The sequence below is a fragment of the Roseicyclus marinus genome (assembly GCF_036322625.1).
Classification (GTDB): Bacteria; Pseudomonadota; Alphaproteobacteria; order Rhodobacterales; family Rhodobacteraceae; genus Roseicyclus; species Roseicyclus marinus_A.
In genome coordinates this window covers 1,929,393-2,037,940 of sequence record NZ_AP027266.1, presented here as the reverse complement: position 1 = coordinate 2,037,940, position 108,548 = coordinate 1,929,393, and the positions used below count along the sequence as shown (strand labels likewise).

Sequence of the window (108,548 nt, the reverse complement as noted above, 5' to 3'; positions counted from 1 at the left end):
GGCTTCGATGACTAGGCGACCTGCTTCACGCACTTTCGGGTGGTTGGTTTGACCGGGCACCCCTAGGCTACCGGAGATGTCGTAAGGCCCGACCATGACCCCGTCAACTTCTGGAAAAGCAAGCAGCGCGTCTATGTTCTCGACGGCTTGGATGCTTTCGATCTGCAAGACTAGCGTCGAGCTGTCGTTCCATTCCGTGATGTAGCGATCAAAATCGAAACCATAGCCATGCGCGCGGTTCACGCCATAGGAACGGCGCCCAACGGGCGGAAACTTCATGTTGTCGATCAGCGCGCGGACTTGCTCAGGTGTTTCTACCATCTGGATGAACAAGCCGTCTGCTCCCGCTTCCAGAAGCGGTTTGAGGATGTCGTTGCTGTGGCTGACGGGCCGTGGGAAGCAACACGCACCCTCGGCTTGTGCCGACGAGATGATCCGTTTGGCTTCGTCCAAAGAGATCGTGGTGTGTTCCATGTCGATAGCGATGAAGTCGAAACCTGCCATCGCAAAGGTTTCGGTGATTGCCGCGTCAGGGTAGGAAACCCACCCGCCAAACACGGGTTCGCGGTTCATGAGCTTAGTTTTAAGCGCTTTACGTCTTGCTAGACGCTCCTCGTAGGACATCTTCATCTCCCGGACTTCCTAGCTTACGCTGTACACTTCGATGTACCTGTCTACAAGGTGGCCGCAGTGCCAGAAGAACCGTCTGGATGTCATGCCTAACGTGTCGGCATGCGCAAGGTGTAGGCTAAATGAAAAAGATTATTTTTGAGTTCTAGTTAATTCTCAAACCTTGGGTGGCCAAAAAATGCTTACTTCACGCCAACGCTCTGCTTCATTTCTTGAGGTTTGCTTTATTTGTTTGGTAACGTTTTGCCTTCCATTATTTGAGGCGCCGAAGAACATCTTCAGTGCTCTATTTCTGATAACGTGGATTATTCAGACTTTTCGCACCAAGTCCCTTGGCGTAAATTGTGTTTTTAACTGGCCTATCTTGGGCCTTGCATCTGTCCTGTGGGTGGCACCTTTGTTCTCCGCGTATGGGGATACGATCACGCCTCTCAACTCTGCGCCGCGTTGGACACTACTTGCCCTCTTTGTGATCGGAGCGGCACGGCTTGATTATTCGCGCAATCAACTGCTCCTAATCTGTACTGCGCTGTTGGTCGGTGGCGTGGTGGCCGTCGGGGAAAGCTTCTGGGTGTGGCACTTTAACGGAAAGGCCTATCCAGAGTTTCGGTCGGTTGGAGCAGTTAATCATTCGTCAATGTATACGCTCGTGCCTTTGGCCGTGGGGTTGGGTACCCTGTACATGCGACAGAGGTGGCTGCTGATGCTGGGGTTGCTTGCTGTTGTTTCCACGCTGGCCTTCCTCCCGCCGTCTAGAAGTCTTGTCGGCGGTGTAACCATTACGGCGGTTCTGACTGTTGCAATTAGTATTTATGCTGTTCGCCGCTGGTCGTTTCGTGGGCTGCTGATCGCTATTGCTGCCGGAGCAATCATCGTCGGTGGCGTGCTTATGACGCCGCCGGCAGCCAACCTTCGGACTGAATTACAGGCGCGTATTACAAGCGACGACATCTTCTCTGGGCGTGGGAAGATCTTAAACTCAGCGTTGGCGGTCTGGGACCGGCACCCAATCGTTGGGACGGGCTGGTTCAGTTTCGGGCCAGCTACATCAGAAGAGGTTGTCCGCGAAGCCCTCGAGGCGGACGGGCTCGAGTACGATCCCAATGTCTACTGGCACTACAATCACGGCCACAACCTCTGGACCACAATGCTGATTGAGCGCGGCCTTGTCGGCGTAGTCCTCGTGACACTCCTGCTGTTTTTGTACTTCAGGGTATTCTTGCCGATTGTCCTAAGCCGTGACCAGAAAGACCCGGTCGATCGTGGGATTGCCGTGGGCGCTCTTCTGGTGGCGGTTGGCTTTGCAGTGGCGGGTCTCGGCAACACGACCATGATGAACGAGCACGGCCAGGCGGGGATGGCCTTCATCGCGGTGGCTTATGGATACCTGCGGGGCAGGGGCTTGCTGGGGGCAACCGCTGGCGCAGGCCGCCAAGTATGATTGGGTCTCGGTGTGCGTCTGCACGCAGGAAGGCTTGGTTTTCTGGAGCTTAGGTCGTAAGGGGCGTTAGTACGCCGAGAGGCCACGTTAGCGCTACGAGACACCTAGATGTGCCTAATTTAGGCTAAATGTCCGGAAACAACGATAACGCGACGACGCGGGATCAGCCACCACATGAAACACTTCCCCGACCTCCCTCCTGTTTGGTTCCTCCTCGGCCTTGCACTCACCTGGTTGCTGGGCAACCAACTGCCGCTCCTTCGCGCCTTTGGCCCGGTTTGGCAGGCGGCGGGGGCTGTCATGACGCTGGCGGGCTTTGTTCTCATCCTCTGGGCCGCGCTCTGGTTCTGGCGCAAGCGCACCACGATCGAGCCGCATCATGACCCCAGTGCGCTCATCATCGAGGGTCCTTACCGGCTAACCCGAAATCCAATCTATCTGGGCTTGCTCGCCATCCTGACTGGCGCCGTTCTGTGGCAGGGGGCGCTCAGCGCCTTGCCCGTTCCCGCAGCCTTTGCATCCATCCTCCACTACCGCTTCATCTTGCCCGAAGAGGCCGCATTGCGCCGCGCCTTCGGGTCTGAGGCGGAGCAATATCTCACCACCACGCGCCGCTGGTTGTAACGCGGTCTCGCAAAGGCTTGATTGGCAATGCCCGTCTGACGCATCTACCTAGACGGTCAGGGCATCGGGCCCATGAGACGGAGACGAGGATGAAACCGACATTGGCTGGGGCGCTTCTGGCGCTTGTGATGATCGGGCAGGGGGCCATGGCCGAGGAACGGCACGGCCCCGTGGTGGTCGAGCTCTTCACCTCGCAAGGCTGTTCTTCCTGTCCACCGGCTGATGCGCTCCTGGGCGAATTGGCGATGCGCGAGGATGTGATCGCGCTCGCGCTGCATGTCGATTACTGGGATTACATCGGCTGGGAAGATACCTTTGCCATGCCGGAAATGACGGCGCGCCAGCATGGCTATGCCCATGCGCAGGGGTCCACGGTGGTCTACACGCCGCAGATCGTTGTGGGCGGGCGCGACCATGTGGTGGGCGTGCGGCCCATGGCCGTGGCCGATCTGATCCAGGCGGAATACGCGGCCTCTGATCCCGTGACGGTCGATGTGGCGCGCGACGGGGCCGAGATCCGCGTTTCGGCAGAGGCCCATATGGACCCGCCGCGCCCCGCAATGGTCGTGCAGGTCGTGACCTTCAGCCCGCATGAAGAGGTGCGGATCGAACGCGGCGAACGCGCGGGCACCGTTTCGTCCCATTACAACGTGGTGACCTCGTGGCAGGTCGTGGCCGATTGGGACGGTTCCTTGCCGTTCAATGCGCGCATCGCATCGCAGAATGCACAGCCAATGGCGATCATCGTGCAGGTCGCGGGGCAGGGGCCCATCCTGGGCGCGGCGCGGATCGACTGAGGCCTTACGCTGTCCGGTCATCGACCGGCTGACTGTCCACTTCGGGCAAGTCGTCGTCCTCGGGCGCGAAATATTTCGCCTGCCGGGCGGGTTTCCAGCGGCGATGCACCCAGAACCATTGGTCGGGCCGCGCTGACACGCGTGCCGACAGGCTGTCGTTCAGGGCCTGCGTCATGGTCCGCGGATCGCTGTGCGGGATCGGGGCCTCGACCGCCACGTCGAAATCGACGCCGTTTTGCTGCCGTTCGGCATAGATCGGCACCAGAAGCGCGTCGTATTTCAGCGCCATCTCGCCCGCTGACAGCGCGGTCGGTGCCCTCTTGCCCAGGAAATCGAGCCGCGTGCCGCCTGCGAAATACTGGTCGATCAGCATCGCGCCCTGTCCGCCGTCGCGCAGCACCTTGACGAAACCCGCCAGGCCCCGCCTGTCGCGGGCAAAGGCCTTGCCGCCCACACCCTCGACCGAGGCGACGTAATGGGCATTGGCATAGGGGTTGTTCATCAACCGATAGAGCCCGCCCATTTCGTAGCCGCGCACGTTCATCGCGGCCCGCGCGGCCTGGTAATTGCCGAAATGACCCGAGACAAACAGGATCGGGCGACCGGCCTGCCGCGCCGCTTCGCAGGCGTCCCAACCGGGGCCTTGGGGCTGCCAACGCTGCGCCCGGTCCAGTTGATCGGCGGTCGAATAATTCTCGATCAGCACGCGCCCGAAATTGTCCAGAACGGCCCTCGCGATGCGGCGGCGTTCGGGGGCAGGCATGTCGGGATGGATATAGGCCAGCTGATCCTCGGCCCGCGCGCGGTAGCCGCTCACACCGCCAAGGCTGCGAAAGATGCCTCCCATCATCGGCACTCGCGTCTCGTAGGGCAGGCGAAAGGCCAGCCACAACAGCCCGCGGGCGGCACGGTCGACACTCCAGTCGAGCCAGAGGCGGCGGGGTTTGGGCATCGGGTTCTTCGTTCCTGTCCGTCTCTTGCGCGGCCCTCAGGCCGCGATCGCGGCCCGGGCACGGGTCTCGCGGTGCCAGACATAGACACCGGCCCCAATGATCACAAGCGCACCGACCAGTGTCCAGGGATCGGGCACCTCGCCAAAGGCCAAAAGCCCCCAACCCGTGGCAAAGACCACGCCGGCATAGCCAAAGGGCGCGACGGCCCCGGCCTCGGCAATGGTGAGCGAGCGGATGAGCAGAAATTGCCCCAGCGCGCCCGTCGCCCCAAGCGCGAGAAAGATCGCGGCATCCGCAGGGGTGGGCCATTGCCAGACGGGCAGCGTCAACAGGCTTGCCACCAGCGTGCCGATGATCGCGGTATAGACGAAAGAGGTCAGGATCGGTTCATCCCGGCCCAGAAACCGCGTCGTCAGCGCGTAGGAGGCGTAGAACACACCCCCCAGAAGCGGCAAAAGCGCGGTGAGCGTGAACACCTCCGTCCCCGGCCGGATCACGATCAAGGCACCCGCCAGCGCCGCGCCGATCCCGAGGATGCGGCGCGGTCCCAGCGGTTCGCGCAGCAACAGCGCCGCCCCCAGCGTCAGCAGCACGGGATGCACCTGCATCACGGCTGTGGCTGCCGCGATGTCCATCCGGCTGATCGCGGTGAAAAACGACCACGTCGCCGCAAACAGGAACGCCGACCGCAGCAGTTGCAGCCCCACCCGCCGGGTGCGAAGGATCGGGCCCAGACGCGGAGCCAGAACCAGCCCCACGACCAGCATCATGCCCGCGTAGCGCGCCCAGACCACCTGCATGGGTGCATAGCGGCTCATCAGCATCTTGGCCGTCGCATCCATCGTCGAGAACAGAAAGATGGCCGCGATCATCAGCACGATGCCCTGCGCCGTCGGCGTCAGGCGGGTATAGGCGCTCACCCGTTCTGGGCCGCCAGCGCGTCGATCTGGGGCCGCAGCCATTCCAGTTGATAGCCCCATTTCTCGCCGCGCGCGATGATCTCGGTCGTGGGCAGGTCGCCCGCCATTCCCAGCGCCCAGACGATGGTCGACCGGTTGCCCGAGGCGCAATAGGCGACCACGGGCCCTTCGGCGGCGTCGATCGCGTCGCGCTGTTCCTCGACATTGTCCATGGTCAGTTGCCCGCCCACGACCGGGTTGAAGACGAAGGCAAGACCTGCGGCTTCGGCGGCGGCCTGCATCGCTGCGGCCTGCAGGGGCGCGGGGTTTTCCGCATCGGGGCGATTGCAGATCACGGTCGTGACGCCCTGGGCTGCAAGCACGGCCATATCGCCGGGTTCGAGTTGCGGGGCGACGGTATAGCTGTCGGTGATCTGGCGCAGATCCATGGGGCTGGCTCCTGACTGGCGTTTGCGCCGTACCATGCCGCAAGCCCGCGCCAAGGGAAAGATCGCGTTGACCCAAATCAAGGTCCGGCATCGTGACGGGTGCTAGCCTTTCCCAATCGGCACGCCCTGACGGCTTGGCGGCCGCCACACGAGGGGCCCAGTTCCGGGACCGGGAGAAGACCATGACCGACCTTTCCAGACACCGCGCGCAACTCGATGATCAACTCGCGCTCCTGTTGTCGCGGTTGCGCGACCTCGATGCCGAGCTCGACAGCCACCAGTCCAAGGATTGGGAAGAATTGGCCGTGGAGCGCGAAGGTGACGAGGTGCTGGAACGTCTGGGCCAGTCCGGTCAGGCCGAGATCGCCCAGATCCGGGCCGCGCTCGCCCGGATGGAGGCCGGAACCTACGGGATCTGCGTCACCTGCGGGCAAGACATCTCGGAGGAGCGTCTGGATCTTCTGCCGAGCACCCCGTTTTGCCGGACCTGCGCGAGATAGGCGCATCCCTTTCCTTCCCTCAGGGAGGTTGCGATCATGCCCCCCACACCTGACCCCGATCCAAAGGTTCTCTACCGCAGGCTGGAGCTGATTTTGCAGGCGCCGGGCACGGGGCGGGCGGTGGCCGAAACCCTGTTGTGTCAGGCCGTGGAACGCGATCTGCGTTGCATGGTCGCCGATCTGCGGGCGCGTCGGGCCGAAGATATCCAGACCCGCGAAGCCGACCGGCGCGAGGAGGCGCGTGTTGGACCGGACAAGCCCCCGACACCCTGGGCACGCCCCGCCTGAGGACCTGAACAGGAGGATTTCAGATGCACGAAAAGACCGCCCGCAAACCGTCCGCCCATACAGAACTGCGCCGCAAGGGGACCGATGCCGCGCCCGATGACGAGAACCGCAAGCCGGAGGAGGGGCAGGGCGCACCCAAGCCGCGCCCCGATCCGGAGGAGGACGACCTGTTCAACGATCTGCCGGTCTGACCCTTTCGCCCGCTTTACTGCGGCCGAGCCGCCAGGGATCAACTGCCGTGGCGCTGGCCGGCCATCTCTTGCGCCATTTCAAGGGCCGCGATCAGGCTGGTCGGGTCCGCGCGGCCTTGTCCCGCGATGTCGAAGGCCGTCCCGTGGTCGGGCGAGGTGCGGATGAAGGGCAAGCCCAGCGTCACGTTCACGCCGCCTGCGAAATCCAGCGTCTTGATCGGGATCAGGGCCTGATCGTGATACATGCAGATCGCCGCATCATAGCCCGCCCGCGCGCCCGCGTGAAACATCGTGTCGGCGGAATGCGGACCGCTCAGCGCCAGACCCTCGGCGCGCAGGGCCTCGATCACGGGGGTGATGGTCTCGATCTCTTCGCGGCCCATGGCCCCGCCTTCGCCCGCATGGGGGTTGAGCCCTGCAACGGCGATGCGCGGCGCGGCCAGGCCGAAATCCTGCCTGAGGGCTGCATGGGTGATGCGGATCGTGTCGCGCAACAGCTTTGAGGTCAGCGCGTCCGGCACATCCTTCAGCGCGATATGGATCGTCGTGGGCACCACGCGCAGGTCGGGACAGGCGAGCATCATCACCACGCGCTCCACGCCCGCCAGATGCGCGAGATATTCGGTATGGCCCGGAAATCGGAAACCGGCCCCGTCCATCAGCGCCTTCTTGTGGATCGGCGCGGTGGTCAGCGCGCTTGCCTCGCCCCGCATCACCACATCGACGCCGCGCGCGATGACCTCGATCACGGCGGTGGCGTTGCGCGGGTCGGGTTCGCCCGGCACGGCAGGCGCGGGAAAGGGATGGGGCAAAACGGGCAGGCCGCGAAGACAGGCCGTCGCCGCATCCGCGGCCCGCGCGATGGGGACCGGTTCCACGCCGTGGCCGGACAGATGGTCGGGATCCCCGATCACGAAAAAGGGAAGGCGGGACCCGAGCCTTTCCCAGGCGCGGGCAAGGATTTCCGGGCCGATCCCGGCGGGCTCACCGATGCTGACGGCGATGGGGGCCCGCGACACGCTCATTCGTATGTGATGATGGCGTCTGCGCGCAATTCTTCCAGCAGGGCATCCGCGTAGCCCTCGAGCCGTTGCGCGATCAATTGCTGCCGCACGGCCTCCCGGCCCGCTTCGGGCTCCGCCGTGGTCCGATCGCAGAGCATGACCGCCAGCGTCGTGGCCCCGCCATTGCGGCTAACACCGAAACCGATCTCGCCCGCGTCAAGCGCCGCAAGCGCCATGGCGATATCGCCGGGAATGGCAGAAAGCGGTTGGTCGAACCGCTCGAACCCGCCCGGTCGGGTCGCGTAAAGATCGTCGCAGACATCGATTTCCGCGCGCAGGGCCTCTGCCGCCAAGGCACCTTCCTCGGTCGAGACAGGGGGAAGCGCGATGGTCGCGTAATCGACCGAGGTCACGGTCGGGGCCTGGAAATTCCCTTCGGACAGGCCGCGCATCTGGAAGATGCCAAGCGCCGGGCCCAAGGATACCGGCCCATAGGTTTCACCGGGAGCAAGCAGCACCATGTCTTCGCGCAGCTGCGGCGGCACGGCCGAGAGCGGGCGCCAACCGGTCACACCGTCGTTCTCGCGCGTGGGGGCTGCCGAAAACCGGCGCGCGGCCTCGCTGAAGGTTGCGGTGTCGAAATTCAGATCGGCCGAAAGCCGCGCCAGTTCACTGCGCAGGTTTTCCTCGTTTTCCGGCATCAGCGGCACGACGATCTCGGCCAGCAGGATCTGCGCCGAGTCGAGCCGGGGCGCAAAAGCCAGCGCCTCGTCGATATCGGCCTCGGTGATCTGCACGCGCGGCCCGAAGCGTGTGCGCACCACGTTGCGCCAGGAAATGCCGTTCGCCACGAAATCGCGGAAGGTTTCGGGGGCCACGCCCTCGTCGCTGATGACCGCAAGGAATTCGTCCACCGACAGATCGGTGCGGGATGCGAATTCGGCAACGCCGGCCTCGATCTCTTCGGGGGTGGCCAGGACATCCATCCGCTCGGCCTCACCGATCTGAAGCCGCTCGTTGACGAGCGTTTCCATCGCTTCCGCCCGCAAGTCGCCGGGGGCGCGCAAGACCTCGAGAAACAGGGCGCGCTGTTCGATCTCGTACCAGGTGACGATCCCGTCATTGATCCGCACGGCGGCCGAAAAGGGCGATTGCGCTGCAGCCATCGCGCCCGGTAGCAGCGCGGCAGCGGCCAGCGCCAGCGGGGCCAGGATACGGCGGATCGGTGTCTTGGGGCTCTGGATCATCGGGTCTGTCGTCCGGTCTGCTCATCTGCGGCCAAGGTCGGGCATGGGCCCTGTGCCAGTTGTGGACTGCCTGCGGCGCGAAGGCAACTGTGGCTGTTGCGCTCCGATGTGGTTTGCACGGCGAGATGGGGGGTGACGGGTGCCTGTTTCAGCCGTGTCATCCGTCCTCCGTATGCAGCAAGAGCGCGATCGCCAAAAGGATCGCCGCGATCGGGGGCGTCCAGGCCACGAGCGCCACGGGCAATTGCCCGGTCTCGCCCAGCACCTGTGCGAATGACCGTACGAAAAACGTGCCGAAGCCAAGCAAGATGGCCGAAAGCACCATGATCCCCGTCCGTCCGAACCGCGTGTGGCGCATGGTGAAGCCCGCGCCGATCAGCACCATGGCCGCCAGCATCAGCGGCGAGGACAATTCGCTTTGCAGCCAGACCCGGTGTTGCAGGGCGGCGAAGCCAGCGCCGTTGAGTTGCGCGATGAAGGCGGGCAGCTGGTAGATCGGCACGGTTTCGGGTTTGCCGAAACTGTCGCGGATCTGTTCGCGGGTCAGGGTGGAGGGCAGCGTCAGCTGCGGCAGGCTTTCGGCCCGCGCCTCGGGGTTCACGCCCTCGACGAGCGGCCAGCGCCGGACCCCGGTCAATTCCCATGCGCCCTCGACCAGGATGGCCTGGCTGGCATTGAGGCGTTCGATCAGCGTTCCCTCGGCATCGAAGCCGAAAAAACTGGCATCGAACAATTGCGTGCCATCCGAATTCGCGGCGCTCGCGCGGATCACGGTCTGGTTCTCGGGGCTGCCCTGCCGCAGCCACAGGCCCTCGGCGCTGACCGAAACGGTGCGCTCTTCCGCGCCCAGATAGCGCGCGCTGCGCAGATCGAATTGTTGTTCGGTCGTGGCCACGATCGGGTTGACCACCATGACGATGAACACACCCAAGAGCGCCGCCACCACCACGGGTGCCGCCGCCGCGCGCAGTGCCGAACGTCCGGCGGCGCGCACCACGACCAGCTCGGAACTGCGCGCCAGGCCCAAGAACATCAGGAGCGTTCCCAAGAGGACAAAGAGCGGGATCATCTCGTAGAGCGACCCGGGCAGGTTCAGCAGCGCCAGCTCGAGCACCGGGCCAAACCCCTGCGACGGACCGATGCGGCGCAACTGTTCCGCGATGTCGATCGGCAGAAGGATCGCCACGAAAACCGCCGTAACGATCCCGAGCGCCCTGAGAAACCGCCTTGCGAGATAGAGGTGCAAGATCACGCGGGCACCCCCCGCAGTTTCCGCGCCCGTGGCCATTTGCGCCGCATCGCGAGCCAGATCAGCACCAAGGTCAAAAGCGCCGCGGCCACGGGTTGCACATAGGCGAGATATTGCAGATCGACGTTGCGCACCGCCGCCGTCTCGGCCGCGTTCCAGATCATCTGGAGCGGGATGACAAGGCTGACCGCCAAAAGGATCTGCGCCCAGACCCCGAAGCGCGAAAAGCTGCCCAGCATCAGGCAGGCCGCCGCGATCAGGGGCGGAAAGATCACGAACAGCGCCCGCGCGATCCGTTCATGGCCTGCAAACCGCATGTAGGCCACGTCCTGACCCATCTGTTGGGCGATCTCGGGCGTGGCCGACAAGAGCACCCAAGTGGGGATCTCGCGCAGATCGTAGCTCCGCAAACCTCCGCCCGCGATCAGCCCCCCGAGATCATAGGTGAAATCGTCGAACAGCACCGTGCTCAGCCGCCCGGTCTCGGCCGAAAGCGTCTGCGCCATGCCGTCGAACATCACCATGCGCGGCCCCGTATCCGAGGACAGCATCAGCGCTGACTGCGCCGTGTAGGTCGTTTCCGACAGCGGGGCGGTGCGGTCTTGCAAGAACAGGTCGCGGAATTCGCCCAGTTCCGTGATCTCGCGGATGTAGACGGTCAGACCGGGGGCGGGATGCACGAATTGCCCCGCCCGCAGGAATTTGCCGGTCAGATCATCCTGCACCTGTTGGGTGCGGTCGATGTATTGCGCCCGCGCCACGGGGGCCACGACATTGCCAAGGACCGTGATCACCAGCCCCAGAAACAGCCCGAAGAACGCAACCGGCCGCAAAAGCCGCGCCGCCGACAGACCCGCCGTCTGCAAGACGACCAGTTCACTGTCCCCGATCAACCTGTTGAAGATGTAGAGCGTGGCAACGAAACCCGCGACAGGCAGCACCATCAGCATGATCTGCGGCAGGCTGAGCGCGGTGAATTCGAAGAACACCGAAAGGGTCTGTCCATCCGCGATCAACGAATCGAACAGGTCCACGGCTTCGTTGACCCAATAGACCGAGATCAGAACCAGGCTGAAAAAGCCGAACAGCACGATCAATTGGGACAAGACGTAGCGGTCATACCGCCCCAAGGCGCAACATCCCCACATGTGTTTCCGGCGCTCGGGCCGGCTTGTCTGGCGCAGTCTTAGGCCAAACGCGGTCTCCATGCGAGGGCGATCTGGTCATCGCCCTGTCCGCGGCCTAGTCTTGCCAGGACCGCGCGCCGCCGCGACCTCTTTTGCCACACGAACCCGAGTTGAGGATCACGCCAGATGACCAATCCGATCGCCGTCGCCTTCACCCCCGTCGACCTGGAGGCGCTGGCCCGTGCCGAGGGGCGGCTGGCGGTGCTCTTGCCGCCCGATGGCAAGCTCGATCCGGCGGCGCGGCGCATCGACAAGCTGACGCGCGGTGCCCTGTCGCGCGCACTGGCGGCGGAGGGCTGGACCAAGCTCAAGCCGGGCGAGGGGCTGACGCTGGGCTGGCCCACGGGTCTTGCGGCCTCAAGCCTGATGGCGGTCAAGCTGCCCCGCCGCCCCAGTGTCGAAGAGGCGCGCAAAGCGGGCGCGGCGCTCGCGCGGTTCAAGGGCGCCGAGGCGCTGACGCTGGCCGCCGGCACCACGGCGCGCACCGCCGAATTGGCGCTGGGCCTTGTCCTGCGCGGCTATGACTTCACCCGTCACAAATCCGCCGCCACCGACACGCCCAAGGATGCGACGATCATGCTCGCCAAACCCGAGGAGGCCGAGGCCGAGGCAGCCCCCCTGATGGCCTTGGCCGAGGGCGTGTTCTTCAGCCGGGATCTGGTGAACGAACCCGCCAACATCCTGACGACGCAGGATTTTGCCGAACGCCTGGTCGCGCTGCGCGAGCTGGGCGTGGAGGTCGAGGTGCTGGACGAGGACGAGATGACCAGCCTTGGCATGGGCGCGCTTCTGGGGGTGGGGCAGGGGTCGGACAGCCCCTCCAAGATCGTCGTCATGCAATGGAAGGGCGGGGCCGAGGAAGCGCCGCTTGCACTTGTCGGCAAGGGCGTCGTCTTTGACACCGGTGGCATCAGCCTCAAACCCGCCGCCGGCATGGAAGACATGACCATGGACATGGGCGGCGCGGGCGTCGTTGCAGGGGTCATGCGCACGCTCGCCCTGCGCAAAGCCAAGGCGAATGTCGTTGGTCTGGTCGGCCTGGTGGAAAACATGCCCGGCCCCAATGCGCAGCGCCCCGGTGACGTGGTGCGCTCGATGAAGGGCGACACGATCGAGGTCATCAACACCGATGCCGAGGGGCGTTTGGTTCTGGCGGACGTGATGTGGTATGCCCAAGACCGCTTCAAGCCCATGGGCATGATCGACCTTGCCACGCTGACGGGGGCGATCATCATTGCGCTTGGCCATGAAAACGCGGGCGTTTTCTCGAACAACGACGCACTTTGCGACGCGTTTCTCAAGGCGGCGCGGGCCGAGGGCGAGGGCGCGTGGCGGATGCCCTTGGGGGCCGCCTATGACGAAAAGCTGAAAAGCCGCATCGCGGACATGAAGAACGTGGGCGGGCGCGACGGCGGGTCGATCACGGCGGCGCAATTCCTGCAACGCTTCGTCAAGGATGAAACCCCCTGGATTCACCTTGATATCGCGGGCGTGGCGAGCGTGAAATCCGACACGATGCTGGCGCCCAAAGGGGCGACCGGTTGGGGGGTCATGGCGCTCGATCGTTTGATCCGCGACCAGTTCGAAGGGTAAGGGGCCGCCTTGGGCGAAGTCTATTTCTACCACCTGACCCGCTCGCCGCTCGAGGCGACCTTGCGCCTCCTGCTGGGCAAGGCGCTGGACGCGGGCTGGCGCGTGGCCCTGCGCGGGCGGAGCGATGCGATCCTCGACCGGCTCGACGCGGCGCTCTGGCAAGGGGGCGATGCCGATTTCCTGCCCCATGGCCGCGCGGGCGGTCCGCATGATGCGGATCAACCCGTGCTTCTGACCACGGGGACAGAGGCCGCGAACCGTCCCGATTGTCTGGTCTGCGTCGAAGGGGCCGCGATCGACGCCGCCGAAATTGCGCCGCTGGCCCGCGCCATGATCGTGTTCGACGGGCAGGACCCGCAGGCCGTCCAGACCGCGCGCGACCAGTGGCGCAGCCTCAAGGAGGCCGGGATCAAGGCCCAGTATTGGTCCGAGGAAAGCGGCCGCTGGACGAGAAAGGCCGAAACCTGAAGCGGCGGGAACAGGCTTTCGTCCCCAAGGCCCCTAGCGTTTCAGCACCATCTGCCCGCGCGAAATCTCCAGTCTTTCGAAGCGGTTGAGGTAGCTCATGCCCAGCAGGCTTTCCTCCAGATCACCCTCGTTGACGACGGCGCGCACGCCCTGATCCACGATGCCGCCCAAGGCCACGCGCTCAAGCCGCACAGGCGCGGTGGCGACCATGCCATTGGCGGTAAAGGCGCGTCCGGAAAAGATCAGGTCGTTTGCCGCAATGCCGACGCGGGCGGCATCCTGTCCCGACAGCACGATCTCGGTCGCGCCGGTGTCGACGACAAAGCGCACCGGCACGCCGTTCACCTCTAGCGTCAGGTAGAAATGCCCGTCACGGTCCATCGGAACCACGACCTGCGCGCCGTCCTGCATCAGGCTTTGGCGGGGCGCGACCGTGTCGCGGACATCCGACCACAGGCCCACGGCGACGATCCCGCCCAGGAAAATAAAGGCCCAGATCGCCGCATGTTGCGCCACGCGGCCAAGATTGCGGCGGTTCGCAGCCAGATACCAACCGGCGATCACCGTGACCAGAAGGCCGAGGTAGATCAGCGATCCGATCTGGTCTCCGGTCATGGCCATGTGCTGCACCCCCGTGTCTGTCTTGGGGTTATATGGGGGCGGGCGGCGATCAGATCACCTGCAGATCGCGCATTCCGTCGATCACGAATTGAACCGACAGCGCGGCAAGCAACATCCCCAAAAGCCGCGTGACCACGTTGATGCCGGTGGGCCCCAACAGGCGTTCGAGCGGTGCGGCCAGCAGGAACAGCGACAGGACCACGGTCAGAACCGCCAGCATCACCAGATGCACGAGCAGGATATGGGTCGCATCCGCGCCGGTCTGACCGGTCAGAAGGATCATCGTTGCAATCGCGCCCGGCCCCGCGATGAGCGGGATGGCCAGCGGAAAGACGGACGGATCGTCGGGATGGCTTTGATCGGCCTGCCCCTTGCGGCGCTGGCTGCGGCGTTCGAAAAGCATGTCGAGCGCGGTCAGAAACAACAGGATGCCCCCCGCCATGCGGAAGGCGGGCATTGATATTCCAAGGAAATTCAGCACCGCTTCGCCCGCCAGCCCGAACAGCGTCAGGATGCCGAAGGCCACGACACAGGCGCGGATCGCGATGACGCGGCGCTGGCGGGTGGTCTGGCCCGCCGTCAGCGCGACGAACAGGGGCGCCATGCCGATCGGGTCGATCACCACGAAAAGCGCCACGAAGGCGGGGATATAGGCGGCCAGTTCCATGACCAAAGCCCATGCCGCGCCTTGGGCGCAAGGTCAATGCCCGGCTCAGGGGGCGGGATTTTTCATCCGCGCCAACAGGTTGGTTTTGAAGATGAATTGATGCACCAGCGCGGCCAGGACATGCAGCGCGATGAGCGCGAGCAGGACCGATGTCAGCATTTCATGCGCTTCGGCGGCCAGGTCCACGGCGTTGAACCACGCCACGGCGCCAAAGACCGGCACGAGGATCAGGAGCACGTAGAAGGCCCAATGGGTGGCATGGGCCACCAGTTGCAGCGCGGCATGTTCGGAAGCAGGCGGCGGTGGTGCGCCGTGGCTGAGCCGCAGGCCAAGGCGAATGAAGGTTACGATCGCGACCAGCGCGCCCATGAAAACATGCTGTGAGATCAAGGGGTTGAAGATCACTTCGCGGCCTTCCTCGATCGCGTCCCAAGCCTCGGACATGGCGTCGTGAAGGAGGAATTGCAGTGCGACGAGCACCACCGTGATCCAATGGAGCGCGATCTGGGCGCGGGTATATCCGGTGGGCTGAGGCATGGCGGGATCCGATCTGGCAAAACACTGAACAACACGGGGGCACACAAGGGTGAGCGCGTGCAATCTTGCCGCAAGCTGCGGTGCAAGTCACGGATTTTGCGCGGTTTCCAGCTTTTCGGATGCCGCGACCCAAAGCGCCTCGGCGCGGTCGAGACCTTCCATCACCTCGGCGTATTTCTTTTGCCAGGTCGCCAATTCGCCCGCGCGACCGTCTTCGTAGAGCGCGGGATCGGCCAGTTTGGTGGCGAGTTTGCCGCGCATCTCTTCGATCTTTTCGATGCGGGCCTCGCAGCGGCGAACCTCGGCGCGGAGCTCTTTTATCTGCTCCTGCGTCAGGGCCGGTTTCCTTTTTTCTTCTTTTTTCTGTGCCTTTGCGGGGCGATCTTCACCTTTTAGAAGAAGATTGCGATAGGTCTCGAGATCGCCGTCATAGGGCTGCACCGCGCCGTCTTTCACGAGCCAGAGCCGGTCGGCCACCAGCGACAGGAGGTGCATGTCGTGGCTGACGAGGATCACGGCGCCCGAATAGGCGGTGAGCGCTTCGACCAAGGCCTCGCGGCTTTCGATGTCGAGGTGGTTGGTCGGTTCGTCGAGGATCAGCATATGTGGCGCATCGAGCGTGGCCAAGCATAGGGAAAGACGCGCTTTTTGGCCGCCCGACAGGCGACCGACCTCGGTTTCGGCCTGGTCCGCACCAAGCCCGAAACCGGCGAGGATCGCGCGCAGCTTGGGCGGCGTGACGCCGGGGCGCATCCGCTGGATATGGGCAAGCGGGGTTTCGTCGATGTGCAATTCGTCGACCTGGTGCTGGGCGAAATAGCCCACGCGGAGCTTGGAGGAGGCGGTAACCTTTCCTTCCAAAGGGTTAAGTTTTCCGGCCAGAAGTTTCGAAAGTGTTGATTTTCCCTCGCCGTTGCGACCGAGCAGCGCGATCCGGTCATCCTGGTCGATCCGGAGCGCCAGACGGCGCAGGACGGGGGTGCCGTCATAGCCCACCGCCGCGCCATCCATGGTCAGGATCGGCGGCGACAGCTGGTCGGGCGCGGGGAAGGTGAAAACCGTGCGCGCCGCATCCTCGGGCATGCGGATCGGCGTCATCTTTTCGAGCATCTTGACGCGGGATTGCGCCTGACGCGCCTTGGACGCCTTGGCCTTGAACCGGTCGACGAAGGCTTGCAGATGCGCGCGCTGGGCGTCTTGCTTCTTGGCCGCCGCCGTCTGGATCGCGCGCGCCTCGGCCCGGGCGCGGGCAAAGGCGTCGTAGCCGCCAGTGTAGAGCGTGAGGGTCTTGTTCTCGAGATGGAGGATATGACCCACCGCGCGGTTCAGAAGCTCGCGGTCGTGGGAGATGATGATAACGGTATGCGGATAGCGCGCGAGATAGCTTTCCAGCCAAAGCGCGCCTTCGAGGTCGAGGTAGTTGGTCGGCTCATCCAGCAGCAGCACATCGGGCTGGGCGAAAAGCACACCGGCCAGCGCCACGCGCATCCGCCAGCCGCCCGAAAAGGCGGAGCAGGGCATGCGGCTTTCCTCATCGGTGAAGCCAAGGCCCTTGAGGATGGCGGCGGCGCGCGCCTCGGCCGACCAGGCGTCGATGTCCTGCAGACGGGCCTGGATCTCGGCCATGCGGTTGCCGGTGGCGGTTTCGGCCTCGAGCATCAGGCCCGCGCGTTCGGTGTCGGCGGCCAGAACCGTGTCGATCAGGCTGACCTCGCTGCCCGGCACTTCCTGCGCGACGCCGCCGATACGGGCGCGGGAGGGAAGCTCGATCTCGCCCGCATCGAGGGTCAATTCGCCCCGGATCAGCTTGAAGAGCGTGGTCTTGCCCGCGCCGTTGCGGCCCACGATCCCGACCTTGTGGCCGGCGGGAATGGTGACGCTCGCCCCTTCGAGGAGGGAGCGACCGGCGATGGAATAGGAAATATCGGTGATCCGCAGCATGGGCGCGATGTGGCAGGGCGGGCCCTTGCGGTCAATGCCCCCTGCAACGGCCCACTGGCGCGGGGATGCGGGCGGTGGTAGCGCGGCAGGGAGACGTGTTCAGGACCCTTGCCCCCGTGACCCCGCCCGCACGCACGCCCCCGCATCTGGCCACGATGATCTTGTTGGTCGCCATGGTGGTGCTGACGCTCAACATGTTCCTGCCCGCGCTGCCGCGCATGGCCGAGGGTTTCGGCGTGAGCGAGGCGCAGATGGGGCTCGCGGTATCGGCCTACATGATCGCGGCGGGGGTGTTGCAGCTGATCCTTGGGCCGATTTCGGACCTTTTGGGGCGGCGGCGGGTGATTCTGGTGGCCCTGGCGGTCTATGCGCTGGCCTCGCTCGGGGCGGCGCTGGCCACGGATTTCATGGTCTTCCTGATCTGCAGGCTGGTGCAGGCGCTGGTTCTGGCGGGCAGTGTCGTGGGTTTGGCCGCGCTGCGCGACATGTATTCGACGCGCGAGGCGGCGGGAAAGATGGGCACGATCTCTGCCGCGATGGCGATTGCGCCGATGATCGGGCCGACCTTGGGCGGCATTCTGGACACGCTGGTCGGATGGCGGGCGATTTTCGGCCTTTACGCGGGGCTGGGGGCCATCGGCCTTGTGCTGTGCTGGATCGATTGGGGCGAGACGCGGGTCAAGGTGCGCCGCAGCCCCGCCGAACAGCTGGCGGCCTATCGCGCGCTGCTGGGATCGGGCCTGTTCTGGGCCTATGCGCTGTGTACGGGCGTGTCGGTGGGGACCTTCTACATCTTTCTGACCGGTGCGCCCTTTGTCGCGCTGGAGAGTTTCGGGCTGTCGACGACATGGGTCGGGGTGGGGCTTGGCTCGATCACGGGGGGATACATGATCGGCTCGGCGGTCACGGCGCGGCTGGCGCCCCGGCTGGGGGTGAGCGTGCTGATCCTGTCGGGGCGCAGCCTTGCGCTGGCGGGGCTTTGTGCGGGGGCGGGATTGTTCCTGTTGGGGGTATCGCATCCGCTGGTCCTGTTCGGGGCGACGATCTGCGTGGGCTTGGGCAATGGTCTGACGCTGTCCAACACCAATGCGGGGTTGATTTCGGTTCGGCCCGATCTGGCGGGATCGGCGGCGGGCCTGTCGGGGGCGCTGCAATTGTTCGGGGGCGCGGTGCTGACGGGGCTGACGCTGCCGGTGATGGCGGCGGGGGCCACGCCGCTCAGGCTTTTGGCGCTGATGATCGCGGCCTCGGTCGTGGCGCTGGGGCTGGCGGTGCTGGCGGCACGGGGTGCGGCGCGGGCGCGGGTCGATTGACGCCTTTTCAACCGGCCCCCTGCATGTTAGGCGGCGCGCGAACGCCACCCCTCATGCAGACGAGACCCGAAACATGGCCATCCAGCGCACCTTTTCGATCATCAAGCCCGACGCCACCAAGCGCAACCTGACCGGCGCGATCAACGCCAAGATCGAGGCCGCGGGCCTGCGGATCATCGCGCAAAAGCGCATCCACATGACCCCCGCACAGGCCGGCCATTTCTACGCCGTCCACAAGGAGCGCCCGTTCTATGGCGACCTGTGCGAATTCATGGCGTCCGAGCCGGTCGTGGTCCAGGTCCTCGAAGGCGAGAATGCCATCGCGAAATACCGCGAAGTGATGGGCGCGACCGATCCGGCTGAAGCAGCCCCCGGCACGATCCGCAAGGATTTCGCGATCTCCAAGGGCGAAAACTCGGTCCATGGGTCGGACGCGCCGGAAACGGCGGCAGAAGAGATCGCCTATTTCTTCGCGGGCCTCGAACTGGTCGGCTGATCCGGGCCGCGCCACGGCGCGCCCAAGCTGAAGATGTGGGGCCGTCCCGGTTGGGGCGGCCCTTTTACTAGAGATTTGACGAATTCTAATTCTTTGCTTCAGAAATATTGTCACGTAACGTTCGGGTCCGCATGGTGGCTGTGTTATTTCTTAGCCTCTGCAGCGCCAAAGATCTTAAGCACATCCGCATGAGTTCGTGAGTACGACTTTCGCGGGTTGGAGCTCGTGATAGATACCGCGGCATACGAACGCCAATCTTGTGGCTGTGTAGCTCTCGAGACCACATCGAGCGCTCCTCGACGGCGGTCAGCCTCAGCGCGCCAATGCTCACTCAAGAGCGTAAATCGTGTGCGAATCTGATCTTCTCGAAATTTTTCAACTAGATGGCCATAGGTATTACTTACAGTAATTGTATTTGCGTGTCCAAGCTGCTTGGCTACTATATCTAGTGGCACACCCGATGCAACAAGGTCACTAGCGTAAGTGTGCCGTAAACCATGAAACACAAAATCCTTTGGTAAACCTGCGTTTGCTACAGCTCGGCGAAAAAGTGCCGTGTGTTGCTTTTTCCAGACTTTGCCCATGTCCGAATGCAAAATGTAGTCACGCGCCGATTTTCCCTCACATAAGCTTAAGAAAAATGCCATGCCCTCATCAGGCAAAAATACAAATCGAGCAGGGCTGCGTTTAAATGCTCCAACACGAATACCAAAAACGTCCTTTGCAATATCTTCCACTCGCAAAGCGCCAAGCTCTCCAACGCGACAACCAGTATATAGCGCAGCCATTACTAGTTTTTTGAGTGCTGGTGTGCAGGTGCTAAGTAGTCGTTGGCACTCGGATCTGCTTAGGAATGTTGTCCTTGGACTGTGAACGACAGGAATTCTTTTTAAGCAACGCCACGGGCGCTCAGACTCAATGGCTGCATTGTCCCAGGCGTGCTCGAAGGCCATTCGTAGAATTGAGACAAGAGAATTGAATGTGCGCTTGCGCCGTCGTATTTCATCCGCGCTAAGTTGGCGATCTTCTGCATCAGCATACGCCATGAACCCAAAACGCGGTGGTGTTCGCAAGACTTGTCTGGCAAGCTGGGTCAAGTGTGTGGCGCAGAAGTCTTCCAGAGGGATATTTGAAAAACTCTGTATGAGATGATGATTGATTAGTGTGAGGTTGTTATAGTGGCCTCCAGGCGAGCGGGCGATCTCTGTCCATTGCGTATAGTCCCTTAGGGCGTGTCCAACGGTATAGACACTGCCTGTAGGGCAAATACTTATTTCACTAGTTCGGTCAGCAGTGCGGGGGGCTAACGCTATTTTTTCGATAGAGGGATCCGAAAACCATTGGAATGCTCTATGGAGAGCCGTGGGGTAGTCTAGCTTTCCGTTTCCTAGATCGATCGCTGGCCCAAGGCATTTTTGGATATATTTCTTTTCTTGAGTTAGGATCCGTGCAATCCAGTTGCATCGTCTCGCGTTCGGTCTGTGCACGCCTATATGTCGTCCTATTTGTAGAGCATAAAAATGCGGCTCATTGCGAATACGTAGATCTGCTATTGCCGCCTGGTTCGCAAAATGGCACGCCTTCGCACGACCTAGTATATTCTCTGGTACTATTTCTTCGATGCGGTAGGGCTCATTAGAAATGATATCATTTTTGTGAATATTTTTGTGCATTATCAATGATCTATCCGGCTTTGTGCAGCTGTATTCACAGGCGATTTTGAATAGAATGCACTATATGGTCTATGGAATTTAGCACGTTTAGTATGACGCGGCTACATTGAGGTTTTGCAGGTCATAGAGTTTGCCGCGATCCTGCGCCTGCGCGAGATGCTGTCCGACGCGATGGCCTGAACCCTCAGGTGGCGCTGTTCACCATTTGGGGGATCGCCGTGATCTCCGCGTCGACGCTCGCGAGGATCTCGTCAAGGATATCGGCCAGCTCGACTAGGCTGTCCCGATCTCCGGCCTGCGCCGCATATTCGACCTCGCGCAGCGTCGCGGCAAGATCCTCGAGGCCCACAACGGCCGCAGCCCCAAGGGCGCGATGGGCCAGCTGGCCCGTGTCCTGGGCCTGCGCCCGCGCGCTGCGCAACGCGTCGCGCGCATCGTTCAGGGTCGCGTGCAACAGGCCGATGGCCGTGTCCCGGCCCACCATCTGCGCCAAGGCGTCGAAATCGAGACCCGCGTCGCCCTTTCCTGCCGGTGCCGCCTTGGAGCTTTCGCCATCGCGCCGGGCGGGCGGCTCGCCTGCGGTCTGCCCCAGCGATTGGGCCACCTCCCACAGGTTTGTCGCCAGAACCTCCAACCGGACCGGTTTGACCAGCGCGCGGTCGATCCCGCACGATCGCAGCGCCTCGGGTTCCTCGGCCTCGATCAGGGCGCTGACCGCGATGATCACCGCCTCCCGGCACAGCCCGTCCTGCCTTATGGCCAGCGAGGCAGAGCGCCCGTCCATCACCGGCATGTTGATATCCATCAAGATCACGTCGAAACGGCGCGCGCGCGCAAGCTCGACTGCTTGCCGGCCGTCATGGGCCAGCGTGACGCGATGGCCCAGCCGCTGCACCATCTCGCGCATCAGCGTCAGGTTGACCTCGTTGTCATCGACCACCAACACATCCCAGACGACGCCTGTCGGGATCGGCGCGGCGCGGCTTGGCACGGGCAGGTCGACCGCGACACTGCCCTTGGCGCGGGGCAGGGTGATGTCGAACCAGAACCGGCTGCCCTTGCCGAGTTCGCTGTCCAGCCGGATCTGACCGCCCATCCGCTCCACCGCCAACCGCGTGATCGGCAGGCCAAGACCCGTTCCGTTCAACCCCGTGGCCAAGGTGTGATGGGGCAGATGATCGGCCGATGTCTCGAACAGCTCGAAAATCCGCTCGCGGTCCGCGGCGGCAATGCCGGGGCCCTCGTCCGTCACCGACACCGACAGGTGCAACGGCCCCTCGGGCTCCGGGTTGGAAAAGGACAGCGCCACCTCGATCTCGCCCGAGCCGGTGAATTTCACCGCATTGCCCACAAGGTTGTAGAGCGAGCGCGAAAAGGCCGCCGGATAGCCCAGCACGCGCTCCTGTGCGCCGGGACCGGTGACGCGCAACACGATCTCGTTGCCGTTTTCCCGCGCAAAGGGGCTCAATTCGCTGACCACCTCCTGTGCGATGCGGGCGGGCGAAAAGGCCACTTGCGGCTCGCGCATCGCGCTGGCGCGGGTGAATTGCAACACGTCATTGACCAGCGCCAGCGCGCGTTGGCTGCAATCGCGCGCCGTGTCGAACAAGGCCGCATCCGCCGCACCAAGCGCGCCCCTGTCGATCAGGTCGAGCGCCGCGATCAACCCGTGCAGCGGGGTCCGCATCTCGTGGCTCATGGTGGCCAGGAACATGCTCTTGGCCGCCGCCGCGCGCCGCGCCTCGCTCAACGCCCCGCGCAACGCGTTCTCGGCCTTCACCTGGGCCGAGATGTCGCGAATGAAGGCGATCGCGATCGGTTGCCCGTCGGCGTCGGTATCCGTCGTCAGCGCCAGTTCGACGGGAAACACCTGTCCGTCAGAGCGCAGGGCCAGCGTCCGCCGCGACACATCGCAAGGCTTGTTTTCCGCCTGCAGCGCGCGCATCCGGTCAAAGGTCGCAGCCAGAGACCGGACCAGCCGGGGCGGCGCCAGCTTGCGCACGTCGCTGCCGCTGATTTCGGCCATGGGCAGGCGGAACATGGTCTCCGCGGCCTTGTTGCACAGGATCACCCGCCCGTCGAAATCGGTCACGACCACCGCGCTGAGCGAGGCCTCGTAGGCCTTGGTGATGGTCGAGGCCGCGCGCTCGGCCTGCATGGTGCGCTGCTGCAACGCCCGGCTCAGCCGGACGGCAAAGACCGCAGCGATCAGGACCAGCGACAAAAGCACCAGCGTTTCGATCAGGAAGAACAGCCAGATCTCGCGTTCCCGTTCGCGCGCGCTCTGCGCCTCGTCGACGAAAACCTGCAATCCATGGGTCACCAGCCGCCGCACCAGCGGCTGCTTGGAGCGCAGATGTTCGGCAAAGGCGTCCAGCCCCGCGATATCGTCCGGCCCCAGGCTGTCGATGCGCGCCGTCAGCCTGTCCCGGACACCGCGCAGCTCGGACAGATCGACGGCGAAAGCCTCGGGCAGACCGGCCCGCTGCATCGCCGCGAAAAAGACGCCGATCCGGCTGTAGAAGACATCGAATTCGCGCTGCAGCTGATCCCAGGCCTCGGGCGAAACCTGCCCGCCCCCGGCCTGCGCGCTGCCCAACGCATCCTCCACCGCGATCACCAGCGAAAGATGATCCACCTCCAGCTGCGAAACGATCCAGCCCTGGTTGTCGGTATCGGCATCGCGCACCTGGTTCAGGCGGCGATCGAAATTCGCCGCGCTGAAGATCAGCGCAAGGCTCGACAGGAACAACAGCCCCAAGAGCACGGCCCCGCCAAGCCGGGCGCGGTCACGGCGCGGCCGCTTTGGCCCTGCCGCGTCGTCGCGCTGCCGTGGCGGGTGCTCGGCCACGCGATCAGCCGACGGTAATGTCGGTCAATTGCCAGACGCTGTAGGCATAGACGCTTTCCGAACGGAACCGCGGATCGGCATCATAGGGAAAGACGATCCAGAGCGGGCCCTTGTCGCGGCGGCTGAAAGGCTCGCCGCCGATCCGGTTGGCGACGATGGGCGCACCCGCTTCCACCACGGCACGCGGCATGTCCACGGTGTAATCGTTGATCGCCCGCAGCGTCAGATCGCCCGGACCGGCCCCGGCGGCCTCCAGCACGGCAGCCAGCGAGGGTCCGGAGAACCGCTGCACCCCCTCGGTCCAGATGGTTTCCGTCTCGAACTCGATCTGCGGCAGGGCAAGAAGGGCAGCATCATCATAGGTTTGCATACCCCCCTCGACAGCGCCCGACACTGTCAGCAATATGGTCTCGGCGCGAAGGGGCAGGGAAACCATGGCAAGACCCGCCGTAGCTCCGGCCAAGGTGATGAATTCGCGTCGAATCATGCTAGTGCTCCAGTCGTTGTGAGTAATCGGGTATTAGACGGTCCAGAATGTTTTTTTCTTCCATCGAAAGATAATAAATATTGTATTTCGATACGAAGGATTTCTTGAAGGCACAGGAAGGGCTCAAACGATCGATTGTGTGTTCAAACTCTTTAGTGTGATCTATGGTGTCGATGCGCAGGTATGCGATTGCTGTCATTGGTGTATCACCGGGCGCACAAGATGTCTCGAAGAAGCCTTTGCGGTGCCAGAACAATAGCGATGGAATATGAACATGTCTCTTATGTCGCAGAGTTCGGATGACAGCCTCAACGTCTTGATCGGTGACGATCATCGTTTGCTCGGGGAAGCTGTTGCCAACCTGTTGAAGACCTCGGCCGGCTATGGCGTGGCGACCGCCGAAAGCTACGAGGCGACGCTCGCGGCGCTGGCGGGCGGCGGGTTCGACGTGGTCCTCTTGGATCTCAAGATGCCCGGTATGAACGGATTGACCAGCGTGAAGCAGGTCGTGGACAAGGCCGCTCCGGCGCGTGTCGTGCTCTTCACCGGCCAGGTGGATCGGCATTTCCTCAACAGCGCCCTCGAATTCGGCGTGCGCGGCCTGATCCCCAAGACCATGCCGCTGCAATCGCTGTTGAGCGTGATCCAGCTCATCGCCTCCGGGCAGGTCTTCGTGCCCATGCAAGACAGCGACAGCCGCTCGCAGACGCAATCCGACGCGCCGCTGACCGAAAAGGAACATTTCGTGCTGAGCCGCGCGGCCGAGGGTCTGACCAACAAGGAAATCGCGCGCGACATGGCGATCAGCGAGGTCTCGGTGAAAATGCACATGCGCGCCATCTGCCGCAAGCTCGATGCCCGCAACCGGGCCCATGCGGTGATGATCAGCCGGGAACGCGCGCTGCTCTGACCGGCGGCACATACGCACTTGATGCGGCAAGGGGCGGGATGGGCATCATCCCGCCCCTTTCCGTTTCATGATCTCAGATGCTGGCCCAGTCGGTGATCTGCTTGGGCGCCTGGCCGGATTGCTGCATTTGCGCGGGCATGCCGTGTTGCCCGGTCTGCTGGGGCGCTGCCGTGCCGGTCTGGCCTTGCTGTTGGCCGGGCTGCATCGTGCCGAATTGTGTGTTGGTCGAATTGGGGGTCATGGGGGTGTGCCTGGTTGAGGTCGGTCTGCTCGATCCCGCCGCTGCGGCAGGATGGCGCGCGATTGATCCCAAGCGCCCCCTTTCGTCAAGCGCGAATCTCGCGCCCACCGGGTCCTTGCGCCTCCGATCCTGGCCTTTCGGCAAAAGCTCGCTCGTCTCCGCCGGAATGACCCGCCCCTTTGCCCCTCGAAAGCCTGTCGCCCCGCAGCCGCAGGCAAATGCCTGATGCCCGCGCGGGGTCAGCGGCGCAGGCCCGTGCCGATCTGGTCCAGCAGGCGTTCGATCCCCGCATCCCCCGACGCGCCCGCGATCTCCGCCTTCAGCGCGTCGAACTTGGCGCGCAGCGCGGCTTTCTCCGCGCCCTTGCAATCGTTCCACGGTCGCCCCTGCAGGGCCATGTGCAGCACGTAATAGGCGATGAAATGCGGCTCGGTCCCGGTCCGCAGCATGGCGCGATAGGCGGCATCGGCCCCCATCTTGCGCAGCGCCCCGGCGCTCGTGATGCCCGCGCGCGCCATTTGCTCGGCCTGCGCCGGGCCGATGTTGCGGATCACCGTGACGGGGTCCGCTCCCTCGGGGCCGGGGTCTGGCTCGGTCATGCAGGAATCCGCTCAGATGCTCGCCCAATCGTCATAGCGCACCGGCGCGGGCCTGTCTCCTGTCGGTGCAGGCGCGGGCGCTTGTGCGGGGGTGGGGGGATGTTCCATGGTCCTTGCCCTTTCTCGTGCCGCAAGACGCTTCGAGCCTGCGGGCAGAGCATGGCAATTCCGGTCCGGCATTGCGGCGCGGTTCGGGCATCCACCTGCGATTTGAACGGGGTAAAAAGCTGGCGACCCGACCATGTGGAAGAGAGACGAGGAGGCGGGCCGCCAGCAGGGTTTTCACATCGACCGACCGGGATGGTAAGGAAGGGAGGAGAAACATCCCACGACCGATGGGTCCACATTGCGCCCGATGTGACCTCCGACCAAGCGCGCAACATGGGCCCAGCCGCCGCTTTTGCCCGTTGCCTCAATTTCGGGCAGTCAGGACGGCGGCAAGATCGGGTTGCAAGCGCCCTTCGCACAAATCGCCCCCGGCACGGTGATTCTGCCACAGGCCCGGCTCGGTCACGCCGCGCGGCGCAGCCCCCCGCCCACCACGACCAAAAGACCGGGCAGGCTCGCGGCCAGGAACACGAGGCCAAAGGCGATGCTCGCGGCCATGGCCTCCGCCGGGCTCAGTCCCGCAAGCGGCAAGAACGCCGCCGCCGCCCCCTCGCGCAGACCCCATCCCCCGATCGTCAGCGGCACCACCATGGCGCACAGGATGACCGGCACCAGCGCCAGCGCCGCGGCCACGGGGATGGGCGCCCCCACCGCCTCCGCGCAAAAGGCAAAGCCCGCCACATTGGCCAGTGCCGTCCCGATGCTGAGCAGCGCCTGCCGTCCCCGCACCTCGCGCGCGAAAAGACACAGGTGCAGCCCGTCCCCAAGCCGCGTCAGCATCCGGCCCATCCGCCCCCGCACGATCCGCGCAGCCCCCCACAGGATCAGCGGCAGGCCAAGCCCTGTGCCGATCAGCGCCGCCACCGGCCAGATCGCCCAATCCGGCCAGTCCAGGCCGCCCGGCACCGCCAGCGTCGCGCCAAAAGCCACCGCCAACAGCGCAAAGATGGCGATCTGCCCGGCCAGCCGCTCGAACACCACCGCCTGACCCGAGGCCAAAAGCCCCGCCTGCGCCCGTGCCCTGACCGCGCGGCCCGCATCCCCCAGAACGCCCCCCGGCAGGGCCTGGTTGACGATCTGCGACAGGTAATATTCCCGAACCGCCGTCGCCCCGTCGATGGCGATCCCCAGCCGGGCCGCCGTCAGCCGCCAGCGCAGCGCCGACAGCACGATCTGCGCACTCAGCGCTGCAAGCGCCGCCAAAAGCCAGCCCGCCTGCGCCCCGGCCAGACGCCGCATCGCCTCAGCCCCGTCGGCGGCGTGCCAAAGCCACACCAAAAGACCCGCCGCCACGCCCCCCTGCATCACGCGGATCAGGCCCTTGCCCAAGGGATGCGTGCCCGCCATCGCTCAGCTATCCGCCGCCTCGGGACCGACGCTGCTGAAGGCCCCGAGGATCAGGTCCCGCAACCGGTCCATGGGGATCACCTGCAGGTCATCTTGCGGCAGCAATCCCGGCGACAGGCCCCATTCGGCCGCCCGCGCCACCAGATGCGCAGGGCCTATGACATGGATCGGCACATCGGGGCGCTCGTCCAGCGCGACGAAGCCCGCCGCCTGGTGATCCCCCAGCACGATCATCAACGGCGGGTCCTCGGCATGGCGCGCGGCATAGCCCAGCACCGCTTGCAGCGCATAATCGACCGCCAGCCGGTATTGCGCCCTGACCCGGTCCCGGTCGCGCCAGACCACGTCCGGCGGATCGCCCGCCGCCGCCATCTCGTCAAAGATGCGCCCATCCCCGATCTCGTCCCAATCCACCATTTCGGGCACCGGGACCCAGGGCGCATGGGACGAGCCTGTCGCCACCTGCACGAACAGGTGCCGCGCGTCCTCGCGGCTGTCGCCGAGCAGGCGGTCCATGGCGGCATAGGTGAACTGGTCGGGCATCGTCACCCAGTTGAAATTGCGCCCCCCATAGCCAAGATCGGCCGCCGCCAGCACCGTCTCGAACCCCATCACCGCGCTTTCGGGCCAGTCGAGCGTGATCTGCGGCATCACGGCGGCGGTGTGAAACCCCGCATCCCGCGCCAGGTGGAACAGCGTCTGCCGCCCCGATGCCAGCGCCGCCCCGTATCGCGTCTGCCCATCGATCCAAAGCCCGTTGGCCAGCGTGGCATGCGCCAGCCAGCTTTGCCCGCCCCGCGTGGGCGAGGCGACAAGCCCCGACGCCATGGCCAGCCCCCGCGCCGCCAGATCGGCCTCGCCCGCCTCCAGCGTGGCGCGATGCAGCCCGGCAAAGAACGGCGTATCAAGGCTCGTGCGCCCATAGCTTTCCACGAAAACGACAATCACGTCCCGGTCGATCAGATCGAGCCGCCGCCCGGTCCCGGCCCAGGGGTCTTGCGCCGCCGCCGCCTCGAAGGCGCGCAGATCGGCCAGCGTGGCGCGCCCGCTCTGCCAGCGTTCCACCCCGACCCGCGCGGTAAAGGCCGCGCCCGGCGGATCGAAGGGCAGGGACCAGCGCCCCATCGCGGCCCCGATCTCGGCGCTGGCGACCCCTGCGGCCAGAATGCCCATCGCGGCCAATCCCCCGCGCAGGGCGGGCCTTGCGACCGCCACCCCGGCCCAGACCCCGCTCGCCCACCACAACAGCCACGCGACGAGCCCCACCGCGACAAGCGCCGCGATACCGGCCAGAACCGTCGCGGCCAAGCCGATGGCCCCCGTCAACAGCCGCAATCCCGCCTCGACCAGCGCCATGTCCGCCACCGGGTTGAACCCGCGCGCCAGCGCCGTGAACATCGCGAAATCGGCAGCCTTCAGCGTTGCGATCACGACCAGCGCCGCGACCAGCAGCGCGCGCAAGGCGCGCCCCCAGCGCCCCGGCCCGATGGCCATCAGCCCCAGCACGATCACCGGCAATTCCAGCGGAAACAGGACCAGCGCGCCCCATGTCATCGCCGCCGGATGGTTGGGCTGGATCAGCACCAGGTGCAGCACAAGCGCCGCCAGCACCAGACGCAGGGCAGGGCGCAGCCGGGGCGGGATCACGCGCGCGCCCTGCGCAGCCACAAGATGTCCTTGCCAAAGGACCAGGCCAGCATCAGCGCCACGACCGCGACCAGCGGATTGCCGAATTCCGGGGTGACCGGCGGCAGTTGCAGCGCGATCAAGGTGGCGATCTGCGCGACGCAGACGGCCTTGCGACTGAACCTTTCGGGCAGCGGCCCGTCCAGCCAGGGCGCCGCCAGCCCCGCCGCGGCAAAGGCATAGCGCGGCACGCCGATCAGCAGCACGATCGCGCCCGCGCTTCCCGCCGCCATGGCGTTGAGCGCAAGGATCAGGGCCAGCGCGCTGTCGACTTCCATGTCGAACCTCGCCCCGAAGCCGGAACTCAACCCCTCCCGCCGCGCCAGCCATCCATCCAGCCCGTCCAGCGACAGCGCCAAAAGAGCGACCACCGGCACCGCCCATGCCACGGCCACGTCCCCCGCCAAGGGGGCGAGCAAGGCCGCCGTCAGCGCCAACCGCGCCAGCGTCACGCGGTTGCACAGCCCAAGCCGCCCATGCGGATAGCCCCGCCGCATCAGCACAAGGCTCAGCGCCACGCCGACCCCATATCCCGCCAGCGCGAACCAGAGCGCGGGGTGCCCGCCCACCAGCGCGATCCCCGCCGCCAGCACCAGCACGACACCGCCCGCAGCCGCCCGCAGAAAGCTGCGGTGCAGATCGGGCAGCAGGGCCCGGGCAAAGGGTGGCAGGGCGGGGTCGATATCGCTCATGGCTCCGAGTCTAGCGCGCCGCATGGACTGTCAAGCGCCTGTCACATTGCTTGAACCGCCCCTGCCTCGCTCTAGCTCGATGTCGGGAAAGGGGCCCTGTCGATGTCGAGCCGCCGATATTCCGCGCCCGCCCGCCTGCTCCACTGGACCATGGCGGGCCTGGTGCTTGCGACCATCCCGGCGGGGCTTGTCATGGTCCAGCCGGGCCTCGACCGCGCGCTCCAGAACAGCCTGTTCATTTTCCACAAGAACATCGGCGTTCTGCTCATCCTTCTGGTGGTGCTGCGCCTTCTGGTCCGCCTGCGCAACAGCCCGCCGCCCTTGCCTGCAAGCCTGTCGCCGGTTCAGGCGCGCGCCGCCGGTGCCAGCCACCTCGCGCTGTATGTCCTGCTGATCCTCGTGCCCGTCGCGGGCTATGTCCGCGTGCGGGCGGGCGGTTTCCCGATCGAAAGCCTCGATGCGCTGGGCCTGCCGGGCCTCGTGCCGCGCTCCGACGCCTTGGCCGAACTGGCCAAGATGATCCATTACGGGGCGAGCCTGACACTCGCCGCCCTGATCTGCCTGCATGTCGCCGCCGCCTGTCATCACGGCATCGTGAAGCGCGATGGCGTGTTTTCGCGCATCTGGCCCCCCTTTGGCGGCGGGCTTCGCTAGGGCGCCCTTGCAAAGCCTTGCGGGCGGTGTAGATGCCGCGGCGCAGCGCTGATCGCGCCTGCTTCCTCCACCTTCAGCACGAAAGGCCGACCCCCATCATGTCCCTCGCCGAAAGCCATATCGGACCGTTCATCGGACCGCGCCCCATGGGGCGGAACTGGCACTTCCGGGCCTTCGTGGCGCTGACGGCGGGGATGGCCGGGGGCATCGCCACAGCCGTGGCGCTGGCCATCGCCGACTGGACCCCCGCATCCGTCGCGGCCATGATCCTCGTCACGCTCAGCGCGCTCTGGATCTCGGGGGGCGCGGCAACGGCGATCCTGGGCCTCGTGCAACCGCGCGCCCCGACAGCGGCCCCGCCCGAGGGCTGGCAGCCACAGGGCAGGACCGCCATCTTGCTCACGCTTTGCGGTGAACCCGCCGACAAGGTCGCCACCGCCCTGGCCGATCTGCGCCGCGGTCTCGACCGGCTCGGGCTCGCGCAGAGCGTGGCGATCTTCGTCCTGTCCGACACATCGGGGGCGGAGCGCATCCTGGCCGAGGAAACAGCCCTTGCCGATCTGCGCGCGGCGCGCGCGCTGCACTACCGCCGCCGCCCCGCCAACACCGGCCGCAAACCCGGCAATATCGCCGATTGGCTGGCCGCCCATGGCGCGGATTTCGCCTACATGGCCGTGCTCGACGCCGACAGCAAGATGAGCGCCCACCGCCTGCGCGCCCTCATCCACCGGATCGAGACCCAGCCGCGCCTGGGCCTTGTTCAGGCCGGCATGACCCTTGTTCCGGGCAAAAGCCGCTTCGGCCGCTACCAGCGCCTGTCGGTCCGGCTGCTTGCGCCCAATTTCGGGCGCGGCATGGCGGCCTGGGCGGGCAGGACCGGCAATTACTGGGGCCATAACGCGATCATGCGCGTCGCGGCCTTCCGCGCGGCCTGCGATCTGCCGATCCTGTCCGGCCCCGCGCCCTTCGGCGGTGCACCGCTGAGCCATGATTTCGTCGAAGCCGCCTGGATCCGCCGCGCGGGCTGGGCGGTCGTGCTCGATCCCGACACCCGGGGCAGCGCCGAGGATGGCCCCCAGACGCTCGCCGAATTCCACAAGCGCGACCGCCGTTGGTGCCAGGGCAACCTGCAACACCTGCGCCTTCTGGCCGAACCTGGCCTGGCCCCCCTCAGCCGCCTGCATTTCGCCTCCGGCATCATGGGCTATCTGGCGGCCCCGATCTGGCTTGCGCTCGTGGGGATGATCGCGTCCGGCGCGGTCAGCGTGCAGGGCGCCTTGCCCTTCCTTCTGATCGCTTTGGTGCTGATCCTGCCCAAGCTCTGCGCGATGGGCGCGCTCGTGATCCGCGCCCGCAGGCCCGCGCGGCGCAGGGTCATCCTGCGCGCCTCTGCCGCCGAATTGCTCCTGTCGACGCTGATCGCCCCCCTCGTGATGATCCGCCAGACGGGCGCGGTGGCCTCCGTGCTGATGAGGCGCGATTGCGGATGGAAATCGGACCGCCCCGCGCGCGCCCTGCCCAGGGGCCTGCCCGAACTCGCTGCGGGTCTCGGGCTTGTCCTGCTCGCGGTCTCGACCGGCCCGGTCGCGGGCCTCGTCTGGCTCCTGCCCATCGCGGCCCCTTTGCTTGCGGCCCCGATCCTCTTGCGCGCGCTGGATGCGGGGGCATGATGCGCCGCCGCGATCTTCTGGGGGGGGCGCTTGCCGCCGCAGCGCTCACCCCCGGCCTGCGCCTGTCGGCCCAGACCCCCGCCCTAGCCCCCGGCCAGACCCTGATCGAGGCCGCGCGGGCGCTGGCCGCCCAGGCCTATGTCGCGCCGACCGGCGATCTGCCGCCGCCCTTTGCCGGGCTCACCTATGACAGCTACCGCGCGATCCGCCCCGTGGCGGGGCGCGCCGCGATGTTGCCGCTCGGCGCGGATTACGCCGTCGACCTGCTGCCCCCCGGGCTTTTCTTTCCCGATCCCGTGTCCATCGACCTGCCGTCGGATACCGGGTTCCGCAGCATCGACCTGACCCCCGATCTCTTCGATTTCCACGAACGCTATTTCGACACGATCCCCGACACCGCGCCCGGCGCGGGCTTTTCCGGCCTGCGCCTGCGCCATCCGCTGAACGCGCCCGATGTGCTGGACGAGGTCCTGGTGGTGCAGGGTGCCAGCTATTTCCGCGCCATTGGCCGCGCCATGGCCTATGGGCTGTCGGCCCGTGCCGTGGCGCTGGGCACCGGCGGCCCCGTCCCCGAGGAATTCCCCCGCTTCACCCACCTGCGCCTCCATCCGCCCGTGGCAGGCACGATCCGGCTCGAGGCGGTGATCGACAGCCCCTCGCTCGCGGGCCATGTCGACATGATCCTGCGCCCGGGCGCGGATACGGTGATGGACATGGCCGTCACGATCCTGCCCCGGCGCGAGATCGCCGATATCGGCGTGGCGCCGCTCACCTCCATGTATCTCAAGGGGCCGATGCGCGCCGCCGTCTCCGATGATTTCCGCCCCCGCGTCCATGACAGCGACGTGCTGATGGTGCGCAACGGTGCGGGCGAAACGCTCTGGCGTCCCATCGCCAACCCCGCCCGCGTCGAAACCAGCGCCCTGCAAGATGACGGGCCGCGCGCCTTTGGCCTCTGGCAGACGCCCCGCGCCTTCGAGGATTTCGAGGACAGCGAGGCGCGCTACCACGACCGCCCCTCCGCCACGGTCGAACCGCAGGAGGATTGGGGCAGGGGGGCGGTGATCCTCGTCGAAATTCCCACGGGCGACGAATTCATGGACAATATCGTCGCCTTCTGGCGACCCGAGGTCCCGCTTGCCGCAGGCAGCGAACACCGCTTCGCCTATCGCCTGACATGGACCCGCCGCGATCCGGGGGCCGACGCGCTGATGCCGCTCCGCCAAAGCCGCAGCGGCCGCGAACATGACCGCCCCGGCACGCGCCGTTTCGTCGTGGATTTCGCAGGCCCCCCCGAGGCGCTCGTGGCCGATCTCTCGGCGACCCCGGGCGAGGTGTCGGGCGCAAGCGTCTTTGCCCTGCCCGAGGGGCGGGGGACGCGCGTCACCTTTCTCCTGACGCCCGGGGCCGCCGATAGCTGCGACCTGCGCCTTGTCCTGCGCGATGCGGGCGGTGCGCCCGCCACGCCGGTCTGGCTCTACCGCTGGACCCGGGCGCGCGACGGCGGCGTCTGAGCGGGGCTCTGCCCGTTGTTTTTGAGCGGGGGGCTCTGCCCGTTGTTTTTAAGATGGGGGGCTCTGCCCCCCATGGCCTTTGGCCATTCCCCCGGAGTTTTCCGGCCAAGATGAAGGGCAGGGCGCGGTGGTGGCTTGAGCCCCGGCCGCGCCTCAGTCCGAGAGCGCGATCCGCGCCCTGAGCGGCCTGTGGTCGGAGGCCATGCGGATGCCCGGCCCGTCCAGAACCCTGGCCTCGGTCACGCGGGCGGGCGGCGTCACCAGCACCCGGTCGAGCGGCAAGAGGGGGCGCCTCGCCGGGAATGTCGCGGGCGCAGGCCCCCGCAGGTCGAGCCCCGTCACCCGCCGCGACAGCGCCAGCCCGCCCCAGGGCCGCCATTCGTTCAGATCCCCTGCAAGGATCGTCGGCCGGGCCGCGCGGCGAAACAGGTGCTGGCCGATGGTGCGCATCTGCGCCACCCGCAATCCCTGGCCCAGCGACAGATGCGTGCCCACCAGCCGCATCTCGCGCCCGCCAAGGGTGAAATCCACGACCACGGCCCCCCGGTGGCAATGGCCGGGCAGGTCGATCAACGCGATCTCGCCCAATCGCGCCTCGGGATGCAGGAAGACGATCGTGCCCAGGAACCCGTGGCTCTCTGCCCCCCAACGATGGGCGGCATCTCCGTGCAGATGGACAAGGCCCGTCGCGGCCTCGATCCGCCCGAGATCGAGAAACCCCTGATGCGGCGGGGTTTCGGCGTCGGCCTCCTGCAGGACCAGCGCATCGGGGGCGGGCCGGGCCACCTCCTTGGCCAGAACCCGCGCGATGCGCGCCGCATCCACCCGTCCATCCGCCCCGCGCCCGCGGTGGATGTTCCAGCTGAGGCAGGTAAACTCCGTCTCTGTGCCGCGCATCATTCCCCCCGGACCCTTGCGCCAGATAAATCCGCAAGCCCGCCCATCAAGGCGCGCCCTCCCCCATCCCCCCGCCGCGCCTCACGAATTCTTTTGTGAAGCGCCCCGCTCCGGCCCTATGTATGCCGCAACGGACCCATGCCGGTCCCCGCGCTCAGGCAGGACGGAACATGCATCTCCTCAGGCAAAGCCTTCTGGCCCTTGCGGCCCTCGTTCTCGCTGTCGGGATCTGGGCTGTCTACGTGCCCGCGGCCGCGCCCTGGCTCGAACGGGCCGGCCTCTACGATCTTCTGGGGCTCGAGCCCCCCGCCGCGGAATCTGCCGAAGGCGGGCGGCGCGGTTTCGGCGGCGGGGCGGCGCAGGTCGTCGTGGCCCCCGTCTCGACCGGTCAGGCCAATGCCCGCGTCAGCGCCATCGGCGACGGGCGCGCGCTCCGCTCGGTCACGGTCCGCTCGGATGCCACGGGCATGATCCGCGAGCTTGCCATCACCCCCGGCACCTGGGTCGAGGCGGGCGCGCTGATCGCCCAGCTTGATGACGATGCCGAACGCATCGCGCTGGAACGCGCGCGCCTCATGGTCATGGACGCCCGCCGCAACCTCGACCGCCTGCGCCAGCTCGGCGGTTCGGGCGCTGTCTCCGCCGTCCAGATCCGCGAGGCGGAACTGGCGCTCGGCACCGCCGAACTGGGGGTGGAACAGGCCGAATTCGACCTGTCGCTGCGCCGCATCACCGCCCCGATCTCGGGTTGGGCGGGCCTTCTGGAAGTGGCCGAGGGCGACCGCATCGGCACGCAGGACACGATCGGGGTCCTCAGCGACCGCTCGAGCCTGCAGATCGATTTCCGCATCCCTGAACGCTTCATCGGCCAGCTCTCCATCGGCATGCCCGTCGAGGTCACGGCGCTTGCCCGCCCCGATCACCCGCTCTCGGGCGAGATCGTGGCACTCGACAACGTGGTCGACCGCACCAGCCGCACCCTGCGCGTCCAGGCGCAGCTCGACAATGCCGACGACAGCCTGCGCGCGGGCCAGGCGTTTTCCGTGACCCTCTCCTTTCCCGGCGACACGCTGGCCTCCGTCGATCCGCTCGCCATCCAATGGTCGGGCAATGGCGCCTATCTCTGGGCCGCGCGCGACGGTCAGGCCATGCGCATCCCCGTCACCATCCGCCAGCGCAACGCCGACAGCGTGCTTGTCGAAGGCGATCTCGCCCCTGGCGATCTCGTGATCATCGAAGGCGTCCAGACGCTGCGCCCCGGCGCCGAGCTGCAGATCGTCGAGGGCGCATCGGCAGCCGCCCCCGCTCGCGCCGACGACGCCTGAGACCAGGGGGGCACGCGATGAAACAGGCCACAGCAGAACGCGCCGGACAATCGGGAACGGCCCTTTTCGTGCGCCGCCCGATCCTGGCCTTCGTGCTCAGCGCGCTGATCGTGATCGCGGGGCTTGCCAGCCTCCTTGGGGTCGAGGTGCGCGAATTGCCCGACGTGGACCGCCCCGTCATTTCCGTCACCACCGAATTCCCCGGTGCCGCTCCCGAAACCGTCGATCAGGAAATCACCAGCCGGATCGAGGGGGCCGTGGGCCGTGTCGCGGGCCTGCGCGCCATCTCGTCCAATTCCCGCTTCGGGCGCAGCCGCGTGACGCTCGAATTCGGCGAAGGCGCCGATATCGACGTTGCCGCCACCGATGTGCGCGACGCGGTCGCCCGCATCGCCAATGCGCTGCCCGACGGGGCTGAAACCCCCCGTGTCGTCAAGGCCGATGCTGATGCCCAGCCCGTCCTGCGCATCGCCGTCACCTCGGCCAGCCGCAGCGCGCAGGACTTGACGCGGCTCGTGGACGAACAGATCTCGGACCGCCTCATCTCGGTCGAGGGCGTGGCCGATCTCCAGATCTACGGCGACCGCGCGCCGATCTTCCGCGTCGATATCGACATGATGGAACTGGCCAGCCGGGGCCTGACGCTCGCCGATCTGCGCGCGACGCTGGCCGATGTCGCCTATGACGCGCCTGCGGGCGATCTGTCGGGCGCGCGCCAGTCGATCAGCGTGCGCACCACCGCCGCCGTCGTCACCCCCGACGCCTTCGAGGCGCTCGTGATCGCCGACGATGTCCGCGTCGGCGATGTGGCGCGCGTGACGCTGGGGCCTGCGCCCAACGAAACCGTCCTGCGCGCCAATGGCGAAACCGGCCTTGGCCTTGGCATCTTGCGGCAGGCGACAAGCAACACGCTCTCGATCTCCGAAGGCGTGCGCGCGGCGGTCGAAGGCTTGCGCGCCGCGCTGCCGCCCGATGTGAACATCTTCATCACCTCGGACGATGCCGTCTTCATCCGTGGCTCGATCGAGGAAGTGGTGAAGACCCTGCTTCTGGCAGTGGCCATCGTGGTCGTCGTGATCTTTCTGTTCCTGCGCGACCTGCGCGCCACGATGATCCCCGCGCTCACCATGCCCGTGGCGCTGATCGGAACCTTGGCCGCGATCTATCTCGTGGGCTTCTCGGTCAATATCCTGACGCTTCTGGCGCTTGTTCTCGCCACCGGCATGGTGGTGGATGACGCCATCGTGGTGCTGGAAAACATCGTGCGCCGCCGGGGCGAAGGGATGGGGCCGCGCGCGGCCGCCGTGCTTGGCACCCAACAGGTCTTTTTCGCCGTCGTCACCACCACCGCGACGCTGGCCGCCGTCTTCGTGCCGCTCTCCTTCCTGCCGGGTCAGGCGGGGGGGCTTTTCCGCGAATTCGGCTTCACGCTGGCCATCGCCGTGGCGCTCTCCTCGGTCGTGGCGCTCTCGCTCTGCCCGGTTCTGGCCAGCAAGATGCTGCGCGCCCAAAACCTCGAACACAGCGGCGGCTTTTTCGGCTGGCTCGGCGACAGGCTCGCCGCCCTTTATGCCGTGACCCTGAAACACGCGCTCGACAATGCCCTTGTCGTCGTTCTGGTGGCGGGGCTTTTCGCCGCCACTGCCGCCATGGTCGCCCAAGGCATACGGCAGGAACTCACCCCGCCCGAGGATCGGGCCGTGGCGCTTTTGTCGGTTTCGGCCCCGCAGGGCGTGTCGCTCGACTACATGGCCGCCAAGATGCGCGAGATCGAGGGGCTGATGCAGCCGCTCCGTGACAGCGGCGAGGTGACGAACCTCTTTTCCATCGCGGGCACCGGCTCAAATTCGCGCGGCTTCATGGTCATGACGCTCGCCCCCTGGGATCAGCGCGCGCGCAGCCAGCAAGAGATCGTGGGCCAGATCAACGGGGCCCTGCGCGGGGTGGTGGGCGTGCGCGCCTTTGCCATCCAGCCCAATTCGCTGGGCATCCGGGGCGCGGGGCGCGGCCTGACCTTCGCCATCACCGGCAATGATTACGCCCAGCTGGCGCAGGCGGGCGAGGCGCTCGTCGCCCGGATGCAGGAAAACCCCGCCTTCGGTCAGGTCCGGCTGGAATACGAAACCACCCAGCCCCAGCTTTTCATCGAGATAGACCGCGCCCGCGCTTCCGATCTCGGGGTCGACATCACGGGACTGGGCGAGGCGCTCCGCGCGGTTCTCGACGGGCGCAGCGTCGGCAGCGTTTTCGTCAATGACACGAGCTACGACATCCAGATGCTGTCGACCGCCACGCAGGTCGACGATCCGGGCGATCTGGAAAACGTCTTCGTGCAGGCAGGTGATGGGCAGATGATCCCCATGTCCTCCTTCGTCCGGCTCGAGGAACGCGCCGTCGCCCCCGAACTGGAACGCGAGGGGCAGAACCGATCCGTCGAAATCTCGGCAGGCCTCACGCCCGCCTTTCCCCTTGGCGCAGCCCTGGCCGAGGTCGAGGCTCTCGCCTCCGAGGTGCTGGAACCCCAGAACCAGATCGTGCCTTTGGCCGAGGCCGCGACACTCGACGAAACCTCCGCCGGGCTCTTCCTGACCTTCGGCTTCGCGATCCTGATCGTCTTTCTGGTTCTCGCCGCGCAATTCGAAAGCTTCATCTCGGCCATCGTGGTCATGGCGACCGTGCCCTTGGGCATCGCCTGCGCGATCTTCGCGCTGCTCCTGACGGGGCAAAGCCTCAATATCTACAGCCAGATCGGCCTTGTGATGCTGATCGGGATCATGGCCAAGAACGGCATCCTGATCGTCGAATTCGCCAACCAGCTGCGCGACGGCGGGGCAGGGGTGCGCGATGCGATCCTCGATGCCTCCACCATCCGCCTGCGTCCCGTGATGATGACGATGATCTCGACCGTTCTGGGCGGCGTGCCGCTGATCCTCTCCTTCGGGGCCGGGGCCGAAGCGCGCGAGGCCTTGGGCTGGGTCATCGTGGGCGGGCTTGGCCTTGCCACGCTCTCCACGCTCTACCTCACCCCCGTGGCCTACCTGCTCCTCGCCCGGTTCACCACGCCCAAGGCCGAGGAAGAACAGCGCCTGATGCGCGAACTGGACGTGGCCACCCGCAGCCCCGGCGCGGCGGAATAGAGCATGTCGCGCAAAAGTGGGAACCGGTTTTGCGCTCCCCGGACATGCGAAATCAGAAGGTTAGAGAGCGGCGCGTGAATGCGAATGAACGCGACGCGCTCTAACGCGCCGCCTCAGGTCGTGGCACCGGGGATCAGGCGAAAGCCCACATCCTGCACGCGCGCCACATCCTCGCCCGCAAAGCGCGCGAGCAGCGCCTTGGCCGCAAGCGCCCCGATTTCGTCCCGGCGCGACGCGACGCTTGTCAGCGGCAGGGGCAGCGCCTGACCGATCGCCAGCGCGTTGAACCCCGCCAGCGCGATATCGCCGGGCACGTCCAGACCGGCATCCAGCGCATGAAACATGGCCCCTACCGCCATGTCATCATTGGAAAAACACACGGCCAGCCCCCCGGGCTCCACCTCCCGCAACAGCCGCGCCACGGCCTCGCGGCCCAAGGGAACCGACGACGGGCCGGGCAGGATCACGGTCGCGGCCAGCTTGATCTCCGCCTCCGACAACCCCTGTTCCAACCCGTCCAACCGCGTCGTCGCGCGCGGGTCGGTCGAGATGTCATGCCCCACATATGCGATCTTGCGATAGCCGCGCCCGATCAGGTAATGCGCCATCGCCCGCCCCGCCGCCCGCTGCGACAGGCCCACGGCCATGTCGATGGGGGCCGGGTCAATATCCATGATCTCCACCACCGGCACACCCGCGCCCGCCAGCATCTTGCGCGTCGCCTCCGTGCTGGCCGCAGGCGCGATGACCAATCCCGCAGGCCGCCAGGAAAGCAGATCGGCCACCAGCCGTTCCTCGTGGTGCGGGTCGTAATTCGATACGCCCAGGATCGGGTGATGCCCCGCCTGTTCCAGATGCGTCTCGAGCCCGTTCAGCACATCGGCAAAGACGCTGTTCGAGAGCGAGGGCAGAACCACGGCCACCTGCCGCGACCGCCCGCCCGCGAGCGTGCCGGCCAGCCGGTTCGGAACATAGTTCAGCGCGCGCGCTGCCGCCTCGACCTTTTCCAGCGTCCGGCGCGCGACATGGGTCCCCCCGCGCAGCGCCCGGCTGGCGGTGATCTCGCTCACACCGGCGGTGCGGGCGACCTCGGCGAGCGTGGGTCTGGCATCGCCGTTCTGGGAGGAATCCGTGCTCATGTCCCGTCCGAAAATGACAGGGCTGTCAGTCCCCCTGCCAGTAATCTTTCATCAATATTCGGCTTCGGATCGTAATAATTCATCAATAATAGTAAACACCAAAAACCGTTTTGACAGCGCTGTCATGTTTTGCCAGAACTACCCCCGGGGGAGGGCCGCAGCATGAGAATCGTCGTCACCGGGGCCGCCGGTTTCATCGGCCGCATGGTCGTGGATGCCTTGGACAAGGCCGAGACGGTCATGCTGAACGGCGTGGAACGCCGCGTTTCCGCCATCCTCGCCGTCGATATCGCCGCCGAACCGCTGGCCGAACTGGCCCAGGGGCGCAGCCGCGTCCATCCCGTCGCCGGTGGCCTGCTCGACGCGCCCGTCCTGACCCGCATCGCCTCCGACGCGCCCGATCTGATCATCCATCTGGCCGCTGTCGTATCCGGCCAGGCCGAGGCCGATTGGGATCTTGGCATGTCGGTGAATCTTCAAGGAACACTGGCACTTATCGAGGCCTGCCGCCGCATGGCGCGCCCGCCGGTCTTCATCTTTTCCTCCTCGGTCGCGGTCTTCTCCTGCGCCGACAACGACACGATCACCGAAGATACTCTGCCTGCGCCGCGTTCCTCCTATGGCACGCAAAAGCTGATGGGCGAGCTGCTGGTGCGCGATGCGACGCGGCGCGGCATCGTGCTTGGCCGGTCCTTGCGCTTTCCGACCATCTCGATCCGTCCGGGCGCGCCGAACCGCGCGGCCTCCAGTTTCGCGAGCGGCATCTTGCGCGAACCGATGGCAGGCCAGCCCGCGGTCCTGCCCGTGGGGCGCGAGCTGCGTCTACATCTTGCGTCACCCGACAAGGCGCTCGACTACACCTTGCGGGCCTGCGCGCTGGAACAGGCGCAAGTGGGGGACAACACCACGCTGACCCTGCCCGGCATCACCGTCACCGTGGGCGAGATGATCGACACCTTGTCGGCCCTCGAAGGGCCCGAGGTCGCGGCCCGGATCAGCCCCGAACCGGACCCGGCGATCGCGGCCATCGTCACGTCCTGGCCCGGCGAGATCCTGTGCCCGCGCGCCCGCGCGCTGGGATTTGAGCCCAATACCGGAATTGCGGCGCTGATCGAGGAGCATCGCCGCCGCATGGAGGGCACGGCCTGACCAGGGCCGTGCCGCAGATCTGACAGGGAGAGAGACAGATGAAGCACTACATCCTTGGCGCCGTTTCGGCGCTGGCCCTCGTGGGCGCGGCCCAAGCGCAAGAAAGCCTGGTGATCGGCCACGCGCTTTCGCCCACCTCGCACTATGGTGTTGGCGCACAAGCCTTTTTGGACACGCTGACCGAGTTGTCGGGCGGCACTTTCACCGGTGAGCAGGCCCCCGCAGGCCAGCTGGGCGGCGAGCGCGACATGATCGAAGGGCTCCAGATCGGCTCGCTCGATCTCGTCATCACCTCGACCGGCCCCTTGGGCAATTTCGTCCCCGAGGTTCTGGCGCTCGACCTGCCGTTCCTGTTCCGCGACTATGACCACGCCCGCCGCGTTCTGGATGGCGAGATCGGCCAGGAATTGCTGGATGCGGTCGGCGAAAACAACCTCGTGGGCCTTGCCTGGACCGAGAACGGCTTCCGCCACGTGACCAATTCGCAGCGTCCCATCACCTCGCCCGAGGATCTGGACGGTCTGAAGCTGCGCACGATGGAAAACGCCGTCCACATGGCCGCCTTCGAAGGCATGGGCGCCGCGCCCACGCCGATGGCCTTCCCCGAGGTGTTCGGCGCGCTGCAGCAGGGCGTCGTGGACGGGCAGGAAAACCCGATCACGGTCATCACCGCCTCGCGCTTCTGGGAAGTGCAGGGCTACGTGACGCTGACGGGCCACGTCTATTCGCCCGCCATCGTCCTGGCCTCGCCCGTTCTGTTCGACGGCCTGACCGAAGAGCAGCAGGGCTGGTTCCGGCAAGCCGCCGCCGCATCCGCCGCCGCCACCCGCGCCGAGGTCGACCGGCTGGAGCGTGAGGGCGTCGAGCTGATGCGCGCCAACGGGATGGAAGTCATCACCGACATCGACCGCGCGCCCTTCCAGGCGCTGGCCGCCGATGCGGCATGGCCGGTCTACACCGACCGTTTCGGCAGCGAAGTGATCGAGCGCATCGTCGCTTTCGAATAAGGCCATCGGCCTGAAACGGATGGGCCGGTCGACCCCTGTCGCCCGGCCCGTTCCCCACCCGAGCGGCAAGAAAGGTGGCGGCATGAAAAACGCCCTCTCCCTGTTTCTGAGGATCGAGACGATCACGACGCGGATCGCGCTTTGGGCTGCCATCGGGTTTCTGGTGCTGGCAACGGCCCTTGCGATCTACCAGGTGACCACGCGCTTTGCCTTTGGCCAGCCTTCGACCTGGTCGGAGGTCATCACGCGCTCGGCCATGATCTGGTCGGTGTTCCTGGGCGTCGGCCCCGCCTTTCGCGAAGGCACGATGATCGCGCTCGAATTCATCCAGACAGCCCTGCCGCGCAAGCTGGGCCATGCGCTTTACCAATTGTCCATGATCCTGACGCTGGTCTTTTTCGCGATCCTGTTCTGGCAGGGCGTGCTGATGACCGAACGGGTGGCGGGCCAGACGCTGGCCGCGCTCCAGATTTCCATCGCATGGGTCTATGCCGCGCTGCCGGTCGGGTCGGTCTTCATCTCGCTCTCGGTTCTGGGTTGCATGATCCGCGCCGCCAGAGGCGATTGGCCCAAGCGCGACGGCGATGACGCCCTGCGGGCGGAGGGCGCGGCATGAACACCGCACTCGCGCTGTCGCTTGGCATCTTCTTTGTTCTCGGCGTTCCCATCGCGGTCGCCATCGGCCTTGCCTCGGTCATCGGGATCGAGGCGCAGGGGCGGCTGCCGCTCTTGCTGGTGGCGCAGCGAATGTTCACGGGGCTGGACAGTTTCCCGCTCATGGCGATCCCGCTGTTCATCCTTGCAGGCAACCTGATGTCGCTCGGCGGCATCTCGCAGCGGCTGGTCGATCTGGCCAAGGCGATCGTCGGGGGCGTGCAGGGCGGTCTGGCGGCCACGTGTGTTCTGACCTGCATGATGTTCGCCTCCGTCTCCGGCTCGTCGGTTGCGACCACATTCGCCATCGGGGCGATCCTGATCCCGGCGATGGTGAAACATGGCTATCCCAAGCCGATGGCGGCCTCCGTGCAGGCGTCGTCGGCGGAACTGGGCGTGCTGATCCCGCCGTCGATCCCGCTGATCCTCTATGGCGTGTCGACCGACACCTCGATCGGGCAATTGTTCCTTGCGGGGATCGGCCCCGGGTTTCTGGTGGCGGGCGCGTTGATGGCGCTGGTGCTGATCCTGTGCCGGGTGCGGGGCATCGGGGCGCAGGATGGCGCGGACCGGCCGCGGTTTGGCCCGGCGGCCTTGGCCGCGCTGCCGGCGATGATGGTGCCTGTGGCCATTCTGGGGGGCATCTACACGGGCGTCTTCACACCGACCGAGGCGAGTGCCGCAGCCGTGGTCGTGGCGCTGATCGTGGGCATGCTGTTCTACCGCGAGCTCAAGCTGCGCGACCTGCCCGAAGTTCTGAAGAAGACGGTTCTGGCCACCTCGGCGATCATGCTGATCATCTCGGCGGCGGCGCTGTTTTCCTTTCTCGTCACGCGTTCGGGCCTGCCCAACGATATCGCGGCGCTGATGCGCGAGGTGATCGAGACGCGGTTCATGTTCCTTCTGGTGGTGAACCTGCTGCTTCTGGTCGTGGGGATGTTCATCGAAACCTCGGCCGCGATCCTTGTCCTTGCGCCGATCCTTGCCCCCATCGCCATGGCCTATGGGGTGGACCCGGTCCATTTTGGCTTGATCATGGTGCTGAACCTTGCGCTGGGGATGATCACGCCACCCTTGGGGGTGAACCTGTTCGCGGCCTGTTCGGTCGCCAATATTCCTGTCGAACGCATCATCCCGCAGCTGTTGTGGTTCGTCCTGACCGTCTTTGCCGCGCTGATGATCGTCACCTATGTTCCGGCGGTGTCGCTCTGGCCAATGCAACTCATCATGGGGCTTTGAAGATGAACATCCACTTTGTCGGTCTTGGTTCCATGGGATTGGGCATGGCCCTGTCCTGTCATCGGGCGGGGCTGAAGGTCTACGGGATCGACACCAACCCCGCGCGCGTCGCGGCCCTGGTTGAGGCCGGGGCAGGGGTGCTGGAGGCTGACAGCCCCGCCGCCGATGTGCTGGTCTGCGTGGTGCTGAATGCCGATCAGACGCGCGCGGTGCTGTTCGGGGACACGGGTCTTGCCGCAAGGCTGCGTCCCGGCGGCGTCATCCTGAGTTGCGCCACCGTCCCCCCGGCTTTCGCCCGCGAGATGGAGGCGGAGGCGGAGGCGCGCGGTCTTCTCTACCTCGATGCGCCGATTTCGGGCGGGTCGATCAAGGCGCAGGCGGGGCAATTGTCGATCATGGCGGCAGGCAAGCCTGCAGCCTTTGCCGCCGCGCGGCCCGCGCTGGATGCCATGGCCACGACCGTCTTCGAACTGGGCGATGCGGCGGGGGCCGGGTCCGCGATGAAGGCGGTGAACCAGATGCTGGCGGGCGTCCATATCGCCGCCATGGCCGAGGCGATGACATTCGGCATGACCCAAGGTGTCGCGCCTGACCGGTTCCTCGAGGTGATCCGGCAATGCGCGGGCACGAGCTGGATGCTGGAAAACCGTGCGCCCCATATCGTTGCGGGCGATTACACGCCGCACAGCTCGGTCAATATCTGGCCCAAGGATCTGGGCATCGTTCTGGACATCGCGCGCGAGGCGCGCTTTGCAGCCCCGATCACGGCGGCCGCACTTCAGCAATATCTGGCGGCTGCAGGCATGGGGCTGGGGCAGGAGGATGACGCGGCGGTGGCCAAGGTCTATGCCCGCAACGCGGGCCTGACCCTGCCGGGAGAGGCGTGATGCGGCTGGGCTGCATCGGGGATGATTTCACCGGGTCGAGCGATCTGGCCAATACGCTGGCCAAGGGCGGCATGCGGGTGGTGCAATATACCGGCATTCCCGATGGCCCTGCCGCCCCCTGGGTCGAGGCGGGCGTCGTCGCGCTCAAGACACGCTCCATCCCGGTCAAGGAGGCTGTGCGCCAATCGCTGGCCGCGCTTGACTGGTTGCGCGCGCAGGGCTGCGAGCAGATCCTGTTCAAGTATTGCTCGACCTTCGACAGCACGCCCGAGGGCAATATCGGCCCCGTCGCCGATGCGCTGGCCGAGGCGCTGGATGCGCGAAAGGTGATTGTCTGCCCCGCCTTTCCGGGCACTGGCCGGTCGATCTACCAGGGACATCTGTTCGTCGCGGACAGGTTGCTCAACGAATGCGGGATGCAGAACCATCCGTTGACGCCGATGACGGACCCCGACATCCGCCGCTGGCTGGCGCCCCAGACGCGGCACAGGGTCGGCCATGTGGCCGCTGGCGATGTCTTTGCGGGGCCCGAGCGGATCGCCGCGGCGCTGGAGGCACAAGACGCCGCAGGCCATCGGCTGATCGTGGTCGATGCGTTGCGCGATGCCGATCTGGTGGCCATCGGGGCGGCTGCCAAGGGTCTGCCGCTGATCACGGGCGGCTCAGGGATAGCCATAGGTCTGCCCGCGAATTTCGGCTGCACCCCCGCGCCGGTTCCGTGGCAGGGGCAAGGCGGCAGGGCGGCTGTCCTGTCCGGGTCGTGTTCCACGGCGACACGTGCGCAGGTGGCCCATCACGCCGCGCGCCATCCCGCCCGCGAAATCCCCGCCGAAGAGGTGATCGAGGGACGTCTGAGCGCCGCCGAGATCGCCGATTGGATCCTGGCCCAGGAGGGTCTGCCGCTGGCCTACAGCTCCGCCGACCCGGCCGAGGTCGCCCGTGTGCAGGAGCGCCATGGCCGCGCCCATGCCGCCGAAACGCTGGAGGCCTGTTTCGCAGAGATCGCCCGCCGCCTTGTCGCGGGGGGCATTACCCGGCTGATCACGGCGGGCGGCGAAACCTCGGGCGCGGTGGTCGAAGGGTTGCAGCTTGGCACGCTCGACATCGGGCCCGAGATCGACCCCGGTGTGCCGGCCTTGCGCGCGGGCCCGGATCTGGTGGTTGCACTGAAATCGGGGAATTTCGGCGCGGTCGATTTCTTTGAAAAGGCCGACGCGCGCCTACAGGGGTTGCCATGAGCGAAAGCGCCCTTCGCGAACAGATCTGCGAACTGGCACGGTCGCTGTTCGACCGGGGCCTGACCCATGGCAGCACGGGCAACATTTCCGCCCGGACCGAGGATGGCGGGCTCTTGGTCTCGCCCACGGGCACCAGTTTCGGCAGGCTCGATCCCGCAAGGCTCAGCCGGTTCGATGCTTCGGGCCGCCTGATCGGGGGCGATCCGCCGACCAAGGAAATGCCGCTTCATGCGGCCTTCTACGACACGCGCAGCACGGCGGGCGCGGTGGTGCATCTGCATGGAACCCATTCCGTGGCGCTGTCGATGTTGCCCGAAACCGACCCCGACAATGTCCTGCCCCCGCTGACACCTTATGCGATCATGCAATTGGGCCGGGTGAAGCTTTTGCCCTTTTTCGTGCCGGGCGATCCGGCGATGGGCGATGCCGTGCGGGGGCTGGCGGGCAAGCGCAGTGCCGTTTTGTTGGCCAATCACGGTCCCGTGGTGGCGGGGCGTGACGTGGTGGCGGCCTGCAATGCCATCGAGGAACTGGAGGCGACGGCGAAACTGGCGCTCCTGTTGCGCGGCACCTCGCCCCGGATGCTGACTGCGGCCCAGCAGCGCGCGGTGATCACGCGGTTTGATGTGGAGTGGGATGAATGACGCGGTTTTCGGCCAATCTGGGGTTTCTCTGGACCGATCTGGCGCTTCCCGATGCGATACGCGCGGCCAAGGTGGCGGGCTTTGATGCGGTCGAGTTTCATTGGCCCTATGCGGTGGATGCCGCCGAGGTGCGGGCGGCCCTGCAAGAGACCGGCCTGCCCGTGCTGGGCCTGAACACGCGGCGCGGGGATGTGGCTGCGGGCGAGAACGGTCTTGCCGCCCTTCCCGGGCGCGAGGCTGAGGCGCGGGCCGCCATCGACGAGGCACTGGCCTATGCCCAGGCCGTGGGGGCAGGCGCCGTCCATGTCATGGCAGGCCGTGCCGAAGGGGCGGAGGCGCGCCGGACATTCCTTGAAAACCTGCGCCATGCCTGCGCCGCGGCGGGCCCCGACAGGATCATCCTGATCGAGCCGCTCAATCCATGGGACGCGCCGGGGTATTTCCTGAGCCGGACCGAACAGGCGGCAGAGATCATCGCCGAGATCGGGTCCCCGAACCTGCGGCTGATGTTCGATTGCTATCATGTCGGCCGGACCGAAGGCGATGTGATGGGACGCCTGCGCGCGCTGTTCCCCGTGATCGGCCATATTCAATTCGCCGCGATCCCCGACCGTGGCGCGCCGGATCATGGCGACCTCGATTTTGCCCCGGTCTTTGCCGAGATCGCAGCGCTTGGCTGGCAGAAGCCGTTGGGTGCCGAATACAAGGTGAGCGGTGCGACGGAAGACAGTCTTGGATGGTTGCGCAGCTTGGCTAGGGTCTGAGGCCGCTTTTGCCTGGGTGTCGCGCCAGGCAGGCGCGCTGTCCGGGGACGCCCGAACCCTGTATCCGACCAGCCGGGCGATGTTCTTTGGCGGAACAGCAAGAGATGGACGCGGAGCGACGATGCCGGTCGCGGGAGGCGCAAGATGAGTGTGATGGACAGGCTTTCGGCGCTCGGGCTGGCCTTGCCGCCGGATTGGACCCCGCGCGGTCGGTTCCTGCCCTATCGGCGCGACGGGGCCGTGGTCTACCTGTCGGGGCAGATCAACGAATGGGGTGGCCAGGTCACGCTGACAGGGCCGGTTCAAGACAGCCCCGAGGCGGTGGCGGCAGCGCGCGAGGCGGCGCAGGTCTGTGCGCTGAACCTGCTGTTTCGTCTGTGGGAGGCGGCAGGGGGCGATCTGGACCGCGTCGATTGCGTGCTGCGGCTGGGTGGTTTCGTGAATTGCGTGCCGGGGTTCCCGCACTCGCCCAAAGTGATCGACGGGGCGACCGACCTGTTCATCGCATTGTTTGGGGAGGCGGGATGGCATGCGCGCACCGCCGTGGGCGTGACCGGCTTGCCCGGCAATGCCGCGGTCGAGGTCGATGCCGTCGTCCGGTTGAAGCCCTAGGCTGTCGCTGGCGGGCGAAAGCCGCATGACAGCGATGCCGCCGCAAGCAGCACGGCCGCGCGCACCGGATCGATCAGCACGGGCAGACCCGGTGCCGCGAGAGAGGGCGCAAGGCTGCCCATGCCCGCGCAGCCCAGCACGATGGCCCCGGCCCCCGTATCCGCCGCGAGGGTCGCAAGTGCCTGCCGCAGGTCCGGCACCCGCAGGGGAAGGTCCAGCACGGGGATCTGCGCCGCCCTGACCGTATCGCAGCGGGGCATCAAGCCCATGGCGGTGATATTGGCCGTGATGGCGGGGACCGATCCGTCCGTCGTCGTCAGAACGGCGAAACGGGGTGCGGCCAGCGTTGCCGCAAGCATCCCGGCCTCGCCCAGACCCACGACGGGGCAGGGCATGGCCGCGCGCAGATCGGTAAGCCCCGTGTCGTCGAAACAGCCGATCACGATGGCATCGGCCTGTGCCGCCGCCGCGTCACGGGCAAGGTCGAACAGACCGGGCAGGCAGGCCGCCACATCCGCTTCGCCCTGGATGGCGGGGGGGCCGGAGCGGTTGGTCCTTCCCGACACGGTCATGCCGGGGGGCAGGGCCGCGCGCGCGATCGCGACCATGTCATCGGTCATCGCGGTGGTGGAATTGGGATTGAGCAGGATGATCCGGGCGGTCATGGCGCTGGGTCCGCCTTGGCGGTGTGGGTGTCGGCCTCGGCTGCGGCGAGGCAGCGCGCCCAGCGGTCATCGCGGCTTTGCCACAGGGGCACGGGATCGGCGTTGCAGGCCGGACGCGCCAGCGCGCAGCGGGGGGCAAAGGCGCAGCCCACGGGCGCGGCATGAAGCGCGGGGGGCGCCCCGGGAATGGCGTGCAAGAGCGTGCCGGGTTCCGCCCCCACCAGGTTGGCGGCAAGCAACCCTTGCGAATAGGGATGGCGCGCATCGCGGATGATTTCGGCCACGCTGCCGGTTTCGACGAAACGGCCCGCATACATCACGGCAAGCTTGTCCGAGACCTCGACCGCGACACCGATGTCATGGGTCACGAAGATCACGCCCATCCCCATCTCGCGCTGCAACTCGCGCAACAAGAGCAGGATCTGGATCTGCACCGTGGCATCGAGCGCGGTCGTCGGCTCATCCGCCAAGAGAAGCTTGGGCTTGCAGGCCAGCGCCAGCGCGATCATCGCCCGTTGCCGCATGCCCCCCGACATCTCGTGCGGGTAGTTCGCCAGCCGCCGCTTGGCCGAGGGGATGCGCACAAGCTCGAGCATTTCGAGCGCGCGGGCCATCGCGTCCCGGCGGCCCAGACCCTCGTGGCGCATCACGGTTTCGGCGATCTGGTGGCCGATCGTGTAGACCGGATCAAGCGCAAGGCCCGGATCCTGAAAGATCATCGACACCACGCCGCCACGATGATCGGCGAGCGCGCGCCCTTCGAGCGCCAGAACATCCTGTCCACCGACCCGGACGCTGCCGCCGATCTGCGTGCGGCGCGCGGGCAAAAGGCGTAAAAGCGTCTTGAGCGTGACGCTCTTGCCCGATCCGCTTTCGCCAAGGATGCCCAGCACCTCGCCCTGTCCAAGGGTGAAGGAGACGCCGTTGACGGCATGGACCGGCGGTGTTCCGGCAAAGGTCACGGTCAGGTCGGAGACCTCGACGAGCGGGGCGGTCATGGTGCGGCCTCCGGCACGGTGTTGAGGTGGCAAGCGGCGATGTGGCGCTGGCCCACGGCGATGGACCCGGGCGCGTGCAGCGGGCAGGGGGCATGGGCCTGTGCGCAGCGGGTGTGGAAGCGGCAGCCCGAAGGCGGGTCGATGGGATTGGGCGGATCGCCCTGCAGGGGGGCCTCCAGCGTGCGGCGGTCGGGGTCGAGCGAGGGCATCGCGGCCAGAAGCGCGCCGGTATAGGGGTGGCGGGGCTGGTCGTAGATCGTGCGGGTGGGGCCGATTTCCACCACCTCGCCCAGGTACATCACCATCACCCTGTCCGAGATGTGGCGCACCACGTTCAGGTCATGGCTGATGAAGATATAGGTAAGGCCACGTTCGCGCCGGAGTTCGGTCAGCAGGTTCAGCACCTGTGCCTCGACCGATTTGTCGAGCGCCGAGACCGCCTCGTCCAGCACGATCACATCTGGGTCGAAGGCGAGCGCCCGGGCGATGTTCACGCGCTGGCGCTGGCCGCCCGAAATCTCGTGCGGATAGCGCGGCCCGAACCGCGCGGGGTCGAGGCCGACCCGTTCCAGCAGCGCGCCCGCGCGCTTGCGCGCCTCGGCCCGGTCCATGCCATGGACGGTGGGGCCGAAGGCCACGGCATCGAGCATCGTCATGCGGGGATTGAGCGAGGCATAGCTGTCCTGGAACACCATCTGGACATGGCGGCGGAATGTCTTGAGCGGCACTTCGGTCCCGGCGACGCGGCCCCGGTAGCGCACCTCGCCGCTGTTGGGGGCGAGCAGATGGGTCAAGAGCCGCGCGGTGGTGGATTTGCCGCAGCCGCTTTCGCCCACGACGCCCAGGGTCTCGCCCTCGGCCACTTCGAAGCTCACGTCATCGACGGCGCGCACGACCTTGCGGTTCGGGCCCCAGCCGCCGGCGTTGAAATGCTTGACCAGGTTGTGGGCGGACAGGATCGCGTCGCTCATTGCTTGATATCCATGGCCGAGCGCAGCCCGTCGCTGAGCATGTTGAAGGAGATCGAGGTGAGAAAGATCATCACGCCCGGCAGCGCCGCGAGCCACGGCTGGACATAGATCGCGTTCCTGAGCGTGTTGAGCATCAGCCCCCATTCCGCATTGGGCGGGCTGACGCCAAGGCCGAGGAAAGACAGGCCGGCGGCCAGGATCATCGAGACCGAGATGAGGCTTGTGGCATAGACAAAGATCGGCCCCAGCACGTTGCCCAGAACATGGACCCGGACGATGGTGAAGGCGGAGGCGCCGCTGGCCACGGCGGCCTCGATGTATTCGAGCTTGCGCACCGAGGTGGTGACGCTTTCGGCCACCCTAGCGATGGGCGGGATGAAGACGACGGTCAGCGACAAGAGCCCGTTCAGGATACCCGCCCCGAGCGCGCCCGAAATGGCGATGGCCAAAAGCACCGAGGGAAAGGCGTAAAACACGTCAAGCACGCGCATGATGATCGAATTGACCCAGCCGCCCGCATAGCCCGCAGCGATGCCGATGGCCGATCCGATGACAAAGGCGATCAGGACGGGCGTGACCCCCATGAAAAGCGACAGCCGCGCGCCGTGGATCAGGCGGCTGAGCATGTCGCGGCCCAATTCGTCGGCGCCCAGCGGATAGCCTTCGGTCCCGATGGGCGACAGGCGGCGGATCATAGTGCCCTGGAACGGGTCCTGCGGCGCGATCCAGGGGGCGAAGATCGCCATCAGGATCATGCCCCCCGCGACACAGGCGGCGGCGACCGCGACCTTGTCCTTGGCGAAGCGGCGGCCGACGCCCCGCCAATAGCCTTGGGGCTTGTCGGCGGTCGCGAGCGTGTCGAAATCGGTCTGAGCTGCGGACATGGGTCAGCCCCTTTGCAGGCGCGGGTCGAGCGCCGATTGCACCACGTCGACGACGAGGTTCAGGATGACGAAGAACATCGCGAGCACGAGGATCGTGCCCTGCAACAGCGGCAGGTCGCGCTGAAAGATCGCCTGCCCCAGCAAAAAGCCGGTTCCGGGCCAGGAAAACACCGTCTCGATCAGGATGGAGCCACCCAGCAGGTAGCCAAGCTGCAGGCCCATCACGGCCAGGGCGGTGGGGGCGGCATTCTTGATCACATGGGCGAGGACACCGCGATCCAAGAGGCCCTTGGCGCGCAGGCCGGTCACGAATTCCTGTTGCAGGATGTCGGCCACCAGCGCCCGCACGGTGCGCGCGACGATACCCATCGGGATCACCGACATGGTGACGGCGGGCAGGATCAGGTGGCGCATATGCTCCCAATCCCATGTCCATTGGCTGGACCCGCCGGGGCCCGCGCCGGTGGCCGGAAACCAGCCCAGTTCCACCGAAAAGATGATGACCAGCACCATCCCCAGCCAGTAATGGGGCACCGAGACGCCGACCACGGCCAGCGTCGAGGCCGCCTTGTCGATCCAGCTGTCGCGGAAAAACCCTGCGACGAACCCGAAAAGCCCGCCAAAGGTGAAACCGATGATCGTGGCCGTGACGGCAAGGATCAGCGTGTTGCCGACCGCGTTCATCACCTCGGAGGTGACGGGGCGGCCCGTGGCGATGGAATTGCCCAGATCGCCCTGAAGCGCGCGGGAAAGCCAGCGCAGGAATTGTTCGGGATAGGACCGGTCGAAGCCGTAGATCGCCATCAGCTGTTCCTGCAACTCGACCGAGGCATCGGGCGGCAGGATCGAGACCAACGGATCGCCGGGCGAGATATGCACCAGCGCGAAGCACACGATCGACACGCCCAGCATGATCGGGATCGTGTAGGCGATGCGGCGGAGCGTGAAGATCAGCATGGGTCCCCCGGGGTCCAGAGACAGAAGAACCGGCCGCCGCGGGAAGGGACGCGGCGGCCGGTCCGGATCGATGGCGTCAGTCGGCCATCGTCATGGGGGCGATGTCGATGAACCAGCTCTTGGGCTGGACGACATTGCCGACAGCGGGCGACATGGCGCGGGGACCCACGTCATTGGCGACCCAGAGGAAGGGCGCTTCCTCCACCACGCGGGCATGGAGACGGGCCAGCGCCGCATCGCGTTCCGCCGCATCGAAGGAGGTCCGCGCCTCGGCGATCAGGGCATCGAATTCGTCATTGCCGAAATAGCCCCAGTTGTTCGACACCGGCGGGAAGGTCTGGGTCGACACAAAGCGCACCATGGCAAAGAACGGGTCCATCGTGGCGAAGCTCACGTTGATCGCATCCGCCCCGCGCGAGCCATCCGACAGCGCACCCTGCCGCCAGTTGGTGAACAGCGTGTTCCACTCGATCACGTCGAGCGTCACGTCAAAGAAGCAATCCGCAAGGCTTTGCTGGATGTATTCGTTCATCGTGACCGGCTGCATCTGGCCCGAGCCGGAGGCCGAGGTCTGAACCGTGACGGGCAGCGGGTTGCCGGGGCCGAAGCCTGCCTCTTCCATCAGGGCGCGGGCGGCGTCGGGATCATAGGTGATCTCGAAACCCGGATTGCCCCACCAGGGATGGCCCTCGTTCACGGTGCCCTGCGGGATGCCCATGTAGCCGCCCAGAAGCACCTGCAATTCCTCGCGGTTCACACAGAGGTTCGCGGCATGGCGGACGCGGCGGTCAAGCCAGGGCGAGCCTTCGGCAAAGGAGAATTGCCAGGGCCAGACATGGGGTTGGGGGTTGGAATAGATCACGTTGCCCTCGGCCTCGATCCGGGGGATCGCATCGGGGGCAGGGGCCTCGATCCAGTCGACCTGACCGGACAGGAGCGCGGCGGTGCGGGCATTGGCATCGGGCAGCGGGATCAGGACCACGCGGTCGATCGTGGGCGTGCGCGCGGGATCCCAGTAATTGGGGTTGCGCACCATTTCGAAACGCTCACGCGGCACCAACAGATCGCCCATGAAGGGCCCGGTGCCCGAGGGATCGGCGGCGAACGCCGTCCAGGCCGCCGCCGCACGCGCCACCGGATCGGTGACCGAGGCATCGACCGCATCGTAAAGCGCCTGCCAATGCGTGGGCGAAGCCATGAAGAGCATCGTCATGTTCAAGGGCAGGAAGGCGTCGGGCTGCGAGGTGACAAGCTCGACGGTGTATTCGTCGATCACGCTGGCAGACCGCAGGGTCGGCATCCGCGAGGTCGTGGCACCAACCTGATCAGGGGCGAAATGCGGGGCCTGGTCGTTCAGGACCTTTTCCACGTTCCACACGACCGCCTCGGCGTTGAAGGGCGAGCCGTCGTGAAAGGTCACGCCTTCTCGCAGGGTAAAGGTCCAGCGGGTGGGATCGTCAGGGTTCACCGCCCATTCTGTGGCAAGACCGGGGATCACGACGCTGGGATCGGTTTCGGAGGACAGGTCCCAATGCGTCAGCGCGTCATACATCGGGATGCCGGTGAAACGGTTGCCCTCGAACCCCTGGTCGGGCTGGCCCGAGGTGCGCGGGATATCGGCGGCGGTCATGCCGATGGTGAGGGTGGTTTCGGCCCAGGCGGGGCCTGCAACGGACATCGTTGCCGCGATGGCTGCAGCGGCTGTCGTTCTCAGTAGGGACATGCGCATGGTCTACTCCTGTTGGTGTCGATCGGCCCACCGGAAGCCCCCGGAGTGCTGTCTGCATATGAAGAACCGCGAGCGGCCCGGGCGACACATTTCGGGCATTTGGTATACAATTTAGGTTTCAGTTGCATACTAAGCCTGAATTTTGGGCGGAAAATTCGGGCAAATGCTGGAAATCGCGCCTGTTCCCGGATGGAATCGCTCTTTCCGGACACGCCGCATCGGGCCAAATGGCGACAAACCGAGATTCGGATTGCATACAACCCTGGGCTACATCATACGGGCGACATGAAACACGACATGGACTTCGAGGATGAGCGCGACCGGCACGGCGGTCGGGCCAACCCCGTTTTCATCGGGGTGGAACGTGCGATCCATGAACATCGTCTGCCGCCGGGCACGCGTCTGGCCGAGGCGGAATTGTGCGAGATCTACGGGGTGTCGCGCACCATCGTGCGGGCGGGTCTCCAGGCCTTGACCCATAGCCAGCTTGTCACCCTCGTGCCCAATCGGGGCGCGAGCGTCGCCAAGCCCACGCCCGCCGATGCGCAGGAAGTGTTCGAGGCGCGCGAATTGATCGAGCCGCGCACCGCCCGCGAAGCCGCGCGCCATGCCACGCCTGCCGATATCGAGCTGCTGCTGCAGCACAGTGCCGAGGAGCACAAGGCGCTGGATGCGCGCGAATACGGCCGGTCGCTGCGCCTGTCGGGCCTCTTCCATGTCGAGATCGCCCGGATTTCGGGGCAAAAGACGCTTTTGGGCTTTGTCGACCAGTTGGTGTCGCGCTCGGCCCTGATCATCGCGCTTTACTGGCATCGCGAGCGCGCGCGCTGCGACAGCCATCACCATGAGCGGTTGATCGACGCCATCGCCGCCGGAAAGCCCGACGAGGCCGAGACGCTGATGCGCTCGCACCTGATCGACATTCACACCGCGCTCGATTTCCGCGAAGAGACGGATACGCAACGCAGCCTGCGGGACCGGTTGCTGGGCGCGGATTGATCCTTTGGCTCCGGTCCGTCTCGGTGGTTGGGCGGAACCGGCACGGGGCAGGGTGGGTCTCTTGCGCGGATGTCAGCGCAGGTATGCCATGAGGAAGCGCGACAAGAGCGGCTGGCTTGCCGCACCAAGGGCGCGAGCATCCGGTCCGATCCTGCCCTCGCGGATATCGGGCATGTCGAGACCGGTCAGGTCATGCTTGCGCAGACAGGCGCCGACCCGTTCGGTCAGCTCGCGGCGGAGCTCTTGCGGCATCCATCCGTCGATCTTGACGGTGGAACAATCCAGCACGGCAAGCGCCCCGTGGACCGCATGGGCGATGGCTTCGGCCGCCTCGTCGAGCCAGTCCGAAACAAGATCATCCGGCAGCGCCCAATGCTCGGAGGAATCCCAGAGCTCCGAAGCGTCGATGCCGCGCGCTTGCAGGCGCTTTTCGAGCGTCACGAGCGAGGCAAGGTCGATCAGCTGGCGCATCCTGCCCGTCTTGTCGGGCACGGGCATGGACCCGACCGCGCCGGCATTGCCGTTGGGTCCCTGAAACAGCCGTCCATCCAGCACGACGCCGCCGCCGATGAAGAAGGCGACGTAGAAATGCAGGAAATCCGACGGTTGTTCATCCTCGCCAAAGACCAGTTCCGCGCTGCAGGCGGCGGTCGCGTCGTTTTGCAGGAAGACGGGGAAGCCCAACCCCTCCGAGAGTTCCTGGCGGATGTCGCGTTCTTTCCAGGGGGTCATGGCCCTGGGGTCGACGCCGAGCGTGGTGGCCCAGCCCCAGATCTCGAAGGGCATCGCGATGCCCAGCCCCGCGATCCGCGCGCGTTCGTCGGTCGAGAGCGTGGCCACAAGCTCGTTGGCGGTTTCGATCGCGAAGGCAAGGACCGTTTCGTAATCGGGGTATTCATGCTGGCGCACCCGGCGCGCGAGGATCGTGCCCAGAAAATCGGTCAGGACCATCTCGACCGAACGTCGGCCGATCTTGAGCCCGTGGAAAAAGGCACCACGCGGGTTCAGCTTCATCGGGACCGAAGGCTGCCCGACGCGGCCCCGCTGCGGCTCGCCGCGCAGGATCAGGCTTTCATCCTCGAGCGCGCGCATGATGACCGAAACCGTCTGCACCGACAGCCCGGTCAGGCGTGCGATTTCCGATTTGGAGAGGGCGCCGTGGCGTCTGATCAAGGTCAGGACAAGGCGCTCGTTCTGCGCGCGCATGCCCGATTGGTTCGTGCCAAGCGCATCGGCCTGCGGCGTGGCGCGAAATGGTTCTGGCGCGTCCTTCATGGCGTTCCTCCCATGAGCATCTTGGAGGTTCCGCGTCTCCTGTCAATTATTAAATAAGAGTGATTTATTTATTGACAGGCACCCGGCGACAGGATCATGCTTGGCGGGTGAGGGGGCGAAAGCCGCCCCACCGTATTTCTGGGAGGAAACCATGACGAAGACCCTCAAGACGCTCCTGTTGAGCGGCGCTGCCGCCGTTGCCTTCACCGGTATGGCGCAGGCGCAATCCGCCGATGGCGTGACGGCCTGCCTGATCACCAAGACCGACACCAACCCGTTCTTCGTGAAGATGCGCGAAGGTGCGACAGAAGCCGCCGAAGCGGCCGGCATCACGCTGCAGACCTATGCGGGCGCCATCGACGGCGATGTCGAAAGCCAGGTCGCCGCTGTCGAAACCTGCATCGCGGCGGGTGCCTCGGGTATCCTGATCACGCCGTCCGACAGCCGCGCGCTCGAGCCCGTCATCACCCAGGCGCGCGATGCGGGCCTTCTGGTCATCGCGCTCGATACGCCTTTCGAGCCGGCCGATACGGCCGATGCGACCTTTGCCACCGACAATTTCGAAGCGGGCCGCCTGATCGGGGCATGGGCCGCGGCGACCATGGGCGATGCGGCTGCCGATGCGCGGATCGCGACGCTGGATCTCAACCCGTCGCAGGTGTCGGTCGACTACCTGCGCAACCAGGGGTTCATGACCGGTTTCGGCATCGAGGTGAATGACCCGACCCGCATCGGTGACGAGGATGACGCCCGCATCGTCGGCCATGACGTCACCAACGGCAGCGCCGAGGGTGGCCGGACGGCCATGGAAAACCTGCTTCAGGTCGATAGCGGCATCAATCTTGTCTACACGATCAACGAACCCGCAGCAGCCGGGGCCTACGAGGCGCTGAGCGCCTTTGGTCTGGCCGATCAGGCGCTGATCGTATCGGTCGACGGCGGTTGCCCCGGCGTGCGTGACGTGGCGGCCGGCGTGATCGGTGCGACCGCGATGCAATTCCCGCTGCGCATGGCGTCGCTGGGGATCGAGGCGATCATCGCCCATGCCACCGACGGCACGATGCCCGCCAATACCGAAGGTCTCGATTTCTACAACACCGGCGTCATGCTGGTGACCGATCAGCCGGTTGACGGGGTCGAGTCGATCACCTCGGCCGAAGCGCTGGAGCTGTGCTGGGGCTGATCCCCGAAAACAGGCGGAGGGCATGCGGCGCGCGCATCGCCCATGCCCTCTGCCCCTTGCCTCACGGCAGAGCGGTGTTGCCCGGACGGGCGATGCCGTGGCACCCTCACGGACGGAGACCGCGACATGTCCGAAACCCCGAAATCCGGTGGAAATGACTACGAGGCGCAATTGGCCAAGAGCAGCGTCGCCGTCGCCGAATTCGACCACGCGCCGCGTGGACTGATCGGGACGGTCCAGCATGTCCTGCATGCCAACCCGACCTTTGTGCCGGTGATCGTTCTCGTCGCTTCCATCGCGGTTTTCGGCGTGATCGCGGGCGAGCGGTTCTTTTCGCCCTTCAACCTGTCCCTGATCATGCAGCAGGTGTCGATCATCGGCATCCTTGCGGCGGCACAGACACTGATCATCCTGACGGCGGGGATCGATCTGTCGGTCGCGGCGATCATGGTCCTGATGAGCGTGATTTCCGGCAAGCTGGCGGTGCAGTTCGGCGTCCCCGCGCCGCTCGCCATCCTTGTGAGTTTCGCGGGCGGGATCGCGGCGGGTTACCTGAACGGCTGGCTGGTCACCAAGATCAAGCTGCCCCCCTTCATCGCCACGCTGGGCACGTGGAACGTTTTCTTTGCGCTCAATCTCTGGCTTTCGGGTGCGCAATCGATCCGGGGCGCGGATATCGATACGACCGCGCCGCTGCTGAAATTCTTCGGCAATACGATCCAGATCGGGGATGCGCGCCTGACCTATGGCACGCTGCTGATGATCGCGATCTTCGTCGCGCTCTGGTACGTATTGAACAAGACGGCATGGGGCAGGCATGTCTACATGATCGGCGACGACAAGGAGGCCGCCGAGCTGGCCGGCATCCGCACGGACCGGACGCTGCGGCAGGTCTACATGCTGGCGGGCTTCATCTGCGCGCTTGCCGCCTGGGCGTCGATCGGACGGGTGGGGTCGATCTCGCCGCAGAGTTTCTACGAAGGCAATCTCGAGAGCATCACTGCCGTCGTGATCGGGGGTATCTCGCTCTTTGGTGGGCGCGGCTCGATCATGGGGGCGCTCTTCGGCGCGCTGATCGTGGGGGTGTTCCAGTCGGGCCTGCGGCTCGCCGGGGTCGATGTGCTCTGGCAGGTTTTCGCGATCGGCTGGCTCATCATCATCGCGGTCGCCATCGACCAATGGATCAGAAAGGTTTCGGCATGACAGAGCCCCTTCTCAAGGCGCGTGGCCTGGTCAAGCGCTACGGTCGTGTCACGGCGCTGGACCATGCCGATTTCGACCTGATGCCGGGCGAGATCCTGGCCGTGATCGGCGACAACGGGGCGGGAAAATCCTCGCTCATCAAGGCGATCTCGGGGGCGGTCGCGCCCGACGAGGGCACCATCACGCTGGAAGGGCGCGAGGTCAGCTATTCCTCGCCCCTTCAGGCGCGCGAGGCGGGGATCGAATGCGTCTACCAGACGCTTGCCCTCAGCCCGGCGCTGTCGATCACCGACAACATGTTCTGTGGCCGTGAATTGCGCAAACCCGGCATCATGGGGCGCTGGTTCGGCATGCTGGACCAAAAGGCGATGGAGAAATTCGCCCGCGAGAAACTCTCCGAGCTTGGCCTGATGACGATCCAGAACATCAATCAGGCGGTTGAAACCCTGTCGGGTGGGCAGCGGCAGGGCGTGGCGGTGGCACGCGCGGCGGCCTTCGGGTCCAAGGTGATCATTCTCGACGAACCGACCGCCGCGCTGGGCGTGAAGGAAAGCCGGAAGGTGCTGGACCTTATCCGCGACGTGCGCTCGCGCGGGACCCCGGTGGTCCTGATCAGCCACAACATGCCCCATGTCTTCGAGGTTGCCGACCGCATCCACATTCACCGTCTTGGGCGCAGGCTTTGCGTGGTCGATCCCAAATCGATCAGTATGTCCGATGCCGTGGCGCTGATGACCGGGGCGATGCGACCCGACGAGGTCGCCGCCGCCTGACGTGCGTTTGGTTGTCTGGGGGCACTGGACGCCATCCGCTTCGGCGGATCGCATGGTCTGTTCCGGACACCCGCCAAGGTGCCATCGCGGGCGAGGGGGCGTGAAAGGTTCGGCTGCGTGTTCTGCCTGCGGGGCAGGGGAACCGCCGCCGACAGCCGGCTAGCGCGGCAGCACGAGGTCGACCCTGAGACCCCCCATTTCCGCGCTTTCGGTGAGAGACAGGCTGCCACCATGGCGCTGCGCGATGTCGCGCGCGATGGCGAGGCCCAGCCCAACCCCCGACCCCTTGTCCTGATTGCGGGCCGCGTCCAGCCGCGCGAAAGGCTTCAGCGCCTCCGCCCGGCGTTCGGGCGGGATGCCTGGTCCGTCATCCTCGACCGTGAAGCGGATCGCCCGGTCGGACAGCACGACGGTCAGCCTTGCCTTTTCGCCGTAACGCAGCGCGTTCGACACGAGGTTGGACAGGCAGCGCCGCACCGCCTGTGGGCGCAGCAAGATCCTGCCCGAGCGTTCCGGCGCGACCAGTGCAATCTCGCCGCCGATGCGGCCCGCATCCTCGACGATCTGGCGCGCAAGGGCGACGGGGTCGGTCGGCGTCGGATCATCCAGCGCCTCGCCCCGTGCGAAATCGAGAAAGGTCTCGAGCAGCGCCTCCATTTCCTCGACATCGCGCATGAGGGCCGTGACCTCCGGTTCGGCCTCCAGCATCGACAGGCCGAGCTTCATCCGGGTCAGCGGCGTGCGCAGGTCGTGGCTCACCCCCGAAAGCATCAGCGTGCGCTGGTCGATCATCGCCTCGATTCGTCCGCGCATGTCGAGAAAGGCCCGCCCCGCGCTGCGCACCTCCGTCGCGCCCGACGGGTTGTATTCGATCAGCTGGCCCTTTCCGAAAGCTTCCGACGCCTCCGCGAGCCGCCGGATCGGCTTGAGCTGGTTACGCAGGAAAATATAGGCGACCCATGTCATGAACAGGCCGAAGAAGACCATGAGCACCAACAATTGGTGCGGGTTCGACGCCGACAAGCGCCGCCGCGACACCGACAGCGAGACGATCTCGTCGCCGGCGCGCAGGATCACCGCCGGAAACCGTTCGTCGCTGACCAGATCGACCGCGATCAACCCCGGCAGATCGCGGTGCAGGACGCGGATCGCCTCGGCCCCGGTCAGGTCATAGAACAGACGCCGATCGGTCAGCGTGCCGTCGGGCGCGGGGGCGATCCCGATCTCCAGCGCCTCGGCCAGCGCCTCGACCGGTTCGCCCTCTGCCATGCGGCTGCGCAAAAGGTCGAGATCGAGCACCAGCGCCGTGGTCATCTGCGCCGCGACATCCCGGAAATAGCGTTGCAGGATCTGCCCCGAGACGACAATCTGCAAGGTGACGACCGGCACAAGCAAGATAAGCGCGGCCCGGCCATAGAGGCCCCGCGGCAAGACACGTTTGAGCCAGCCGAAATCCATGGGCCCAGATAATCAGGCAGGCGAGGCGATGAAAAGCGAAAGCGGCGTGGTCGTGCTGGAACCGGGTCTGCGGCGGCTCACCGCGCCGAATCCGTCGCCGATGACCTTGCACGGCACCAATACCTACCTGCTTGGCGAAGGCGAGATCGCCGTGATCGACCCGGGTCCTGACCATGCGGGGCACATGGCCGCGATTCTCGCCGCATTGGCGCCGGGTGAACGGATCGGCGCGATCCTGATCACGCATTCGCACCGCGACCATTCCCCGCTTGCGCGACCGCTGTCCCGGGCCACGGGGGCAAGGGTGTTGGCTGCGGGGCCGTCGGATTGGGGCCGTAGCCCTGTCATGGCGGCCTTGGCCGCGCAGGGCCGCATCGGCGGGGGCGAGGGGGTGGACCGCGATTTCGCGCCGGATGACCAGATCGCCGAGGGCGACGGGATCACGGGCGATTGGGGCGAGATCACCGTCGTGGAAACGCCGGGACACATGGCAAACCACCTCAGCTTCGGCTGGAACGGCGCGCTGTTCACCGGGGATCACGTGATGGGCTGGTCCACGTCCCTGGTGTCGCCCCCGGATGGCGACATGGGCGCGTTCATGGCGTCCTGCCGCCGCTTGGCCGGGCGCGATGACCGCATCTATTTTCCGGGACATGGCGAACCCGTATGCGCCCCCCAGCACCGCATCGCCGAGTTGATCGCCCACCGCGAGGGACGCGAAGCGCAGATCCTTTCGGCGCTGTCGGACATGGAGAAGGCCACGGCAGATGACCTGGCCGCACGCCTCTACGCTGACCTCGACCCTCGCTTGCTGCCTGCGGCGGGTCGCAACGTTCTGGCGCATCTTCTTGATCTTGCCCAAAGAAACCTCGTTCTGGCGCTGGACGACCCCAGCCCCGAGGCCCGTTTCACGCCAAGATGACTTCGTGGACGTTTTTTCCCCTCCCCCCTCTGGACGCTGGGAATCCGACTTGCTATACGCGCGCTCAGTTCCGGCGTAGCTCAGCGGTAGAGCAGTTGACTGTTAATCAATTGGTCGTAGGTTCGATCCCTACCGCCGGAGCCAAAATCATCGAAAGTTGTTGAAACTGCGCGCAACGCCCGAATGGGCCTTGGGTGTATCCCATGTCTGCGCTGCGCGTGGATGGGGCAGAGCCTCAAGTGGCCTAGGCCCGACATCGCAGGCAGGCACACCCCAGCGGACATCATTCAAGGCGTTTGGTAGGCCCGGAGGGACTTGAACCCCCAACCAAAGCGTTATGAGCGCTCTGCTCTAACCATTGAGCTACAGGCCCGCCGAAACCCGGATTAACAGACCCGGCCACCCCGTCAAGCGCCCCACGCTTGCCCGCGCGCTGGCCATGGCCTATGCGTCGCCTCACCGACAAGCCCGAGGAATGCCCATGCCGCCCCTGCCGCTTCTTGCGTTGCGCTACACAGCCTGGCTGATCGGCCTGCGCGTGATCTTCGGCCTTCTGGTGCAGGTCGGGGGCCTGCCCAATTCCATGGCGACCGCCGTGATCCTTGCCGCGGCGCCGCTCACCGATGTCGGGATGCAGGCGGTCAAACGCGCCACACAGGTGTTGGTCCTCCGGGATTGGGCGCTGATCTGGGGCATGTGCCTGGGGATCTTCGCGGTGCTTCAGATCATCCTGCCCGCCATCTTCATCGCGCCCATGCGCGCGGTCCTGGCCGATCCGGCGGGCTTGCAGCAAACCGCGCTCGTGCTGGGCACGACCGGGGCGATGATGGTGCTGTTTCTCTGGATCGGCGCAAGATCGACGCGGGGACCGGGCCGGCCGGGCAACTGACGCATGGACGCGGGCGCGCGGGCTTGCTAGGGCCTCGCGCAAATCCGAAGGGGAATGCCATCATGACCGACGCCAAGAACGGCCTCACCTATGCCCAAGCCGGTGTCGATATCGACGCGGGAAATGCGCTGGTCGACCGGATCAAACCCGCCGCCGCCGCCACGTCGCGGCCGGGCGTGATGTCGGGGCTTGGCGGGTTCGGTGCGCTGTTCGATCTGAAGGCCGCTGGCTATGACGATCCGATCCTTGTCGCGGCCACCGATGGTGTGGGCACCAAGCTCAAGATCGCCATCGATACCGGCGAATTCGATACGATCGGCATCGACCTTGTGGCGATGTGCGTCAACGACCTGGTCTGCCAGGGGGCGGAACCCTTGTTCTTCCTCGACTATTTCGCGACCGGCAAGCTCGAGGTCGAGGCCGCCGCGCGCATCGTCGAAGGCATTGCCGAAGGCTGCAAGCAATCCGGCTGCGCCCTGGTGGGGGGCGAGACGGCCGAAATGCCGGGCATGTATGCGCCGGGCGATTTCGACCTTGCGGGGTTTGCCGTCGGCGCGATGAACCGGGGCGCGGCCTTGCCCGCGGGCGTTGTTGCAGGCGATGTGCTTTTGGGCCTTGCCTCTGACGGGGTCCATTCCAACGGCTATTCGCTGGTGCGCCGGATCGTCGAACGCTCGGGCCTTGCCTGGGAGGCCAAGGCCCCCTTTGCCGATGCGCCGCTCGGCCGCGCGCTCCTGGCGCCCACACGGCTTTACGTGAAACCTGCGCTTGCGGCGATCCGGGCGGGCGGGGTTCATGGGTTGGCCCATATCACCGGGGGCGGTCTGACCGAGAACCTGCCGCGCGTCCTGCCCGAGGGGCTGGGGGCCACGATCGACCTGGGCGCATGGCAATTGCCGCCCGTCTTTCAATGGCTCGCCGCAGAGGGCGGCTTGGCCGAGGCCGAGATGCTCAAGACCTTCAATGCCGGGATCGGCATGGTGCTGGTCGTCGCCGCAGACCGGGCCGAGGCGCTGGCAGCCCTGCTCGCCGAGGCGGGGGAAAGCGTGCATCGTTTGGGCCATGTGATCCCCGGTGCGGGTGTCAGTTACACGGGTGCCCTTGCGTGAGCCTTCGCGTCGCCATCCTGATCTCGGGCGGCGGGTCGAACATGATGACGCTGGCCCGGTCCATGACCGGCGACCACCCGGCGCGGCCCTGTCTGGTCCTTGCGAATGACCGGGATGCCGGTGGTTTGGAGAAAGCCGCTGCCATGGGCATTCCGACGGCGGTGGTCGATCACCGCCCCTTCGGCAAGGACCGCGCGGGCTTCGAGGCGGAACTGACCCGGGTGCTTGACGCGCATTCGCCCGATATCCTGTGTCTTGCGGGCTTCATGCGGGTGCTGACCGAGGGGTTCGTGACCCGCTGGCAGGGCAAGATGCTCAACATCCACCCGTCACTCTTGCCGAAATACCGGGGCCTGCACACCCATGCCCGCGCGATCGAGGCGGGCGATGCCGAGGCCGGTTGCACGGTTCACGAGGTGACGGCGGAGCTTGATGGCGGCCCGATCCTTGGCCAGGCGCGCGTTCCTGTGTTGGCGGGCGACACGCCCGATAGCCTTGCCGCCCGCGTGCTGGAGCAGGAGCATCGGCTTTATCCGCTGGTCCTCAGGCGCTTTGCCGAGGGCACGCGCGCGCGGATCGATCTCTGACATCTGGGGCGCGGTGCGCCCAAAGGCGCAGGTTGTAGGGTGGGTGCAACCCACCATCACGGTTCATGGATGTGCGCGGGGTGGTGGGTTTCACCCACCCTACGGTTTCGCCCGCATGGCGTGATGGGGCGCGTTGCGGGGTGTGCCTGAAGACGCACCCTAGAACGGCCACCGCACCGTAGGGTGCGCCTTCAGGCGCACCAGCACGAATATCCGATGGGAGGGTAGGGTGCGCCTTCAGGCGCACCTTTGCCGATCACAACAGCGACTTGACCTTCGCCGCCACGGCCTCTGCCGTGATCCCGAAATGGCTGTAGAGATCACCCGCCGGGGCCGAGGCGCCGAAGCCGTGCATGCCCACGAACCCCGATTTCTCGCGCTTGCCCCGCTCGCCGTAGAGCCAGCGGTCCCAGCCGAACCGGATCGCGGCCTCGACCGCCACGCGCACTGGCCCCGCGGGCAGGACGCGCTTGCGATAGGCCTCGTCGGTTTCCTCGAAAATCTCCCAGCAGGGCATCGACACGACCCGCGTCCCGATCCCTTCGGCCTGCAAGAGATCGCGCGCGGCCATGGCGATGGCGACCTCCGACCCGGTGGCGAGCAGGATGGCCTGCCGCTTGCCCTCCGCCTCGGCGAGAACATAGGCGCCCTGGGCGACCATGTTCTTCGGGGTATGCGTCTTGCGCACAGTGGGCAGCGCCTGGCGGCTCAGGGCCAGAACCGACGGCGTCGTCTTCTGCATCAGGGCCACTTCCCAGGCCTCGGCGGTCTCGACCGCGTCGGCGGGGCGCATCACCAAGAGGTTCGGGGTCGCGCGCAGCATGGCCAGATGTTCGACCGGCTGGTGCGTCGGGCCATCCTCGCCCAAGCCGATGCTGTCATGGGTCATCACATAGGTGACGGGCAGCCCCATCAGAGAGGACAACCGCATCGAGGGGCGGGCGTAATCGGTAAAGACCATGAAGGTCCCGCCATAGGGCCGCACACCGCCATGCAGCGCCATGCCGTTCATGGCCGCCGCCATCCCATGTTCGCGGATGCCGTAATGAACATGCCGCCCCTTGCGATCCTCGGGGCCAAAAACGCCCAGTCCCGCCGTATCGGTATTGTTCGATCCGGTCAGATCCGCAGACCCGCCCAGGTGCTCGCCCATGATCGGGTTGATGACCTCGAGCGCCATCTGGCTCGCCTGCCGCGTCGCCACTTTGGGGGCGGCTTCGGAATGCTGCTTTTTCAGCGCCTTGATCGTGGCCGACAGCTTCTTGGGCAGCTCGCGGGCAAAGGCGCGGGTGAATTCGGCCTGCTTTGCATCGGACAGGAGGGCGAAACGCGTTTCCCATTCCTCGCGTGCGCTCCGGCCCTTGGCCCCCACGCCTTCCCACCAGCTCTTGAGCTCTGCCGGAATTTCAAAGGGACCATGCGGCCAGCCATAGGCTTCCTTGGCGGCTTGCAGCTGCTTGGCATCGGTCAATGCGCCATGGCCCTTCGCGGTGTCCTGCGCGGCGTGACCGAGCGCGATATGGGTCTTGCAGGCGATCATCGCGGGGCGGGGGCTGGCCTTGGCCGCCGTCAGGGCCGCGTCGATGGCGACAGGATCATGGCCGTCGCATTCGAACACATCCCAGCCCGAGGCGGCAAAGCGCGCCTTCTGGTCGGTGCGGTCGGCGATCGACACCTTGCCGTCGATGGTGATGCCGTTGTCATCCCACATCACGATCAGGCGCGACAATTCCTGACGGCCTGCGAGCGCGATGGCCTCCTGGCTGATGCCTTCCATCAGGCAGCCATCGCCCGCGATGCAATAGGTGTAGTGGTCGATGACCTTCTTGCCCCATTTGGCGCGCAGGAATTCCTCGGCCATGGCGAAACCGACGGCATTGGCGATGCCCTGGCCCAGCGGGCCGGTCGTGGTCTCGATCCCCATGGCGTGCCCGTATTCGGGATGGCCTGCGGTGATCGCGCCCAGCTGGCGGAAATTCTTGACCTGTTCCAGCGTCATGTCGGGCGAGCCGGTCAGGTAGAGCAGGGAATAGAGCAGCATCGACCCATGGCCTGCCGACAGGATGAAGCGGTCGCGGTTCGGCCAATCGGGCTTGCTCGCGTCAAAGCTCATGTGGTTGGCGAACAGGATCGTGGCCACATCGGCCATGCCCATCGGCATGCCGGAATGGCCCGAATTCGCAGCGGCCACGGCATCGAGCGTTAGCGTCCGGATGCAGGCGGCGCGGCGCCAATGGTCGGGGTTGGTCGTGGCAAGCGCGGTGAGATCCATGGCGCGTCGATCCTTCGTCAGGCAGCATCGGAGGGTGGCGCGCTGATCCCGATGGGCGCGCGCTCAAGCCCGTCTCTTAGCAGAGCAAGGGGGCGGCGCAACCGAAACGGGCGCGAATTCGCCTCTATTCCGCGTGCCTCGGGGCGGGAATGGGCCGCAGGTCTTGCAAATCGGGGCAAATTGCGATTCGCTGTTGCGCAATGTGGCGCCTGTTCCGTCCAAGGGGCTAGGCACAAGACCGGGGGCTGAGCAGCCATGGGCGATAACGCCGAATTCGAGAAATTGTCGATGCTCGAGGCGCGGCTGGCCGCAGCGCTCGACCGTATCGCCGGGGGAATCGGCCAGATGCGGGCCGCGCCGCCGATCGAGGATCCGGGCATCACCTCGTCCGCCTTCGAGGATGCGGTGATCCGTGCCGAAGCCGCCGAAGCCCGCGCCGCCGAGCTTGAGGCGCGCCTTGCCGCCTTCGAAGCGGCGGCAGCGCCCCGGGAAGAGAGCGCGGATACGGCCGAGATCGAGCGCCTGACCGCGCAGGTCGCCGAGCTCGAGGGCCGTGTCACCCGCCTGCGCGCCGAACGGGCCGAGGCCATCGCCGAACGCGACGAGGCGCGCGACATCGCCGAGGAATTGCAGGCCGCAGGCGGCATGGGGCCGGATGACCGGAACATGGCGCTTCGGGCCGAGGTGCAGGAATTGCGCACGATCAACGAACGCCTGACCAAGAACCTCAACCGCCTTCGCGGTGAAAACGCCAGTGATCCCAATGTGTTGAACAAGGCGCTGGTTGTGGAGCTTGACGCGCTCAAGGCGGCGCGGGCCTCCGAGGCGGCGGAACTGGAACGCATCCTGGCCGATATGGATCGCGCCGGGGCAGGGGAGGGCGGACATGCCTGAGGTTCAGATCGAGATCGGCGGCCGCCAATTCGCCGTCGCCTGCCAGGAAGGCGAAGAGCCCTATCTGCATGCCGCAGCCAAGATGCTCGACACCGAGGCGGCGGTGATCCTTGGCCAGATCGGCCGGATGCCGGCGGAACGGATGCTGCTCATGGCGGGGTTGATGCTGGCGGACAAGACGGCGGCGCTTGAGGACGAGATCAAGGGCCTTCAGGCCAAGATCGCGGCGCAGGAAAAGACGCTTGCCGCCGCCGAGGAACGTCTGGCCGACCGGGCGCGGCGGATCGGGGAATTGCAGGATGCCGGTCCGCGCACGGAATTGCCGGACCGGTTCACCGACGGGCTGGCCGAACTGGCCGCCCGCGCCGAAGCCATCGCGGAAGAGCTGGAAACGCGCAGAAACTAAACACGAAACTGCAGTTTCGGGCGCCGGAAAAGTGCAGTTTTCCGGCACGTTTCGATTGTGGTCGGATCAGCCCAGCAGGACCGGCAACAGCCGCGCGGCCTCGTCGCGGGGATGGGCAAGCTTGCTCTTGTCCTCGCCGGGATAAAAGCGCGCGCGCACGGCCGTCGGCATCGGGGCGGGGCGCAACATGTGGACGGACAAGGGAAATTTTGCCGTCTCTGCCTGCCACGACCCGATCAGCGCGCGCTGGGCGGCCTTGGACAGTCCATAGGCGCCGGCGTATTTGTCGTCCCAATCATCGTCGAAAAACACCGCCTGCGGCTTGGGCGCGGGCGCGATCAGCGGCTCGACGAAGGCCACCAGCCGCGACAGGGCGCGGATGTTGGTGGCGATCACCTTGTCCAGATCCTTGGCCGTGATGTGGGGCGCGGGTGTCAGCGCGCTGACATGGATCGCGCTGTGGACCCAGATGTCGGCGCGGCCCCAACGATCATGGATCGAACGGCACAGATGCGCCATTGCGGCTTCGTCGGTGACGTCCATCGGGGCCAATGTGGCTTGGCCGCCCTTGGCCTTGATACGGTCGTCGAGATCCTCGAGACCGCCCACGGTCCGCGCGACCGCGACCACATGCGCGCCGTGTTCGGCCAACCATTCGGCACTGGCCGCACCGATGCCGCGTGAAGCGCCGGTGACCAGCGCGATCTGTCCATCGAAAGGCTTTTCCATGGGGCGCCAGTTGCGCTTTTCGGCGGCGAAATACAAGAGGCTGCGCAGGACTGCGGCGGTGGGGCGCGCTTGACTTGACGCTGCAGCGCGGAGATACCCTTTGGCGACAGAGATTTCGACCCTTGCACGGAGGCGACCATGGGCCGCGACACACTTCTTTCCGCAACGATCGGGGATCAGGGCACGCTGAAGAAAGTGGCGCTGGTGCTGGTCGGCGCGCTGTTCATCGCGGCGGCGGCCAAGGTCACGGTGCCGATGTGGCCTGTGCCTATCTCGTTGCAAACGCTGGCGATTCTGCTTGTCGGTTTCACCCTGGGCAGCCGCCTCGGTGCGGCGACGGTGATCGTTTATGTCGCGCAGGGCGTGATGGGACTGCCGGTCTTCACGCCCACGACGATGCCGGGGATCGCGGCGCTGATGGGGCCGACGGGCGGCTTTCTGATCGGGTTCATCGGCATGGCCTATCTTGCTGGTTTTGCAGCGGAAAAAGGCATCGCAAAGGGCGTTTTCGGCACGGCTGCGGCGGCGCTCGTCATCTCGGCGCTTCTGTATGTGCCGGGCATTCTGTGGCCGATGGCGCTGGCCGGCGGCATGGGGCTCGAGGCCGGGTGGATCGCGCGCGATGCGGGCTTCTACTGGACTGCTTTCATTGCACCTTTCTTGCTCGGCGATGCGCTCAAGGCGGTGATCGCGGCGCTGGTCGTGACCGGCGGCTGGAGCGTGCTGGCAAAGCGCCGCGCCTGATCCGCGCAGCCAAAACATGGTTAAGGGCCGCCTTTCGGGGCGGCCTTTTTCTTGCCAAACCGTAAAGATTTCGAGGCGTTCCTTGCCGAAAGGTTACGCCTTGAGGTGCTGGACAAGCTCCGCTTCACCAAGATCGAGGAAGAGGGCGAGGATGTCCTCGGGCGCCATCCCGCCATCGTGCTGCGCGGCGTGGAGCGGGTGCTTTTCGTCGGTGATCCAGTAGACGGGTATCCCGCCGCCCGCGACGGGCACGATCAGCCCCTTGGTCAGGACCGGACCGCTGCTGGCCGGTATCCGGCAGTAGAGCCAGCCCGACAGATCGCCCAGCCGTTCGGCATCGCCGCGCCCCTGCGCGGAACGGAAGCGGGCGAAATCGCCGGTCGAGAGATTGGCCCAGACGGAGAGAAAGACGTGATCCTCGGTTCCGCGCACGGGGATGGGCAGATGCGCGCGCACCAGAAGATCGCGGCCGCGCCGGGCATAGCGTTCGGTGACGATATCGCCCGCCCCGTCGAAGTCCGCATCGGGGAGGGCGGCGGGGGGATTGGGCCAGCCGAAGGGGCGCAGGCGCACCGCATGGGGGGCGTCCACAACCTCGTTGCAGCAGGCGCAGCGGTAGCCGGGTGCGGTGAGCCTCCGGGCCAGTTCGGCCTCGGGGATCTGCCGGGCCGGTTTGATGCGCCGGAAGAGTTTCAGCATCACTCGGCCGGTTCGGTCGCATCCGCCAGCTTGAAGCCGCGCGCCAGCTGGTCGGTCGGGCGCACCGGGTAATCGCCCGAGAAACAGGCGTCGCAATAGGCGGGGTTCTTGGGATCGCGGCCACCGGCCACGCCCACGGCGCGGTAGAGACCGTCGAGCGAGATGAAGCGGAGCGAAGCCACGCCCAGGTGATGGCGCATCTCGTCCTCGGACATGGTGGCGGCCAGCAGTTTCTCGCGCTCGGGCGTGTCGACGCCGTAGAAACAGGGCCATGCGGTCGGCGGGCTTGCGATGCGGAAATGCACCTCGGCGGCGCCCGCATCGAGGATCATCTCCTTGATCTTGCGCGAGGTGGTGCCGCGCACGACGCTGTCATCGACCAAGATCACCCGCTTGCCGCGAATGAGCGCGCGGTTGACGTTGAGTTTCAGGCGCACGCCCATGTTGCGGATCTGTTCGGTCGGTTCGATGAAGGTCCGGCCCATATACTGGTTGCGGATGATCCCCATCGCATAGGGAATGCCCGATTCCAGCGAATAGCCGATGGCGGCAGGCGTGCCCGAATCCGGCACGGGGCAGACCAGATCGGCCTCGACCGGCGCTTCCTTGGCGAGTTCGCGGCCGATGGCTTCGCGGGTTTCATAGACGGAGCGCCCGCCGATGATGCTGTCGGGGCGCGAGAAATAGACATGTTCGAAGATGCAAAAGCGCGAGCGGCGCACTTCGAAGGGTTTGAAGCTTTCGATCTTGTCGCCCGAGATGACGACCATTTCGCCCGGTTCGATCTCGCGCAGGAATTCCGCGCCGATGATGTCGAGCGCGCAGGTTTCGGACGACAGCGCATAGCCATCGCCGATCCGGCCCAGAACCAGAGGGCGCACGCCCAAGGGATCGCGCACGCCGATCAGTTTCGTCCGGGTCATGGCGACGACGGAAAACGCGCCTTCGACGCGGCGCAGCGCATCCTTCATCCGTTCGGGGATGGTGCGCTGCAGCGAGCGCGCCATCAGGTGGATGATGCATTCGCTGTCCGACGAGGATTGGAAGATCGAGCCGCGTTCGATCAGTTCGCGGCGCAATTCATCGGCATTCACGATATTGCCGTTATGCGCGATGGCGGCCCCGCCCATGGCGAATTCGCCGAAGAAGGGCTGCACGTCGCGGATCTGGGTCGCGCCCTTGGAGCCTGCCGTGGAATAGCGGACATGGCCGATGCCGATTTCACCGGGCAGCGTTTCCATGACGCTGGCGGAGGTGAAATTGTCCCGCACGAGGCCGAAGCGGCGGGCCGAGGAAAAGCCATGCTCGGGGTGATGGGTGACGATACCCCCCGCCTCTTGCCCGCGATGTTGCAGGGCATGCAGGCCGAGCGCGATGAAATTGGCGGCATCGGCGACGCCGATCACGCCGAAAATCCCGCATTCCTCGCGCAGTTTGTCGTCGTCGATGGGATCGAACGGGTGACGGGGGAGGGCATCCATCGTGGGCGAATCTCCGGGGGGCGTCTACAGGGGTGACATAGGGCGTCGGGACGGTGGTGTCATCAAACGATCACATCCGAAAGGGTCATGGCGGCGCTTTGCTGATCGCTGGACGGGCGCGCGCGGGCCGCATAGCCTGTTTTGCGGGTGCAAAAGTGGCGTGAGGGGGCATTCGATGCGGGCGATCATCTTTCTGGCGGGGGCGGCGATGGCGGCAAGCTGGGCGCTTGTCTGGATCGAGCCGCCCTTTGCGGGGGCCGATATTTCGCCCATGGCGCTGGTGCAGCGCGGCAGTTTGAGCCTGTCGGCGGACGCGGCCTGGCAGGTCTGGGTTTTCCTGGGCGGCTTCGTGGCGGCGGCGCTGGCCGCGCTGAGCGCGCTCAGGGGGCGGGGATCGGCCCTGTTGGCGTTGGCGGCGGGGCTGTCGCCGGTCGTGCTTGTGGGGGAGGCGGTGATCCGGGCCGATGGGTTGCGCCGCGATCTGGGTTTGCCCGTGCCCTTTGATTTCGGCGATCTGGCACGGAGTTGGGACCTGATGCAGGATTTCATCCGCGCAGGCTTTTGGGCTTATGCGGTGGGTGCGGGCCTGTTGCTGATCGCGGGGCTGTCGGGGTTGGTATCGCGGCGCTGAGTTATTGCTCGGGGGCGGTGCAGGTCGCGGTGAGCTGCTCGTAGCGCGACAAGATCCAGCCCGGCGCATCGGAGGGGATTTCCGCCTCGACCCGGGTCTGCAGATGCGAGAACACCTGGGAGGAGCGGCTGTCGGAGACCATCGCCACGGGTTCGGAGCCCACGACGCGGTCATAGGCGATGAAGGCCACGACCACGAGCAGCACGCCGCGCGCCACGCCGAACAGGAACCCCAGACCCGCATCCAGCCCGCCGATCATCGAGCGTTGCACGGCGGAGGAAAACATCGGCGCAAAGAGCGACACCACGACAAGCGCCACCGCGAAGACGCCCGCGAAGCTGGCCATCACGCCCAATTCGCAGCTTTCCCCGATGAAATCGCCCAGATAGGGCACTTCGCGGATCAAAGGCAGGGCATTGGGGGCGAAGATGAAGGCCACGACCGCCGCAAGGATCCAGCCCCCGATGGACAGGATCTCGCGCACGAGGCCGCGGGCATAGGCGAGGATCGCCGAAACCACGATCACGCCGGCCACGATGCCGTCAACCAGTGTGAAACCGTCCATCTACGCGCCTTACCCATTCCTGCCCCGGTGGCAAACCGTGGCTTTACCCTGCCCCGAAGATCTCGCCCACGAAACCGGGAAGATCGGTCATTGCCTGCATCCGCACGCCGCTGTCGGCGCCAAGCTTGCACCCTGCGGGCGCTATGGCCGAGGAAAAACCAAGTTTCGCCGCCTCTTTCAACCTGTTTTCCGCCTGAGACACCGGGCGCAGCGCGCCGGAGAGCGAAACCTCGCCAAAGACCACGCAATCATGGGGCACGGCGGCATCTTCGCGGGCGGACAATAGGGCGGCGGCGACGGCGAGGTCGGCGGCGGGCTCGGAGATGCGCATGCCGCCGGCGATGTTGAGATAGACATCGAGGCCTGCAAAGGAGATGCCCGCGCGCGCCTCGAGCACGGCGAGGATCATCGACAGGCGGCCCCCGTCCCAGCCCACCACCGCGCGGCGGGGTTGGCTGAGCGAGGAGGGGGCGACAAGGGCCTGGATTTCCACGAGCACGGGGCGGGTGCCCTCGATCCCGGCGAAGACGACGGAGCCGGGGGCGGGGGTTTCGCGGTCCGACAGGAAGAGGGCGGAGGGGTTCGTGACCTCGGCCAAGCCCATGCCGGTCATCTCGAAGACGCCGATTTCATCGGCCGGGCCGAAGCGGTTCTTGACCGAGCGCAGGATGCGGAACTGGTGGCCGCGTTCGCCTTCGAAATAGAGGACGGTGTCGACCATGTGTTCGACGACGCGGGGTCCTGCGATCTGGCCTTCCTTGGTGACGTGGCCAACGAGCATGACGGCGACCCCGCGGCGCTTGGCGAAGCTGGTCAGCTCATGTGCGGAGGCGCGGACCTGGGAGACGGAGCCGGGTGCCGCCTCGACCGTGTCGAGCCACATGGTCTGGATCGAATCGATGATGGCGAGGTCGGGGGTTTCGGCCTCGAGCGTCGTGAGGATGTCGCGGAGGTTGGTTTCGGCGGCGAGCATCACGGCGCTGTCGGCAAGGCCGAGGCGCTGGGCGCGCATGCGGACCTGGGCTGTGGCTTCCTCGCCCGAGACGTAGATGACCTTGGCGCCTGCGCGGGCGAAGCTGGCGGCGGCCTGAAGGAGCAGGGTGGATTTGCCGATGCCGGGATCGCCGCCGACGAGCGTGGCCGAGGCGGGCACGAGGCCGCCGCCCAAGACCCGGTCCAGTTCGGCCATGCCGGAGGTGCGGCGGGGCGGGGGCGTTTCTTGCGTGCGCAGATCGGTCAGGCCGATGCGCTTGCCCTTCATCGCGCCGAGCGAGGTCTTGCCGGGGCCGGCGGAAAGCGGTGCCTCTTCGGTGATCGTGTTCCAGTCGCCGCAGGCGTCGCAGCGGCCGGACCATTTCTTGTGAACGGCGCCGCAGGCGGAACAGATGAATTGGGTGACGGGTTTGGCCATGGCAGAGGTGTAGCCGAGGGGCCGGGGCTGCGCCAGTGGCGCGCTCAGATCAGGCCCGTCTGCCAGAGCAGGGCGAGGCCCAAGCCAAGCGTGAGGGCCGCGCGAAAGGCGATGCTGCGCGGATCGCCCTGGCGCACATCACCAAGACCCCGGTGCAGGCCGAAGGCCAGCCCGCCGCCGATCAGGATCGCGGCAAGGGGGATATGGCCGGGCAGGGCTAGGGCCGTGCCCGCGATGAGCAGGACGAGGCCACCGGCGACGGGCGGTCCCGCGCGGCGGGCGAGGTTGAGCGCCATGCCGCGTTTGCGGGCGGGCAGGCGTTCCCCGATCAGGCGTTGCGCCCAGGTCAGCGCGGCAAGGCCCGCGTAGAGGCACAGAAACAGGGCGAGGATGGGGGCGAGCGTGGTCATGGGGAAGGGCTAGCCCAGCGCGCCCCGTTTCGCCAGATGCGCCGTGCCGAGCGCGACACCGAGGGAGGCCAGCACGCAGGCGGTGAAGAGCCAGAGGCCCCAGGCGGTTTCGACGCGGCCGACCGCCATGCCCTTGGCCAGCGTGATGTAGAGGGCGATGAGAAAGACATCGGCCATGGCGAGTTTGCCCAAGATCTGGAGGGCAGGCAGAAGCGACAGGGGCGCGCGGCCGAGGTGGAGGAGGGCGAGGGCCCCTGTCTTGGCCATGGGGGCCACGAGCGCGAAAAGGGCGATGAGGGCTGCAAGGATCCTCTCGCCCCCGGTCCAGAGGGTGACAAGGCCCGAGAGGATCGAGATCTCGGACAGCCCGAAGAGCGGCAGGAGACCCGCGCGCATCAGGGGGGCGGCCCATGCGACGGGGAAAAGCACCAGAAGGGCGAGGTTGAGGGCGATGAGAAAGCGCAGCATGGCGCAGATATGGGGGGTGTGGGGCAGGCCCCGCAAGCGGTCAGCGGATCGCTTCGATGGGGCCCGTGGCCGAACCGGTCACGAATTGGCGAAGATAGGGGTCATCGGCGGTGTCGATCTCGGCCACCGGGCCGTGCCAGCGGATCTTGCCGTCATGGAGCATCGCGACCTTGTCGGCGATGGCGCGGACGGAGGTCATGTCATGGGTGATGGTCACGGCGGTGGCACCCATTTCGGTCACGATTTCGCGGATCAGGTCGTTGATCACGCCCGACATGATCGGGTCGAGGCCGGTTGTCGGTTCGTCGAAGAAGATGATCTGGGGATCGGCGGCGATGGCGCGGGCGAGGCCCACGCGTTTTTGCATGCCGCCCGACAGTTCGGAGGGGTAGAGATCGGCCACATCGGGGCTGAGGCCCACGCGGCGGAGTTTTTCCACCGCGATCTCGCGGGCCTGCGCCTTGGGGCGTTTTTGCGCCCCGCGTTGCAGGCGAAAGGCGACGTTCTGCCAGACCGGCATCGAATCAAAGAGCGCGCCGCCCTGAAAGAGCATCCCGAAGCGGGCGAGAAAGGCGTCGCGGTCGCCCGTCGTCACATCCTGCCCGTCGACGGTGATTTTGCCGCTGTCGGGGAGGACAAGGCCGAGGATGCATTTGAGGCAGACCGATTTGCCGGTGCCGGACCCCCCGATGATCACGCAGCTTTCGCCGCGGGCCACGTCGAGCGTCAGGCCGCGCAGGACGCGTTTGGGGCCGAAAGCCTTGTGGACATCGGACAGCAGGATCATGCGGTGAAGAACAATTCGGTCAGGAGGTAATTGGCGGCAAGGATCAGGATCGAGGCGGAAACGACGGCATTGGTGGTGGCCCGCCCCACGCCTTGTGCGCCGCGGCCCGAATTCATCCCGTGATAGCAGCCCATGAGCGCCACGAGAAAGCCGAAGACCGCGCCCTTGATCAGGCCGGAGGTCACGTCCCAGAGCTCGAGAAAATCGACGGTGTTGCGCAGGTAGGCGGCCTCGTTGAAGCCAAGGCGGGTGGTCGAGACGAGATAGCCGCCGAAAATCCCGATCGCATCGCCCACGGCGACCAGAACCGGCAGGCTGAGGGTTGCGGCAAGGATGCGGGGGACGGTCAGGTATTTGAGCGGGTTGGTCGAGAGCGTGACAAGCGCGTCGATCTGTTCGGTGACCTTCATCGTGCCGATCTCGGCGGCGATGGCGGCGGCCACGCGGCCCGCGACCATCAGGCCGCCCAGGACCGGGCCCAGTTCGCGCACGATGCCGATGGCCACGATCTGGGGCACGACGGCCTGCGCATCGAAGCGCGAGCCGCCGGCATAGATCTGGAGCGCGAGCGCGCCGCCGGTGAAGAGCGCGGTGAGCCCCACCACGGGCAGCGAGAGCCAGCCGATATGGAGAAGCTGGTGAAGGAATTCGCGCGGGTAGAAGGGCGGGCGCAGGATATGGCTGACGGCGAGGGCCGCGTAGATCGTGACCCGCCCCATGGCCGAGAGCATCGCCAGCGTCGAGCGCCCGATGGCGGCGAGCGGGGAGAGGAGCACCATCATTGCCCGATGTGCCGACGCTGGTAGCGCCGTCCGAGCGAGGTGAGGATTTCGTAGCCGATGGTGCCCGCAACCTCGGCCAGTTGGTCGACGGATTGCCGTGGGCAGAGGATGTCGAGGTGATCGGGGATTTCGGGCAGGTCGGTCACATCGACGGTCAGAAGATCCATGGAGACGCGACCGGCAAGGCGGCAGGCGTGATCGCCCGCGAAAAGGGGTGCCGCATTGCTCATGTAACGGATGAGCCCGTCGGCGTAACCCGCTGACAGGGTTGCAAGTTTTGTCGGGCGCTCGGCGGTGAAGGTTGCGGAATAGCCCACCGTTTCGCCCAAGGCCACATCGCGCACCTGCACCACCGGAAGCGAGAGCCGGACCACGGGGCGCGCGCTTGCAAAGGGCAGGCCGCCGTAGATCCCGATGCCGGGGCGGGTCAGGTCGAAATGGTAATCGGGACCCAGCAAGATGCCGCCCGAGGCCGACAGGCTGCGCGGCGCTGTCACACTTGCACTCATCGCCTTGAACTGCGCCAGTTGGGCCGCGTTCTGCGGATGACCCGGATCATCGGCGCAGGCCAGATGCGACATGACAAGCGTCAGGGGGCCGGATTCGAGGCCCGCGCGGGTGGCGGCCCAGTCGGGCGCCTCCATCCCCAGACGGTTCATGCCGGTGTCGAGCTGCACGCCATAGGGCGCATCGGGCAGGGCCGCGCGGTGGCGGGCGGCCTGTTCGGGGCTGTTGAGCATCGGCACCAGCGCATGGTCGCGGATGAGCGCGGTGTCGCTGGCCATATGGCCGGAAAAGACGTTGATCACGGGGCCGGGGCCAAGGGAGGTGCGCAAGGTCGCGCCCTCTTCTGCCGTGGCGACGAAGAAATTGCGCGCGCCCTCGCGCGCGAGGCGGGTTGCGACCTCGGCCGCGCCGCAGCCATAGCCGTTGGCCTTGACCACGGCGCCTGCCTCTCCTTGCGAAAGGCGGGCGAGGTCGCGCCAGTTTGCCGCGAGCGCGTCGAGGTCGATGGTGAGGATACCGGTTCCCATGCTGCTGTGTCGCGTCCGGGGGCGTCGCGGTCAAGCCCCTGCCGGGCGGTTGCCTATGGGCAGGGAACGCGCCTAATGCTGGGGCTGGCGAAGATGGGGGCGGTTTTGATGCGGGATGGGCAAGAGGCGGGATTGCGGCGGCGGGTGGAGGTGTTCCTTTTGGCCGTGCAATTCCTGACGCGGCTGCCCGTGCCGCGAGATCTGCCCTGGTCGGAGGCGCGGCAGGCCGAAGCGATGGCCTATCTGCCGCTGGTGGGGCTCTGCGTGGGCGGGATCGGGGCTTTGGTGCTCTGGGGGGCTGCGCTGGTTTTCCCGATGCCCGTGGCGGTGCTGATGTCGCTGGCTGCGACGTTGTTGGTGACGGGGGCCTTTCACGAGGACGGCTTGGCGGATGCGGCGGATGGGCTGGGGGGCGGCGTGACGCGGGAGCGCGCGCTGGAGATCATGCGCGACAGCCGGATCGGGAGTTACGGGGCGGTGAGCCTTGGCATCGTGCTGGCGCTGAAGGTGGCGGGGCTGGTGGCCTTGCCACTGTGGATGGCGGTGGCGGTTCTGGCGCTGGGCCATGGGATCAGCCGCTATGGGGCGGTTCTGGTCATGTTCCGGGCCGATTACGCACGGGTGGAGGGGGCGAAATTCGCAGCCCCCCGGATATCGGCGGGGGGCATGGGCTGGCGCTGGCCACGGCTGTGGCGATGGCTGTGGCGCTGGTGGCGTTGGTGGGGCCTGCGGGGCTTGTGGGGCTCGGGGCGGCGGCGGTGCTGGGGTGGGGTGTCACGCGGATCTACCTGCGCAAGCTGGGCGGGTTCACGGGCGATTGCCTCGGCGCGACGCAGCAGGTGGTGGAATTGGGCCTGATCCTCGGGGTGCTGGCGTGGGTCTGATCTTGGTGCGGCATACGACGCCGGATGTGGCCAAGGGCATCTGCTACGGGCGGACCGACCTGGCGCTGGCGGCCAGTTTCGAGGTGGAGGCGCAAGCGGTGGCGGCGCGGTTGTCGGGGATGGTGCGGGACCTGCCGATCCTGTCCTCGCCCCTGACCCGCTGCCGGAGGCTTGCCGCGCATCTGGGGCCGCATGAGGTGCATGCCGCCTTCACCGAAATGGATTTCGGGCGCTGGGAAGGGGTGAGCTGGGATGCGATCCCGCGGGCCGAGCTGGACGCCTGGGCCGGGGATTTCATGGGTGCCCGGCCCCATGGCGGGGAAAGCGTGGCGCAGTTGCGCGACCGGGTGGCGGCGGGGCTGGAAAGCCTGCCGCAAGATTGCGTGATCGTCACCCATGCGGGGGTGATCAAGGCGGTGGCGTCCATCCTGAACCATCCCGAAGGCTGGGAGATCCGGCCCGCATTCGGCGAGGTGTTGGTGTTTCAATAGCCGGGATCGGCGCCCTGCTGCCACGGCTTGACGAGATTGCCGAAGCGGGTGAAGCGCCCCTCGAAGCTGAGTTCGACGGTGCCGACGGGGCCGTGACGCTGCTTGCCGATGATGACCTCGGCCTTGCCATGGAGCTGTTCCATGTCCTGCTGCCACTTGGTCATGGCCTCGAGGTTCTCTTCGCCCGGTTTCTCGCGTTCCTTGTAGTATTCGCCCCGGTAGACGAACATCACGACGTCGGCGTCCTGTTCGATCGAGCCGGATTCGCGCAGGTCGGAGAGCTGCGGGCGCTTGTCCTCGCGGGATTCGACCTGGCGCGAGAGCTGCGAGAGGGCGATCACGGGGATGTTGAGTTCCTTGGCGATGGCCTTGAGGCCTTGGGTGATCTCGGAAATCTCGTTCACGCGGTTCTCGGACCGGCCCGAGCCGCGCAGAAGCTGGAGATAGTCGACGATCAGCAGATCGAGCCCGTTGGGCGCGCGCTTGAGCCTGCGGGCACGCGCCGCGACCTGGCCGATGGGCAGGGCGGGCGTGTCGTCGATATAGAGCGGGCAGCGTTCCAGGTCGCGGGCGGCATGCAGGTAGCGTTCAAACTCGGCCTCGGTCAGATCGCCCTTGCGGATCAGTTCGGAGGGGATTTCGGCCGCCTCGGACAGGATACGCTGGGCGAGCTGGGCGGCCGACATCTCGAGGCTGAAAAAGCCCACGACGCCGCCGTCGACCGTGCCCTCGGTCCCGTCTTCCTTGAGGCCGCGTTTCCACGCCTTGGCGACGTTGAAGGCGATGTTGGTCGCAAGCGAGGTCTTGCCCATGGAGGGACGCCCCGCGAGGATCAGGAGGTCGGAGCGGTGCAGGCCGCCCAGCATCCGGTCCATGTCGGTCAGGCCGGTGGAAATGCCCGCCAGCTTGCCGCCCCGGTTATAGGCGGCATTGGCCATGTTCACGGCGTCATAGAGCGCCGAGAGGAAAGAGACGAAGCCCCGGTTCGTGCTGCCCGAGGAGGCGAGCGTGAAGAGCTCGGTTTCGGCGGCGACGATCTGGTCGTCGGGGGCCACATCCTCGCGCATGGAGCGGGCGCGGTCGGTGACGCGCTGGCCCAGCGCGATCAATTCGCGGCGGACGGCGAGGTCGTGGATGAGCTGGGCGTAATCGCGCGCGGCAGAGGTGGCGATGGCCGACAGCTGCAGCCGCAGGAGATATTCGGCCCCGCCCAGATCCTTGAGCCCCGGGATCTCGGAGACGAAATTCTTGAGCGTGGTGGCGTCGGTCGCGAGCCCCTTGACGATGCGGGCCTGCGCCATCGCGAAGATCTCGCGGTGGACGGGATCGTGGAAATGGTCGGGCTTCACCAGATCCTCGACCCGGTCGAGCACGTCGTTGGAGGACAGGATCGCGCCCAGAAGCTGCTGTTCGGCCTCGACATTGTGGGGAAGGGCGGGCGTTTCGGAGGCGGGCAGGTTGGAGGAGGTCGGAACCGGTACGTGCTCGTTCATGCCTGTGCCCCTTGCCCTGTCATTCCTGTCCGTCGTCGTGCCGGTCGTGTCTTGCCGGTGTCGCCGGGGCCTGAGTGCCGGCCAGCGCCATCGGTAGGAGCCGGTATAGCCCTGCCTGCCGGTCGCCCGTCAATCGCCCAAAGCTGTGAGTAACTTGTGAGCGGTTTTGGCCGCAAGATATGGGCGGGATGGCGCATCCCACCCCTGCATCTTGCGGGAGTTTAACAGGGATGTGACGGATTCGCCACGTTCCAAGACCCTGTAACGGGACGGGGCGGGAAGCTGCGGCTCAGGAAAGACCGCGCGCGGCGCGCCATGCCTCGGGATCGGCGAGGAATCGTTCCACCTCGGCCAATGTGCTTTCCGTGAAATCGCCGCCGCGCCGCGCCTCGGCGATCACATCGGCCCAGGTGGCGAGGTAATGGAGCGTCAGCCCGTGCTCGGCCAGTCGTTCCTCGGTCCCCGCCATCACGCCGTAGAAAAAGACCACGGCAGTATGGCCGCAGCTCGCACCCGCCGCGCGGATCGCATCGACGAATTTCAGTTTCGAGCCGCCATCGGTGGTCAGATCCTCGACCAGAAGCACGCGGTCGCCCTCGCGCATCTCGCCCTCGATCTGGGCGGTGCGGCCATAGCCCTTGGGCTTCTTGCGGACATAGGACATGGGCAGGCCCATGCGTTCGGCCACGAAAGCGGCAAAGGGGATGCCCGCCGTCTCGCCGCCCGCGATATTGTCGAAGGCCTCGAGCCCTGCGGCCTCCATCACCTTGCAGCAGAGGAAATCCATGCAGGTGGCGCGCACGCGGGGATAGGAGATGATCTTGCGGCAATCGATATAGGTGGGGGCCTGTTTGCCGCTGGCATGGGTGTAGAGCTGGTCGGTGTTGAAATGCACCGCCTTGATGTCGAGGAGCATCCGGGCGGTGAGGCGGGCCATCGTGGCGCTGTCGGGATAGGCGGTGGGGATCATGGGCGGCCGTCCGGGATTTGCATATTTATGGAAAGATGAAGGGGCGGGCGAAGGGGCTCAGGCGATGACGTGCCAATGGAGCGGATGGCCCGGATCGAAGAGGGTGACGGGGCCCGCGCCGGTGACGATCTTGGCGGGATAGGCTGCGGGCGTGTCGCGCTTTTCGAGCGTGATCAGGGTGTCGTTCGGGGCCAGGCCGTAGCGGGCGGGGCCGAAGAGGGAGGTGAAGCCCTCGAGCTTATCGAGCGCGCCTTCCTCCTCGAAGACATGGGCGAGGCAGGACAGCGTGTTGGTGGCCGAGAAGACGCCCGCGCAGCCGCAGGCCGATTCCTTGGTGGGATCGGTATGGGGGGCGCTGTCGGTGCCGAGAAAGAAGCGCGGATTGCCGGAGGTGGCGGCGCGGCGCAGCGCCTGTTGATGGGTGGAGCGCTTGGCCACGGGCAGGCAGTAGTAATGGGGCCGGATGCCGCCCACGAGCATGTGGTTGCGGTTGATCATCAGGTGGTGGGTGGTGATCGTGCCCGCGATATCGCCGGAGGCCCCGGCCACGTAATCGATGCCGTGGCTGGTGGTGATATGTTCGAGCGTCACCTTGAGCTCGGGGATGCGGCGGCGGAGGGGCTCGAGAACCGTGTCGAGAAAGACCTGTTCGCGGTCGAAGATGTCGACCTCGGGTGTCGTGACCTCGCCGTGGATGCAAAGGGGCAGGCCGATCTCGGCCATTTTTTCGAGCACCGCGGTCACCTTGGTCAGGTCGCGCACGCCGGATTGGGAATTGGTGGTGGCGCCGGCGGGATAGAGTTTCACCGCATGGATGAGGCCCGCGGCATGGGCGGCGGCGACATCGGCGGGATCGGTCGCCTCGGTCAGGTAGAGGGTCATGAGGGGGGTGAAATCCATCCCCGCAGGCAGCGCCGCCAGGATCCGGTCGCGGTAGGCGCGCGCGTCATCGCCCGTGACCACGGGGGGCACGAGATTGGGCATGACGATGGCGCGGGCGAAATGGCGCGCGGTTTCGGGCAGGACGCCGGCCAGCATCGCGCCATCGCGCAGGTGCAGGTGCCAGTCGTCGGGGCGGCGGAGTGTGAGGCGATCGGTCATGGGTCAATCCGGTACAAGGTTCGGGCGCGACCTGCAAAGGGCAATTCGGCGGGGGCGGCGCGGCCGACGCGGGCTGGGGTCGGGTGAGTTGCACAAGTTTTGGGCAAATGCCTGTTGGGGGTGCGATTTGGGCTGGGCCCTCCCTTGCCACCGGGCGCGGGCCTTGCCTAGCCTGCGGGCGACATGTTCGACGAAATGCCCCAGTCCGCGCAGATGCAGCGCGTCAAGGGCCGCGCCGGGGCCGTGATGGGCGCGGGCGGGCGGCTGGAGCGGCTGTGGCAGCAGGGATCGGCCAAGGCGATGCTGCCCCGCATGCACGGGCGCGCGCCGGAGGTGGTCTTTCTGAACACGGCGGGCGGGCTGACGGGGGGCGACAGGCTCGACTATCGGCTGGAGATCGGCGCGGGCGCGCAGGTCGTGGGCACGACGCAGACGGCCGAGCGCGCCTATCGCAGCGCGGGGGGTGCTGCGCGGGTCGAGACGCGGCTGGTCGTCGGGCCGGGCGCGCGGCTGCATTGGTTGCCGCAGGAGGTGATCCTGTTCGAGGGCGCGGCGCTCGACCGGCTCTTGGTGGCCGAGATGGCGGGGGATGCGGAGCTGGTGACGCTCGAGACGCTGGTTCTGGGACGGGCGGCGATGGGCGAGCGGCTGCGCGATCTGCAGCTGAGGGATCGGCGCGAGGTGATCCGCGACGGGCGGTGCGCGATGGTCGAGGCGATAAGGCTGGGGCCCGAGGATATGGACCGCGCGGGGCATGCGGGGCTCAATGGGGCGGTGGCGGTGGCCACCTTGAGCCTTTTTGCGAGGGATGCGGAGGACCGGCTGGCGCGGCTGCGCGCCGTCCTTCCGGTGGAGGGCCCGGTCAGGGCGGCGGCGAGCGCCTGGGACGGGCGGGTCGTGGCGCGGTTCATGGCCGCCGAGGCATGGCCGCTGCGGCAGGCGGTGGCGCGCGCGGTGGCGCGGCTGACCGATGGCCCGCTGCCGCGGGTCTGGCAGATCTGAAGGATGAGGATGAGGACGAGATGAACCTGACCCCGAGGGAAAAGGACAAGCTGTTGATCAGCCTTGCGGCCATGGTGGCGCGGGGGCGGCTGGCGCGGGGGGTGAAGCTCAACCACCCCGAGGCGATCGCGCTGATCACGGATTTCGTGGTCGAGGGCGCACGCGACGGGCGCACGGTCGCCGATCTGATGGAGGCGGGCGCGCATGTGGTCACGCGCGAGCAATGCATGGAGGGCATCCCCGAGATGATCCATGACGTGCAGGTCGAGGCGACATTTCCGGATGGCACGAAGCTTGTGACCGTCCATCATCCGATCCGGTGAGGGGAGAGCGGCGATGATACCCGGTGAGATCATTCCGGCCGAGGGCGATATCGAGCTGAACGCAGGGCGCGAGGCCGTGGTGCTGAGGGTCGCCAATACGGGCGACCGCCCGGTGCAGGTCGGCAGCCATTACCATTTCGCGGAAACCAATGCCGCGCTTGCCTTTGACAGGGAGGCCGCGCGCGGCATGCGGCTTGACATCGCGGCGGGCACTGCGGTGAGGTTCGAGCCGGGCCAGACGCGCGAGGTCCAGCTTGTGCCCTATGGCGGGGACCGCGCGGTCTGGGGCTTCAACAAGGCGGTGATGGGCGCGCTCTGACCAAGATACATGGCGCGCCCGGGGTTCTTGACGGCACAGGGACACAGCACAGGGACACAAGGGAGGAACCGGACCATGTGCGATATCTGCGTGATGAACAAGGTGAAGGAGCGGATGCTGTCGCGCCGCGACTTCTTCAAGGGCTCGGCGGCCATGGCGGCGGGGGCGGCTGCCGTCGGGGTTGCGGGCGCGCCGACCGCGTTGAGGGCGCAGGCGGCGGGCAGTTCCGTGGTGGACATGACCCATACGCTGTCGGCCGATTTCCCGACCTATTTCGGCCAGCCGCAATTCGCCGCCGAACAGGTGTTCAATTTCGCCGACAACGGGTTCAACCTGTTCAACCTGACGATCAACGAACATACCGGCACCCATATCGACGCGCCGCTGCATTTCTCGGCGGATGGCACCTCGGTCGACGAGATCGCGCTGGGCGATCTGGTCGTGCCGCTGTGCGTGGTCGATATCGCGGCACGCGCGGCGCAGGATGCCGATACGCAGGTGACGCCCGATGATCTGCGGGCCTGGATCGCCGCCCATGGCGAGATCCCCGAGGGGGCTTGCGTCGCGATGCATTCGGGCTGGGCGGGCAAGGTCGGCACGGAGGCGTTCCGCAATTTCGATGGCGTGGCGCAGCATTACCCCGGGTTCCATGTCGAGGCGGTGCAGATGCTGATGGAGGAGACGGGCGCGCGGTCGATCGCGGTCGACACGCTGTCGCTCGATCACGGGATATCGGCGGATTTCGCGGCGCATTACGCCTGGTTGCCGAGTGGCCGGTTCGGGATCGAATGCCTTGCGGGGCTGGACCAGGTGCCGGCAAGCGGGGCCACGTTGATCGTGGGCGCGCCCAAGCATCGCGGCGGCACGGGCGGGCCTGCGCGCATCTTTGCGTTGGTCTGATGGGGACGGTTCCGCTTTTGGCCGATGAGGACCTGTCGCCCGAGGCGGCGGCGGTCTTTGCCGAGATCCGGGCCCTGAGGGGCACGGATTACGTCAACAATTTCTGGCGCGCCATGGCGCATGACCCCGAGGGGCTGCGCGCGCTGTGGGATCGGCTCAAGGTCGTGATGGCGCCCGGCGCGATCGATCCGCTGGTCAAGGAGATGATCTATGTCGCGGTTTCGACCGCCAATGGCTGCGGCTATTGCATCCACAGCCATACGGCGGCGGCCAAGGCCAAGGGGATGACCCAAGCCCAGCATGCCGAGTTGTTGGCCGTGATCGGGATGGCGATGCAGACCAATGGCCTCGTGCAGGGGCTGGGCGTGGAGCTGGACGCGGTCTTCAAGGCGTGAGAGATGCCCCCGCCGCAGGGTCGGGCAGCGTCATCTTGTAGCCTGTGCCATAGAGCGTTTCGATGGCGTCGAAGCTCGGGTCGGCATCGCGCAGCTTGCGGCGCAGGCGTTTGACATGGCTGTCCACGGTGCGGTCGAGGACATAGATGTCATTGCCGTAGAGCCGGTCCATCAGCACGTCGCGGGTGCGCACATGGCCGGGCCGTTCGGCCAGCGCATGGAGCAGGCGGAATTCGGTGCCGGTCAGCTGCAGCGCCGTGCCGCGCCAGGACGCGGTCATCTTGTCGAGGTCGATCTCGAGCGGGGGCAGGGACAGCCGGTTGGCGCCCGCGCGCGTCTGCCCCGCGCCGATGCGGGCACGGCGCGACAGGGCGCGGATGCGTTCGGCCAGAAGCTGCGGCGACCAGGGGCGGCGCAGGACGGCATCGGCGCCCATGCGCAGGCCGACGATTTCCTCGACCTCGTCCTCGCTGTCGGTGAGCAGGACCACGGGCAGGTCGCTGTGTTCGCGCAGGCGGCGCAGGATGGCATAGCCGTCGCCCTCCGGGCTGCGCATGTCGAGCAGCGCCACATCGCCGGTTTCGGGCAGGATGCCGCGCGATCCGCCGCCCGGACGCCCCGTCGCCGTGACCGCGAAGCCGCGTCGGCGCAGGTCCCGGTCGAGCGCCTGCAGGGCGCGCGGATCGGTATGGACGATGGCCACATGGACCCGGCTGTCATCCGGTTCGGCGCGCGGCCCCGTATCCGGGGCAGGATGGTTGAGCGGTTCGAGTTTCATCTTTGCAACCCCCACGGTTTGCATGGGGTAACGGCAGGACGCGCGCAGGTTTAGCGCGGGGCGCAAAAAACGCGGGATGGGGGTGGCGGGTCGCGGTTTTCAATACGCCCGTTTCTTGGGCAGGGGTGCCTTGGTTTTGGGCGGAACGTGGCGGTGGGGGGCTCTGCGGTGCGCTCTGGCTTCATCCTGTCGGAGGCTGGCCGATAGGGTGGAGCGCGACACGGCCAGCCGAGGACCGCCCATGCCCACCCGTATCCCCCGCGCCACCTATGCCGACATGTATGGTCCCACCACCGGCGACCGGGTGCGGTTGGCCGATACCGACCTGATCATCGAGGTGGAGCGCGATCTGACCGCGCTGAATGTCGGGCGGGCGATGAGCGGTGGCACCGGACCCAATGCCGCCATCTATGGCGAAGAGGTGAAATTCGGCGGCGGCAAGGTGATCCGCGACGGGATGGGCCAGTCCCAGCGCACGCGGGCCGAGGGCGCGGTCGACACGGTGATCACCAATGCGCTGATCGTGGACCATACCGGCATCTACAAGGCCGATGTGGGCCTGCGGGACGGGCGCATCCATGCCATCGGCAAGGCGGGCAACCCCGACACGCAAGCAGGCGTCGACATCGTCATCGGGCCGGGGACCGAGGCCATCGCGGGCGAGGGGCGCATCCTGACCGCCGGGGGCTTTGACAGCCATATCCATTTCATCTGCCCCCAGCAGATCGAGGATGCGTTGCATTCGGGGCTAACGACGATGTTGGGCGGCGGCACCGGTCCTGCGCATGGGACGCTGGCCACAACCTGCACGCCCGGGCCCTGGCACCTGGGGCGGATGATGCAGGCGGCCGATGCCTTTCCCATGAACCTCGCCTTTGCGGGCAAGGGCAATGCGTCGCGCCCCGAGGCTTTGGTCGAGATGATCGAGGCTGGCGCCTGCGCCATGAAGCTGCACGAGGATTGGGGCACGACGCCCGCCGCCATCGATTGCTGCCTGTCGGTGGCCGAGGACATGGATGTGCAGGTGATGATCCACACCGACACGCTCAACGAAAGCGGTTTCGTGGAAAACACGCTGGCCGCCATCGGGGACCGCTGCATCCATGCCTTTCACACCGAGGGGGCAGGCGGCGGACATGCGCCCGACATCATGAAGGTGGTGGGGTTCCAGAACATCCTGCCCTCATCCACCAATCCCACGATGCCCTACACCGTCAACACGCTCGAAGAGCATCTGGACATGCTGATGGTCTGTCACCACCTCGACAAATCCATCCCCGAGGATGTGGCCTTTGCCGAGAGCCGCATCCGCAAGGAGACGATCGCGGCCGAGGATATCCTGCACGACATGGGGGCCTTTTCGGTCATGGCGTCGGACAGCCAGGCCATGGGGCGCGTGGGCGAGGTGATCATCCGCACCTGGCAGACGGCGGACAAGATGAAGAAGCAGCGCGGGCGGCTGGCCGAGGAGACGGGAGAGAACGACAATTTCCGCGTGAAGCGCTATATCGCGAAATACACGATCAACCCGGCCATCGTGCATGGCATCTCGCGTCATATCGGGTCGGTCGAGGTGGGCAAGCGCGCCGATCTGGTGCTGTGGAACCCGGCCTTTTTCGGGGTGAAGCCCGAGATGGTGCTGGTGGGCGGCACGATTGCCGTGGCGCAGATGGGCGATCCCAATGCCTCCATCCCGACGCCGCAGCCCGTCTATTCGCGGCCCATGTGGGGCGCCTATGGGCGGTCGGTCGAACGCTCGGCCGTGACCTTTGTCAGTGGCGCGGCGCAGGCGGCGGGGATCGGCGCAAGGCTGGGGCTGGCCAAGGACACGCTTGCCGTCGAGGGCATCCGGTCCGTGCGCAAGCGAGACCTGATCCACAACAGCGCCACCCCCCATGTCGAGGTGCATCCCGAAACCTACGAGGTGCGCGCGGATGGCGAATTGCTGACCTGCGCGCCCGCAACGGAATTGCCTATGGCACAGCGCTATTTCATGTATTGAAATCAGCGCAGTGCAGGTGCGGAGGATGACATGCTGCGGGTAACGAGTTTGGTCCTGGGTCTGGTGCTGGCGGGAAGCCTTGGCGCGGCGGCGCAGGGGATTTGCCCAAGTGGCGACACGCGCGACGGGGTTTGGCTGGGCTTTCCCGACCGCACCGTCCAGACGCGGGTTCTGTCGGACGGGACCATGGAGGAGATCGAATTTTCCGACGAGAGGGCGGCGGTCTATGTCTTTCGCACCCTGCCTGTCGGTCTGATCACGGAGCGCTGGGGGATGCGGAACGGCTTTCTCGCGCCCGACGAAAGCGAGAGCGTGAGCTATGTCGGCACCCCCGCCACGATCCCCCTGCCTGTGCCGGGGGCGCGCTATGACGGGGTGGAGACGGCCCGCATTCTCGACGGGAGCGAGTTTCGCCACAGTGTCAGCCTCGTAGTGGGCATGCCCCGGCCCGTGGCGATCGGGGCTTGCGCCTATACCGGGCTGCCCATCGACGTGACGCGGGTGCCCCTGGACGGGGGGCCGCGCAAACATGACAGCATGATGCATCTGATGGAGCTGGGGATGACCATCTACCTTGGCTATTCGGAAGGGGATGAGCCGGTGCTGGACGAGATGCCGCTCTGGATCTCCTCCGAGCCGCGATTGCCGGGGGCCGGGGCGGCGCCCGCCATGATGCCGCCGCCCCCGCCGCCGGGTGCGGCCGCGCCGACGAAATGACAGTGGGAGAGACTGGGGTGACGGCAGACATGACCGCAGGGCGCGTGCATCGCGCGGGGCAGTGGCAGGGCGCGGCGAGCGACCGGCTGGTGCTCGATTACGAGGCGCGCTTCTTGCGGCGCAAGCGGTTGCGGCTTGTGTCGGGCGGCAGCGTCATGGTCGATCTGCCCGAAACCCTGTCGCTGGAAGCGGGCGATGCGCTGGAAACGGGCGATGGCCGCCTGATCGAGATCGAGGCCGCGCCCGAGCCGTTGTTGCGGATCACGGGCGATCTGACGCGGCTGGCCTGGCATATCGGGAACCGCCACACGCCCTGCCAGATCGCGGGCGATCACCTGCTGATCCGGCAAGATCACGTTCTGGCCGACATGCTGGCGCGGCTGGGCGCGACGGTCGAGCGCGTCACCGGGGCCTTTGTCCCCGAGGGCGGGGCCTATGGGCATGGGCGGACGCAGGGGCATGATCACGGGCATTCACAGGGTCACGGGCATTCGCATGGGCATGGTCATGACCATGTCCATGATCATTGACCGATGAAGGACGCGGATCTTCTGAAGCTGGTGCAATGGCTGTCGCCGGCTTTCCCGGTTTCCTCCTATGCCTATTCGCACGGGCTGGAGACCGAGATCGCGGAGGGGCGGGTGCGCAGGGCGGGCGATCTGGCCGATTGGGTCGCGGCGGTTCTGTCGGCGGGGGCGGGGCGGTCGGATGCGATCGTGATGCTGGCAGCCCTTCGCGGGGAGGCGGAGGCGGAGGCGCTGGCCGATCTGGCCCGCGCGCTCGCCGGATCGCGGGAGCGGCTCGAGGAGACCGAGGCGCAGGGGCGCGCGCTGGCCGAGACGCTGGCCGCCCTTGGCGCGGGCGACGGGGTGGCGCGGCCCTATCCGGTGGCGCTGGGCCTTGCGGCGCGGGGGCTCGACCTGCCCGAAGGGGTGGTGGCGCGGCTCTACCTGCAGGCTTTCGCGGGCGCGCTGGTGTCGGCGGCGGTGCGTTTCGTGCCGTTGGGGCAGGCGGAGGGCCAAAAGGTTCTGGCGCTCATGCATCCGGTGATCGAGAGGGTGGCCGCCGAGGCGGTCGCGGCGGGGCTCGAGGGGATCGGCACGGCTGTCTTCGGGGCGGATCTGGCGGCGATGGCGCATGAAGGGCTGGAGGTGCGGATCTTTCGGACCTGAGAGATTCGTGTCGTGATCGGGCGTTCTGCCCGCGGTTTTTGAAGTAAGGGGGCTCTGCCCGCGGTTTTTGAAGTAAGGGGGCTCTGCCCCCGTCGCCTTTGGCGACTCCCCCGGAGTTTTTGGGCCAAGATGAAGGGGGGGCGCGGGCGCGTTAACCTTGATGGAAGATGAAGGAGGCGAGAGGATGGGCAGTGCGAACGGGCCGCTCAGGGTCGGGATCGGCGGGCCGGTGGGGGCGGGCAAGACCACGCTGACCGAGCGGCTGTGCCGCGCCATGGCGGGGACGCACTCGGTCGCGGTCATCACCAATGACATCTATACCGCCGAGGATGCCGAGTTTTTGCTGCGCGCCCAGGTCCTGCCTGCCGAGAGGATCATGGGGGTGGAGACGGGCGGTTGTCCGCATACCGCGATCCGGGAAGATGCCTCGATCAATCTTGCGGCGGTGGCGAAGATGCGGGAGCGGCTGCCCGATCTCGACGTGATCTTCATCGAATCCGGGGGCGACAACCTGGCCGCGACATTCTCGCCGGAACTGGCCGATCTGACGCTTTACGTGATCGACACGGCGGCGGGGCAGGACATTCCGCGCAAGAAGGGGCCGGGGGTGACGCGCTCGGACCTGCTTGTGGTCAACAAGATCGACCTCGCGCCCCATGTGGGCGTCGATCCGGTGCAGCTGGAGGCCGATGCGCGCGTGGCGCGGGGGGAGCGGCCCTTTGTCATGGCCTCGCTCCGGCAGGGGCGCGGGGTGGCGGAGGTCGTGGCCTTTCTCAAGGAGGCGGGCGGGTTATGAGGCCAGCCGCGCGGCGAGATCGGTGAAGCGGCGCTCGCCGGTGATGGCGGCGGCGTGATCGGCGACAAGGCGCGCGCGGGCGGGATGGCCCTGGGTCTCGGCGCGATGGGCGAGGCGCCAGAGATAGGCCGGATCGGCGCGGCGGGTGGCGCGGGTCATCTGCACGAGGCGGGTGCGGGTGAGGCGGTTGTTCACGAGCGCGCGCAAGATCAGCATCAAGAGCCCGCCCGAGGCGATCAGATCATGCGGGGCGGGGCCCGAGAAGCGCAGCGGCACGAGGGTGACGGAGGCGGCGCGGAATTGCCCGGCATGGGCGGCGGAGGCATCCTCGGTCGGGTCATAGAGGATGACGGCCTGCCGTGCGGTGTCCACGAGACTGGGCGCATCGCCGTAGCGGCTGAAATCGCGGGCCCGGTCGGGGCGGAAGCGGTGGTCGAAGCCCGCCAGTTCGGGATCGAGCGTGGCGGCGGGGGCGGAGGCCAGCACCAGCGCGCCGGGCGCGACCGAGGCATAGGCGCAGGCCGCGTGACCGGGGGCGGGGCCGAAGCCGAGGAAGATGACCTGTGCGAAACTGTCGAAGAATCCGCAAGCGGCGAGATGTTCGAAGAAGGCCATGAGATCGGGCGCGCGGAACCAGGTGTCGCGGGTGGAGAGGATCGACAGGAGCGACCATTCGCGCTTGCGCACGGCCTCGAACCCCGGCGGCAGGCCGTCGGGTTCCTCGGCGAAGACGCGGGCGGCGGCGTCGAAGCTGACGACGAGCGTATCGCCTTCCTGCACGAAAAGCGCGAGATGATCGGCCCCGATCCGGTGGAAGGCGCCGTGATCCTCGCCGATGTCGGCAAGGCGGCGCGCCCAGGCCGGACGGGTGAGGCCGGAGGCGCCGATATCGGGGGCGAGCGGGGCGGCGAGGGACATGGGAGATCTCTTGCTGTCGACGTGGGTCGGCGGGAGGTATCGTGGCAAATTGTGTCAGAGTAAGGAAAAAGGCGGGGCGTTTCGCGGGGCATTGTGGCCGTTCCGGAAACGGACTGATGCCGGTTTCGCGGTGCGGGTCTTGACCGCCGGCGCCCCGGCGGGGTTCATGAGGCAGGCGGGAGAGGCGGCGCGCGGATGCCGGAAGCCGGGAGGCGGTGCGAGATGAAATCGATCGATGAAGTGCAGGCCGACCTGGCCGCCCAGGGCTATGTCTGCGGAAGGGCGTTGGCCACCGTGGTCTTTTTGTCCTTGCGGCTGGGGCGGCCGCTATTCCTTGAAGGGGAGGCGGGAACCGGCAAGACCGAGATCGCCAAGGCCATCGCGGCGGCGCTGGGGCGTCGGTTGATCCGGCTGCAATGCTACGAGGGGCTGGATGCGGCAAGTGCCGTGTACGAATGGAATTTCGCCGCGCAGATGGTGGCGATCCGCTCGGCCGAGGCGGCGGGCGGGGCGGAGGCGGGCGCGCTGCGGCGGGAGTTGTTTTCCGACGATTACCTGATCGAGCGGCCCCTGTTGCATGCGATGCGGCCCGATGCGGCCGGGGCGCCGGTGCTGTTGATCGACGAGATCGACCGGACCGACGAGCCCTTCGAGGCCTTCTTGCTGGAGGCGCTGAGCGATTTCCAGGTGACGATCCCGGAACTGGGCACGATCCGGGCGCCCGAGCCGCCCATCGTCATCCTGACCTCGAACCGCACGCGGGAGGTGCATGATGCGCTCAAGCGGCGGTGCCTGTATCATTGGGTGGAGTATCCCGACCTGGCGCGGGAACTGGCGATCCTGAAGGCGCGGGTGCCCGAAGCCTCCGAAAGCCTGAGCCGGGCGGTCGTGGCTTTCGTGCAGGCGCTCAGGACCGAGGATCTGTTCAAGCGGCCCGGCGTGGCCGAGACCATCGACTGGGCCAAGTGCCTGCTGGCGCTGGATGTGCTGGAACTGTCGCCCGAGGTCATCGCCGACACGCTGGGGGCGATCCTGAAATACCAGGACGATATCCAGCGGCTGCAGGGATCGGAGGCCAAGCGCATCCTCGACCGCCTGGCGGCAGAGGCCCCGGCCTGATCGGGGTCGCGCAAAAAGGGCCCGTTATCGGGCCTTTGGCAGGGTTTTCTTTGACAGCGCCGGTCCAAGGGGCGTTAACTTTCGCGCAGGGGCAACCTGATGACGGGAGACAGGAAGATGAAAATCCATTTGCGTATCGTGTCCGTGCTTTTCGCGGCCTTGGTTCTGGTGGGGGCGCAGGGCGGCGCGGCATCCGCGCAGGGCTGTCCGAGCTGGAACAACCCGACCGTGTTCGGATCGACCACGCTGAACGCCGGTTTCCTGCCCGATCCTTACGTGCGCAACCTGACGGCCGGGGGGCGGGTGAGCCTGGCGGCCTGCAGCAACGGGCAATATTCGGGATGGGTCGTGACCCGGCCCGATTTCCGGCTGTTCTACAACGGCTCGTCGCCCACGGGGCGCTTGACCTTTGCGCTCGAGGCGCGGTCGAACGTCGACCCGGTCCTGCTGGTGAATGCGCCCGACGGGAGCTGGCATTTCAACGATGACTACCAGGGGTTCAATTCGGCGGTGGTCTTTTTCAACCCGATGGCCGGGCAATACGACATCTGGACGGGGAGCTATCACCAATCCTCGAACAATCCGGCGCAGCTGATCATCACGGAATACAATTACTGAGCCGAAAGGCTGCCCTGTCCGGCGCACTTGACCGGGCGGGCGCGCGCGATGTTCATGGGGGGCATGGTAGAGCATGCCCCCCTTACGCTGCCCGACGATCCGCAGCTGGTGACCAACATCACCCATTTCGCCCGCGCGCTGAGGGCCGCGGGCCTGCCTGCGGGGCCGGGGCGGGTGGCCGATGCGATCCTGGCTGTCGAGGCGGCGGGGTTCACCGACCGGGCCGATTTCCACCACACGCTGATGGCCTGTTTCGTGTCGCGGCCCGAGCATCGGGCGCTCTTCGACCAGTTGTTCCGGCTCTATTGGCGCGATCCGCGCTATCTTGAGCACATGATGTCGATGCTGACGCCGCAGGTGCGTGGCGTGGCCGAGGAGCGGGAGCTGCGCGCCGCCGAAAAGCGGGCGGCGGAGGCGCTCTTGCACGGGGTGGCGCGCGACGTGCCCGACATGCCCGAGACGGAGGAGGAGGGCACCGAGATCGAGGTTGATGCCAGCCTCACGATGAGCCGGGAGGAGCGGCTCAAAACGCTCGATTTCGAACAGATGTCGCTGGCCGAAATGGCCGAGGCCAAGCGGGTGATCGCGAAGATGAGCCTTGCCGTGCCGCCCCTGAAAAGCCGCCGGACGGAGGCAGCCGTGCGCGGCGCGCGCCCCGATTGGCGGCGCACGATGCGCGCGGGGCTGGCGCAGGGGGGCGAGATCACCGCCTTTGCCCGGCGCGCGCGGCGCATCCGCTGGCCCGCGCTGGTGACCTTGTGCGATATCTCGGGGTCGATGTCGTCCTATTCCCGCGCGGTGCTGCATTTCCTGCATGCGGTGGCCAATGAGAAGGGCGCGGGCTGGGCGCGGGTCCATGCCTTTACCTTTGGCACGCGGCTGACGAATATCTCGCGCCATTTGGCGCAAAGGGACGTGGATGCGGCTTTGAAGGCCGCAGGGGCCGAGGCGCAGGATTGGGAGGGGGGGACGCGGATCGCGTCTTGTCTCGAGGCGTTCAACCGCGACTGGTCGCGCCGGGTGCTAGGGCAGGGCGCGGTCGTGCTGATCATCACCGACGGGTTGGACCGGGACGAACCCGAACGGCTGGCGCGCGCGATGGAGCGGCTGCACCTGTCGGCGCGGCGCGTGATCTGGGTGAACCCGCTTTTGCGCTGGGAAGGCTTCGCGCCCAAGGCCGCGGGCATCCGGGCGATGCTGCCCCATGTCGACAGTTTCCGCGCGGGCCACAATATCGCGGCGCTCGAAGGTCTGGCCGAGGCACTGTCGCGGCCCGGTGATGCGGGGGAGAAGGCGCGGTTGATGCGGATGCTGGCCGAGGGGTGAGGCGGGCGAGGGTGGAGGGGGCTCTGCCCCCGTCGCCAGAGGCGACGATTCTTGAGTGAGGGGGCTCTGCCCCCGTCGCCAGAGGCGACGATTCTTGAGTGAGGGGGCTCTGCCCCCGTCGCCAGAGGCGACGATTCTTGAGTGAGGGGGCTCTGCCCCCGTCGCCAGAGGCGACGATTCTTGAGTGAGGGGGCTCTGCCCCCGTCGCCTTTGGCGACTCCCCCGGAGTTTTTTGGCCAAGATGAAGGGGCTTTCGGCTGGCTTGGGCGCGGTCTAGGCTGGCGGGCGAGGAGGAGCGGGGCATGGCGGGACATCTCGAGAGGATGCCGGAACTGGCGCTGGAGTGGCACCGGGCGGGCAAGGGCGCGGTGATCGCGACGGTGGTGGAGACCTGGGGGTCGGCACCGCGCGCGGTCGGATCGCAGATGGTGGTCTCGGGCGCGGGCGAGATGGAAGGCTCGGTCTCGGGCGGCTGCGTCGAGGGCGCGGTCGTGGTCGAGGCGATGGAGCTGGTTGGATCGGGCGCCGCGAAGCTTTTGGATTTCGGGGTGAGCGACGACGAGGCCTTTGCCGTGGGGCTGGCCTGTGGCGGGCGCATCCGGGTTTTGGTGGAGCCGGTGGGCGGGGCATTGCCGGTCGCGGTTCTGGAAGAGCTGGTGACAGCGCGCGCGGCGCGGCGGTCTGTCGCCTATGTCGCCGACCTGGACGGGGGCGCGCGGCGGCTGGCGCCCTCGGCGGAATTTGCTGAAAGGTTCCGGATGGACCGGTCCGGCGTGGAGGAGGATGGGCGGACCTTCGTGCATGTCCACAATCCGCCCTTGCGGATGCTGGTCGTGGGGGCCGTCCATATCGCGCAGGCGCTGGTGCCGATGGCGCGGATCGCGGGGCATGACGTGACGGTGATCGATCCACGCCCGGCTTTCGGGGCGGCGGCGCGGTTTCCCGACACGGATATTGTAGAAGAATGGCCCGATGAGGCGCTGGAGGCGCTTGGCCTCGATGCGCGGACGGCGGTGGTGACGCTCACGCATGACCCCAAGCTCGACGATCCGGCGATCCGGGCGGCCTTGGGCGCTGAGGTCTATTACCTGGGCTGCCTGGGCTCGACGCGCACCCATGCCAAGAGGGTGGCGCGGCTGGCCGAGGCGGGGTTTTCGCAAGAGCAGATCGCGCGCATCCATGCGCCCGTGGGTCTTGATATCGGGGCGCGGGGGCCGGGGGAGATCGCGGTTTCGGTTTTGGCCGAGGTGACGCAGAGGCTGCGCCGGGGATGAGGTTCGGGCCGGTATCGCTGGAGGAGGCGGAGGGCGCGGTCCTGGCCCATGCCATCGCCCTGCCGGGGGGCAAGCTGAAGAAGGGGCGCGTCTTGTCGGGGCCGGATGTGGCGGCGCTGGCGGCGGCGGGTTTGGGGCAGGTGATCGTCGCGCGGCTGGACGCGGGCGATGTGGACGAGGATCGGGCGGCGGCCCGGCTGGCGGCGGCGCTTGTCCCCGACCCGGAGGCTGCGGGATTGCGGATCGAGGCCCCCTTTACCGGTCGGGTGAATATCCGCGCGACGGGGCCGGGGGTGATCGCGCTCGATGCGGGGGCGATTGCGCGGCTGAATGCCGTCGATCCGATGATCACGCTTGCGACCGTGCCGGAATGGCAGCGCGTGACGGCGGGCACGATGGTCGGCACGGTCAAGATCATCGCCTATGGCGTGGCGGAGGCGGCGCTGGAGGCGGCCTGTGCCGCCGGCAGGGGCGCGATCGCGCGGCGGGGGCCTGTTTGCGGCGCGGCCGATCTGATCGTGACCGAGACGGCACCGGGTCTGGCCGGGGCGGAGGACAAGGGCATCCGCGCGGTCTGGGACAGGGTGGCGCGGCTGGGTCTTTCGGAAGGCGCGCTCAGGATCGTGGCCCACGAGGCGGGCGCCGTGGCAGAGGCCATCGCCGCATCGCGGGCGGGGATGGTTCTGGTTCTGACGGGATCGGCGACATCGGATATCGCCGACGTGGTGCCGAGCGGGATCGTTGCGGCGGGCGGCGAGGTGATCCGCTTCGGGATGCCGGTCGATCCCGGCAACCTGTTGGTTCTGGGTCGGATCGGCGCGCGGCCCGTGATCGGGCTTCCGGGATGTGCGCGCTCGCCCGCCTTGAACGGGGCCGATTGGGTGCTGGAACGGGTCGCCTGCGGCGTTGCGGTGACGGGGGCGGATATCGCGGCGATGGGGGTGGGCGGATTGCTCAAGGAAATCCCGACCCGTCCGCAGCCGCGCGACCGCAAGATCACGCCGCCGTGACCCTGCCGCCCGGCGGATCGGGCAAAAATACCGTTTGCGTTTCGTCCGTTTGGTGATTGGATACCCCCGATAACCCAGGGAGGACGAGAATGACCCAGGTAACGATGACGGTGAACGGCAAGACCGTGACCCGCGACGTCGAAGGCCGGACGCTGCTGGCCGAATTCCTGAGAGAAGGGCTGCGCCTGACGGGCACGCATGTGGGCTGCGACACCAGCCAGTGCGGGGCCTGCGTGGTGCATGTGAACGGCAATGCGATCAAGAGCTGCACGGCGCTGGCCGCCGATCTGGATGGCGCGAGCGTCACCACGATCGAGGGGATGGCCAACCCCGATGGCTCGCTGTCGGTGATCCAGCAGGCGTTCCAGGATCACCACGGGCTTCAGTGCGGTTTCTGCACGCCGGGCATGGTGATGTCGGCGGCAGCGCTTCTGAAGGAGAACCCCAAGCCGACCGAGGCCGAGGTGCGCGCCTATCTGGAAGGCAATATCTGCCGCTGCACGGGCTATCACAACATCGTCAAGGCGATCCTGGCCGCGAGCGGGCAGGATGTGGGGGCGATCGCCGCCGAATGACCCCGGACCGGTGCGCGGAGGAGGCGGGCCGGGTCTGCATATTTGGGGAAAGATGAAGGGGCGATGACGCGCCCCGACCCCGAGGCCCCCTATGGTGGCGGGCCGGGGAGGCATCAAAGGGAGGACGACCATGCCGAAGGATCATGGGATCGGCGCCAGCTCGAAGCGGCGCGAGGATATCCGGTTTCTGACCGGACGGGGACGCTATACGGATGACATCAACCTGCATGGGCAGGCCTATGTGCATTTCCTGCGCTCGGACGTGGCGCATGGGCGGTTGCACAAGGTCGATACCAGTGCCGCCGAGGGCATGCCGGGCGTGATCCGCATCTTCACCGGCAAGGATTTCGAAGGCGTGGGTGGGCTGCCCTGCGGCTGGCAGGTGACCGACCGGCACGGCAATCCGATGCAGGAACCCGCCCATCCGGTGCTGGCGCAGGGCAAGGTGCGCCATGTGGGCGACCCGATCGCGGCCGTGGTGGCCGAGACGGCGGCCGAGGCGCGCAACGCGGCAGAGGCCATCGTGCTCGACATCGAGGAATTGCCCGCCGTCATCGACATGAAGAAGGCGGTTCAGCCCGATGCGCCCAAGGTGCATGACGATCTGACGAGCAACCTGTGCTACGATTGGGGCTTCGTCGAGGAAAACAAGGCCGCCGTGGACGAGGCCTTTGCCCGCGCCGCGCATGTCACGACGCTGGAACTGGTGAACAACCGCCTGTCGCCCAATGCGATGGAGCCGCGCGTCGCGGTGGGCGATTACAACACCGGCACGGACGAATCGACGCTCTACACCACGAGCCAGAACCCGCATGTGATCCGGCTGTTGATGGGGGCCTTTGTCCTCGGCATCCCGGAACACAAGCTGCGCGTGGTCGCGCCCGATGTGGGGGGCGGGTTCGGATCGAAGATCTTCCATTATGCAGAAGAGGCGTTCTGCACCTTTGCCGCCAAGGCGATCCGCCGCCCGGTGAAATGGACGGCGAGCCGGTCGGAGGCCTTCATCACGGATGCGCATGGGCGTGACCATGTGACCAAGATCGAACTGGCGCTGGACGCTGAGAACAATTTCACCGCGATCCGCACCGAGACCTATGCCAATATGGGGGCATACCTGTCGACCTTTGCGCCCTCGGTGCCGACATGGCTGCACGGGACGCTGATGGCGGGCAATTACCGCACGCCGCTGATCTATGTGAACGTCAAGGCGGTCTTTACCAATACCGTGCCGGTCGATGCCTATCGCGGCGCGGGGCGGCCCGAGGCGACCTTCCAGCTGGAGCGGCTGGTCGACAAGGCGGCGCGCGAATTGGGCGTCGACCCGGTCGACCTGCGGCGGCAGAATTTCATCACGCAATTCCCCTATGCCACCCCGGTGGCGGTGGAATACGACACCGGCGATTACAACGCGACGATGGACAAGCTGCTCGATATGATCGACCGCGACGGGTTCGAGGCGCGGGCGGCCAAGTCGAAGGCGAATGGCAAGCTGCGCGGGCTTGGCATCAATTGCTACATCGAGGCCTGCGGCATCGCGCCTTCGGCACTGGTGGGACAGTTGGGCGCGCGCGCAGGGCTTTACGAGTCCGCCACCGTGCGGGTCAATGCCACGGGCGGCATTGTCGTGATGACGGGCAGCCACAGCCATGGGCAGGGGCACGAGACGTCCTTTGCGCAGGTCGTGGCCGACATGATCGGCGTGCCCGAGGCGCAGGTCGAGATCGTGCATGGTGACACGGCCAATACGCCGATGGGCATGGGCACCTATGGCTCGCGCTCCATCGCGGTCGGCGGCTCGGCCATGGTGCGGGCGACCGAGAAGATCATCAAGAAGGCCAAGAAGATCGCGGCCCATCTGATGGAGGCGTCCGAAGGGGATATCGAGCTGAAGGACGGCCAGTTCACCGTCGCGGGCACCGACAAGTCGGTGGCCTGGGGCGATGTCACGCTGGCCGCTTACGTGCCGCACAATTATCCCCTGACCGAGCTGGAGCCGGGGCTGGAGGAGACGGCCTTTTACGATCCCAACAACTTCACCTATCCCGCCGGCGCCTATGCCTGCGAGGTGGAGGTGGACCCCGAGACCGGCAAGGTCACGATCTGCTCGTTTGCCGCGGCCGATGATTTCGGCAATGTCATCAACCCGATGATCGTGTCGGGGCAGGTGCATGGCGGGCTTGCGCAGGGGATCGGCCAGGCGTTGCTGGAGAATGTGAGCTACGACGAGAACGGCCAGCTGCTGTCGGCGAGCTACATGGATTACGCCATGCCGCGCGCCGATGACGTGCCCTTCTACCAGGTGGATCATTCCTGCGTCACGCCCTGCACCCACAACCCGCTTGGGGTGAAGGGCTGCGGCGAGGCGGGGGCCATCGGCTCGCCGCCTGCGGTGGTGAATGCGGTGATCGATGCGCTGCACCGGGGCGGCATGACACATGTGGCCCATATCGACATGCCGCTGACGCCCGCGCGCGTCTGGTCGGCGATGCAGGGGTAAGATCGGAGGGAGCGGGGGCTCTGCCCCCGCACCCCCGGCATATTTCCAGAAAGATGAAGGGGCAGGGCCCTTCGGGAGGAAGAGATGTACAATTTCGAATTCGCCAAGCCCAAGACCATCGACGAGGCCGTGGCGGCGCTTGCCGGTGAGGAGGCGCAGGCGTTGGGCGGTGGCCAGACGCTCTTGCCGACGATGAAGCAGCGGCTGGCGGCACCTGCGACGCTCGTGAGCCTGAATTCCATCCCCGAGATGATCGGGGTCTGCGTGAATGACGCGGGCGAGGTCTGCATCGGGGGGGCGACGCCCCATGCGGTCGTGGCGCGCGAGGCGGCGGCGCATTACCCGGCGCTGGCGGCCCTTGCGGGCCATATCGGCGATCCGGCGGTGCGCAATCGCGGCACGATCGGCGGAAGCCTTGCCAACAACGATCCCTCGGCCTGCTATCCGGCGGCGGCGCTGGGATCGGGGGCGGTGATCAAGACCAACACCCGCGATATCGCGGCGGATGACTATTTCCTTGGCATGTTCGAGACCGCGCTCGAGCCGGGCGAGATCATCACAGAGGTGCGGTTTCCCGTGCCGCAAAGGGCGAATTACCAGAAATTCGTCCAGCCTGCCTCGCGCTTTGCGCTGGTGGGGGTGTTTGTCGCGAAATACGCAGGCGGTGTGCGCGTGGCGGTGACGGGGGCCTCGTCGGATGGCGTGTTCCGCTGGGCCGAGGCGGAGGCCGCGCTGAGTGCGGATTTCTCGAAAGCGGCGGTGGAGGCACTGTCGCCGCCCGAGGGCACGATGATTTCCGATCTTCACGGCACCGATGCCTATCGCGCGCATCTGGTCAAGGTGATGACGGGCCGGGCCGTGGCGGCCGCCTGAGACCGTTGGAAACTGCAAGAAACGCCGGGCTTGCCCGGCGTTTTTTCATGTCCGATGCCCTGGTCGGGGCGCGTGTCAGGTGTAGCTGCGCACGAGCCGGGCGGCGCGCGCCATCTTGCGCATCGCCGAAGGGCTGACGCCCAGCGTGTTGCGGATGGCGCGCGAAAAGCCCGCCAAGGTTTCAAAACCGCTTTCGCGTGCGATTTCGGATACGGGCATGGCGGTGTGGCGCAGCAGGTCCGCCCCGTGGCGCAGGCGGATCGCGAGGTAATGATCGGACGGCGTGACGCCGAGCGCCCGCACGCAGCGCCCGCGCAGCGCCTTGCGGCTCAGTCCCATCTCGTCGGCGATCTCGGAGAGCGACAGGGGCGTGGCGAGATGGGCGCGCATCCGCGCCTCCATCTCGGCGATGACGGGATCGCCGGGTTTGTCGCCCGGTTCCGTCTCGGCAGGGGCTGTGGCGAGGATCCGTCCGCTGCTCAGGCTGCGCGCCACCTCATCGGCGAGGGCGGGGCTGGTCACCTCGGCGATCCAGGCACAGAGCGCATCGGCCACGGCAAGCCCGCCCGCGACGGTGAGGCGCTTGTCATCCATCAGGAAGGGCCGATCCACCGCATCCACGGCCGGAAAGGCGTCATCGCTGTCTGCAGGTCTGTGCAGCACCGCCCGCCGACCGTGGAGATGCCCGATCTTTCCAAGGATCGTGGTCCCGCCCGCGACCCCGCCGAGCCGGCCGCCCGCCGCCTCCACCTGCGACAGGAAGCTCTGGAAGCCGTTGGGGATGCGTTTGGGCAAGATGTCGCCGCAGATCACGAGCGCAAGGTCGACCTCTTCGGCACCGTCCCAATCGGTCCGGTCGGGTGCCATGACAGCGCCGTTCGAGGCTTCGGTCCGGGCATGGCCGGGGATGCGGGTGTCGAAGACAAGGAGCGGCTCGCCGGAGAGACGATTGACGGTTTCCAGCGCCTCGCGCGCGAGCGCATAGGCCAACATGGGGAAACCGGGGAACAGGATCAAACTCGCACATACCATGAAGCGGAGGATGCCGCGCGATACCGGTCGGTTCAAGACAAATTCGCCGGGTCGGTGCGCGGGGTGCGGCGGGGCCGCAACAGGATCGCTCTAGCGGGGGCGCGGGATGCCGGGGTTCGTCGTGCGGGTCTCTGTCTCGATCTCGTCGGGATTGTATTCGAGAACCAGTGTCAATCCGCCGTCCGTGGTGTGGCTCAGGCGCACCTGCAGGTCGAGATCGGCCATCGGGCGCAGGGATTGTGCCTCCGGTCCGCCCGAGCCGCCGACAAGGCCTATCGAGACAACGCCCGAAAGCTCCAGCCCATCGGCCTGCGCGAAACCGGCGGGCAGGACCAGAACGGCACAGATCACAAGGCGCGGTGCGAGGAGCATGGGCACAGCCTAGCCCGTGCGCGCGCGCCCACCAAGGTCAAAGAAAAGGCGCGCCATTGGCGCGCCCCGTCCACTTGCCGATGGGTATGGGTCCGGTCCGCCTACTTGGAGGGGCCGATCATCATCACCATCTGGCGCCCTTCGAGCTTGGGCATGCTTTCCACCTTGCCGATCCCTTCGACATCGGCGGCAACCCGTTCCAGGAGCTCGCGCCCGAGGTTCTGGTGCGCCATTTCGCGACCGCGGAACCGCAAGGTGACCTTCACCTTGTCGCCGCCCTGCAGGAACTTGGTCACCGAGCGCATCTTGACCTCGTAGTCATGGGTGTCGGTGTTCGGACGGAACTTGACCTCCTTGACCTCGATGATCTTCTGCTTCTTGCGCGCCTCGGCCTCGCGTTTCTGGGTCTCGTACTTGTACTTGCCGAAATCCATGATCTTGCACACGGGCGGTTCGGCATTGGGCGAGATCTCGACCAGGTCAAGCCCGGCTTCTTCGGCCATGGCGAGGGCGCGCGCAGGCGTCACCACGCCGACGTTTTCGCCATCGGCGCCGATCAGGCGGATTTCGGGGGCGCGGATGCGGTCGTTGATGCGCGGGCCGGTATCGCGTTGCGGCGGCGCATTGTGGGGTCTGCGGGCTATGGGGGCCTCCTGAAAGTAGCCGAGTTACGAGCGCGCACGGTAATCGCTGGCGGCGCGGCTTTCAAGGCGATTTGGGCAAGCTCCCGCCGTTTCCCAGGTTCTGCTGCAATGCGGCATTGCGTCTGCGGCAGGCGCCGCATATCTCGCGCGGACAGTCACACCTATCCCTATGGGGAAGACATGAACAGAGTACTCATCATCATCGTGATCCTCGCGGCCCTTGGCGGGGGCGGCTATTTCCTGATGCAATCGAACGCGACCCGCGCCGCCGAGGAAGCGGCCGCCGCTGCCGCCGAAGCTGCGGCCGCCGCCGAAGCCCGTGCCGCCGAAGAGGCCGCCGCCGCCGAAGCTGCCGCCGCCGAAGCGCTGGCCGCCGCTGAGGCTGCCGCGGCCGCCGAAGCTGCGGCAGCGGAAGCCGCCGCTGCTGCCGAGGCCGCTGCCGCCGAGGCACTTGAGGCTGCGACCGACGCTGCGGGTGCCGCCGCCGAAACCGCGGCTGATGCCGTGGACGGAGCCACCAACGCCGCAGAGGCTGCCGCCGATGATGCCGCCGCCGCCGTTGAAGCGGCTGTCGAGGCCGTGGAGACGACCGCCGACAGCGCCGCTGCCGATGCCACCGTCGCCGCCGAAGCGGCGGGCGATGCGGCGCTGGCCGAGATCTTCACCGCCGAAGGCTTCGATTACGACCGGGCCATCGCGGCGCTCGAGGCCTCCGATCTGGCACCTGCCACCCGCGCGACGCTTGCCGCCGCCCTGCAATCCGCGCGCGACAATCCCGCGCTGCTCGAGGCCGCCCTCACACAAGCGCGCGAGGCCTTGGGCATCGCGCAATAAGCGCCTGACACGCCAAACAAAAAGCCCCCCGCGATCGTATCACGGGGGGCTTTTTCCTTCCGGGCGGCAATCCGGGGCGGCGATGGCTCAGTCGAGAAACGCCTTTTCCACCACGTATTCCGCAGGCTTCGAATTCGCCCCTTCCGTCAGGCCATAGCCTTCGAGCATCTCCTTGATCTCGAGGTTGAAGGCCAGATTGCCGCAGACCATCGCGCGATCCGTCTCGGGCGAGAGCGGCGCGACACCCAGATCCGCGAAGACCTCGCCCGAGCGCATGAGGTCGGTGATCCGGCCCATCTTGGGGCTCTCTTCGCGGGTGGTCGTGGGGTAGTAGCGCAGCTTGTCGGCAAAGCCCTCGCCGATCAATTCGGCCAGAAGCTCATCCTCCCGGATCGCCTCGATCAGGCGGGCGCCATAGGTCAGCTCGCCCACCTCCCGGCAGGTATGGGTCAGGATGACCTCGTCGTAATCGGCATAGGTCTGCGGCTCGCGCAAAAGGCTGGCAAAGGGCGCGATGCCCGTGCCGGTGGCAAAGAACCACAGCCTTTTGCCCGGCAAGAGCGCATCATGGACCAGCGTGCCCACGGGCTTGGGCCGCAAGATGATCTCGTCACCCGGCTGGACATGCTGCAGCCGGGAGGTCAGGGGGCCGTTCGGAACCTTGATCGAATAGAATTCCAGTTCCTCGTCCCAGGAGGGCGAGGCGATGGAATAGGCCCGCAAGAGCGGCTTTTGCTTGCCCGTCTCGGGATCGGGATCGCCCATCAGGCCGATCATGACGAATTCGCCCGAGCGAAAGCGCAGGCTTGCAGGCCGCGTGCAGCGGAAGCGGAACAGCCGGTCGGTGTAATGCTCCACCTCGGTCACGACCTGCGCATCGGGCAGGGTGGGGGTCGCCTTGGCGATCTGGGGTGCGTCGATGTCTTTCACAGGACTCTGCTCGCTTCTATCCACGTCGGCGCCTTTCTAGTGTCAGGTGCCTGTCTAATCCTTGATCTGGGTCAGGGAAAGCCTGCGCTTATCCCCGGAGCCGCGCCTGATGGTCGCCCGCGCGCCAATCGGCGCGGGCAAGCCATTGCGCTTCGGGTTGCCGGGCGGCGATCTTTTGGTCCACCTCGACCTCGTCAAATCCCGCACGCCGCGCCATGGCATATTGATCGGCAAGGATCGGGCCCGCGGCGCGCAGCCGTCCGGCATAGCCCATGGCACGCAGGCGTCGCGCCACGGTAAAGCCGCGCCCGTCGTTGAAGGCCGAAAACCGCACGCGGATCAACGCGATCTCTCCCAACCGGCCCGTGAGCGTCCCCAGATCCTCGCCCGGCGCGATCTCGATGGCGCGCACACGGGCATCGTCCGCGTCGGTGAGCGGCACCACCGTGCCGGTCCAGTCATCCGCGCCAAATCCCTCGTCCCGCATCAGGATGGTCATGGCTCTCTTTCCCTTCATCTTTCCAGAAATATGCACGGCGCGCCGCCGACATCTGTCACGACGCGGCCTTGAGCGGCCCGCGCACCATGCGCCCGTCCACGAAATGGATGCCGCATTCCTCCTTGTCGCTGCCGCGCCAGCGGCCCGCGCGGGGGTCTTCGCCGGGTTTCACCGGCGTCGTGCAGGGGGCGCAGCCGATCGACGGATAGCCGCGCGCCACCAGCGGATGGCGCGGCAGGCGGTTGTTGACCATGTAATCGGCCACGTCCTCTGGCGCCCAATGGGCCAGCGGATTGATCTTGATCCGACCCGTCCCCGTCTCCTCCTCGAAAAAGGCAAGCGCTGCGCGGGTGCCCGATTGGAACCTTTTGCGGCCGGTGATCCAGGCATCGAAAGGGGCAAGGGCGCGCTCCAGCGGCTCGGTCTTGCGCAGGGCGCAGCAGGCGTCGGGATCACGCCGGTGCAGATCGCCCTCGGGATCGCTCGCGGCGAGGCGCACGGGCGTTGCGCGGATGATGCGCAGATCGGAAAGGCCCAGCCTCTCGGCCACCTCGCGTTGATAGGCCAGCGTTTCGGGAAACAGCATCTGGGTATCGACGAAAAGGACAGGGGTCGCCGGGTTCACCACCGCCACCATGTGCAACAGCACGACCGATTCCGCCCCGAAGGAGGAGACGAGCGCCACCGACCCCGTATCGCCGTCGCGCAGCGCATGTTCGATGACCGAGGTGGCCGAACGATGCCTGTAGCGCAGGTTCAGCCCCGCGATCCTGTCCGAAAGCTCCCCCTCAGGCTGCATCGGCCCGCGCCTCTTCTTTGTCGTAGAGCGCGGCCTTGAAGGGCTCCATCCCCAGCCTGCGCCAGGCGTCGAGAAAGGTCTCATGCCGCCCCTCGCGCAGGGCGAGATAGGCGCGCAGGATGCGTTCGATCGCCGGGATGATCTGGTCATAGGCGAAACCGGGGCCGGTGCGTTCGCCGATCACGGCATCCGGGCCACCATCGCCGCCCAGCGTGATCTGGTAGCTTTCCACGCCCGCGCGGTCCAATCCCAGGATGCCGATATGGCCGACATGGTGATGGCCGCAGGCATTGATGCAGCCCGAGATCTTGATCTTGAGCGGCCCGATCTCGTGCTCCAGCCGCAGCTCCTCGAAGCGCAGCGCGATGCCTTGGGCCACGGGGATCGAGCGCGCGGTCGCAAGCGCGCAGTAATCCATGCCGGGACAGGCGATGATGTCCGAGACGAGGCCCACATTGGCGGTGGCGAGCCCTGCTGCCAAAAGCGCGTCATGCACGGCTTTCAGGTGCCGCTTGGGCAGATGGGGCAGGATCACGTTCTGTTCGTGGCTGATGCGCAATTCGTCATGTGCATAGCGCTCCGCCAGATCGGCGAGGACGCGCATCTGCGCGGAGGAGCAATCCCCCGGCGTCGCCCCATGCGCCTTGAGGCTGACGGTGAGGATCGCATAGCCCGGTGCGCGGTGCGCGGTGACATTCGTGTCGGTGAAGGCCCGAAAGACCGGGTCGGCGGCGCGCCATGTCTCGTAATCGCCCTCGGCCTCCGGCTCGAAGACGGGGGGGGCGAATTGCGCCGTGATGGCGGCGAGCATCTCCTGGTCCACGCCGGAAAAGAGCGGCTTTCGCGCCGCGAATTCGGCCTCGACCTGGGCGCGGATCTCTTCGATCCCGGTTTCGTGGACCGTGATCTTGATGCGCGCCTTGTACTTGTTGTCACGCCGCCCGAGCAGGTTGTAGACGGCCACGACCGCCTCCAGATAGGGCAGAAGGTCGGCAAGCGGCACGAAATCGGCCAGGACCTTGCCGATCATCGGCGTCCGCCCAAGGCCGCCGCCGACAAGAACCGTCGCGCCCGGCACGCCCGCCCGTTCCACAAGCCGCAGGCCGATGTCATGGGCCGCCGTCACCGCGCGGTCGTCGGGATGGCCGGTCACGGCCACCTTGAACTTGCGCGGCAGGAACTGGAATTCGGGATGATCGGTCGACCATTGCCGGATCAGTTCGGCCACGGGCCTCGGGTCTGCCACCTCGCCTGCGGCAGCGCCCGCGAAATGGTCGGCGGTCACGTTGCGGATCGTGTTGCCGCTGGTCTGGATCGCATGCATCCCCACATCGGCCAGCGCATCGAGCATGTCGGGCACATCGGCAAGCTTGGGCCAGTTGAACTGGATGTTCTGGCGCGTCGTGAAATGGCCATAGCCCTTGTCCCAACGGTCCGCGATCATCGCCAGTTGGCGCATCTGCGCGCTGTCGAGCGTGCCATAGGGGATGGCGACACGCAGCATGTAGGCGTGCAGCTGCAGATAGAGCCCGTTCATGAGGCGCAGCGGCTTGAATTCATCCTCGGTCAGGCTGCCGTCGATGCGGCGCGCGACCTGTCCGCGGAATTGGGCCACGCGGGAGCGCACGAAGCTTTCGTCGAATTCGGAATAGCGATACATCACCGTCCCTCCTGCTTGCCATGGGGGTAGTTGGAGGGGCCGCGCGTGCGGAAGGCTTCGCGGAAATGGGTCGGTTCGGGGCCCTTGGGGC

The 108,548-nt window shown here is 66.6% G+C and carries 112 protein-coding genes, 2 tRNA genes and 1 pseudogene (2 of these 115 cut by a window edge); 60 read left to right on the top strand and 55 right to left on the bottom strand.

Annotated elements, in window-relative coordinates; translation table 11 throughout:
* Positions 1 to 630: the 5' portion of an HpcH/HpaI aldolase family protein gene (locus AABA51_RS09675; protein ID WP_338271560.1), read on the bottom strand. It extends 171 nt beyond the left edge of the window; 630 of the gene's 801 nt are visible here — the first part of the coding sequence; its start codon is at positions 628 to 630; its stop codon lies off the left edge, out of view.
* 178 nt (positions 631 to 808) lie between these two features.
* On the opposite strand from AABA51_RS09675, the gene AABA51_RS09670 reads away from it, so the two are divergent.
* From AABA51_RS09670 to AABA51_RS09660, 3 genes are all read left to right on the top strand, one after another.
* Positions 809 to 2,071 carry an O-antigen ligase family protein gene (locus tag AABA51_RS09670; protein WP_338271559.1) on the top strand — a complete coding sequence of 421 codons (1,263 nt, stop codon included), beginning with the start codon at positions 809 to 811 and terminating at the stop codon, positions 2,069 to 2,071.
* 234 nt (positions 2,072 to 2,305) lie between these two features.
* Positions 2,306 to 2,695, top strand: coding sequence for an isoprenylcysteine carboxylmethyltransferase family protein (locus tag AABA51_RS09665; protein ID WP_338271558.1), 390 nt, complete (start codon positions 2,306 to 2,308; stop codon positions 2,693 to 2,695).
* Positions 2,696 to 2,784: 89 nt separating this feature from the next.
* Complete coding sequence (locus AABA51_RS09660) at positions 2,785 to 3,492, top strand: DUF1223 domain-containing protein (RefSeq protein WP_338271557.1); 708 nt, start codon at positions 2,785 to 2,787, stop codon at positions 3,490 to 3,492.
* A 4-nt stretch (positions 3,493 to 3,496) separates the two neighbouring features.
* Here AABA51_RS09660 and AABA51_RS09655 read toward each other — a convergent pair whose 3' ends face one another.
* Genes AABA51_RS09655 through AABA51_RS09645 form a run of 3 tightly spaced genes read right to left on the bottom strand, consistent with a single transcriptional unit; the run spans position 3,497 to position 5,793 of the window.
* A complete protein-coding gene (locus AABA51_RS09655) occupies positions 3,497 to 4,444 on the bottom strand; it encodes a lysophospholipid acyltransferase family protein (RefSeq protein WP_338271556.1) in 948 nt (315 codons plus the stop codon).
* Between the two features lie 36 nt (positions 4,445 to 4,480).
* Positions 4,481 to 5,365, bottom strand: a complete 885-nt coding sequence (locus tag AABA51_RS09650; protein WP_338271555.1) for a DMT family transporter — start codon at positions 5,363 to 5,365, stop codon at positions 4,481 to 4,483.
* On the bottom strand, positions 5,362 to 5,793 hold the full coding sequence (locus AABA51_RS09645; RefSeq protein WP_338271554.1) for a TIGR01244 family sulfur transferase: 432 nt from the start codon (positions 5,791 to 5,793) through the stop codon (positions 5,362 to 5,364). Before AABA51_RS09645 ends, AABA51_RS09650 begins: the two co-directional genes overlap by 4 nt.
* Before the next feature lie 182 nt (positions 5,794 to 5,975).
* Between AABA51_RS09645 and AABA51_RS09640 the strand changes: the two genes are divergently transcribed.
* Genes AABA51_RS09640 through AABA51_RS09630 form a run of 3 tightly spaced genes read left to right on the top strand, consistent with a single transcriptional unit; the run spans position 5,976 to position 6,772 of the window.
* On the top strand, positions 5,976 to 6,293 hold the full coding sequence (locus tag AABA51_RS09640; protein ID WP_338271552.1) for a TraR/DksA family transcriptional regulator: 318 nt from the start codon (positions 5,976 to 5,978) through the stop codon (positions 6,291 to 6,293).
* A gap of 36 nt (positions 6,294 to 6,329) precedes the next feature.
* Positions 6,330 to 6,581, top strand: coding sequence for a hypothetical protein (locus tag AABA51_RS09635; RefSeq protein ID WP_338271550.1), 252 nt, complete (start codon positions 6,330 to 6,332; stop codon positions 6,579 to 6,581).
* A gap of 23 nt (positions 6,582 to 6,604) precedes the next feature.
* Positions 6,605 to 6,772 (top strand): hypothetical protein, encoded by a 168-nt coding sequence (locus AABA51_RS09630; RefSeq protein WP_338271549.1) that lies wholly within the window; start codon positions 6,605 to 6,607, stop codon positions 6,770 to 6,772.
* 38 nt (positions 6,773 to 6,810) lie between these two features.
* Here AABA51_RS09630 and pdxA read toward each other — a convergent pair whose 3' ends face one another.
* From pdxA to lptF, 4 genes are all read right to left on the bottom strand, one after another.
* Entirely contained in the window at positions 6,811 to 7,797 is a 987-nt protein-coding gene (pdxA, locus tag AABA51_RS09625) for a 4-hydroxythreonine-4-phosphate dehydrogenase PdxA (protein WP_338271548.1), read from the bottom strand.
* Positions 7,794 to 9,023 (bottom strand): peptidylprolyl isomerase, encoded by a 1,230-nt coding sequence (locus AABA51_RS09620; RefSeq protein WP_338271546.1) that lies wholly within the window; start codon positions 9,021 to 9,023, stop codon positions 7,794 to 7,796. Before AABA51_RS09620 ends, pdxA begins: the two co-directional genes overlap by 4 nt.
* Positions 9,024 to 9,180: 157 nt before the next feature.
* A complete protein-coding gene (gene lptG, locus AABA51_RS09615) occupies positions 9,181 to 10,275 on the bottom strand; it encodes an LPS export ABC transporter permease LptG (protein ID WP_338271545.1) in 1,095 nt (364 codons plus the stop codon).
* Complete coding sequence (gene lptF / locus AABA51_RS09610; RefSeq protein ID WP_338271544.1) at positions 10,272 to 11,420, bottom strand: LPS export ABC transporter permease LptF; 1,149 nt, start codon at positions 11,418 to 11,420, stop codon at positions 10,272 to 10,274. Before lptF ends, lptG begins: the two co-directional genes overlap by 4 nt.
* A gap of 165 nt (positions 11,421 to 11,585) precedes the next feature.
* Here lptF and AABA51_RS09605 point away from each other — a divergent pair, with 165 nt between their 5' ends.
* Together AABA51_RS09605 and AABA51_RS09600 are read left to right on the top strand one after the other, a co-directional pair.
* Positions 11,586 to 13,052 carry a leucyl aminopeptidase gene (locus AABA51_RS09605; protein ID WP_338271543.1) on the top strand — a complete coding sequence of 489 codons (1,467 nt, stop codon included), beginning with the start codon at positions 11,586 to 11,588 and terminating at the stop codon, positions 13,050 to 13,052.
* 9 nt (positions 13,053 to 13,061) lie between these two features.
* Entirely contained in the window at positions 13,062 to 13,520 is a 459-nt protein-coding gene (locus AABA51_RS09600; RefSeq protein ID WP_338271541.1) for a DNA polymerase III subunit chi, read from the top strand.
* A gap of 33 nt (positions 13,521 to 13,553) precedes the next feature.
* Here the strand turns inward: AABA51_RS09600 and AABA51_RS09595 are convergent, their stop codons facing one another.
* From AABA51_RS09595 to AABA51_RS09580, 4 genes are all read right to left on the bottom strand, one after another.
* Complete coding sequence (locus AABA51_RS09595; RefSeq protein WP_338271540.1) at positions 13,554 to 14,141, bottom strand: retropepsin-like aspartic protease family protein; 588 nt, start codon at positions 14,139 to 14,141, stop codon at positions 13,554 to 13,556.
* Positions 14,142 to 14,190: 49 nt separating this feature from the next.
* On the bottom strand, positions 14,191 to 14,808 hold the full coding sequence (locus AABA51_RS09590) for a MarC family protein (RefSeq protein WP_338271538.1): 618 nt from the start codon (positions 14,806 to 14,808) through the stop codon (positions 14,191 to 14,193).
* 45 nt (positions 14,809 to 14,853) lie between these two features.
* Positions 14,854 to 15,345: a cytochrome b gene (locus AABA51_RS09585; protein ID WP_338271536.1), complete on the bottom strand. Its 492-nt coding sequence runs from the start codon at positions 15,343 to 15,345 to the stop codon at positions 14,854 to 14,856.
* Positions 15,346 to 15,432: 87 nt separating this feature from the next.
* Complete coding sequence (locus AABA51_RS09580; protein WP_338271535.1) at positions 15,433 to 17,286, bottom strand: ABC-F family ATP-binding cassette domain-containing protein; 1,854 nt, start codon at positions 17,284 to 17,286, stop codon at positions 15,433 to 15,435.
* A gap of 95 nt (positions 17,287 to 17,381) precedes the next feature.
* Between AABA51_RS09580 and AABA51_RS09575 the strand changes: the two genes are divergently transcribed.
* Both AABA51_RS09575 and ndk read left to right on the top strand, forming a co-directional pair.
* Positions 17,382 to 18,599, top strand: coding sequence for an MFS transporter (locus tag AABA51_RS09575; protein WP_338271534.1), 1,218 nt, complete (start codon positions 17,382 to 17,384; stop codon positions 18,597 to 18,599).
* A gap of 73 nt (positions 18,600 to 18,672) precedes the next feature.
* Positions 18,673 to 19,095, top strand: a complete 423-nt coding sequence (gene ndk / locus AABA51_RS09570) for a nucleoside-diphosphate kinase (protein WP_338271532.1) — start codon at positions 18,673 to 18,675, stop codon at positions 19,093 to 19,095.
* A 143-nt stretch (positions 19,096 to 19,238) separates the two neighbouring features.
* On the opposite strand, the gene AABA51_RS09565 is transcribed toward ndk, so the two are convergent.
* The 3 genes from AABA51_RS09565 to AABA51_RS09555 all read right to left on the bottom strand — a co-directional run bounded on the left by AABA51_RS09565 (position 19,239) and on the right by AABA51_RS09555 (position 24,106).
* Complete coding sequence (locus AABA51_RS09565) at positions 19,239 to 20,768, bottom strand: site-specific integrase (protein ID WP_338271531.1); 1,530 nt, start codon at positions 20,766 to 20,768, stop codon at positions 19,239 to 19,241.
* A gap of 184 nt (positions 20,769 to 20,952) precedes the next feature.
* Complete coding sequence (locus AABA51_RS09560) at positions 20,953 to 23,619, bottom strand: hybrid sensor histidine kinase/response regulator (protein WP_338271530.1); 2,667 nt, start codon at positions 23,617 to 23,619, stop codon at positions 20,953 to 20,955.
* A 4-nt stretch (positions 23,620 to 23,623) separates the two neighbouring features.
* Positions 23,624 to 24,106: an oxidoreductase gene (locus AABA51_RS09555; protein WP_338271529.1), complete on the bottom strand. Its 483-nt coding sequence runs from the start codon at positions 24,104 to 24,106 to the stop codon at positions 23,624 to 23,626.
* Positions 24,107 to 24,389: 283 nt separating this feature from the next.
* Here AABA51_RS09555 and AABA51_RS09550 point away from each other — a divergent pair, with 283 nt between their 5' ends.
* A complete protein-coding gene (locus AABA51_RS09550; protein WP_338271528.1) occupies positions 24,390 to 25,016 on the top strand; it encodes a response regulator transcription factor in 627 nt (208 codons plus the stop codon).
* A 73-nt stretch (positions 25,017 to 25,089) separates the two neighbouring features.
* On the opposite strand, the gene AABA51_RS09545 is transcribed toward AABA51_RS09550, so the two are convergent.
* From AABA51_RS09545 to AABA51_RS09525, 5 genes are all read right to left on the bottom strand, one after another.
* Positions 25,090 to 25,257 carry a hypothetical protein gene (locus AABA51_RS09545; protein ID WP_338271527.1) on the bottom strand — a complete coding sequence of 56 codons (168 nt, stop codon included), beginning with the start codon at positions 25,255 to 25,257 and terminating at the stop codon, positions 25,090 to 25,092.
* Positions 25,258 to 25,496: 239 nt separating this feature from the next.
* Positions 25,497 to 25,856 carry a TfoX/Sxy family protein gene (locus AABA51_RS09540; RefSeq protein WP_338271526.1) on the bottom strand — a complete coding sequence of 120 codons (360 nt, stop codon included), beginning with the start codon at positions 25,854 to 25,856 and terminating at the stop codon, positions 25,497 to 25,499.
* 510 nt (positions 25,857 to 26,366) lie between these two features.
* Positions 26,367 to 27,311 (bottom strand): lysylphosphatidylglycerol synthase transmembrane domain-containing protein, encoded by a 945-nt coding sequence (locus AABA51_RS09535; RefSeq protein WP_338271524.1) that lies wholly within the window; start codon positions 27,309 to 27,311, stop codon positions 26,367 to 26,369.
* Positions 27,312 to 27,314: 3 nt separating this feature from the next.
* The gene (locus tag AABA51_RS09530) at positions 27,315 to 28,979 is read right to left on the bottom strand and encodes a sulfatase-like hydrolase/transferase (protein WP_338271523.1); all 1,665 of its coding nucleotides are present in this window, start codon (positions 28,977 to 28,979) and stop codon (positions 27,315 to 27,317) included.
* Positions 28,955 to 29,689, bottom strand: a complete 735-nt coding sequence (locus AABA51_RS09525) for a CDP-alcohol phosphatidyltransferase family protein (RefSeq protein WP_338271522.1) — start codon at positions 29,687 to 29,689, stop codon at positions 28,955 to 28,957. Before AABA51_RS09525 ends, AABA51_RS09530 begins: the two co-directional genes overlap by 25 nt.
* Before the next feature lie 102 nt (positions 29,690 to 29,791).
* On the opposite strand from AABA51_RS09525, the gene AABA51_RS09520 reads away from it, so the two are divergent.
* From AABA51_RS09520 to AABA51_RS09510, 3 genes are all read left to right on the top strand, one after another.
* The gene (locus AABA51_RS09520; protein WP_338271520.1) at positions 29,792 to 30,343 is read left to right on the top strand and encodes a cytochrome b; all 552 of its coding nucleotides are present in this window, start codon (positions 29,792 to 29,794) and stop codon (positions 30,341 to 30,343) included.
* A gap of 98 nt (positions 30,344 to 30,441) precedes the next feature.
* Positions 30,442 to 32,013 carry a glucans biosynthesis glucosyltransferase MdoH gene (gene mdoH / locus AABA51_RS09515; RefSeq protein ID WP_338271519.1) on the top strand — a complete coding sequence of 524 codons (1,572 nt, stop codon included), beginning with the start codon at positions 30,442 to 30,444 and terminating at the stop codon, positions 32,011 to 32,013.
* The gene (locus AABA51_RS09510; protein WP_338271518.1) at positions 32,010 to 33,527 is read left to right on the top strand and encodes a glucan biosynthesis protein; all 1,518 of its coding nucleotides are present in this window, start codon (positions 32,010 to 32,012) and stop codon (positions 33,525 to 33,527) included. Before mdoH ends, AABA51_RS09510 begins: the two co-directional genes overlap by 4 nt.
* 153 nt (positions 33,528 to 33,680) lie before the next feature.
* Here the strand turns inward: AABA51_RS09510 and AABA51_RS09505 are convergent, their stop codons facing one another.
* Positions 33,681 to 34,427, bottom strand: a complete 747-nt coding sequence (locus AABA51_RS09505) for an endonuclease/exonuclease/phosphatase family protein (protein ID WP_338271517.1) — start codon at positions 34,425 to 34,427, stop codon at positions 33,681 to 33,683.
* A gap of 167 nt (positions 34,428 to 34,594) precedes the next feature.
* On the opposite strand from AABA51_RS09505, the gene AABA51_RS09500 reads away from it, so the two are divergent.
* Together AABA51_RS09500 and AABA51_RS09495 are read left to right on the top strand one after the other, a co-directional pair.
* The gene (locus AABA51_RS09500; RefSeq protein ID WP_338271516.1) at positions 34,595 to 35,749 is read left to right on the top strand and encodes an efflux RND transporter periplasmic adaptor subunit; all 1,155 of its coding nucleotides are present in this window, start codon (positions 34,595 to 34,597) and stop codon (positions 35,747 to 35,749) included.
* Positions 35,750 to 35,766: 17 nt separating this feature from the next.
* Positions 35,767 to 38,886 carry an efflux RND transporter permease subunit gene (locus tag AABA51_RS09495; RefSeq protein ID WP_338271515.1) on the top strand — a complete coding sequence of 1,040 codons (3,120 nt, stop codon included), beginning with the start codon at positions 35,767 to 35,769 and terminating at the stop codon, positions 38,884 to 38,886.
* A gap of 113 nt (positions 38,887 to 38,999) precedes the next feature.
* Here the strand turns inward: AABA51_RS09495 and AABA51_RS09490 are convergent, their stop codons facing one another.
* The gene (locus AABA51_RS09490; protein ID WP_338271513.1) at positions 39,000 to 40,025 is read right to left on the bottom strand and encodes a LacI family DNA-binding transcriptional regulator; all 1,026 of its coding nucleotides are present in this window, start codon (positions 40,023 to 40,025) and stop codon (positions 39,000 to 39,002) included.
* 162 nt (positions 40,026 to 40,187) lie between these two features.
* On the opposite strand from AABA51_RS09490, the gene denD reads away from it, so the two are divergent.
* The 9 genes from denD (at position 40,188) to AABA51_RS09445 (ending at position 48,219) form a co-directional block, all read left to right on the top strand.
* Complete coding sequence (gene denD / locus AABA51_RS09485; protein WP_338271512.1) at positions 40,188 to 41,174, top strand: D-erythronate dehydrogenase; 987 nt, start codon at positions 40,188 to 40,190, stop codon at positions 41,172 to 41,174.
* Positions 41,175 to 41,212: 38 nt separating this feature from the next.
* The gene (locus AABA51_RS09480) at positions 41,213 to 42,181 is read left to right on the top strand and encodes a TRAP transporter substrate-binding protein (protein ID WP_338271511.1); all 969 of its coding nucleotides are present in this window, start codon (positions 41,213 to 41,215) and stop codon (positions 42,179 to 42,181) included.
* An 82-nt stretch (positions 42,182 to 42,263) separates the two neighbouring features.
* A complete protein-coding gene (locus AABA51_RS09475; RefSeq protein WP_338271510.1) occupies positions 42,264 to 42,797 on the top strand; it encodes a TRAP transporter small permease in 534 nt (177 codons plus the stop codon).
* On the top strand, positions 42,794 to 44,074 hold the full coding sequence (locus tag AABA51_RS09470; protein ID WP_338271509.1) for a TRAP transporter large permease: 1,281 nt from the start codon (positions 42,794 to 42,796) through the stop codon (positions 44,072 to 44,074). Before AABA51_RS09475 ends, AABA51_RS09470 begins: the two co-directional genes overlap by 4 nt.
* Positions 44,075 to 44,076: 2 nt before the next feature.
* A complete protein-coding gene (gene ltnD, locus AABA51_RS09465) occupies positions 44,077 to 44,961 on the top strand; it encodes an L-threonate dehydrogenase (RefSeq protein ID WP_338271508.1) in 885 nt (294 codons plus the stop codon).
* Positions 44,961 to 46,199 (top strand): 3-oxo-tetronate kinase, encoded by a 1,239-nt coding sequence (gene otnK, locus AABA51_RS09460; RefSeq protein ID WP_338271507.1) that lies wholly within the window; start codon positions 44,961 to 44,963, stop codon positions 46,197 to 46,199. Before ltnD ends, otnK begins: the two co-directional genes overlap by 1 nt.
* On the top strand, positions 46,196 to 46,843 hold the full coding sequence (locus tag AABA51_RS09455; RefSeq protein ID WP_338271506.1) for an aldolase: 648 nt from the start codon (positions 46,196 to 46,198) through the stop codon (positions 46,841 to 46,843). Before otnK ends, AABA51_RS09455 begins: the two co-directional genes overlap by 4 nt.
* On the top strand, positions 46,840 to 47,607 hold the full coding sequence (locus AABA51_RS09450; RefSeq protein ID WP_338271505.1) for a hydroxypyruvate isomerase family protein: 768 nt from the start codon (positions 46,840 to 46,842) through the stop codon (positions 47,605 to 47,607). Before AABA51_RS09455 ends, AABA51_RS09450 begins: the two co-directional genes overlap by 4 nt.
* A gap of 144 nt (positions 47,608 to 47,751) precedes the next feature.
* Positions 47,752 to 48,219: a RidA family protein gene (locus AABA51_RS09445; protein WP_338271504.1), complete on the top strand. Its 468-nt coding sequence runs from the start codon at positions 47,752 to 47,754 to the stop codon at positions 48,217 to 48,219.
* On the opposite strand, the gene AABA51_RS09440 is transcribed toward AABA51_RS09445, so the two are convergent.
* The 6 genes from AABA51_RS09440 to AABA51_RS09415 all read right to left on the bottom strand — a co-directional run bounded on the left by AABA51_RS09440 (position 48,216) and on the right by AABA51_RS09415 (position 54,423).
* A complete protein-coding gene (locus AABA51_RS09440; RefSeq protein ID WP_338271503.1) occupies positions 48,216 to 48,884 on the bottom strand; it encodes an aspartate/glutamate racemase family protein in 669 nt (222 codons plus the stop codon). The two genes, AABA51_RS09445 and AABA51_RS09440, sit on opposite strands and share 4 nt — an antisense overlap.
* Entirely contained in the window at positions 48,881 to 49,882 is a 1,002-nt protein-coding gene (locus AABA51_RS09435; protein ID WP_338271502.1) for an ABC transporter ATP-binding protein, read from the bottom strand. Before AABA51_RS09435 ends, AABA51_RS09440 begins: the two co-directional genes overlap by 4 nt.
* Positions 49,879 to 50,853: an ABC transporter ATP-binding protein gene (locus AABA51_RS09430; protein ID WP_338271501.1), complete on the bottom strand. Its 975-nt coding sequence runs from the start codon at positions 50,851 to 50,853 to the stop codon at positions 49,879 to 49,881. Before AABA51_RS09430 ends, AABA51_RS09435 begins: the two co-directional genes overlap by 4 nt.
* Entirely contained in the window at positions 50,850 to 51,737 is an 888-nt protein-coding gene (locus tag AABA51_RS09425; protein WP_338271500.1) for an ABC transporter permease, read from the bottom strand. The genes AABA51_RS09430 and AABA51_RS09425 overlap by 4 nt, the downstream gene beginning before the upstream one ends.
* 3 nt (positions 51,738 to 51,740) lie before the next feature.
* Complete coding sequence (locus tag AABA51_RS09420) at positions 51,741 to 52,694, bottom strand: ABC transporter permease (RefSeq protein ID WP_338271499.1); 954 nt, start codon at positions 52,692 to 52,694, stop codon at positions 51,741 to 51,743.
* A 76-nt stretch (positions 52,695 to 52,770) separates the two neighbouring features.
* Complete coding sequence (locus AABA51_RS09415; RefSeq protein ID WP_338271498.1) at positions 52,771 to 54,423, bottom strand: ABC transporter substrate-binding protein; 1,653 nt, start codon at positions 54,421 to 54,423, stop codon at positions 52,771 to 52,773.
* A 285-nt stretch (positions 54,424 to 54,708) separates the two neighbouring features.
* Between AABA51_RS09415 and AABA51_RS09410 the strand changes: the two genes are divergently transcribed.
* Positions 54,709 to 55,422, top strand: coding sequence for a GntR family transcriptional regulator (locus AABA51_RS09410; RefSeq protein ID WP_338271497.1), 714 nt, complete (start codon positions 54,709 to 54,711; stop codon positions 55,420 to 55,422).
* Positions 55,423 to 55,494: 72 nt separating this feature from the next.
* Here AABA51_RS09410 and AABA51_RS09405 read toward each other — a convergent pair whose 3' ends face one another.
* A complete protein-coding gene (locus AABA51_RS09405) occupies positions 55,495 to 56,697 on the bottom strand; it encodes an ROK family transcriptional regulator (RefSeq protein ID WP_338271496.1) in 1,203 nt (400 codons plus the stop codon).
* Positions 56,698 to 56,848: 151 nt separating this feature from the next.
* On the opposite strand from AABA51_RS09405, the gene AABA51_RS09400 reads away from it, so the two are divergent.
* The 3 genes from AABA51_RS09400 to AABA51_RS09390 all read left to right on the top strand — a co-directional run bounded on the left by AABA51_RS09400 (position 56,849) and on the right by AABA51_RS09390 (position 59,856).
* The gene (locus AABA51_RS09400) at positions 56,849 to 57,880 is read left to right on the top strand and encodes a substrate-binding domain-containing protein (RefSeq protein WP_338271495.1); all 1,032 of its coding nucleotides are present in this window, start codon (positions 56,849 to 56,851) and stop codon (positions 57,878 to 57,880) included.
* A gap of 126 nt (positions 57,881 to 58,006) precedes the next feature.
* Positions 58,007 to 59,083: an ABC transporter permease gene (locus AABA51_RS09395; protein WP_338271494.1), complete on the top strand. Its 1,077-nt coding sequence runs from the start codon at positions 58,007 to 58,009 to the stop codon at positions 59,081 to 59,083.
* The gene (locus AABA51_RS09390) at positions 59,080 to 59,856 is read left to right on the top strand and encodes an ATP-binding cassette domain-containing protein (RefSeq protein WP_338271493.1); all 777 of its coding nucleotides are present in this window, start codon (positions 59,080 to 59,082) and stop codon (positions 59,854 to 59,856) included. Before AABA51_RS09395 ends, AABA51_RS09390 begins: the two co-directional genes overlap by 4 nt.
* A 159-nt stretch (positions 59,857 to 60,015) precedes the next feature.
* Here the strand turns inward: AABA51_RS09390 and AABA51_RS09385 are convergent, their stop codons facing one another.
* Complete coding sequence (locus AABA51_RS09385) at positions 60,016 to 61,314, bottom strand: ATP-binding protein (RefSeq protein WP_338271492.1); 1,299 nt, start codon at positions 61,312 to 61,314, stop codon at positions 60,016 to 60,018.
* Here AABA51_RS09385 and AABA51_RS09380 point away from each other — a divergent pair.
* Complete coding sequence (locus AABA51_RS09380) at positions 61,313 to 62,236, top strand: MBL fold metallo-hydrolase (RefSeq protein ID WP_338271491.1); 924 nt, start codon at positions 61,313 to 61,315, stop codon at positions 62,234 to 62,236. The two genes, AABA51_RS09385 and AABA51_RS09380, sit on opposite strands and share 2 nt — an antisense overlap.
* A gap of 69 nt (positions 62,237 to 62,305) precedes the next feature.
* Positions 62,306 to 62,380, top strand: a tRNA-Asn gene (locus AABA51_RS09375).
* A gap of 153 nt (positions 62,381 to 62,533) precedes the next feature.
* Here AABA51_RS09375 and AABA51_RS09370 read toward each other — a convergent pair.
* Positions 62,534 to 62,609 (bottom strand) — tRNA-Ile (locus AABA51_RS09370).
* Between the two features lie 102 nt (positions 62,610 to 62,711).
* Here AABA51_RS09370 and AABA51_RS09365 point away from each other — a divergent pair.
* From AABA51_RS09365 to purN, 3 genes are all read left to right on the top strand, one after another.
* Positions 62,712 to 63,125, top strand: a complete 414-nt coding sequence (locus AABA51_RS09365) for a hypothetical protein (RefSeq protein WP_338271490.1) — start codon at positions 62,712 to 62,714, stop codon at positions 63,123 to 63,125.
* A 62-nt stretch (positions 63,126 to 63,187) separates the two neighbouring features.
* Complete coding sequence (gene purM / locus AABA51_RS09360; RefSeq protein WP_338271489.1) at positions 63,188 to 64,234, top strand: phosphoribosylformylglycinamidine cyclo-ligase; 1,047 nt, start codon at positions 63,188 to 63,190, stop codon at positions 64,232 to 64,234.
* Positions 64,231 to 64,821 carry a phosphoribosylglycinamide formyltransferase gene (gene purN, locus AABA51_RS09355; protein WP_338271488.1) on the top strand — a complete coding sequence of 197 codons (591 nt, stop codon included), beginning with the start codon at positions 64,231 to 64,233 and terminating at the stop codon, positions 64,819 to 64,821. The genes purM and purN overlap by 4 nt, the downstream gene beginning before the upstream one ends.
* 256 nt (positions 64,822 to 65,077) lie before the next feature.
* On the opposite strand, the gene tkt is transcribed toward purN, so the two are convergent.
* Complete coding sequence (gene tkt / locus AABA51_RS09350) at positions 65,078 to 67,093, bottom strand: transketolase (protein ID WP_338271487.1); 2,016 nt, start codon at positions 67,091 to 67,093, stop codon at positions 65,078 to 65,080.
* Positions 67,094 to 67,348: 255 nt separating this feature from the next.
* Here tkt and AABA51_RS09345 point away from each other — a divergent pair, with 255 nt between their 5' ends.
* Both AABA51_RS09345 and AABA51_RS09340 read left to right on the top strand, forming a co-directional pair.
* Positions 67,349 to 67,987 carry a hypothetical protein gene (locus tag AABA51_RS09345; RefSeq protein WP_338271486.1) on the top strand — a complete coding sequence of 213 codons (639 nt, stop codon included), beginning with the start codon at positions 67,349 to 67,351 and terminating at the stop codon, positions 67,985 to 67,987.
* Complete coding sequence (locus AABA51_RS09340) at positions 67,980 to 68,393, top strand: cell division protein ZapA (RefSeq protein WP_338271485.1); 414 nt, start codon at positions 67,980 to 67,982, stop codon at positions 68,391 to 68,393. The genes AABA51_RS09345 and AABA51_RS09340 overlap by 8 nt, the downstream gene beginning before the upstream one ends.
* Positions 68,394 to 68,459: 66 nt before the next feature.
* On the opposite strand, the gene AABA51_RS09335 is transcribed toward AABA51_RS09340, so the two are convergent.
* Positions 68,460 to 69,122, bottom strand: coding sequence for an SDR family NAD(P)-dependent oxidoreductase (locus tag AABA51_RS09335; protein ID WP_338271484.1), 663 nt, complete (start codon positions 69,120 to 69,122; stop codon positions 68,460 to 68,462).
* A gap of 138 nt (positions 69,123 to 69,260) precedes the next feature.
* Here AABA51_RS09335 and AABA51_RS09330 point away from each other — a divergent pair, with 138 nt between their 5' ends.
* On the top strand, positions 69,261 to 69,866 hold the full coding sequence (locus AABA51_RS09330; protein ID WP_338271483.1) for a biotin transporter BioY: 606 nt from the start codon (positions 69,261 to 69,263) through the stop codon (positions 69,864 to 69,866).
* A gap of 93 nt (positions 69,867 to 69,959) precedes the next feature.
* On the opposite strand, the gene AABA51_RS09325 is transcribed toward AABA51_RS09330, so the two are convergent.
* Positions 69,960 to 70,565 (bottom strand): DUF2199 domain-containing protein, encoded by a 606-nt coding sequence (locus AABA51_RS09325; protein WP_338271482.1) that lies wholly within the window; start codon positions 70,563 to 70,565, stop codon positions 69,960 to 69,962.
* The gene (purF, locus tag AABA51_RS09320) at positions 70,565 to 72,046 is read right to left on the bottom strand and encodes an amidophosphoribosyltransferase (RefSeq protein ID WP_338271481.1); all 1,482 of its coding nucleotides are present in this window, start codon (positions 72,044 to 72,046) and stop codon (positions 70,565 to 70,567) included. The genes AABA51_RS09325 and purF overlap by 1 nt, the downstream gene beginning before the upstream one ends.
* A 175-nt stretch (positions 72,047 to 72,221) precedes the next feature.
* Between purF and AABA51_RS09315 the strand changes: the two genes are divergently transcribed.
* Entirely contained in the window at positions 72,222 to 72,677 is a 456-nt protein-coding gene (locus tag AABA51_RS09315) for a hypothetical protein (RefSeq protein ID WP_338271480.1), read from the top strand.
* 1 nt (position 72,678) lies between these two features.
* Here AABA51_RS09315 and AABA51_RS09310 read toward each other — a convergent pair whose 3' ends face one another.
* The 7 genes from AABA51_RS09310 to alr are packed head-to-tail and all read right to left on the bottom strand — an operon-like array spanning position 72,679 to position 78,134.
* Positions 72,679 to 73,242, bottom strand: a complete 564-nt coding sequence (locus tag AABA51_RS09310; protein WP_338271479.1) for a CvpA family protein — start codon at positions 73,240 to 73,242, stop codon at positions 72,679 to 72,681.
* Between the two features lie 43 nt (positions 73,243 to 73,285).
* The gene (gene radA / locus AABA51_RS09305; RefSeq protein ID WP_338271478.1) at positions 73,286 to 74,653 is read right to left on the bottom strand and encodes a DNA repair protein RadA; all 1,368 of its coding nucleotides are present in this window, start codon (positions 74,651 to 74,653) and stop codon (positions 73,286 to 73,288) included.
* 44 nt (positions 74,654 to 74,697) lie between these two features.
* Entirely contained in the window at positions 74,698 to 75,063 is a 366-nt protein-coding gene (locus tag AABA51_RS09300; protein ID WP_338271477.1) for a hypothetical protein, read from the bottom strand.
* 9 nt (positions 75,064 to 75,072) lie between these two features.
* Positions 75,073 to 75,531 (bottom strand): paraquat-inducible protein A, encoded by a 459-nt coding sequence (locus AABA51_RS09295; protein ID WP_338271476.1) that lies wholly within the window; start codon positions 75,529 to 75,531, stop codon positions 75,073 to 75,075.
* Between the two features lie 40 nt (positions 75,532 to 75,571).
* Positions 75,572 to 76,318, bottom strand: a complete 747-nt coding sequence (locus tag AABA51_RS09290) for an ABC transporter ATP-binding protein (RefSeq protein ID WP_338271475.1) — start codon at positions 76,316 to 76,318, stop codon at positions 75,572 to 75,574.
* Positions 76,315 to 77,100 (bottom strand): MlaE family ABC transporter permease, encoded by a 786-nt coding sequence (locus AABA51_RS09285; protein ID WP_416916153.1) that lies wholly within the window; start codon positions 77,098 to 77,100, stop codon positions 76,315 to 76,317. Before AABA51_RS09285 ends, AABA51_RS09290 begins: the two co-directional genes overlap by 4 nt.
* Positions 77,097 to 78,134, bottom strand: coding sequence for an alanine racemase (gene alr / locus AABA51_RS09280; protein WP_338271474.1), 1,038 nt, complete (start codon positions 78,132 to 78,134; stop codon positions 77,097 to 77,099). The genes AABA51_RS09285 and alr overlap by 4 nt, the downstream gene beginning before the upstream one ends.
* 75 nt (positions 78,135 to 78,209) lie before the next feature.
* Between alr and AABA51_RS09275 the strand changes: the two are divergent.
* The 3 genes and pseudogenes from AABA51_RS09275 to cobC all read left to right on the top strand — a co-directional run.
* Positions 78,210 to 78,758: pseudogene (locus AABA51_RS09275) on the top strand (adenosylcobinamide-GDP ribazoletransferase); the annotation flags it as partial.
* A gap of 71 nt (positions 78,759 to 78,829) precedes the next feature.
* The gene (locus AABA51_RS17130; protein WP_425328800.1) at positions 78,830 to 79,018 is read left to right on the top strand and encodes an adenosylcobinamide-GDP ribazoletransferase; all 189 of its coding nucleotides are present in this window, start codon (positions 78,830 to 78,832) and stop codon (positions 79,016 to 79,018) included.
* Positions 79,009 to 79,509 carry an alpha-ribazole phosphatase family protein gene (cobC, locus tag AABA51_RS09270; RefSeq protein ID WP_338271472.1) on the top strand — a complete coding sequence of 167 codons (501 nt, stop codon included), beginning with the start codon at positions 79,009 to 79,011 and terminating at the stop codon, positions 79,507 to 79,509. The genes AABA51_RS17130 and cobC overlap by 10 nt, the downstream gene beginning before the upstream one ends.
* Here the strand turns inward: cobC and AABA51_RS09265 are convergent.
* The 3 genes from AABA51_RS09265 to pyrC all read right to left on the bottom strand — a co-directional run bounded on the left by AABA51_RS09265 (position 79,503) and on the right by pyrC (position 83,073).
* The gene (locus AABA51_RS09265; RefSeq protein ID WP_338271471.1) at positions 79,503 to 81,002 is read right to left on the bottom strand and encodes a replicative DNA helicase; all 1,500 of its coding nucleotides are present in this window, start codon (positions 81,000 to 81,002) and stop codon (positions 79,503 to 79,505) included. The two genes, cobC and AABA51_RS09265, sit on opposite strands and share 7 nt — an antisense overlap.
* A 289-nt stretch (positions 81,003 to 81,291) precedes the next feature.
* Positions 81,292 to 81,972, bottom strand: coding sequence for an orotate phosphoribosyltransferase (locus AABA51_RS09260; RefSeq protein ID WP_338271470.1), 681 nt, complete (start codon positions 81,970 to 81,972; stop codon positions 81,292 to 81,294).
* A gap of 57 nt (positions 81,973 to 82,029) precedes the next feature.
* Positions 82,030 to 83,073 carry a dihydroorotase gene (gene pyrC, locus AABA51_RS09255; protein WP_338271469.1) on the bottom strand — a complete coding sequence of 348 codons (1,044 nt, stop codon included), beginning with the start codon at positions 83,071 to 83,073 and terminating at the stop codon, positions 82,030 to 82,032.
* A gap of 183 nt (positions 83,074 to 83,256) precedes the next feature.
* On the opposite strand from pyrC, the gene AABA51_RS09250 reads away from it, so the two are divergent.
* The 5 genes from AABA51_RS09250 to AABA51_RS09230 all read left to right on the top strand — a co-directional run bounded on the left by AABA51_RS09250 (position 83,257) and on the right by AABA51_RS09230 (position 86,012).
* Positions 83,257 to 84,075 carry an urease accessory protein UreD gene (locus AABA51_RS09250; protein ID WP_338271468.1) on the top strand — a complete coding sequence of 273 codons (819 nt, stop codon included), beginning with the start codon at positions 83,257 to 83,259 and terminating at the stop codon, positions 84,073 to 84,075.
* Between the two features lie 20 nt (positions 84,076 to 84,095).
* Entirely contained in the window at positions 84,096 to 84,398 is a 303-nt protein-coding gene (locus tag AABA51_RS09245) for an urease subunit gamma (RefSeq protein WP_338271467.1), read from the top strand.
* Positions 84,399 to 84,411: 13 nt separating this feature from the next.
* Positions 84,412 to 84,717: an urease subunit beta gene (locus tag AABA51_RS09240; protein WP_338271466.1), complete on the top strand. Its 306-nt coding sequence runs from the start codon at positions 84,412 to 84,414 to the stop codon at positions 84,715 to 84,717.
* A 75-nt stretch (positions 84,718 to 84,792) separates the two neighbouring features.
* On the top strand, positions 84,793 to 85,617 hold the full coding sequence (locus AABA51_RS09235; RefSeq protein WP_338271465.1) for a cyclase family protein: 825 nt from the start codon (positions 84,793 to 84,795) through the stop codon (positions 85,615 to 85,617).
* Positions 85,617 to 86,012, top strand: a complete 396-nt coding sequence (locus AABA51_RS09230) for a carboxymuconolactone decarboxylase family protein (protein ID WP_338271464.1) — start codon at positions 85,617 to 85,619, stop codon at positions 86,010 to 86,012. Before AABA51_RS09235 ends, AABA51_RS09230 begins: the two co-directional genes overlap by 1 nt.
* On the opposite strand, the gene AABA51_RS09225 is transcribed toward AABA51_RS09230, so the two are convergent.
* Positions 86,002 to 86,790: a response regulator transcription factor gene (locus tag AABA51_RS09225; protein ID WP_338271463.1), complete on the bottom strand. Its 789-nt coding sequence runs from the start codon at positions 86,788 to 86,790 to the stop codon at positions 86,002 to 86,004. The two genes, AABA51_RS09230 and AABA51_RS09225, sit on opposite strands and share 11 nt — an antisense overlap.
* 241 nt (positions 86,791 to 87,031) lie before the next feature.
* Here AABA51_RS09225 and ureC point away from each other — a divergent pair, with 241 nt between their 5' ends.
* The 5 genes from ureC (at position 87,032) to ureG (ending at position 91,477) form a co-directional block, all read left to right on the top strand.
* Positions 87,032 to 88,792 carry an urease subunit alpha gene (ureC, locus tag AABA51_RS09220; RefSeq protein WP_338271462.1) on the top strand — a complete coding sequence of 587 codons (1,761 nt, stop codon included), beginning with the start codon at positions 87,032 to 87,034 and terminating at the stop codon, positions 88,790 to 88,792.
* Between the two features lie 30 nt (positions 88,793 to 88,822).
* Positions 88,823 to 89,509 carry a hypothetical protein gene (locus AABA51_RS09215; protein ID WP_338271461.1) on the top strand — a complete coding sequence of 229 codons (687 nt, stop codon included), beginning with the start codon at positions 88,823 to 88,825 and terminating at the stop codon, positions 89,507 to 89,509.
* A 17-nt stretch (positions 89,510 to 89,526) separates the two neighbouring features.
* Positions 89,527 to 90,039, top strand: coding sequence for an urease accessory protein UreE (gene ureE, locus AABA51_RS09210; protein ID WP_416916140.1), 513 nt, complete (start codon positions 89,527 to 89,529; stop codon positions 90,037 to 90,039).
* Between the two features lie 3 nt (positions 90,040 to 90,042).
* Positions 90,043 to 90,681 carry an urease accessory protein UreF gene (locus tag AABA51_RS09205; protein WP_338271459.1) on the top strand — a complete coding sequence of 213 codons (639 nt, stop codon included), beginning with the start codon at positions 90,043 to 90,045 and terminating at the stop codon, positions 90,679 to 90,681.
* Positions 90,682 to 90,865: 184 nt separating this feature from the next.
* On the top strand, positions 90,866 to 91,477 hold the full coding sequence (gene ureG / locus AABA51_RS09200; RefSeq protein ID WP_338271458.1) for an urease accessory protein UreG: 612 nt from the start codon (positions 90,866 to 90,868) through the stop codon (positions 91,475 to 91,477).
* Here the strand turns inward: ureG and AABA51_RS09195 are convergent.
* Positions 91,472 to 92,395, bottom strand: coding sequence for a hypothetical protein (locus AABA51_RS09195; RefSeq protein ID WP_338271457.1), 924 nt, complete (start codon positions 92,393 to 92,395; stop codon positions 91,472 to 91,474). The genes ureG and AABA51_RS09195 overlap by 6 nt on opposite strands.
* Before the next feature lie 222 nt (positions 92,396 to 92,617).
* Here AABA51_RS09195 and AABA51_RS09190 point away from each other — a divergent pair, with 222 nt between their 5' ends.
* The 8 genes from AABA51_RS09190 (at position 92,618) to AABA51_RS09155 (ending at position 101,687) form a co-directional block, all read left to right on the top strand.
* Positions 92,618 to 93,514: an AAA family ATPase gene (locus AABA51_RS09190; protein ID WP_338271456.1), complete on the top strand. Its 897-nt coding sequence runs from the start codon at positions 92,618 to 92,620 to the stop codon at positions 93,512 to 93,514.
* Between the two features lie 117 nt (positions 93,515 to 93,631).
* Positions 93,632 to 94,132 (top strand): peptidase S1, encoded by a 501-nt coding sequence (locus AABA51_RS09185; protein WP_338271455.1) that lies wholly within the window; start codon positions 93,632 to 93,634, stop codon positions 94,130 to 94,132.
* 63 nt (positions 94,133 to 94,195) lie between these two features.
* Entirely contained in the window at positions 94,196 to 95,458 is a 1,263-nt protein-coding gene (locus AABA51_RS09180) for a vWA domain-containing protein (RefSeq protein ID WP_338271454.1), read from the top strand.
* Positions 95,459 to 95,760: 302 nt separating this feature from the next.
* Positions 95,761 to 96,732 carry an XdhC family protein gene (locus AABA51_RS09175; RefSeq protein WP_338271453.1) on the top strand — a complete coding sequence of 324 codons (972 nt, stop codon included), beginning with the start codon at positions 95,761 to 95,763 and terminating at the stop codon, positions 96,730 to 96,732.
* Positions 96,729 to 97,742, top strand: coding sequence for a molybdopterin-binding protein (locus tag AABA51_RS09170; protein ID WP_338271452.1), 1,014 nt, complete (start codon positions 96,729 to 96,731; stop codon positions 97,740 to 97,742). Before AABA51_RS09175 ends, AABA51_RS09170 begins: the two co-directional genes overlap by 4 nt.
* A gap of 89 nt (positions 97,743 to 97,831) precedes the next feature.
* Positions 97,832 to 98,317, top strand: a complete 486-nt coding sequence (locus tag AABA51_RS09165; protein ID WP_338271451.1) for a (2Fe-2S)-binding protein — start codon at positions 97,832 to 97,834, stop codon at positions 98,315 to 98,317.
* Positions 98,318 to 98,447: 130 nt separating this feature from the next.
* Entirely contained in the window at positions 98,448 to 100,814 is a 2,367-nt protein-coding gene (locus AABA51_RS09160) for a xanthine dehydrogenase family protein molybdopterin-binding subunit (protein ID WP_338271450.1), read from the top strand.
* Positions 100,815 to 100,898: 84 nt separating this feature from the next.
* Complete coding sequence (locus AABA51_RS09155) at positions 100,899 to 101,687, top strand: FAD binding domain-containing protein (protein ID WP_338271449.1); 789 nt, start codon at positions 100,899 to 100,901, stop codon at positions 101,685 to 101,687.
* A 75-nt stretch (positions 101,688 to 101,762) separates the two neighbouring features.
* Here the strand turns inward: AABA51_RS09155 and AABA51_RS09150 are convergent, their stop codons facing one another.
* The 3 genes from AABA51_RS09150 to infC all read right to left on the bottom strand — a co-directional run bounded on the left by AABA51_RS09150 (position 101,763) and on the right by infC (position 103,648).
* Positions 101,763 to 102,719, bottom strand: a complete 957-nt coding sequence (locus AABA51_RS09150) for a GlxA family transcriptional regulator (protein ID WP_338271448.1) — start codon at positions 102,717 to 102,719, stop codon at positions 101,763 to 101,765.
* 90 nt (positions 102,720 to 102,809) lie between these two features.
* Complete coding sequence (locus tag AABA51_RS09145; protein WP_338271447.1) at positions 102,810 to 103,091, bottom strand: hypothetical protein; 282 nt, start codon at positions 103,089 to 103,091, stop codon at positions 102,810 to 102,812.
* Positions 103,092 to 103,192: 101 nt separating this feature from the next.
* Positions 103,193 to 103,648, bottom strand: coding sequence for a translation initiation factor IF-3 (infC, locus tag AABA51_RS09140; protein WP_338276508.1), 456 nt, complete (start codon positions 103,646 to 103,648; stop codon positions 103,193 to 103,195).
* Positions 103,649 to 103,915: 267 nt separating this feature from the next.
* Here infC and AABA51_RS09135 point away from each other — a divergent pair, with 267 nt between their 5' ends.
* Positions 103,916 to 104,569: a hypothetical protein gene (locus AABA51_RS09135; protein ID WP_338271446.1), complete on the top strand. Its 654-nt coding sequence runs from the start codon at positions 103,916 to 103,918 to the stop codon at positions 104,567 to 104,569.
* A gap of 87 nt (positions 104,570 to 104,656) precedes the next feature.
* Here the strand turns inward: AABA51_RS09135 and AABA51_RS09130 are convergent, their stop codons facing one another.
* From AABA51_RS09130 to AABA51_RS09110, 5 genes are all read right to left on the bottom strand, one after another.
* Positions 104,657 to 105,499, bottom strand: coding sequence for a ferredoxin--NADP reductase (locus tag AABA51_RS09130; protein ID WP_338271445.1), 843 nt, complete (start codon positions 105,497 to 105,499; stop codon positions 104,657 to 104,659).
* Between the two features lie 88 nt (positions 105,500 to 105,587).
* Positions 105,588 to 105,998, bottom strand: coding sequence for a DUF934 domain-containing protein (locus AABA51_RS09125; protein WP_338271444.1), 411 nt, complete (start codon positions 105,996 to 105,998; stop codon positions 105,588 to 105,590).
* Between the two features lie 55 nt (positions 105,999 to 106,053).
* A complete protein-coding gene (locus AABA51_RS09120) occupies positions 106,054 to 106,797 on the bottom strand; it encodes a phosphoadenylyl-sulfate reductase (RefSeq protein WP_338271443.1) in 744 nt (247 codons plus the stop codon).
* Entirely contained in the window at positions 106,787 to 108,457 is a 1,671-nt protein-coding gene (locus AABA51_RS09115) for a nitrite/sulfite reductase (RefSeq protein ID WP_338271442.1), read from the bottom strand. Before AABA51_RS09115 ends, AABA51_RS09120 begins: the two co-directional genes overlap by 11 nt.
* Positions 108,457 to 108,548, bottom strand: partial view of a DUF2849 domain-containing protein gene (locus AABA51_RS09110; RefSeq protein WP_338271441.1) — the end only. 211 nt of this gene lie beyond the right edge of the window; only the last 92 of its 303 coding nucleotides appear in the window; its start codon lies off the right edge, out of view; the stop codon is at positions 108,457 to 108,459. Before AABA51_RS09110 ends, AABA51_RS09115 begins: the two co-directional genes overlap by 1 nt.

What these genes read in the sequence shown, in the direction of transcription:
- AABA51_RS09555 (WP_338271529.1), bottom strand. Translation starts at nt 24,106, where the DNA reads ATGATTCGACGCGAATTCATCACCTTGGCCGGAGCTACGGCGGGTCTT.
- AABA51_RS09425 (WP_338271500.1), bottom strand. Translation starts at nt 51,737, where the DNA reads ATGTCCGCAGCTCAGACCGATTTCGACACGCTCGCGACCGCCGACAAG.
- AABA51_RS09125 (WP_338271444.1), bottom strand. Translation starts at nt 105,998, where the DNA reads ATGACCATCCTGATGCGGGACGAGGGATTTGGCGCGGATGACTGGACC.
- denD (WP_338271512.1), top strand. Translation starts at nt 40,188, where the DNA reads ATGAGAATCGTCGTCACCGGGGCCGCCGGTTTCATCGGCCGCATGGTC.
- AABA51_RS09655 (WP_338271556.1), bottom strand. Translation starts at nt 4,444, where the DNA reads ATGCCCAAACCCCGCCGCCTCTGGCTCGACTGGAGTGTCGACCGTGCC.
- AABA51_RS09315 (WP_338271480.1), top strand. Translation starts at nt 72,222, where the DNA reads ATGCGGGCGATCATCTTTCTGGCGGGGGCGGCGATGGCGGCAAGCTGG.
- AABA51_RS09450 (WP_338271505.1), top strand. Translation starts at nt 46,840, where the DNA reads ATGACGCGGTTTTCGGCCAATCTGGGGTTTCTCTGGACCGATCTGGCG.
- AABA51_RS09380 (WP_338271491.1), top strand. Translation starts at nt 61,313, where the DNA reads ATGGGCCCAGATAATCAGGCAGGCGAGGCGATGAAAAGCGAAAGCGGC.
- AABA51_RS09340 (WP_338271485.1), top strand. Translation starts at nt 67,980, where the DNA reads ATGCCTGAGGTTCAGATCGAGATCGGCGGCCGCCAATTCGCCGTCGCC.
- AABA51_RS09175 (WP_338271453.1), top strand. Translation starts at nt 95,761, where the DNA reads ATGGCGGGACATCTCGAGAGGATGCCGGAACTGGCGCTGGAGTGGCAC.
- AABA51_RS09150 (WP_338271448.1), bottom strand. Translation starts at nt 102,719, where the DNA reads ATGGTATGTGCGAGTTTGATCCTGTTCCCCGGTTTCCCCATGTTGGCC.
- mdoH (WP_338271519.1), top strand. Translation starts at nt 30,442, where the DNA reads ATGTCCCTCGCCGAAAGCCATATCGGACCGTTCATCGGACCGCGCCCC.
- AABA51_RS09595 (WP_338271540.1), bottom strand. Translation starts at nt 14,141, where the DNA reads ATGGCCATGACCGGAGACCAGATCGGATCGCTGATCTACCTCGGCCTT.
- AABA51_RS09170 (WP_338271452.1), top strand. Translation starts at nt 96,729, where the DNA reads ATGAGGTTCGGGCCGGTATCGCTGGAGGAGGCGGAGGGCGCGGTCCTG.
- AABA51_RS09155 (WP_338271449.1), top strand. Translation starts at nt 100,899, where the DNA reads ATGTACAATTTCGAATTCGCCAAGCCCAAGACCATCGACGAGGCCGTG.
- AABA51_RS09605 (WP_338271543.1), top strand. Translation starts at nt 11,586, where the DNA reads ATGACCAATCCGATCGCCGTCGCCTTCACCCCCGTCGACCTGGAGGCG.
- purM (WP_338271489.1), top strand. Translation starts at nt 63,188, where the DNA reads ATGACCGACGCCAAGAACGGCCTCACCTATGCCCAAGCCGGTGTCGAT.
- ndk (WP_338271532.1), top strand. Translation starts at nt 18,673, where the DNA reads ATGGCCATCCAGCGCACCTTTTCGATCATCAAGCCCGACGCCACCAAG.
- AABA51_RS09395 (WP_338271494.1), top strand. Translation starts at nt 58,007, where the DNA reads ATGTCCGAAACCCCGAAATCCGGTGGAAATGACTACGAGGCGCAATTG.
- AABA51_RS09335 (WP_338271484.1), bottom strand. Translation starts at nt 69,122, where the DNA reads ATGGAAAAGCCTTTCGATGGACAGATCGCGCTGGTCACCGGCGCTTCA.
- AABA51_RS09565 (WP_338271531.1), bottom strand. Translation starts at nt 20,768, where the DNA reads ATGCACAAAAATATTCACAAAAATGATATCATTTCTAATGAGCCCTAC.
- AABA51_RS09180 (WP_338271454.1), top strand. Translation starts at nt 94,196, where the DNA reads ATGGTAGAGCATGCCCCCCTTACGCTGCCCGACGATCCGCAGCTGGTG.
- AABA51_RS09580 (WP_338271535.1), bottom strand. Translation starts at nt 17,286, where the DNA reads ATGCTGCGGATCACCGATATTTCCTATTCCATCGCCGGTCGCTCCCTC.
- AABA51_RS09585 (WP_338271536.1), bottom strand. Translation starts at nt 15,345, where the DNA reads ATGCCTCAGCCCACCGGATATACCCGCGCCCAGATCGCGCTCCATTGG.
- AABA51_RS09300 (WP_338271477.1), bottom strand. Translation starts at nt 75,063, where the DNA reads ATGACCACGCTCGCCCCCATCCTCGCCCTGTTTCTGTGCCTCTACGCG.
- AABA51_RS09435 (WP_338271502.1), bottom strand. Translation starts at nt 49,882, where the DNA reads ATGACCGCCCCGCTCGTCGAGGTCTCCGACCTGACCGTGACCTTTGCC.
- otnK (WP_338271507.1), top strand. Translation starts at nt 44,961, where the DNA reads ATGCGGCTGGGCTGCATCGGGGATGATTTCACCGGGTCGAGCGATCTG.
- AABA51_RS09295 (WP_338271476.1), bottom strand. Translation starts at nt 75,531, where the DNA reads ATGCTGCGCTTTCTCATCGCCCTCAACCTCGCCCTTCTGGTGCTTTTC.
- tkt (WP_338271487.1), bottom strand. Translation starts at nt 67,093, where the DNA reads ATGGATCTCACCGCGCTTGCCACGACCAACCCCGACCATTGGCGCCGC.
- AABA51_RS09215 (WP_338271461.1), top strand. Translation starts at nt 88,823, where the DNA reads ATGCTGCGGGTAACGAGTTTGGTCCTGGGTCTGGTGCTGGCGGGAAGC.
- AABA51_RS09120 (WP_338271443.1), bottom strand. Translation starts at nt 106,797, where the DNA reads ATGCAGCCTGAGGGGGAGCTTTCGGACAGGATCGCGGGGCTGAACCTG.
- AABA51_RS09535 (WP_338271524.1), bottom strand. Translation starts at nt 27,311, where the DNA reads ATGGCGGGCACGCATCCCTTGGGCAAGGGCCTGATCCGCGTGATGCAG.
- AABA51_RS09440 (WP_338271503.1), bottom strand. Translation starts at nt 48,884, where the DNA reads ATGACCGCCCGGATCATCCTGCTCAATCCCAATTCCACCACCGCGATG.
- AABA51_RS09455 (WP_338271506.1), top strand. Translation starts at nt 46,196, where the DNA reads ATGAGCGAAAGCGCCCTTCGCGAACAGATCTGCGAACTGGCACGGTCG.
- AABA51_RS09640 (WP_338271552.1), top strand. Translation starts at nt 5,976, where the DNA reads ATGACCGACCTTTCCAGACACCGCGCGCAACTCGATGATCAACTCGCG.
- AABA51_RS09520 (WP_338271520.1), top strand. Translation starts at nt 29,792, where the DNA reads ATGTCGAGCCGCCGATATTCCGCGCCCGCCCGCCTGCTCCACTGGACC.
- radA (WP_338271478.1), bottom strand. Translation starts at nt 74,653, where the DNA reads ATGGCCAAACCCGTCACCCAATTCATCTGTTCCGCCTGCGGCGCCGTT.
- AABA51_RS09390 (WP_338271493.1), top strand. Translation starts at nt 59,080, where the DNA reads ATGACAGAGCCCCTTCTCAAGGCGCGTGGCCTGGTCAAGCGCTACGGT.
- AABA51_RS09415 (WP_338271498.1), bottom strand. Translation starts at nt 54,423, where the DNA reads ATGCGCATGTCCCTACTGAGAACGACAGCCGCTGCAGCCATCGCGGCA.
- AABA51_RS09525 (WP_338271522.1), bottom strand. Translation starts at nt 29,689, where the DNA reads ATGAGCGATATCGACCCCGCCCTGCCACCCTTTGCCCGGGCCCTGCTG.
- AABA51_RS09470 (WP_338271509.1), top strand. Translation starts at nt 42,794, where the DNA reads ATGAACACCGCACTCGCGCTGTCGCTTGGCATCTTCTTTGTTCTCGGC.
- AABA51_RS09115 (WP_338271442.1), bottom strand. Translation starts at nt 108,457, where the DNA reads ATGTATCGCTATTCCGAATTCGACGAAAGCTTCGTGCGCTCCCGCGTG.
- AABA51_RS09430 (WP_338271501.1), bottom strand. Translation starts at nt 50,853, where the DNA reads ATGAGCGACGCGATCCTGTCCGCCCACAACCTGGTCAAGCATTTCAAC.
- AABA51_RS09475 (WP_338271510.1), top strand. Translation starts at nt 42,264, where the DNA reads ATGAAAAACGCCCTCTCCCTGTTTCTGAGGATCGAGACGATCACGACG.
- AABA51_RS09550 (WP_338271528.1), top strand. Translation starts at nt 24,390, where the DNA reads ATGTCGCAGAGTTCGGATGACAGCCTCAACGTCTTGATCGGTGACGAT.
- AABA51_RS09245 (WP_338271467.1), top strand. Translation starts at nt 84,096, where the DNA reads ATGAACCTGACCCCGAGGGAAAAGGACAAGCTGTTGATCAGCCTTGCG.
- AABA51_RS09240 (WP_338271466.1), top strand. Translation starts at nt 84,412, where the DNA reads ATGATACCCGGTGAGATCATTCCGGCCGAGGGCGATATCGAGCTGAAC.
- AABA51_RS09490 (WP_338271513.1), bottom strand. Translation starts at nt 40,025, where the DNA reads ATGAGCACGGATTCCTCCCAGAACGGCGATGCCAGACCCACGCTCGCC.
- AABA51_RS09160 (WP_338271450.1), top strand. Translation starts at nt 98,448, where the DNA reads ATGCCGAAGGATCATGGGATCGGCGCCAGCTCGAAGCGGCGCGAGGAT.
- AABA51_RS09250 (WP_338271468.1), top strand. Translation starts at nt 83,257, where the DNA reads ATGTTCGACGAAATGCCCCAGTCCGCGCAGATGCAGCGCGTCAAGGGC.
- ureG (WP_338271458.1), top strand. Translation starts at nt 90,866, where the DNA reads ATGGGCAGTGCGAACGGGCCGCTCAGGGTCGGGATCGGCGGGCCGGTG.
- AABA51_RS09325 (WP_338271482.1), bottom strand. Translation starts at nt 70,565, where the DNA reads ATGCTGAAACTCTTCCGGCGCATCAAACCGGCCCGGCAGATCCCCGAG.
- AABA51_RS09165 (WP_338271451.1), top strand. Translation starts at nt 97,832, where the DNA reads ATGACCCAGGTAACGATGACGGTGAACGGCAAGACCGTGACCCGCGAC.
- AABA51_RS09635 (WP_338271550.1), top strand. Translation starts at nt 6,330, where the DNA reads ATGCCCCCCACACCTGACCCCGATCCAAAGGTTCTCTACCGCAGGCTG.
- AABA51_RS09405 (WP_338271496.1), bottom strand. Translation starts at nt 56,697, where the DNA reads ATGAAGGACGCGCCAGAACCATTTCGCGCCACGCCGCAGGCCGATGCG.
- AABA51_RS09285 (WP_416916153.1), bottom strand. Translation starts at nt 77,100, where the DNA reads ATGATGGTGCTCCTCTCCCCGCTCGCCGCCATCGGGCGCTCGACGCTG.
- AABA51_RS09410 (WP_338271497.1), top strand. Translation starts at nt 54,709, where the DNA reads ATGAAACACGACATGGACTTCGAGGATGAGCGCGACCGGCACGGCGGT.
- lptF (WP_338271544.1), bottom strand. Translation starts at nt 11,420, where the DNA reads ATGTGGGGATGTTGCGCCTTGGGGCGGTATGACCGCTACGTCTTGTCC.
- AABA51_RS09225 (WP_338271463.1), bottom strand. Translation starts at nt 86,790, where the DNA reads ATGAAACTCGAACCGCTCAACCATCCTGCCCCGGATACGGGGCCGCGC.
- AABA51_RS09205 (WP_338271459.1), top strand. Translation starts at nt 90,043, where the DNA reads ATGAAGGACGCGGATCTTCTGAAGCTGGTGCAATGGCTGTCGCCGGCT.
- AABA51_RS09645 (WP_338271554.1), bottom strand. Translation starts at nt 5,793, where the DNA reads ATGGATCTGCGCCAGATCACCGACAGCTATACCGTCGCCCCGCAACTC.
- AABA51_RS09260 (WP_338271470.1), bottom strand. Translation starts at nt 81,972, where the DNA reads ATGATCCCCACCGCCTATCCCGACAGCGCCACGATGGCCCGCCTCACC.
- AABA51_RS09630 (WP_338271549.1), top strand. Translation starts at nt 6,605, where the DNA reads ATGCACGAAAAGACCGCCCGCAAACCGTCCGCCCATACAGAACTGCGC.
- ureC (WP_338271462.1), top strand. Translation starts at nt 87,032, where the DNA reads ATGCCCACCCGTATCCCCCGCGCCACCTATGCCGACATGTATGGTCCC.
- AABA51_RS09660 (WP_338271557.1), top strand. Translation starts at nt 2,785, where the DNA reads ATGAAACCGACATTGGCTGGGGCGCTTCTGGCGCTTGTGATGATCGGG.
- AABA51_RS09480 (WP_338271511.1), top strand. Translation starts at nt 41,213, where the DNA reads ATGAAGCACTACATCCTTGGCGCCGTTTCGGCGCTGGCCCTCGTGGGC.
- AABA51_RS09620 (WP_338271546.1), bottom strand. Translation starts at nt 9,023, where the DNA reads ATGATCCAGAGCCCCAAGACACCGATCCGCCGTATCCTGGCCCCGCTG.
- AABA51_RS09385 (WP_338271492.1), bottom strand. Translation starts at nt 61,314, where the DNA reads ATGGATTTCGGCTGGCTCAAACGTGTCTTGCCGCGGGGCCTCTATGGC.
- AABA51_RS09190 (WP_338271456.1), top strand. Translation starts at nt 92,618, where the DNA reads ATGAAATCGATCGATGAAGTGCAGGCCGACCTGGCCGCCCAGGGCTAT.
- AABA51_RS09400 (WP_338271495.1), top strand. Translation starts at nt 56,849, where the DNA reads ATGACGAAGACCCTCAAGACGCTCCTGTTGAGCGGCGCTGCCGCCGTT.
- pdxA (WP_338271548.1), bottom strand. Translation starts at nt 7,797, where the DNA reads ATGAGCGTGTCGCGGGCCCCCATCGCCGTCAGCATCGGTGAGCCCGCC.
- AABA51_RS09345 (WP_338271486.1), top strand. Translation starts at nt 67,349, where the DNA reads ATGGGCGATAACGCCGAATTCGAGAAATTGTCGATGCTCGAGGCGCGG.
- AABA51_RS09330 (WP_338271483.1), top strand. Translation starts at nt 69,261, where the DNA reads ATGGGCCGCGACACACTTCTTTCCGCAACGATCGGGGATCAGGGCACG.
- AABA51_RS09500 (WP_338271516.1), top strand. Translation starts at nt 34,595, where the DNA reads ATGCATCTCCTCAGGCAAAGCCTTCTGGCCCTTGCGGCCCTCGTTCTC.
- AABA51_RS09195 (WP_338271457.1), bottom strand. Translation starts at nt 92,395, where the DNA reads ATGTCCCTCGCCGCCCCGCTCGCCCCCGATATCGGCGCCTCCGGCCTC.
- AABA51_RS09445 (WP_338271504.1), top strand. Translation starts at nt 47,752, where the DNA reads ATGAGTGTGATGGACAGGCTTTCGGCGCTCGGGCTGGCCTTGCCGCCG.
- AABA51_RS09235 (WP_338271465.1), top strand. Translation starts at nt 84,793, where the DNA reads ATGTGCGATATCTGCGTGATGAACAAGGTGAAGGAGCGGATGCTGTCG.
- purF (WP_338271481.1), bottom strand. Translation starts at nt 72,046, where the DNA reads ATGGATGCCCTCCCCCGTCACCCGTTCGATCCCATCGACGACGACAAA.
- AABA51_RS09590 (WP_338271538.1), bottom strand. Translation starts at nt 14,808, where the DNA reads ATGGAACTGGCCGCCTATATCCCCGCCTTCGTGGCGCTTTTCGTGGTG.
- AABA51_RS09135 (WP_338271446.1), top strand. Translation starts at nt 103,916, where the DNA reads ATGAACAGAGTACTCATCATCATCGTGATCCTCGCGGCCCTTGGCGGG.
- AABA51_RS09365 (WP_338271490.1), top strand. Translation starts at nt 62,712, where the DNA reads ATGCCCATGCCGCCCCTGCCGCTTCTTGCGTTGCGCTACACAGCCTGG.
- AABA51_RS09145 (WP_338271447.1), bottom strand. Translation starts at nt 103,091, where the DNA reads ATGCTCCTCGCACCGCGCCTTGTGATCTGTGCCGTTCTGGTCCTGCCC.
- AABA51_RS09265 (WP_338271471.1), bottom strand. Translation starts at nt 81,002, where the DNA reads ATGAACGAGCACGTACCGGTTCCGACCTCCTCCAACCTGCCCGCCTCC.
- AABA51_RS09290 (WP_338271475.1), bottom strand. Translation starts at nt 76,318, where the DNA reads ATGATCCTGCTGTCCGATGTCCACAAGGCTTTCGGCCCCAAACGCGTC.
- AABA51_RS17130 (WP_425328800.1), top strand. Translation starts at nt 78,830, where the DNA reads ATGGCTGTGGCGCTGGTGGCGTTGGTGGGGCCTGCGGGGCTTGTGGGG.
- AABA51_RS09310 (WP_338271479.1), bottom strand. Translation starts at nt 73,242, where the DNA reads ATGGACGGTTTCACACTGGTTGACGGCATCGTGGCCGGCGTGATCGTG.
- pyrC (WP_338271469.1), bottom strand. Translation starts at nt 83,073, where the DNA reads ATGACCGATCGCCTCACACTCCGCCGCCCCGACGACTGGCACCTGCAC.
- AABA51_RS09510 (WP_338271518.1), top strand. Translation starts at nt 32,010, where the DNA reads ATGATGCGCCGCCGCGATCTTCTGGGGGGGGCGCTTGCCGCCGCAGCG.
- AABA51_RS09670 (WP_338271559.1), top strand. Translation starts at nt 809, where the DNA reads ATGCTTACTTCACGCCAACGCTCTGCTTCATTTCTTGAGGTTTGCTTT.
- ltnD (WP_338271508.1), top strand. Translation starts at nt 44,077, where the DNA reads ATGAACATCCACTTTGTCGGTCTTGGTTCCATGGGATTGGGCATGGCC.
- AABA51_RS09545 (WP_338271527.1), bottom strand. Translation starts at nt 25,257, where the DNA reads ATGACCCCCAATTCGACCAACACACAATTCGGCACGATGCAGCCCGGC.
- AABA51_RS09505 (WP_338271517.1), bottom strand. Translation starts at nt 34,427, where the DNA reads ATGATGCGCGGCACAGAGACGGAGTTTACCTGCCTCAGCTGGAACATC.
- AABA51_RS09540 (WP_338271526.1), bottom strand. Translation starts at nt 25,856, where the DNA reads ATGACCGAGCCAGACCCCGGCCCCGAGGGAGCGGACCCCGTCACGGTG.
- alr (WP_338271474.1), bottom strand. Translation starts at nt 78,134, where the DNA reads ATGGGAACCGGTATCCTCACCATCGACCTCGACGCGCTCGCGGCAAAC.
- AABA51_RS09185 (WP_338271455.1), top strand. Translation starts at nt 93,632, where the DNA reads ATGAAAATCCATTTGCGTATCGTGTCCGTGCTTTTCGCGGCCTTGGTT.
- AABA51_RS09420 (WP_338271499.1), bottom strand. Translation starts at nt 52,694, where the DNA reads ATGCTGATCTTCACGCTCCGCCGCATCGCCTACACGATCCCGATCATG.
- AABA51_RS09495 (WP_338271515.1), top strand. Translation starts at nt 35,767, where the DNA reads ATGAAACAGGCCACAGCAGAACGCGCCGGACAATCGGGAACGGCCCTT.
- AABA51_RS09230 (WP_338271464.1), top strand. Translation starts at nt 85,617, where the DNA reads ATGGGGACGGTTCCGCTTTTGGCCGATGAGGACCTGTCGCCCGAGGCG.